The 100,975-nt window shown below is 64.9% G+C and carries 98 protein-coding genes, 2 tRNA genes and 2 pseudogenes; 45 read left to right on the top strand and 57 right to left on the bottom strand.

Annotated elements, in window-relative coordinates; translation table 11 throughout:
• The coding region (locus I7S92_RS23055; RefSeq protein WP_206761116.1) for a hypothetical protein at window positions 1–299 on the top strand (299 nt) is incomplete at its 5' end.
• A gap of 378 nt (window positions 300–677) precedes the next feature.
• Here the strand turns inward: I7S92_RS23055 and I7S92_RS23530 are convergent.
• The 8 genes and pseudogenes from I7S92_RS23530 to I7S92_RS18020 all read right to left on the bottom strand — a co-directional run.
• Window positions 678–866, bottom strand: a pseudogene (locus I7S92_RS23530) (D-Ala-D-Ala carboxypeptidase family metallohydrolase); the annotation flags it as partial.
• Window positions 867–912: 46 nt separating this feature from the next.
• A complete protein-coding gene (locus tag I7S92_RS18050) occupies window positions 913–1,341 on the bottom strand; it encodes a hypothetical protein (RefSeq protein ID WP_386002367.1) in 429 nt (142 codons plus the stop codon).
• A complete protein-coding gene (locus I7S92_RS18045; protein ID WP_197646846.1) occupies window positions 1,338–2,021 on the bottom strand; it encodes a recombinase family protein in 684 nt (227 codons plus the stop codon). Before I7S92_RS18045 ends, I7S92_RS18050 begins: the two co-directional genes overlap by 4 nt.
• A gap of 99 nt (window positions 2,022–2,120) precedes the next feature.
• Complete coding sequence (locus tag I7S92_RS18040) at window positions 2,121–2,702, bottom strand: phage terminase small subunit P27 family (RefSeq protein WP_242070270.1); 582 nt, start codon at window positions 2,700–2,702, stop codon at window positions 2,121–2,123.
• Entirely contained in the window at window positions 2,699–2,926 is a 228-nt protein-coding gene (locus I7S92_RS18035; protein WP_197646845.1) for a DUF7220 family protein, read from the bottom strand. The genes I7S92_RS18040 and I7S92_RS18035 overlap by 4 nt, the downstream gene beginning before the upstream one ends.
• Complete coding sequence (locus I7S92_RS18030; RefSeq protein ID WP_197646835.1) at window positions 2,904–3,383, bottom strand: hypothetical protein; 480 nt, start codon at window positions 3,381–3,383, stop codon at window positions 2,904–2,906. Before I7S92_RS18030 ends, I7S92_RS18035 begins: the two co-directional genes overlap by 23 nt.
• Complete coding sequence (locus I7S92_RS18025) at window positions 3,380–3,844, bottom strand: phage terminase small subunit P27 family (protein ID WP_197646833.1); 465 nt, start codon at window positions 3,842–3,844, stop codon at window positions 3,380–3,382. The genes I7S92_RS18030 and I7S92_RS18025 overlap by 4 nt, the downstream gene beginning before the upstream one ends.
• Window positions 3,845–4,050: 206 nt before the next feature.
• On the bottom strand, window positions 4,051–5,304 hold the full coding sequence (locus I7S92_RS18020; protein WP_197646831.1) for a site-specific DNA-methyltransferase: 1,254 nt from the start codon (window positions 5,302–5,304) through the stop codon (window positions 4,051–4,053).
• 329 nt (window positions 5,305–5,633) lie between these two features.
• Here I7S92_RS18020 and I7S92_RS18015 point away from each other — a divergent pair, with 329 nt between their 5' ends.
• The 10 genes from I7S92_RS18015 to I7S92_RS17970 all read left to right on the top strand — a co-directional run bounded on the left by I7S92_RS18015 (window position 5,634) and on the right by I7S92_RS17970 (window position 20,574).
• A complete protein-coding gene (locus I7S92_RS18015) occupies window positions 5,634–6,416 on the top strand; it encodes a hypothetical protein (RefSeq protein ID WP_197646829.1) in 783 nt (260 codons plus the stop codon).
• Window positions 6,409–8,346 (top strand): 7-cyano-7-deazaguanine synthase, encoded by a 1,938-nt coding sequence (locus I7S92_RS18010; protein ID WP_197646827.1) that lies wholly within the window; start codon window positions 6,409–6,411, stop codon window positions 8,344–8,346. The genes I7S92_RS18015 and I7S92_RS18010 overlap by 8 nt, the downstream gene beginning before the upstream one ends.
• Before the next feature lie 145 nt (window positions 8,347–8,491).
• Window positions 8,492–8,716, top strand: coding sequence for a helix-turn-helix transcriptional regulator (locus tag I7S92_RS18005; protein ID WP_197646856.1), 225 nt, complete (start codon window positions 8,492–8,494; stop codon window positions 8,714–8,716).
• Window positions 8,713–11,037, top strand: coding sequence for a phage/plasmid primase, P4 family (locus I7S92_RS18000; protein ID WP_197646821.1), 2,325 nt, complete (start codon window positions 8,713–8,715; stop codon window positions 11,035–11,037). Before I7S92_RS18005 ends, I7S92_RS18000 begins: the two co-directional genes overlap by 4 nt.
• Before the next feature lie 187 nt (window positions 11,038–11,224).
• Window positions 11,225–11,680, top strand: coding sequence for a DUF2924 domain-containing protein (locus I7S92_RS17995; RefSeq protein ID WP_197646819.1), 456 nt, complete (start codon window positions 11,225–11,227; stop codon window positions 11,678–11,680).
• Window positions 11,677–13,002 (top strand): recombinase family protein, encoded by a 1,326-nt coding sequence (locus I7S92_RS17990; protein WP_197646817.1) that lies wholly within the window; start codon window positions 11,677–11,679, stop codon window positions 13,000–13,002. Before I7S92_RS17995 ends, I7S92_RS17990 begins: the two co-directional genes overlap by 4 nt.
• Entirely contained in the window at window positions 12,999–13,400 is a 402-nt protein-coding gene (locus tag I7S92_RS17985; RefSeq protein WP_197646815.1) for a hypothetical protein, read from the top strand. The genes I7S92_RS17990 and I7S92_RS17985 overlap by 4 nt, the downstream gene beginning before the upstream one ends.
• Window positions 13,401–13,554: 154 nt before the next feature.
• Entirely contained in the window at window positions 13,555–16,773 is a 3,219-nt protein-coding gene (locus tag I7S92_RS17980; protein ID WP_197646813.1) for a type I restriction-modification system subunit M, read from the top strand.
• Window positions 16,766–19,861: a type I restriction endonuclease subunit R gene (locus I7S92_RS17975; RefSeq protein ID WP_197646811.1), complete on the top strand. Its 3,096-nt coding sequence runs from the start codon at window positions 16,766–16,768 to the stop codon at window positions 19,859–19,861. The genes I7S92_RS17980 and I7S92_RS17975 overlap by 8 nt, the downstream gene beginning before the upstream one ends.
• Complete coding sequence (locus I7S92_RS17970) at window positions 19,861–20,574, top strand: M48 family metallopeptidase (RefSeq protein ID WP_197646809.1); 714 nt, start codon at window positions 19,861–19,863, stop codon at window positions 20,572–20,574. The genes I7S92_RS17975 and I7S92_RS17970 overlap by 1 nt, the downstream gene beginning before the upstream one ends.
• A gap of 570 nt (window positions 20,575–21,144) precedes the next feature.
• Here I7S92_RS17970 and I7S92_RS17965 read toward each other — a convergent pair.
• The 6 genes from I7S92_RS17965 to I7S92_RS17940 all read right to left on the bottom strand — a co-directional run bounded on the left by I7S92_RS17965 (window position 21,145) and on the right by I7S92_RS17940 (window position 27,141).
• Entirely contained in the window at window positions 21,145–21,987 is an 843-nt protein-coding gene (locus tag I7S92_RS17965) for an ABC transporter ATP-binding protein (protein WP_197646807.1), read from the bottom strand.
• A complete protein-coding gene (locus I7S92_RS17960) occupies window positions 21,987–23,252 on the bottom strand; it encodes an ATP-binding cassette domain-containing protein (protein WP_197646805.1) in 1,266 nt (421 codons plus the stop codon). The genes I7S92_RS17965 and I7S92_RS17960 overlap by 1 nt, the downstream gene beginning before the upstream one ends.
• Window positions 23,253–23,262: 10 nt before the next feature.
• Window positions 23,263–24,063: an ABC transporter permease gene (locus I7S92_RS17955; RefSeq protein WP_197646803.1), complete on the bottom strand. Its 801-nt coding sequence runs from the start codon at window positions 24,061–24,063 to the stop codon at window positions 23,263–23,265.
• Complete coding sequence (locus I7S92_RS17950; RefSeq protein ID WP_197646802.1) at window positions 24,060–24,929, bottom strand: ABC transporter permease; 870 nt, start codon at window positions 24,927–24,929, stop codon at window positions 24,060–24,062. Before I7S92_RS17950 ends, I7S92_RS17955 begins: the two co-directional genes overlap by 4 nt.
• A 130-nt stretch (window positions 24,930–25,059) precedes the next feature.
• Window positions 25,060–26,226, bottom strand: a complete 1,167-nt coding sequence (locus I7S92_RS17945) for an ABC transporter substrate-binding protein (protein ID WP_197646801.1) — start codon at window positions 26,224–26,226, stop codon at window positions 25,060–25,062.
• A 33-nt stretch (window positions 26,227–26,259) separates the two neighbouring features.
• Window positions 26,260–27,141, bottom strand: a complete 882-nt coding sequence (locus I7S92_RS17940) for a 3-methyl-2-oxobutanoate hydroxymethyltransferase (protein WP_197646800.1) — start codon at window positions 27,139–27,141, stop codon at window positions 26,260–26,262.
• A gap of 212 nt (window positions 27,142–27,353) precedes the next feature.
• Between I7S92_RS17940 and I7S92_RS17935 the strand changes: the two genes are divergently transcribed.
• Complete coding sequence (locus I7S92_RS17935) at window positions 27,354–28,106, top strand: Crp/Fnr family transcriptional regulator (protein ID WP_197646799.1); 753 nt, start codon at window positions 27,354–27,356, stop codon at window positions 28,104–28,106.
• 121 nt (window positions 28,107–28,227) lie between these two features.
• Here I7S92_RS17935 and I7S92_RS17930 read toward each other — a convergent pair whose 3' ends face one another.
• Together I7S92_RS17930 and I7S92_RS17925 are read right to left on the bottom strand one after the other, a co-directional pair.
• Window positions 28,228–28,926 (bottom strand): sulfite exporter TauE/SafE family protein, encoded by a 699-nt coding sequence (locus I7S92_RS17930; protein WP_197646798.1) that lies wholly within the window; start codon window positions 28,924–28,926, stop codon window positions 28,228–28,230.
• A gap of 113 nt (window positions 28,927–29,039) precedes the next feature.
• On the bottom strand, window positions 29,040–30,053 hold the full coding sequence (locus I7S92_RS17925) for a GlxA family transcriptional regulator (protein WP_197646797.1): 1,014 nt from the start codon (window positions 30,051–30,053) through the stop codon (window positions 29,040–29,042).
• A gap of 256 nt (window positions 30,054–30,309) precedes the next feature.
• On the opposite strand from I7S92_RS17925, the gene I7S92_RS17920 reads away from it, so the two are divergent.
• Entirely contained in the window at window positions 30,310–32,073 is a 1,764-nt protein-coding gene (locus I7S92_RS17920; RefSeq protein WP_197646796.1) for a SulP family inorganic anion transporter, read from the top strand.
• A 4-nt stretch (window positions 32,074–32,077) separates the two neighbouring features.
• Here the strand turns inward: I7S92_RS17920 and I7S92_RS17915 are convergent.
• Window positions 32,078–32,263, bottom strand: a pseudogene (locus tag I7S92_RS17915) (YcbK family protein); the annotation flags it as partial.
• On the opposite strand from I7S92_RS17915, the gene I7S92_RS23375 reads away from it, so the two are divergent.
• From I7S92_RS23375 to I7S92_RS17900, 3 genes are read left to right on the top strand one after another with little or no spacing between them, the layout of a single operon-like run.
• The gene (locus I7S92_RS23375; RefSeq protein ID WP_277922979.1) at window positions 32,196–32,537 is read left to right on the top strand and encodes a M48 metallopeptidase family protein; all 342 of its coding nucleotides are present in this window, start codon (window positions 32,196–32,198) and stop codon (window positions 32,535–32,537) included. The pseudogene I7S92_RS17915 and the gene I7S92_RS23375 overlap by 68 nt on opposite strands.
• Complete coding sequence (locus I7S92_RS17905; protein WP_197646795.1) at window positions 32,534–32,680, top strand: hypothetical protein; 147 nt, start codon at window positions 32,534–32,536, stop codon at window positions 32,678–32,680. Before I7S92_RS23375 ends, I7S92_RS17905 begins: the two co-directional genes overlap by 4 nt.
• Before the next feature lie 52 nt (window positions 32,681–32,732).
• Entirely contained in the window at window positions 32,733–33,935 is a 1,203-nt protein-coding gene (locus I7S92_RS17900) for an META domain-containing protein (protein ID WP_197646794.1), read from the top strand.
• Between the two features lie 74 nt (window positions 33,936–34,009).
• On the opposite strand, the gene I7S92_RS17895 is transcribed toward I7S92_RS17900, so the two are convergent.
• Window positions 34,010–34,255 (bottom strand): hypothetical protein, encoded by a 246-nt coding sequence (locus I7S92_RS17895; RefSeq protein ID WP_197646793.1) that lies wholly within the window; start codon window positions 34,253–34,255, stop codon window positions 34,010–34,012.
• Between the two features lie 288 nt (window positions 34,256–34,543).
• Here I7S92_RS17895 and I7S92_RS17890 point away from each other — a divergent pair, with 288 nt between their 5' ends.
• Window positions 34,544–35,227, top strand: a complete 684-nt coding sequence (locus I7S92_RS17890) for a UPF0149 family protein (protein ID WP_076533460.1) — start codon at window positions 34,544–34,546, stop codon at window positions 35,225–35,227.
• A gap of 51 nt (window positions 35,228–35,278) precedes the next feature.
• Here the strand turns inward: I7S92_RS17890 and I7S92_RS17885 are convergent, their stop codons facing one another.
• The gene (locus I7S92_RS17885; RefSeq protein WP_197646792.1) at window positions 35,279–35,788 is read right to left on the bottom strand and encodes an HNH endonuclease; all 510 of its coding nucleotides are present in this window, start codon (window positions 35,786–35,788) and stop codon (window positions 35,279–35,281) included.
• Between the two features lie 280 nt (window positions 35,789–36,068).
• On the opposite strand from I7S92_RS17885, the gene I7S92_RS17880 reads away from it, so the two are divergent.
• Window positions 36,069–36,221 carry a hypothetical protein gene (locus I7S92_RS17880; protein ID WP_197646791.1) on the top strand — a complete coding sequence of 51 codons (153 nt, stop codon included), beginning with the start codon at window positions 36,069–36,071 and terminating at the stop codon, window positions 36,219–36,221.
• Window positions 36,222–36,261: 40 nt separating this feature from the next.
• Here I7S92_RS17880 and I7S92_RS17875 read toward each other — a convergent pair whose 3' ends face one another.
• The 14 genes from I7S92_RS17875 to I7S92_RS17810 all read right to left on the bottom strand — a co-directional run bounded on the left by I7S92_RS17875 (window position 36,262) and on the right by I7S92_RS17810 (window position 48,004).
• Window positions 36,262–36,960, bottom strand: a complete 699-nt coding sequence (locus tag I7S92_RS17875) for a recombinase family protein (protein WP_197646790.1) — start codon at window positions 36,958–36,960, stop codon at window positions 36,262–36,264.
• Window positions 36,961–37,039: 79 nt separating this feature from the next.
• Complete coding sequence (locus tag I7S92_RS17870) at window positions 37,040–37,636, bottom strand: phage terminase small subunit P27 family (protein WP_197646789.1); 597 nt, start codon at window positions 37,634–37,636, stop codon at window positions 37,040–37,042.
• Window positions 37,633–37,860, bottom strand: a complete 228-nt coding sequence (locus I7S92_RS17865; RefSeq protein WP_197646787.1) for a DUF7220 family protein — start codon at window positions 37,858–37,860, stop codon at window positions 37,633–37,635. Before I7S92_RS17865 ends, I7S92_RS17870 begins: the two co-directional genes overlap by 4 nt.
• Window positions 37,838–38,317, bottom strand: a complete 480-nt coding sequence (locus I7S92_RS17860) for a hypothetical protein (RefSeq protein ID WP_197646786.1) — start codon at window positions 38,315–38,317, stop codon at window positions 37,838–37,840. Before I7S92_RS17860 ends, I7S92_RS17865 begins: the two co-directional genes overlap by 23 nt.
• Window positions 38,314–38,790: a phage terminase small subunit P27 family gene (locus tag I7S92_RS17855; protein WP_197646785.1), complete on the bottom strand. Its 477-nt coding sequence runs from the start codon at window positions 38,788–38,790 to the stop codon at window positions 38,314–38,316. Before I7S92_RS17855 ends, I7S92_RS17860 begins: the two co-directional genes overlap by 4 nt.
• Before the next feature lie 232 nt (window positions 38,791–39,022).
• The gene (locus I7S92_RS17850) at window positions 39,023–40,267 is read right to left on the bottom strand and encodes a site-specific DNA-methyltransferase (protein ID WP_197646784.1); all 1,245 of its coding nucleotides are present in this window, start codon (window positions 40,265–40,267) and stop codon (window positions 39,023–39,025) included.
• Between the two features lie 161 nt (window positions 40,268–40,428).
• Window positions 40,429–40,806, bottom strand: a complete 378-nt coding sequence (locus tag I7S92_RS17845) for a nuclear transport factor 2 family protein (protein ID WP_197646783.1) — start codon at window positions 40,804–40,806, stop codon at window positions 40,429–40,431.
• Between the two features lie 163 nt (window positions 40,807–40,969).
• On the bottom strand, window positions 40,970–41,206 hold the full coding sequence (locus I7S92_RS17840) for a PA2433 domain-containing protein (protein ID WP_197646782.1): 237 nt from the start codon (window positions 41,204–41,206) through the stop codon (window positions 40,970–40,972).
• 114 nt (window positions 41,207–41,320) lie between these two features.
• A complete protein-coding gene (locus I7S92_RS17835) occupies window positions 41,321–44,356 on the bottom strand; it encodes a bifunctional DNA primase/polymerase (RefSeq protein WP_197646781.1) in 3,036 nt (1,011 codons plus the stop codon).
• Between the two features lie 2 nt (window positions 44,357–44,358).
• Window positions 44,359–44,547, bottom strand: coding sequence for a MerR family transcriptional regulator (locus tag I7S92_RS17830; protein WP_197646780.1), 189 nt, complete (start codon window positions 44,545–44,547; stop codon window positions 44,359–44,361).
• A gap of 1 nt (window position 44,548) precedes the next feature.
• Window positions 44,549–44,719, bottom strand: a complete 171-nt coding sequence (locus tag I7S92_RS17825; protein WP_162528290.1) for a hypothetical protein — start codon at window positions 44,717–44,719, stop codon at window positions 44,549–44,551.
• A gap of 30 nt (window positions 44,720–44,749) precedes the next feature.
• Window positions 44,750–45,511 (bottom strand): sigma-70 family RNA polymerase sigma factor, encoded by a 762-nt coding sequence (locus I7S92_RS17820; protein ID WP_197646779.1) that lies wholly within the window; start codon window positions 45,509–45,511, stop codon window positions 44,750–44,752.
• A gap of 104 nt (window positions 45,512–45,615) precedes the next feature.
• Entirely contained in the window at window positions 45,616–45,831 is a 216-nt protein-coding gene (locus tag I7S92_RS17815; RefSeq protein WP_197646778.1) for a hypothetical protein, read from the bottom strand.
• 100 nt (window positions 45,832–45,931) lie between these two features.
• The gene (locus tag I7S92_RS17810) at window positions 45,932–48,004 is read right to left on the bottom strand and encodes a hypothetical protein (RefSeq protein WP_197646777.1); all 2,073 of its coding nucleotides are present in this window, start codon (window positions 48,002–48,004) and stop codon (window positions 45,932–45,934) included.
• Between the two features lie 400 nt (window positions 48,005–48,404).
• Here I7S92_RS17810 and I7S92_RS17805 point away from each other — a divergent pair, with 400 nt between their 5' ends.
• The 7 genes from I7S92_RS17805 (at window position 48,405) to I7S92_RS17775 (ending at window position 56,422) form a co-directional block, all read left to right on the top strand.
• Window positions 48,405–48,860, top strand: a complete 456-nt coding sequence (locus I7S92_RS17805) for a DUF2924 domain-containing protein (protein ID WP_197646776.1) — start codon at window positions 48,405–48,407, stop codon at window positions 48,858–48,860.
• Window positions 48,857–50,182 carry a recombinase family protein gene (locus I7S92_RS17800; RefSeq protein WP_197646774.1) on the top strand — a complete coding sequence of 442 codons (1,326 nt, stop codon included), beginning with the start codon at window positions 48,857–48,859 and terminating at the stop codon, window positions 50,180–50,182. The genes I7S92_RS17805 and I7S92_RS17800 overlap by 4 nt, the downstream gene beginning before the upstream one ends.
• The gene (locus tag I7S92_RS17795) at window positions 50,179–50,574 is read left to right on the top strand and encodes a hypothetical protein (protein WP_197646772.1); all 396 of its coding nucleotides are present in this window, start codon (window positions 50,179–50,181) and stop codon (window positions 50,572–50,574) included. The genes I7S92_RS17800 and I7S92_RS17795 overlap by 4 nt, the downstream gene beginning before the upstream one ends.
• A gap of 157 nt (window positions 50,575–50,731) precedes the next feature.
• Window positions 50,732–53,110 (top strand): EcoAI/FtnUII family type I restriction enzme subunit R, encoded by a 2,379-nt coding sequence (gene hsdR, locus I7S92_RS17790; protein ID WP_197646770.1) that lies wholly within the window; start codon window positions 50,732–50,734, stop codon window positions 53,108–53,110.
• A 17-nt stretch (window positions 53,111–53,127) separates the two neighbouring features.
• Complete coding sequence (locus tag I7S92_RS17785) at window positions 53,128–54,693, top strand: class I SAM-dependent DNA methyltransferase (RefSeq protein WP_197646769.1); 1,566 nt, start codon at window positions 53,128–53,130, stop codon at window positions 54,691–54,693.
• Window positions 54,693–55,844, top strand: a complete 1,152-nt coding sequence (locus I7S92_RS17780; RefSeq protein WP_197646767.1) for a restriction endonuclease subunit S domain-containing protein — start codon at window positions 54,693–54,695, stop codon at window positions 55,842–55,844. Before I7S92_RS17785 ends, I7S92_RS17780 begins: the two co-directional genes overlap by 1 nt.
• Before the next feature lie 2 nt (window positions 55,845–55,846).
• Window positions 55,847–56,422 (top strand): hypothetical protein, encoded by a 576-nt coding sequence (locus tag I7S92_RS17775; RefSeq protein ID WP_093359567.1) that lies wholly within the window; start codon window positions 55,847–55,849, stop codon window positions 56,420–56,422.
• Between the two features lie 20 nt (window positions 56,423–56,442).
• On the opposite strand, the gene I7S92_RS17770 is transcribed toward I7S92_RS17775, so the two are convergent.
• From I7S92_RS17770 to I7S92_RS17760, 3 genes are all read right to left on the bottom strand, one after another.
• On the bottom strand, window positions 56,443–57,354 hold the full coding sequence (locus I7S92_RS17770; RefSeq protein WP_197646765.1) for a three-Cys-motif partner protein TcmP: 912 nt from the start codon (window positions 57,352–57,354) through the stop codon (window positions 56,443–56,445).
• A gap of 27 nt (window positions 57,355–57,381) precedes the next feature.
• Window positions 57,382–58,140: a DUF5131 family protein gene (locus I7S92_RS17765; RefSeq protein ID WP_037206238.1), complete on the bottom strand. Its 759-nt coding sequence runs from the start codon at window positions 58,138–58,140 to the stop codon at window positions 57,382–57,384.
• 381 nt (window positions 58,141–58,521) lie between these two features.
• Window positions 58,522–58,611: transfer RNA gene (locus I7S92_RS17760), tRNA-Ser, on the bottom strand.
• Between the two features lie 239 nt (window positions 58,612–58,850).
• Between I7S92_RS17760 and I7S92_RS23595 the strand changes: the two genes are divergently transcribed.
• From I7S92_RS23595 to tmk, 3 genes are read left to right on the top strand one after another with little or no spacing between them, the layout of a single operon-like run.
• The gene (locus I7S92_RS23595) at window positions 58,851–59,996 is read left to right on the top strand and encodes an SPOR domain-containing protein (RefSeq protein ID WP_386002341.1); all 1,146 of its coding nucleotides are present in this window, start codon (window positions 58,851–58,853) and stop codon (window positions 59,994–59,996) included.
• A gap of 11 nt (window positions 59,997–60,007) precedes the next feature.
• Window positions 60,008–61,171: a D-alanyl-D-alanine carboxypeptidase family protein gene (locus I7S92_RS17750; protein WP_197646763.1), complete on the top strand. Its 1,164-nt coding sequence runs from the start codon at window positions 60,008–60,010 to the stop codon at window positions 61,169–61,171.
• Window positions 61,172–61,789: a dTMP kinase gene (tmk, locus tag I7S92_RS17745; RefSeq protein WP_197646761.1), complete on the top strand. Its 618-nt coding sequence runs from the start codon at window positions 61,172–61,174 to the stop codon at window positions 61,787–61,789.
• Between the two features lie 8 nt (window positions 61,790–61,797).
• Here tmk and I7S92_RS17740 read toward each other — a convergent pair whose 3' ends face one another.
• On the bottom strand, window positions 61,798–62,220 hold the full coding sequence (locus tag I7S92_RS17740) for a VOC family protein (RefSeq protein WP_197646759.1): 423 nt from the start codon (window positions 62,218–62,220) through the stop codon (window positions 61,798–61,800).
• A 117-nt stretch (window positions 62,221–62,337) separates the two neighbouring features.
• Here I7S92_RS17740 and I7S92_RS17735 point away from each other — a divergent pair, with 117 nt between their 5' ends.
• From I7S92_RS17735 to I7S92_RS17720, 4 genes are all read left to right on the top strand, one after another.
• Window positions 62,338–63,468 carry a DNA polymerase III subunit delta' gene (locus tag I7S92_RS17735; RefSeq protein ID WP_197646757.1) on the top strand — a complete coding sequence of 377 codons (1,131 nt, stop codon included), beginning with the start codon at window positions 62,338–62,340 and terminating at the stop codon, window positions 63,466–63,468.
• Between the two features lie 6 nt (window positions 63,469–63,474).
• A complete protein-coding gene (locus I7S92_RS17730; protein WP_197646756.1) occupies window positions 63,475–64,293 on the top strand; it encodes a TatD family hydrolase in 819 nt (272 codons plus the stop codon).
• Complete coding sequence (locus I7S92_RS17725) at window positions 64,293–65,096, top strand: MBL fold metallo-hydrolase (protein ID WP_197646755.1); 804 nt, start codon at window positions 64,293–64,295, stop codon at window positions 65,094–65,096. The genes I7S92_RS17730 and I7S92_RS17725 overlap by 1 nt, the downstream gene beginning before the upstream one ends.
• Before the next feature lie 68 nt (window positions 65,097–65,164).
• Window positions 65,165–66,103 (top strand): AEC family transporter, encoded by a 939-nt coding sequence (locus I7S92_RS17720; protein ID WP_197646754.1) that lies wholly within the window; start codon window positions 65,165–65,167, stop codon window positions 66,101–66,103.
• On the opposite strand, the gene I7S92_RS17715 is transcribed toward I7S92_RS17720, so the two are convergent.
• From I7S92_RS17715 to I7S92_RS17690, 6 genes are all read right to left on the bottom strand, one after another.
• Window positions 66,100–67,071 (bottom strand): ABC transporter permease, encoded by a 972-nt coding sequence (locus tag I7S92_RS17715; RefSeq protein WP_197646753.1) that lies wholly within the window; start codon window positions 67,069–67,071, stop codon window positions 66,100–66,102. The two genes, I7S92_RS17720 and I7S92_RS17715, sit on opposite strands and share 4 nt — an antisense overlap.
• A gap of 10 nt (window positions 67,072–67,081) precedes the next feature.
• A complete protein-coding gene (locus tag I7S92_RS17710; protein ID WP_197646752.1) occupies window positions 67,082–68,335 on the bottom strand; it encodes an ABC transporter permease in 1,254 nt (417 codons plus the stop codon).
• 57 nt (window positions 68,336–68,392) lie between these two features.
• Window positions 68,393–69,460: an ABC transporter substrate-binding protein gene (locus tag I7S92_RS17705; protein ID WP_197646751.1), complete on the bottom strand. Its 1,068-nt coding sequence runs from the start codon at window positions 69,458–69,460 to the stop codon at window positions 68,393–68,395.
• A gap of 143 nt (window positions 69,461–69,603) precedes the next feature.
• Entirely contained in the window at window positions 69,604–70,671 is a 1,068-nt protein-coding gene (locus I7S92_RS17700) for an ABC transporter substrate-binding protein (RefSeq protein ID WP_197646750.1), read from the bottom strand.
• Window positions 70,672–70,732: 61 nt separating this feature from the next.
• Complete coding sequence (locus tag I7S92_RS17695) at window positions 70,733–71,833, bottom strand: ABC transporter ATP-binding protein (RefSeq protein WP_197646749.1); 1,101 nt, start codon at window positions 71,831–71,833, stop codon at window positions 70,733–70,735.
• A 277-nt stretch (window positions 71,834–72,110) separates the two neighbouring features.
• Window positions 72,111–72,197: transfer RNA gene (locus tag I7S92_RS17690), tRNA-Leu, on the bottom strand.
• Between the two features lie 140 nt (window positions 72,198–72,337).
• Here I7S92_RS17690 and lipB point away from each other — a divergent pair.
• The 5 genes from lipB (at window position 72,338) to I7S92_RS17665 (ending at window position 76,462) form a co-directional block, all read left to right on the top strand.
• A complete protein-coding gene (gene lipB / locus I7S92_RS17685) occupies window positions 72,338–73,000 on the top strand; it encodes a lipoyl(octanoyl) transferase LipB (RefSeq protein WP_197646748.1) in 663 nt (220 codons plus the stop codon).
• Window positions 73,001–73,105: 105 nt separating this feature from the next.
• A complete protein-coding gene (locus I7S92_RS17680) occupies window positions 73,106–73,519 on the top strand; it encodes a c-type cytochrome (RefSeq protein WP_197646745.1) in 414 nt (137 codons plus the stop codon).
• Window positions 73,520–73,725: 206 nt separating this feature from the next.
• The gene (ctaD, locus tag I7S92_RS17675) at window positions 73,726–75,405 is read left to right on the top strand and encodes a cytochrome c oxidase subunit I (RefSeq protein ID WP_197646743.1); all 1,680 of its coding nucleotides are present in this window, start codon (window positions 73,726–73,728) and stop codon (window positions 75,403–75,405) included.
• Window positions 75,406–75,524: 119 nt separating this feature from the next.
• The gene (locus tag I7S92_RS17670; protein WP_197646741.1) at window positions 75,525–76,010 is read left to right on the top strand and encodes a DUF2244 domain-containing protein; all 486 of its coding nucleotides are present in this window, start codon (window positions 75,525–75,527) and stop codon (window positions 76,008–76,010) included.
• A 71-nt stretch (window positions 76,011–76,081) separates the two neighbouring features.
• Window positions 76,082–76,462: a hypothetical protein gene (locus I7S92_RS17665; RefSeq protein ID WP_197646740.1), complete on the top strand. Its 381-nt coding sequence runs from the start codon at window positions 76,082–76,084 to the stop codon at window positions 76,460–76,462.
• 50 nt (window positions 76,463–76,512) lie between these two features.
• Here I7S92_RS17665 and I7S92_RS17660 read toward each other — a convergent pair whose 3' ends face one another.
• Both I7S92_RS17660 and I7S92_RS17655 read right to left on the bottom strand, forming a co-directional pair.
• A complete protein-coding gene (locus tag I7S92_RS17660) occupies window positions 76,513–77,049 on the bottom strand; it encodes a hypothetical protein (RefSeq protein ID WP_197646738.1) in 537 nt (178 codons plus the stop codon).
• A 237-nt stretch (window positions 77,050–77,286) separates the two neighbouring features.
• Window positions 77,287–77,745 carry a GatB/YqeY domain-containing protein gene (locus I7S92_RS17655; RefSeq protein ID WP_197646736.1) on the bottom strand — a complete coding sequence of 153 codons (459 nt, stop codon included), beginning with the start codon at window positions 77,743–77,745 and terminating at the stop codon, window positions 77,287–77,289.
• A gap of 180 nt (window positions 77,746–77,925) precedes the next feature.
• Here I7S92_RS17655 and carA point away from each other — a divergent pair, with 180 nt between their 5' ends.
• Both carA and I7S92_RS17645 read left to right on the top strand, forming a co-directional pair.
• Window positions 77,926–79,077, top strand: a complete 1,152-nt coding sequence (gene carA / locus I7S92_RS17650) for a glutamine-hydrolyzing carbamoyl-phosphate synthase small subunit (protein WP_197646735.1) — start codon at window positions 77,926–77,928, stop codon at window positions 79,075–79,077.
• A 45-nt stretch (window positions 79,078–79,122) separates the two neighbouring features.
• A complete protein-coding gene (locus tag I7S92_RS17645) occupies window positions 79,123–80,979 on the top strand; it encodes a glycosyltransferase (protein ID WP_242070267.1) in 1,857 nt (618 codons plus the stop codon).
• Here I7S92_RS17645 and I7S92_RS17640 read toward each other — a convergent pair whose 3' ends face one another.
• Window positions 80,980–81,615, bottom strand: coding sequence for a GntR family transcriptional regulator (locus I7S92_RS17640; protein WP_197646732.1), 636 nt, complete (start codon window positions 81,613–81,615; stop codon window positions 80,980–80,982).
• A gap of 96 nt (window positions 81,616–81,711) precedes the next feature.
• Here I7S92_RS17640 and I7S92_RS17635 point away from each other — a divergent pair, with 96 nt between their 5' ends.
• The 3 genes from I7S92_RS17635 (at window position 81,712) to I7S92_RS17625 (ending at window position 83,878) form a co-directional block, all read left to right on the top strand.
• Window positions 81,712–82,356, top strand: a complete 645-nt coding sequence (locus tag I7S92_RS17635) for a pyrimidine 5'-nucleotidase (RefSeq protein ID WP_386002327.1) — start codon at window positions 81,712–81,714, stop codon at window positions 82,354–82,356.
• A gap of 72 nt (window positions 82,357–82,428) precedes the next feature.
• Entirely contained in the window at window positions 82,429–82,602 is a 174-nt protein-coding gene (locus tag I7S92_RS17630) for a hypothetical protein (RefSeq protein WP_197646728.1), read from the top strand.
• 52 nt (window positions 82,603–82,654) lie between these two features.
• Complete coding sequence (locus I7S92_RS17625) at window positions 82,655–83,878, top strand: UbiH/UbiF family hydroxylase (RefSeq protein ID WP_197646727.1); 1,224 nt, start codon at window positions 82,655–82,657, stop codon at window positions 83,876–83,878.
• 16 nt (window positions 83,879–83,894) lie between these two features.
• Here I7S92_RS17625 and I7S92_RS17620 read toward each other — a convergent pair whose 3' ends face one another.
• From I7S92_RS17620 to I7S92_RS17610, 3 genes are all read right to left on the bottom strand, one after another.
• Window positions 83,895–85,019 (bottom strand): aminotransferase class V-fold PLP-dependent enzyme, encoded by a 1,125-nt coding sequence (locus I7S92_RS17620; RefSeq protein WP_197646726.1) that lies wholly within the window; start codon window positions 85,017–85,019, stop codon window positions 83,895–83,897.
• A 136-nt stretch (window positions 85,020–85,155) separates the two neighbouring features.
• The gene (locus tag I7S92_RS17615) at window positions 85,156–85,614 is read right to left on the bottom strand and encodes an Lrp/AsnC family transcriptional regulator (RefSeq protein ID WP_197646848.1); all 459 of its coding nucleotides are present in this window, start codon (window positions 85,612–85,614) and stop codon (window positions 85,156–85,158) included.
• Window positions 85,615–85,622: 8 nt separating this feature from the next.
• Complete coding sequence (locus I7S92_RS17610; RefSeq protein WP_197646724.1) at window positions 85,623–86,081, bottom strand: Lrp/AsnC family transcriptional regulator; 459 nt, start codon at window positions 86,079–86,081, stop codon at window positions 85,623–85,625.
• A gap of 127 nt (window positions 86,082–86,208) precedes the next feature.
• On the opposite strand from I7S92_RS17610, the gene ilvC reads away from it, so the two are divergent.
• Entirely contained in the window at window positions 86,209–87,231 is a 1,023-nt protein-coding gene (ilvC, locus tag I7S92_RS17605; RefSeq protein WP_197646723.1) for a ketol-acid reductoisomerase, read from the top strand.
• Between the two features lie 165 nt (window positions 87,232–87,396).
• On the top strand, window positions 87,397–88,437 hold the full coding sequence (locus I7S92_RS17600; protein ID WP_197646722.1) for a glycosyltransferase 61 family protein: 1,041 nt from the start codon (window positions 87,397–87,399) through the stop codon (window positions 88,435–88,437).
• 20 nt (window positions 88,438–88,457) lie between these two features.
• Here I7S92_RS17600 and glmM read toward each other — a convergent pair whose 3' ends face one another.
• The 8 genes from glmM to I7S92_RS17560 all read right to left on the bottom strand — a co-directional run bounded on the left by glmM (window position 88,458) and on the right by I7S92_RS17560 (window position 98,944).
• Window positions 88,458–89,801 (bottom strand): phosphoglucosamine mutase, encoded by a 1,344-nt coding sequence (glmM, locus tag I7S92_RS17595; protein WP_197646721.1) that lies wholly within the window; start codon window positions 89,799–89,801, stop codon window positions 88,458–88,460.
• The gene (gene folP / locus I7S92_RS17590) at window positions 89,798–90,817 is read right to left on the bottom strand and encodes a dihydropteroate synthase (protein ID WP_197646720.1); all 1,020 of its coding nucleotides are present in this window, start codon (window positions 90,815–90,817) and stop codon (window positions 89,798–89,800) included. The genes glmM and folP overlap by 4 nt, the downstream gene beginning before the upstream one ends.
• A 25-nt stretch (window positions 90,818–90,842) precedes the next feature.
• Window positions 90,843–91,772, bottom strand: a complete 930-nt coding sequence (locus I7S92_RS17585; RefSeq protein WP_197646719.1) for a dihydroneopterin aldolase — start codon at window positions 91,770–91,772, stop codon at window positions 90,843–90,845.
• A gap of 138 nt (window positions 91,773–91,910) precedes the next feature.
• Window positions 91,911–92,513, bottom strand: coding sequence for a cell wall hydrolase (locus I7S92_RS17580; RefSeq protein ID WP_197646718.1), 603 nt, complete (start codon window positions 92,511–92,513; stop codon window positions 91,911–91,913).
• 166 nt (window positions 92,514–92,679) lie between these two features.
• Window positions 92,680–95,253: a putative PEP-binding protein gene (locus I7S92_RS17575; protein ID WP_197646717.1), complete on the bottom strand. Its 2,574-nt coding sequence runs from the start codon at window positions 95,251–95,253 to the stop codon at window positions 92,680–92,682.
• Between the two features lie 90 nt (window positions 95,254–95,343).
• A complete protein-coding gene (gene glyS, locus I7S92_RS17570) occupies window positions 95,344–97,542 on the bottom strand; it encodes a glycine--tRNA ligase subunit beta (protein ID WP_197646715.1) in 2,199 nt (732 codons plus the stop codon).
• A gap of 2 nt (window positions 97,543–97,544) precedes the next feature.
• Window positions 97,545–98,015, bottom strand: coding sequence for a DUF6446 family protein (locus tag I7S92_RS17565; protein WP_354001346.1), 471 nt, complete (start codon window positions 98,013–98,015; stop codon window positions 97,545–97,547).
• A 2-nt stretch (window positions 98,016–98,017) separates the two neighbouring features.
• Complete coding sequence (locus I7S92_RS17560) at window positions 98,018–98,944, bottom strand: glycine--tRNA ligase subunit alpha (protein WP_197646713.1); 927 nt, start codon at window positions 98,942–98,944, stop codon at window positions 98,018–98,020.
• A gap of 174 nt (window positions 98,945–99,118) precedes the next feature.
• Between I7S92_RS17560 and I7S92_RS17555 the strand changes: the two genes are divergently transcribed.
• A complete protein-coding gene (locus I7S92_RS17555) occupies window positions 99,119–100,852 on the top strand; it encodes a trypsin-like peptidase domain-containing protein (RefSeq protein ID WP_197646712.1) in 1,734 nt (577 codons plus the stop codon).
• Window positions 100,853–100,975: the final 123 nt, after the last annotated feature.

Raw genomic sequence — 100,975 nt, 5'->3', positions numbered from 1 at the left:
AAGCCCGAGAAGGCCGGTGCCGGCAGCGAAATGCCCGACATGGGCGGAATGATGTGAACGGCGGCGTCCCGCGGGCAGGAGCCCCCGGACACCAATCCACGGTGTTAATGAAAACAAACACCGAGCACTGCTTCAGAAAAAACTCAGAACCAGGAGGAACCGAAATGTCCAAAGGTGACAAGCAACGCGGGAACCGTGAGGCGAAGAAGCCCAAGAGGGTGAAGGAAAAGGTCGTTGCAACAGCCGACTTCACGAAGGGTAAAGCCTTGACCAATCTTGGCGAGCACAAGAAGAAATAGTTAGCGGTCCGAGTGATTGCATATCACTGAAGACGGAGCCAGATGGCAGAGGGATACACGGCGACTTGCTTCGTCGGAAAGCCTCTGGCTCGCCAGAAAACGACGATGAAGAGTTACCGGAGAGAATGCGCGACATGCGTATTTGATTGAGAAGCCGCAAGTTAGCGAAAGCAACCTCGCGCCCGGTCTCGCATCACAGCATAGTCGCTCAACATCTCCGCGATCGCAGAGCCCTCCGGCAGCAGGGCCTGTTCCTTTGCCGCCCGCGCCAGGAACTCCCGGCCGTACTCGACCACAGGCGGGCACGTCGCGAGCCTGCCGTCCTCAGAACGAACCGTCGCGCAGCCGCTGAGCAAGCTCGTTGCGATCACGAGGGCGACGCGCCGCAGCCTCAAACGCCGTCGGGTCGTGGTTCGTCATCGCAGTGTCGAAAGCGGCGCCCTCCATGTGATTCGAGCGGATCGCGCCGGCGACGGCGCGATTGTGCTTAGGGCTGCGATAGGCCGAACGAACGATAAGCGGCTTGACCAGCCGGTTGCGCAGCGCCTGCGCTTTGTCGAGCGCCGGTCCTTTCACCGCAAGCTTGCTGGCGCCTGTTTTGAAAGATTCGGGATCAGTAGTCCGTCTCCACATACACCCCCGAGCAATCGTAAGCGACCGCCGCCGCCGTCGCGCCGTTGTTCAGGAACAGCCGCGGCGACAGGAATTGCGTGGTGGCGGGCAGATCGGCGGTGGTCTCCTGCTCGAAGACTGCGCCGGACACTTCGTCGACCACCCGCACCCAGACGGATGACCCATTCGGCGGCGCGGCGATGAACAGGGTCAGCACCCCGCCCGTGGCGATGGCAAAGCTCGCCCCCATGTCGGTCAGGGTCGGTGAACCGGTGTCGTCGTTTGCGACCAACTGCCAACGGGTGTGCGTCCCGCGTTGGAAGCCGATGCCGATACACTTGATCGCTGCGGCCAGCGCCAGGGTGGTAGCAAGAGCGGCGTTGGAGCCGTAGAGGCCAAGAATCCCATGTCGGTCGCCTGCGGCGTTCATTTAGCTTTGATCAGCACCCCCCTGACATTCCCCACATTCCACTGCCCACCTCGCCTCGTCTGTATCCCGCGTGCTGTTAGTTCCGCCGCAATCGCCCGCAGCGACGTGTGCCCCGCAGCCCGGATATCCGCGAGCACTGGCGCCAGATCCACCGCAAAGGCAGCCGCATTCGCCGATACCGCCGCCCTGAGCGCGGCCCCGCCTTTCGCGGCCCGGCGAAGGCTCGCCGCCCCGTTCGGGTTCCCGAGCTTCACTCCACGGGCTTTGGTGACGGCGAGGGCTTCCTTCGTTCGCCGCGAGATCGCCTCGCGTTCGGCTTGGGCAACGAGAGCCATGATGCCAACCGTCAGGTCGTTAGCCTCTGGCATGTCCACGGCCACGAACCGCACCCCGCTGTCGCGCAGGGCGAGGAGGAACGCCGCGTTTCGACTAAGCCGGTCCAGTTTGGCGATCACCAGCGTTGCCCCCGTCACCTTCGCCAGGTGCAGCGCCTTGGCCAGTTCCGGCCGGTCCGCCTTCCGCCCGCTTTCCACCTCGGTGAACCGCGCCAGCACCTCCGCGCCGCGCGATGCCGCGAAGTCATCGATCACCTTGCGCTGTGCTTCAAGCCCAAGCCCGCTCGCCCCCTGCCGCGCAGTCGAGACCCGCTCATAGGCCACCAGCCGCTGCCCTGCCGCCATTCCCGCCCCCCTGTACACAACTGCGTAACGTTCGTTGCGCAGTTGTGTACGCCAGAAGCGCGCGGTCTCGTAGTCAAATTGTTGATTTCACTTGGGAAGTCAGAGATTACCGTTCAGGAGGTTGCGCCGCACCGGCTCCCGGTCGGGATCGTGGGGAACCTTGGGGCCGGAGCCATCCATGGGTTGCTCGTAGATGACACCGTCCTCGCCTTTCCAGACGACCACCATCTCGATCCGGTCCACGCGGTCCTCGGCCTTGGCGGCATCGGCATAGGCCACGATCCTCGACCGCGACGCCGGCGTCAGCCCGATCTCCGCCATGTAGCGGCCCATCAGTTCCATCTGCCGGTTCGCCACCGTCAGCCAGGGCGATTGCTGCACATAGCCCGAGGGTGTCTTGATCAGGAGCGGCGTCTCCTTCAGCTTCTGCTCGGCCTCGACCCAGCGGCCATAGGCCTGGCAGTAGGCGGCCAGGACGGCCCGGTCGACGATGGAGATCACACCCATGCCGACCAGCGTCTCCACCAGCCGGTGCCACTCCGTGCGGGCTTCCTCGCTCAGATGGTCGGGGCAATCCGGGATACCCTCGGGCGGCACAGGTTCGGCCCGGTTCCACGCCTTCTTGCCACGGTTGCCCTCCATGCGGCGCCAGGCGGTGGGTTTGCGGGGTGGGCCGCTCATGGCAACTGGTCCCTGAGCGCGTTGAAGGTGCGCCGGATGACATAGCCGCGCAGGAAGGAGATCAGGGTGAACACCGTCGCCACCATGAAGTTGTCGATCAGGGCCAGCTCATATCCCAGCGCGGGAAACAGGAACCGCTGCACCCAGACGGAGAGCAGGAAGCCCACGATTGTGCCCGTGAGGCTTTCGAAGGCCGAAGCGCTAGCTGATTGACCAGCGGTCATTTGCCCTGTCCTTCTCCAGTTCGATGGTTTCCGCCGTCTGGCCCCGCTCCAGGACGGCCAGCAGCTCCTGCAGCGTCTCGTCGCTCAACCGGGTCAGATCGATCATGCTTTCCGGCGCAGCCGGCGGGGTGGCGACTTCCAGCGTCTCGCGCCAGCCACCTTGCGTCTTCAGAAAGAAGATCATCGCCGTGACATTGCCGGCGCGCGCCTTGGTGACAAGGCTCTGGGCAACGGCACCGATGGCTCGAGCTTTCCCGCGTTTATAGCGTTCGGATAGGTCCTCGTCGCGGTTCAGGAGCGCGAAGAAGGTGGTGCGGCCGATACCCAGGAAGTCCGCGATCTGCTCGGCATTCAGCACCGCGGACAGCGTTTCCACCTCGGCCCGCTGCGCATCCGTCAGGGTCGTGAGCGGACGGCCCCCCAGTCGCGTCGGGCCAGTGTCTTCCACGGCGCTCATGTAAGGAACTCCAGCGCCGGATCGTCCTCCCATGGCGACGCGCCTTGCGGCGAAACGCTCAGCCTGGTGCGCGAAGACGGCGTGAGGCCGAGCTCGGCCATGTAGCGCAACATGAATTCCCGCTCCCGGTTGGCGATGGTGAGCCAAGGCGAGAGTTGCACATACCCGGCAGGCGTCCGGATCAAGGGCGCGGTTTCCTTCATCTTGCGTTCGGCCTCGACCCAGCGCCCCCAGGACTGGCAATAGCCTGCCAGTACCGCGCGATCGATCCGGGTGAGTATCCCGACCGCCTGCAGCTCCTGCACCAGCCGTTTCCACTCCGCCTTGGCGGACGGGTTGAGATGCGCGGGACAGGTTGGCAGGCCTGGGTTGGGGCGAGGCTCCCGCTGGTTGATCGGTCGGTGCCCCGGATTGCCCTCGAGAAGCTTCAGGTGGCTGGGCTTCGGCTTACGCCCCTTCATGGCCGCCTCCGACTGCGGAATTTGTCGACTGCGGCTTCCGGATCGGCATGTGCGGACGTGCAGGAATCTGGCCTAAGAGGGATGTCATCGTGCCAAGACCCCCCCTCGGCAAATTCGCGCGCGTGAGAATGTTCCTCCCCCCGCCGGTCCCGATCCGCAAGCGTCCAGAGTTTGACCCTCCCCCCGGGGGGACATCGTCACGCCGCTCATGCCGTCACCTCGGCAATCAGACGATCCGCCCGCAAAGCCGCGAAGCCGCGACCATCGCCGTCCAGCACGGCCTCCTTCCCGGTGAAGGCCTGCCAGCGTTCGACGGCGACATCGACATAGGCCGGGTCCAGTTCCACGGCGTGGCAGTGGCGCCCGCAGGTCTCGGCCGCGATGATCGAGGTCCCCGATCCAGAGAAGGGCTCGTAGACCGCCTGGCCGGGGCTGGAGTTGTTCAGCATCGGCCGGCGCATGCATTCGACCGGCTTCTGCGTCCCATGCACGGTGGCGGCATCCTGGTCGCGACTTGGGATCTGCCACAGCGTCGTCTGCTTGCGATCCCCCGACCAATGGCCCGTGGCCTTCTCCCGGACCGCGTACCAGCAGGGCTCGTGCTGCCAGTGGTAGTCCCCGCGGGACAGGACCAGGCGCTCCTTCGCCCAGATGATCTGGCTGCGGATGGCAAAGCCGCTCGCGATGAGGCTCTCGGCCACCGTGGTCGCGTGCAGGGCTCCGTGCCAGACATAGGCCACGTCGCCGGGGAACAGGGCCCAGGCTTCGCGCCAGTCCGCGCGGTGATCGTTCAGGACCTTGCCGGTGCGCTTCGTCTTCGCTGCGCCGACCTCGTTGCGCCAGGCAGGGTCATACGCCACGCCGTAAGGCGGATCAGTCACCATCAGGTGCGGCTGAACACCGGCGAGAACGCGGGCAACGGTTCCAGCATCCGTGGCATCACCACAGATCAGCCGGTGATTGCCCAGAAGCCAAAGCTCGCCGGGCTGCGACACGGGATGTGTCGGAACTGGCGGGATCTCGTCTTCCCGCTCGTCCGCCTCGCCCGACCGCAGCAGCGCATCCAGTTCGCCGGCCTCGAACCCGAGGCTCGTCAGGTCCACCGCCATGTCCCGCAGATCACCCAGTTCCAGCGCGAGGAGCGCCTTGTCCCAGCCCGCCTGCTCGGCCAGCCGGTTGTCGGCGAGGATGTAGGCCCGCTTCTGGGCCTCGGTCAAATGCGCCAGTTCGATGACCGGCACCCGCGCCAGCCCAAGCTTCCGCGCCGCCATCACCCGGCCGTGGCCCGCGATAATGCCGTTCTCCCCGTCGACCAGCACCGGGTTGGTGAATCCATACTCCCGGATCGAGCCGGCGATCAGCGCCACCTGCGCATCCGAATGCGTCCGGGCATTCCGGGCATAGGGGATCAGGCCCTCGATCGGGCGGTAGTCGATTGCGATCTCTGCCGTGCCGTCCATGCCGCCTCCCCCCCCGGTCCGCAACAAGCGGTGTCTCTGGGGGATATGCGGGAAGTATAACAGAGACTTATCTATTTGTAATTATGACATTAATTCCTATTTCGCGCAGAACCGCGACAATCAGCGACACGAGGACAAGTGGGACAGATTGGACAGTAGAAAGGACTAATTCCTTCACGCGCGCGGGTGAAGGAGAAATGGTTTTGTAGCGTCACATCTGTCCCAACTGTCCCATGCGCTCTCCTCCTGAAGTGTGTTCTGTGTTTGACAGATCGCCTGACGACGGGTGAACTGCGGCCAGAAGCGCAACGCCGAAGGGCGCAGGGGACATGGGCCATATCCACCTCGGCGTATTGCCGCAGACGAAGAAATGGCGCGAGGTGGTCAGCCTTCTGGAGGACCGCGCCGATGACGAGACCGTTTTCGCCGCCAGTGCCATCGCTGCGGAACGGGACCTAGCGGCGGCCGTCGATAATTCAGTCTTCGTCGAGGCGGTGCGGCTTTTACTGATGATACCCTTCGCAGCACGTTCCGAGGATTTCGGAGCCGCGCTGCGGGACCTCGATCTGCAGGTGGCGAGCCACCCAGAGCTTCTGGACATCATAGCCGCTGCTGGCGACCGGCTTGACGCGGTTGCCCGCACGTCCCGCACCCGCACTGACTTCGGAGAACTGGCCGGAAGGGCGCTCATCGCCACCTTGGGCGAGCAGATCGGGGGTGCGTTGCCCGGCCTCTTCGACACCACTGCGGAAGATGTGCGCACCGAGGCCCGGCGCCTGTCGCGACCGCAGGGCATCGGAGGTCTGACCCGGGCGTTCTTCGGACGGTTGCTCTCCGATACGCTTTCCTCCTGGCTGGATCGCACCTTGGCATCACAGACCGGTCCGGGCCGGCGCATGTCGGACGCCGGCGCACGCGGCGCCTTCGATCTCGCGCTCGGTCAATACACCCATGAAGCCACACGCATCATCCGGGAATTCGCTCCCGGCTGGTACGGCAAGCGCCTGCACGAGAGTGGACGGATCGACAGTCATCAGGCGGCGGCCTTCGGGGCGGTCGCCATGAAGAAGATCACCGAGGAGCTGCGGCGCAAGCGGAATGCCGATGAGTGAGGCCATCGTCACCCGCGGCCCGACGGAGAAGCCATTGCGGATCCGCTTGAATGGGTCGAACCCCACCTTCAAGCTGCAGTCGGAACGGATTGCGGCAACGCTCGTCAGCCCGATCGCGCCGCATCTAGAGGATCTGATCGAAATCGCCGGCACCGTTTTCGCCGCCGACAGCAGCGTGGTGCGGGGTGGAGCGACCCGTCCCGATATGGGCGAGTCCTGGCACCGGAACTTCGACTTCAGCATCCCGGTGCGCGATCCCGGCTTCTGGTCGCGGTCCGAAGTGACTAGCGCGCTCACTGACGCCGTAACCTTCCTGACCGACGACGTCGTCACCTTCAAATTCGTGCCCCGTCCTGAGCAAGGCCAGCAGCAAGGTTTCCTGCAGTTCGATCCGGCCTCGGGCGCTTTTGCTGCCGATGAGGTGATCCTGTTCTCCGGCGGACTCGACTCCTTTGCGGGCGCACTCGAATGGCTGTCGACCCGAACCGGCCGCGTGGCGCTGGTCAGCCATCGTTCCTCGCAGAAGGTCGCGACCCGGCAGCAGCAGCTGGGTCAGTATCTCGTCCGTCGTTTCCCCGGCCGCGTGCTCCACATCCAGGTGGCGGCCCATCGGGTCGGCAGCGAAGCGCGGGAGGCGACCCAGCGCTCTCGGTCCTTCCTCTTCGCGGCTCTGGGCCAGACGGTGGCGCGCATGCTCGGGGCAAGCCAGGTGAGCTTCTACGAGAATGGCATCGTCAGTCACAACCTGCTGATCAGCCCGCAGGTCGTCGGCACCATGGCCACCCGCACCACCCATCCGCTGACACTGCGCAAGCTCAACGAGTTGATGGCCCTGATCGGATCCGCACCGGTTCCAATCCACAATCCCTACCAGTGGATGACAAAAACGGAGGTCGTGCGCCGCATTGCCGATCATGGCGAAGCCCGCCAGATTCGCCACGCGGTCAGCTGCACCAGCGTACGTGAGCAGGACAGACTCCACACCCATTGCGGCACCTGCTCGCAATGCCTCGATCGGCGCTTCGCGATCCTGGCCGCGGGTCTCCAGACCGAGGAGCCGGATGAGATGTATGCGACCGATGTCCTTTTCGGGGCCCGCGAGAGTGATCGGTCAAGGACTATGGCGCTCGACTGGACACGTCATGCGGCGCGGCTGCCATCCCTCGACGCCGCGGGTTTCATGAAGGTCTTTGGCCAGGAGGTCTTGCGAATTGCCCGCGGATATCCTGACCTGCCGCAGCGAGAAATCGTCGAGCGAGTATTCGATCTTCAGCAGCGCCATGGACGGGCGGTGACAGGTGTTCTCGAGCGGGCCATTACCGACAAGGCCGGTCCGCTGGCGCGTCAAAGCCTGCCGGAGACCGCGCTCCTGCGACTGCATCTTGCGGGCGGAGACATGAGCGACCCAAAGCGCGTGGGAGATCCCCGTGCAGAAGCGCGCGCGCCCGCGCCTCGCACCCAGGTCGATTCCGATGCTCCGGATCTCGTCTTCAATCCCAATCATCCTCTGGAAGTCACCTTCACCCATGATGGCCGGATCCCCGTGATCGATATCCGCGGCCTCGGCACGCTCCAGGGCGCTCCGGCAAGGGTCGCGCATGAGCTGAAGCCGGATTTTGATGCGGATCGCGCCGCTGGGCTGTCGCGGGATGCCCATCGCTTCATTGCTCAGGGAGACCTTGCGAAGCGAGTTGGCGTTGCCAAAACAACCATCACACAGGGGGTAAAGCGCTGCCGCAAGGCGCTGGCAGAGCTCTATCACGATCTGGTCGGCGCGCCCCCCGCGTTGCCGTTGCTGATAGAATCCAAAAAGGCCCGCGGCTATCGGCTGGATCCCGACATCCGGCCGCTGGCGAAGTCCGAGGCGACGCCCCATGTGCCGCCTCAAGAATCACCTCAGGCAGCCCCGATGTCACGACAAAGTGGATGATGTCACGTCAACACTCTTGACCACATTGATTTTATTGTAGTTTCTTTCGATCTTTGTCACGTTGGCCTGCCGCGCGTGTCATGCCGCCGGAACCTACGGACGGCCGTCTTCTGCGATGCTTCTCCTCAAGCCGAGGAGGATCGCCATGACGCTGACACCGATACAGGCTCTGCAACCAACGCAGTCGGTTCTCATGACCGAGCGGGACCTGGCGGCACGATGGGCTAGGTCGGTGCGCACTCTGCAGCGCTGGCGCAAGGAGGGCTATGGTCCGGCCTGGCTGCAGATTGGCGGCGGAGTCCTCTATCACTTTGAGGATGTCGTGGCATTCGAGGCCCGCATGCGCCGTGTCGGCAAGGCGCAGCAATGACCTCCGCACCTCAATCCAGCAGCGACCCCACCGTCGATCCGGCGGCCATCGCGACCTATGCTGAAATGGTCTTCGGCTACCTTGGCGGCCTGGTCCCTATCCGGCTCTTCGCGGAAACCGGTACGCCCACGCAGCAACCGATGGTCCGCTTCTGCTCCCCGGAGCAACTGGCCGCCAAACTCCAAGCTCTCGCACCATGGGCTGCCAGCCACTCCCGCGGCCTCTACGTCGTTCCGGGCACGGTTGCCAACTCGCGGTCCGCACGAGCCGAAGACATTGTCGAAACCGGAGTGCTCCTCGTCGACATCGACCAAGGCGACATCGATGCCATCCGGGCGCATCTGGCGCGCTATCTGCCGCTCCCCTCGCTGGAGGTGGCCTCCGGTGGACGAACCAACGACGGACAAGACAAGTGCCATCTGTACTGGCGGCTCACCGAGGCTGCGACAGGCGACGATCTCGATCGCGTCCGGGCTCTGCGGGAACGGGTCGCCGCCCGGATCGGGGCAGACCCCTCCTTTGATAGCCTGCATCAGCCGATCCGCGTGCCGGGCAGCATCCATGGCAAGTTCGGCCGTCAGTCACCCGTGCGGATCCGCGCCCAAACCCACCACGAGTATGAACTCGATGACCTGATCGCGGCCGCTGAAGCCCTGCCGCCAATGATCGCCACCTCCGGCGGAGCCGTGCCGCAACTGAAGCGTCGAACCGGGCCGAATGCAGGGGATCTGATGCTGACCCAGACCCGAGCCGGCGGTGTCGATGCGGTGACGCGCTTCGATGCGCTCTCCAAAGTGATCGGCCACTGGCTTGCCATGGTCCGCCAGGGCCGCTGCACCCTGGAGGTGGCTTGGACTCATGTCGTGAACTACAATGTTGCATGCATAGTGCCGCCCTGGGGCGATGATCGTCTGAGGTACGAGTTCGACGGCCTGCTGCGGCGTGACATTGCCAATCACGGGACGATGCCGCTTCCGGACTCAGATACAGACATGGCGGAGGTCGAGGCACCTGAGTTCAGTGACGACGCCCTCGCGGGTCGCTTCGCCGCCGAAATGGCAGATGTCTGGCGCTATGTTGGCGCTTGGGGCTTCTGGCTCGCATGGACCGGCAGTCGGTGGCAGCGCGACGAGGTGGCGCGGGTCCGCGAGGACATGCGCCGGATCTGCCGCGTGGCAGCCGCATCAGCACGGACGCCCAGCGAGGCCCGCCGCATCGCCAGCGACAAAACCATCGCCGCGGCCCTGCGCATTGCGGCGGCCGATCCCCGCCTCGCTACGTCGATTCCTGACTGGGACAGTGCGCCGATGCTTCTCAACACGCCGTCCGGGATCATCGATCTCGAAACCGGCGAGACGCTGCCGCACGCGCCCGATCGCCTGATCACCCAGATTACTAGCACCGCGCCGGGCGGCACCTGCTCGCGCTGGTTAGCCTTCCTCGAGGAGATCACCGCCGGCGATGCGGATCTGCAGGCCTATCTGAAGCGTCTGGCGGGCTATTGCCTGACCGGCTCGACCCGTGAGCAGGTGTTCTTTTTCCTTTACGGCAGTGGCGCCAACGGCAAGTCGGTGTTCGTCCAGGCGCTAACGTCTGCCCTAGGCGAATACGCGGCCACGGCGACGCTATCTACCTTTATGGCCTCCAAGACCGACCGGCACCTGACCGAACTGGCCGGGCTGCGCGGCGCACGGCTGGTCAGCGTTCCGGAGACGGAAGCTGGCCAAGCCTGGGCCGAGGCGCGCATCAAGATGGTGACCGGTGGCGAGAAGATCCGCGCGAACTTCATGCACAAGGACCACTTTGAGTTCACGCCACAGTTCAAACTCTTGGTCATAGGCAATCATCGTCCCACCCTGACCTCGGCCGGTGAAGCCATGCGGCGCCGACTGCACCTGGTGCCCTTCACGGTGACGATCCCGGCAAGGGAGCGCGACCCGCATCTCATGGAAAAGCTGCTCACAGAGCGCAGCGGCATTCTTGCCTGGGCTCTTGAAGGTTGCGCCGAATGGCTGCGTCTCGGTCTACAGCCACCGGCGGCGCTCCTTGCCGCGGCAGAAGATTATTTCGAAGACGAAGATGCTGTGGGCCAGTGGATCGAGGACGCGTGTGTCACGGGCTCGGAGGCACAGGAAACCTCCCGAGCGCTCTACGCCAGCTGGTCCTCCTGGGCTGAAGGCTCCGGTCAGCCACGGGGATCGCAGAAGGCGCTCGGCGAAGCCTTGCGCGAACGCGGCTTCCGTCCAGCCAAGGTCGACCGTTCACGCGGATGGCTCGGGATCGCGCTTCGGCCTGTGTTAGCCCGGAGGGACGAAGCATGAACCCTTACCCGGCTGCCTTGATGACCCCCGCCGAACGCCGCGCTGAGTTGTGCCGCATCCTTGCTCGCGGCCTGGTTCGCCTACTGCAGCGGCAGTCAAGCGAACTATCCGACCGCACCGGAGAAAGTTCGCTACACTTCCCGCCCGACCGGAGTGGTCATGCAACCCGTGAACACCGGAGATCCGCATGACCAACCACGACCCCATCCCGGCACGCCTGGCCGCGCTGCAGACCACGCCGACACCCGACCTGAAGAAGCAGTGGCGCGACCTGTTCGACAGCGACCCGCCGCCGTTCAATCGGCGCTATCTCGAAAGCCGCATCGCCTATCGCATCCAGGAACTCGCCTATGGCGGGCTGAAACCCGAGACCGTCCGGCGGCTGGAACGGCTGGGCGAGGAACTTGACGGCGGCGACAAGAACAAGCGCAGCATGCGCCTCGATCGCGATCGCCCGATCACCGGCACCCGGCTCCTTCGCGAATGGCAGGGCGTGGAGCAGGTGGTGACTGTCACGAAAGACGGGTTCGAATGGCAGGGGCGGCCCTACAAGTCGCTCTCCGCGATTGCCCGCGCCATCACCGGCACTCGCTGGAACGGGTGGGTCTTCTTCGGTCTCAAGAATCGGAGGGCGCGGACATGACGAAGGCCCCTGCAAAATCAGGAATGGTCCGGAAACTCCGGTGCGCGATCTACACTCGGAAATCCTCCGAGGAAGGGCTGGAGCAGGAGTTCAACTCGCTCCACGCCCAGCGCGAGGCATGCGAAGCCTACATCGCCAGCCAGCGCTCAGAGGGCTGGGTGCTGGTCCGCGATCAGTATGACGACGGCGGCATCTCCGGCGGCACGTTGGAACGCCCCGGCCTGAAGCGCCTGATGGCTGACATCGAAGACGGGCTGATCGACGTGGTGGTGGTCTACAAGATCGACCGCCTCAGCCGCTCGCTGGCCGATTTCGCCAAACTGGTCGAGGTGTTCGACCGGAACGGGGTGACCTTCGTCTCGGTGACGCAGTCGTTCAACACGACCACCTCCATGGGGCGTTTGACGCTGAACATCCTGCTCAGCTTCGCCCAGTTCGAACGGGAGGTGACGGCCGAGCGCATCCGCGACAAGGTCGCCGCGAGCCGGAAGAAGGGCATGTGGATGGGTGGGGTGCCGCCCTTCGGCTACCGTGTCGAGAACCGTAAGCTGCTGGTCGATGAGGACGCCGCCGCGCATGTGCGCTGGATATTCGCCCGCTTCATCGAGATTGGCTCCTGCACGGTGCTGGCCCGCGAGGTCGGCCAGCGTGGCATCCGCACTTCCCGCGGCAACCGGATCGACAAGAAGTACCTCTACCGGATGCTCGGCAACCGCGCCTACATCGGCGAGGCGGTCCACAAGGGAGAGAGCTACCCCGGCGAGCACGACGCCATCATCGACCGCGAGACCTGGGACCGGGTCCATGCCATTCTGCAGGAAAGCCCGCGCACCCGCGCCGGACGCACCCGTGCCGAGACGCCCGCACTGTTGAAGGGGCTGCTCTTCGGTCCCGATGGTGCCGCGTTTTCGCCGACCCATACGCGCAAAGGCGACAGGCTCTACCGCTACTACGTCAGCCAGACAGTGCTGAAGTACGGTGCCGGGTCATGCCCCGTTGGCCGCGTGCCAGCAGGAGAGATCGAGGCCACGGTCATCGACCAACTCCGTGCCGTGTTTCGCCAGCCGGAGATCGTGGCGGGGACGTGGAAAGCTGCACGCGTCCACGCCGGCGGCATCACCGAATCCGACGCCCGCGCGGCCCTGCAGCAGCTCGATCCGCTGTGGGACGAACTGTTCCCCGCCGAGCAGACACGCATCGTGACAATGCTGGTTGAGCGCGTCGACATGCGCAAAGACGGGTTGAACGTCCGGCTGCGCGTCGATGGGCTGAGCGGCCTTGCGCGCGAGATGCTGTCCGGTGGGATCGGAGAAGCAGCATGACACGCGGCAGGCCGATCCCCGAGACTGTCACGCTCCACATACCGTTCCGCGTCGTTAAACGCGGCGGGCGTAAGGAGATGCAGCTGCCGAAGGGAGCCGTGCAGCCACGGCGGGCCGACAACACGTTGATCAAGGCGCTGGCCCGCGCGTTCCGCTGGAAGAGGATGCTGGAGTCGGGCGAGTTCGCGTCGATTTCCGAACTGGCTGAGAACGAAGGGATCGCCTTCACCTACATGGCCCGCGTATTACGCCTGACCCTGCTGGCGCCAGACATCGTTGAGGCGATCCTGGACGGAAGGCAGCGGCCGGAGGTGTCACTGGCGCGGGTGCTAGAGCCGTTCCCGGTGGAGTGGATGAGCCAAGGGGCGGCAATCGAGCTCGACCACGATCATTCGTAGCCGCCACAGCGTTCTGGCAACGTAAGCCACCGCCGCTCCATGGCAGTTGGCTCTGGAAGGCGGCCCCCTTGATCGCTACTCTGGCCCGTAAAACCACAATCAACCCGAAGAGCCCTCATGGCCTTCTTCGGCGACATGGGGCCGAAAAGACGAAATGGCAGTTAAGAAATCAGATCTTTATTCCTCGCTCTGGGCCTCATGTGACGAGCTGCGCGGAGGAATGGATGCGAGTCAATACAAAGACTACGTCCTGTTCATGCTGTTTATCAAATATGTTTCTGACAAGTACGGCGACAGCGATGACTTGGAGCCGCCAATCATTATTCCAAAGGGCGCGAGCTTCAATGACATGGCGGCCCTAACGGGAAACCCGAATATTGGCGATCTGATCAATACCCAGGTCATTCAGCCGCTTGTTGATGCCAATGAAATGCTGGCGCGAACGGATTTCCCCGATTTCAACGATCCGAACAAGCTTGGCGAAGGCAATGACCGCGTTGACCGGCTTGGTCGTCTGATTGCAATCTTCTCAAGCCCGGATCTGAACTTCGCGAAGAACCGCGCGGACCATGATGATATTCTTGGCGACGCCTATGAGTATCTGATGCGCCATTTCGCGACCGAAAGTGGAAAGAGCAAGGGGCAGTTCTACACCCCGTCGGAGGTCAGCCGAATCATCGCCAAGGTTATCGGCATCTCGCCGAAAAACACCGTTGCCGGAACCACCGCATACGACCCGACATGCGGCTCGGGCTCTCTTCTCCTTAAAGTCGCGGCCGAGGCCGGCAAGCGGATCACACTGGAAGGCCAGGAAAAGGACGTCACCACCGCTGGTCTCGCCCGCATGAACATGATCCTGCACAACTTCCCGACGGCGAAGATTGTCGCGGGCAACACCCTGACGACCCCCAAGTTCCTCGAGGGGGAGCGCCTGCGGACATACGACTACGTCGTCGCCAATCCGCCGTTCTCCGACAAGGCATGGAGCACCGGCTTCAGCTATGACGACAAGGGCGCCATTGCGGACAAGCATAAACGGTTCGAATGGGGCGCTCCGCCCAAGAAACAGGGCGATTACGCCTATCTGCTGCACATCATCCGTACCATGAAAAGCAGCGGTAAGGCCGCCTGCATTCTTCCCCATGGCGTACTGTTCCGTGGCAATGCCGAGGCCGACCTGCGCGAGGCGCTGATCAAGTCCGGCTACCTCAAGTCGATCATCGGTCTGCCGCCGAACCTGTTCTTTGGCACCGGCATCCCCGCCTGTATCGTCGTGCTCGACAAGGAAAACGCCACGGCCCGGCGCGGGATCTTCATGATCGACGCGTCCAAGGGGTTCCGCAAGGAAGGCGCCAAGAACCGACTGCGCGAGCAGGATATCCACCGCATCGTCGACACCTTCCGCAAGGGCGCCGATGTTCCGGGCTACGCGCGCATGGTGCCGTTCGACGAAATCGCCGACCCGCGCAACGCCTTCAATCTGAACCTGGCGCGCTACATCGACACCTCGGAACCCGAGGATATCCATGACATCGACGCGCATCTGCAGGGCGGCATCCCGAAACGGGACATCGATGCGCTGGACAGCTGGTGGAAGGTCATGCCGTCGCTGCGCGGGGAACTCTTCGAAGACCTCCGCCCCGGATACCTTTCGCTGACCCGCCCGATTGCCGAGGTGAAGCCGGGCATCGAGGAGCATGCGGAATTCCGCACCTTCACCGCTGCCGCCGCGGCAACCTTTACTGCTTGGCGGGGCCGGGCGGATGCGGCCTGCCGGGCTTTCGCGCCCGGTGACCAGCCGAAGGAGCTGATCGAAACCATTTCCGAGGACCTGCTCGAAGTCTTCCGCAAGGTGCCGCTGGTCGACCCTTATGACGTGTACCAGCACCTGATGGACTACTGGGCCGAAGCGCTGCAGGACGATTCCTATGTCATCGCGGCCACCGGATGGGTCGCTGGCGCCAAGCCGCGCGAGATCGTCAAGCGCAAGAACAAGGATGGCAAGCTCGCCTGGCCAGAGCCCGGCGATTACGTCCTCGAGCGGCGGCGGTTCACCTCGGACCTGATCCCGGCCCGCCTGATGGTGGCGCGGTTCTTCGCGGCCGAGCAGGCCGAGATCGATGCGTTCGACGTGCGGATCGCGGAACTGGAGCAAGACCTTGCCGAAAAGCTCGAAGAGGGCGCAGGCGAGGACGGGCTGCTGGCCGAGGTGATCGAGGGCGAAGGTGACAAGCAGAAGATCACCGCGAAGGCGCTGAAGGCCCGGCTGAAGGAAATCGGTCGCGATCCGGATCTGGCCGACGAGCGGCAGGCGCTTATGGCCTACCTGAAAGTGATGGACGCGCTCGACACCACGAAGAAGAAGCGCAAGGCGGCGGACGAGGCCCTTTGGAAGGAGGTGCACGCCCGCTATGGCACGCTGACCGAGGACGAGGCCAAGACTCTGGTTGTTTCAGACAAGTGGCTCGACACCGTCGAGGCGCGCGTAACCGATGAGGTGGCGCATGTGGCACAAGCCCTGTCCACCCGGGTCAAGGGGCTCGCCGAACGCTACGCTAAGCCTCTGCATGAGTTGGAAAGTGAGGCTAGGGCTCTCTCCGCCCGCGTGGCCGCGCATCTGGCTGCAATTGGCGCGACCACCGGCCACGCAAGGCAGCAAGCGGCCATCGGCCTACTCACCGGTCACGTGAGACTCCCTGGATTCTCCGAGCCGTGGCGAAAGGTGAAGCTCGGTGATCACGTTACATTCATTCGCAATGGCGTTCACTCTCGCGCTCAGCTGACGGTGAATGACCCTGTGCGCAATCTCCACTATGGGGACATTCACGTCGCTTCATCCATTCGGCTTGACCTGCGCAATGCGAACATGCCGCGCCTGCCGTCTGCGGAAGCATCGCGCCTCGTAAAGCTTCAAGATGGCGATCTGGTTTTTGTAGACGCCTCCGAAGACCTGGCAGGGGTAGGAAAGTCTCTTGAGATTTCTGGAGCTGCAGAAATAGAGGTAGTTGCCGGCCAGCACACAATTGCAGCGCGGTTCGACAAGAACGTTCTCGTCGATGGGTTTAAGGGCTACTTGCAGTACATACCTGATTTCTCATCACACCTCCGTAGATTGGCAGCGGGCACAAAAGTCTATGCTACCAATAGGAAGCACATTTCTAGCGCTGAGATCGAACTCCCTGATCCCGACGAGCAGATGGCGATTTCCAATGTGTTGTCCGATATGGACGCCGAGATAGCGGCCCTCGAAGCCCGGCTCGAGAAGAGCCGGATGCTAAAGCACGCAATGATGCAGGCGCTGCTCACTGGCGGGGCAAGCGGCCAAAGTATATCCGAAGACACTCACATTCAGTTGGTTGCCGCTCATGCCTGAACGTCCCCGCAGCGAGCGCGTCACGCAGGATCGCTTGGCGGCCCACATCACCACGCCCGAGGACAAGGGTGGCCTCGGCTACCGGAACCTCGGCGACTGGTCGGGCCGTCCGAACAACCGTTGCGTCGAGCCCGACCTGCTGCGCGCCAATCTCTCCGCCCGCGGCTATTCCGACGCGGAAATCAACGCGGCCCTGACGCGCCTGATGCAGGCGATCGAGGTGACCGGCACCACGCTCTATCAGGCCAACCTGCGCACATACACGTTGCTGCGCTACGGCGTTGACGTGCAGACCTCCGTCGCCGCCCCGCACAAGACGGTGCACCTGATCGACTGGGAGGACCCCGCCGCCAACGACTTCGCCCTCGCCGAGGAGGTCACCCTGAAGGGAGGCCACGAACGGCGCCCCGATCTGGTCGTATACCTCAACGGCCTCGCCGTCGCGGTGATCGAGCTGAAACGCTCGTCGGTCGAAATCGGCGACGGCATCCGGCAGCTGATTTCCAACCAGGACGAGATTTTCAACGCCCCGTTCTTCGCCACCGCGCAGCTTCTGCTGGCAGGCAGCGATGCGCAGGGCCTGCGCTATGGCACGGTCGGCACGCCCGAAACGCTGTTCGTCGAATGGCGCGACGAAGACCCGCCGACTGGCGATCTGGCGGCCGGTGCGCTTCTCGACCGCCCCGTTGAGCAAATGCTGCGCAAGGACCGGCTGCTCGACCTGATCCGGAACTTCGTGATCTTCGACGCGGGCATCAAGAAGGTCCCCCGGCAACACCAGTTCGTCGGCGTGAAGCTGGCACAGGAGCGGCTGGCCAAGCGCGAAGGCGGCGTCATCTGGCACACGCAGGGCTCCGGCAAGAGCATCCTGATGGTGCTGCTGGCCAAATGGATCCTCGAACGCGAACCCGATGCCCGCGTGCTGGTCATCACAGACCGCGACGAGCTCGACAAGCAGATCGAGGGCGTGATGCGGAACGCGGGCGTGGTCGCTGCCGATGCGCCATCGCCCCGGGTGACGCGCCGCGATGAGTTTGTTAGCTGGTTGGGCGCGCCGTCACCCCGGTTGATCTGCGCGCTGATCCACAAGTTCGACACGACAGAGTTGACAGGCCCTCCGCCGCGTGTGACCGGCCGCTTCTACGTGTTCGTCGACGAGTGCCACCGTACCCAGGGCGGCGACATGAACAAGCAGATGAAGCGCTGGCTCGAAGGCGCGATCTTCATCGGCTTCACCGGGACCCCGCTGCTGCGGAAGGACCGCGAGACCACGCGCGAGGTTTTCGGCACCTACATCCATACCTACAAGTTCCAGGAGGCGGTCCGAGACAAGGTCGTGCTTGACCTGAAATACGAAGCGCGCGACGTACCGCAGCGCATGACGAGCCCGACCGCTATTGATGCGTGGTTCGAAAAGAAGACCAAGAACCTCAACAACTTCCAGAAGGCTATGCTGCGGAAGCGCTGGGCCAACATGGAAGAGCTGCTCAGCGCGACCGAACGGAAACGCCGGATCGTCGCCGAGATCGTGCAGGACTTCGATCTGAAGCCGCGGCTGAGCGACGATAGAGGCACCGCGATCCTAGTAGCGGCCTCGATCCGCGACGCCTGCGAGTTCTACCGCGAGTTCCAGAGCACCCGGCTCGGGCCGCATGTGGGCATCGTCACGTCCTTCGAGCCGAACCACAATGCAATCTCGCGCGAGCCCGCCAACAGCGACGAGCGGTACAAGTACGACACCTACACGAAATTCGTCCTGAAGGGCGGCCAGAGCACGACAGCCTATGAGACCGAGGTCAAGCGGCGCTTCATCGAAGAGCCGGCGAACATGAAGCTGCTGATCGTGGTGTCCAAGCTTCTCACCGGCTTCGACGCGCCGAGCTGCAGTTACATCTACCTTGACGACAAGCTGCGGGATCACACGCTGTTTCAGGCGATCTGTCGGACCAACCGGCTCGACGGCGACGACAAGGATTATGGTCACATCGTCGACTTCAAGGAGCTATTCGGCGACGTCCAGCACGCGATCGCAGTCTATAGTTCGGATGAGCTGGATGTTGATGAAGGGGCCGGCGGAGAAAACAACGTCGAGATCAAGAACTGGCTCGAGGAAGGTAGGGCGCGCCTGGACGGGGCGCGGGAAGCGCTTCACTACCTGTGTGCGCCAGTGGCCCCTCCGAGGGAAATCGAGCAGTTCTTGCGATACTTCTGTGGCGATGCCGGAGACCCGAACGCCTTGAACGAGACTGAGGCGCTCAGGGTTTCATTCTACAAGACAGTCGCATCCTTTGTCCGCGCTTATGCAGCGATTGCTCAGAATCTCGATGACGCTGGCTATACCCCGCCTGAGGAGAAGGACATCCAGCGGGAGGTTGAATTCTACAGTGACCTCAGGGCCGCCATCAAGAAACATTCCGGCGAAGAACTCGACATTAAGCCTTACGAAGCCGACATGCGGCATCTCCTGAACACCTATATTCAGGCGGACCCAGCACAGACGCTTGGTGCATTGTCCAACGTTTCGCTCACGCAAGCCATCATCGAGACGGGCATTCACGACGCTATTGCAAAACAGCTCAACGAGAAGGGCAAGCTGTCAAAGAAGGCGGTCGCTGAGGGTATCATAAACAATATCCGAAAGACCATTATTCGTGATCAGCTTACGGACCCGCGCTTCTACGATGAGATGTCCAAACTCCTTGAGGATTTGATCAAACAGAGCCGCGATAGTGCGGAAGCCTACGAGGCGTTTCTGAAAAAAGCCGAAGAGCTGGTTCGAAAGCTGGCGGCGCGCGAAGCAGGTCCGGACTTGCCTGCCGGCCTCTACGGAAATCGTGAGGCTACGGTGGTGTTCAACAACCTCCAAGGTCTGCCTGCTCACAAGTTCACCTGCCCAGCCGATGAAGAACAAAGGGCGGAACTCGCCCTTGAAATCGACCGTGCAATCCGCGAACACGCCCCTGCCGGCTGGAAGGGTGACCCAGTTCGCGAGCGAGAGGTCAAGAACGTGCTCTTCCCGCTCTTCAACCGAGATCGAGAAGCAACCCTCGCGATGTTCGAGATCATCAAGAACCAACAGGGGTATTGATGGGAGAGTCGATCGAGATTGGCGACATCACAATCAGCGTGACCCGGAAGGACGTGAAGAACGTCCACCTGTCGGTCCACCCGCCGGACGGACGCGTCACGCTTGTGACCCCTACTTCGACCAGAATTGACGTTGCGCGCGCATACGCGATCACAAGAATTGGATGGATCCGGCAGCAGCAAGCGCAGCTCCGCTCGCAGGCGAGGGAAGCCCCACGTTCATTCGTCGGTCGCGAAACCCACTACCTTTGGGGACGGCGCCATCTTCTCCGTGTGACAGAGCTCGACGCCAAGCCTGAGGTAAGACTGGATCACCGCACGATCCATCTCCAGGTCCGCCCCGGAACATCTCGCGACGGACGCGCCAATGTGATTCACGCTTGGCATCTGAAGCTACTTCATGGCGCAGTCCCGCCCATCATCGACAAATGGGAAAGCCGCATGGGCGTTAAGGTCCACCGCTACTTTTTGCAGCGGATGACAACCAAGTGGGGAAGCTGCAACTCGAAGGCAGGCAGCATTCGGCTGAACACTGAACTCGTGAAGAAACCGCGCGACTTGCTGGAGTATGTAATCGTTCACGAGATGGTCCATATTTCCGAGCCGACGCACAGCGCCCGGTTCTTTGCTCTGCTTTCTGAGCATTATCCGAGTTGGCCTGAGGCCCGGCGGGAGCTGAACGAACTACCGGTTCCTCAGCTTACCGGGAGCTGAGGTGACGACGGTCCCCCGGGAGCTGGCACCGGTTCGATTTATGACCCTTCTCGCGAAAGGTCCCAAGATCGAAGTGCAGAATTGCGCCCGTAAAGTATCCCTTTCTATCCATGCACTTACAGGCTTTGCACCGAAATTGCGCGGTCGACAGGTCCGGAGAATATTGGCCCTGAGACACGGCTTCCGGGCCACCTAGCGTCGGCTCCGGTGGTCAGTCCCGCCCGCATAACCCTCGAAAACAACGGAAAAATCCGACAGCAGCCGGATCGGGAGAACGCTTTCGCTAGGGCAAGTGGCGGAGGGGATGGGTCTGAAAGACAACCTTCTCCACCTTGTAGTATATTGATTTTACATGATTTAATTATCAATCAACCCTTCCATCTTTCTTCGGCACCTCGGGTTATTCCGATAGCGCGATGTCGTCAGGGGAGAGCGGAATCCATCCATCTCCAAGGCGGACTGCAACCACCAGTAGGGTGATCTCGGGCTTCGTCTTGAAGTAGCGGAAGGGGCAGCGGAAGGGGCAGCGTCTGGTCATTGGGCGAGGTTATGACCCCAGCCCTGCCCCGCTCAAGCAGTTCCTCTGACACCACCATTTGCGGGGATCGCCGGCTGGTCAAAGGCCTTGAGGGCCTCATTGTAGAGCAGATCCAGCGCCTGTTCTTTGATCTGCCCATAGACCGACGATGTCAGCATCTGGAAATCCCGTGGGCGAGGCAGCGGCACATCTATCACCGTCTGCACCGTGGTCGGCTTGTAGCTGAGGATGACCAGCCGGTCGGCCAGGAAAATCGCCTCGTCTATTTCGGAGGTCACGAACAGGGTCGTCGTCTGGTGCTGATCGAAGAGCTTGAGATAGTATTCCTGCATCAACCCCCGCGACATGTGGTCAAGCCCACGGAACGGCTCGTCAAGCAGCATGAGTTTCGGACGTGCGATCAGCGCGCGCGCGACCTCGGCACGGCGCTGCATCCCGCCCGATATCTGCGACGGATAGCGATCTTCGAATGCCTTGAGCCCGACGTCGCGCAACAGGGCGCTCGCCTCGCTTTCGGCCTCGCGCCGGGGGATACCCATCTGGATGGGCCCGTATGCGACATTATCGAGCAGCGTCATCCATGGGAACAGCGCCGTTTCCTGAAACACGACGATCCGGTCAGTGCCGGGACCGGTGACGGACACACCGTCAAGCGTGACATTGCCCAGCGTCGGTGTGTCATAGCCCGCCACCAACTGCACAAGCGTGCTCTTGCCGCAGCCCGAAGGACCGAGCAGGACGGTGAGGCTGCCCGCGGGTACCTCGAAACTGCAGTTCTTCAGCACGATTTCCGGGCCGCTATCTGCGGAGCCGAAAACCTTGCCGACTGCATCGACCCTGCAATGCCCGGATATGGTTTTCCTCGCCTGATCCATCACGCCATCTCCCTTTCGCCAGCCTCGAACGCCTTCACGGCCTCTTCATGCACCGCGGCAATCGCCTCATCCTTGAGTTGCAGGAACTCCTCCTTGCCCAACAATTCGGTGGGGCGTGGTCGCGGCAGGTCGACGAAGATCGTCTGTTTGATACTGCCCGGCCGCGTGGTCATGACCAGCACGCGGTCCGCCAGATAGATCGCCTCTTCAAGATCATGGGTAATGAAGAGAACGGTCTTGCGGTTCATCTCGTACATGTCGAGCAGGGCATTGTGGACGACCGTCTTCGTGAGGGCGTCGAGACCCCGGAAAGGCTCGTCAAGAAGGATCACGCGCGGATCGTTCATCAGTGCCCGGACGATCTCGACCCGCCGGCACATTCCCGAGGACATTCCGGCTGGATAGCGGTCTTCGATCGTGCTCAGACCCACTTGCGCCAGCAGTTCGCGCGCCCGTTTGGTCGCCTGCGCCTTGGTCATCTTGCCCTGCACGATGGGGCCACGGATCATGTTCTCAAGGACGGTTGCCCAAGGGAACAATGCTCCGTGTTGAAAGACAACGATGCGGTCCGGTCCGGGTTTCGGCATGATCTTGGTCGAGTTGATGCATTCGCCGTCCAGAAGGATCTCGCCGTCGGTGATGGTGTCGAAACCGGCAACGGCATTCAGCAAAGTGGACTTGCCGCATCCCGAAGGCCCGACAATCGCACAGAATTCACCCGGCCGGATCTCGATAGAGCAGCCGTCGACGGCAACGGTCGCCTTGCCTAGCGGATCGTAGACCTTCTGCACATTGCGCAGTGACAGCCAGCCGTGACGGCCACCGATCTTGCGCTCGTGCCCCGCATAGCTGCGCACGAGATCCTGCAAGGCCCGCAGTCCCGGCTCACCATGGCTGCGGCAGAGGTCCTGGAACCACTTGCCGTCAAAGGCGAGCACCCTGGTGGGCACATCGCATCTGGCCGAGATGATGCGCTCGGGAAGGCCGTCGACGGCGGCCGCCCAGCCGAAAAGCTGACCCTGGGTGGTCGTCTCTCGGGCAATCGAGAATTGCTCCTCGGCGGCCTGGACCTCGGGATGCGAGACATGGCCCGAGACCAGGATGTAGCATTTCACCGAAGAGTCCTTGCGGTTGAAGATTACCGCTCCTTTCGCGAAATCAAGCACTTCGGCCTGTTCGGCAATGGCGTCGATCACGCCCGTCGGCATCCGGTTCAGATGGCGGTTGGAGCCCAGAATGGTGCGCCGTTGGTCTTTGGTAAGCATGTTCAGTCTCCTATCGACGGCGCCAGGGCATGGCTTTTTCACCGACCAGTCGCATGACCCAGCTGGACGCCATGCCCGCCAGACCGATGCTGAGCATTCCGAGGACAATCCCGACCATCGAATGGGTCATGTAGGAATCCCATGTCATGTAGCCGAGACCATTCGTCCCCGATGCCATTTCGGCTGCGATGACCACTTCCCATGTGATGCCGATGGCAATCGTCAGCCCGGTGAAAAGAGAGGGCAGGGCGCCCGGCATCATCACCCTGCGGAACATGGCGCCCCGGCTGGATCCCAACGAAAGGGCTGCCTGCTTGTAGCGGGGGTCGATCTTCTCGATCCCGACCAGGATGTTCAGCAGGATCGGGAAGAAGGCTCCGATGAAGGTGAGGAAGATCATGGTCAGTTCCGAACTGGGCCAGAACAGGATCGCAAGCGGCAGCCAGGCCAGCGGTGGGATCGGTCGCATGATCTCGAACAGCGGGAAGATCAGCGCCCGCAGCCTGTTGCTCATGCCCATGGCGACGCCGATCACGATCGCCAGAAGGGCGGCGATGCCGAAGCCGGTAAAGACTCGGCGGCCGCTGTCCACCCAGTTCTGCCAGTATCCGGCGCGCTCGATCTCCTCGGGAATACCGGCGGCGAGCTCGACCGGGGACGGGATGATGGTCATCCAGCCGATCCAGCGCGCGATCTGCCAGACCGCAAAGAAAGTGGCGATGCCAAGCAGCCCCTGCCAGAAGACGGGAGAGCGAAGTCTGCTCGACCAACGTACCCACAACAGCGAGGCTTTTTCTGATCCGGCGGTCATTGTCCGGCCCTCCCTTTCTCCTGCCAGGCCATCAACCAGGATCCCACGCGCCGGATCGCGGCACTCGAGAGATAGCCAAGAACGCCCAGCGTGATCATTCCGATGACGATATTTGGCAAGGCGACCTGCATGTAGGCGTCGAAGATCAGGAAGCCGAGCCCGGACCGGCCGGCGATCATTTCGCCGCCCACCAGCGAGAACCAGGCGACACCCATAGCGATCTGAAGCCCGGTGAAGACGAAGGGCATCGCGCCCGGAATGATGATCCGCGTCAGCACATCGATCCGTCGGTAGCCGAGACAATGCGCGGCCCGGAAGTAATCGTCGTTGATGGACCAGACCCCGAGCAGCGTGTTGAGGACGGTTGCGAAGAACGCGGCCAGCAGCGTGACAAGCACGACCGAAGCCTCGACACCCGGCAGGATAAGCACGGCGAAAGGCACCCAGGCCAGCGGCGGGATCGGCCGCAGCAGTTCGACGATCGGGAAGACGAAGTTGTAGAAGGTGCGGCTCCAGCCCAGAAGGATGCCAAGCGGCACCCCGGCCGCAACGGCGATGAAGAAGGCCAACATCACGCGCCGCACACTGACGAGGATGTGTTCGTAATAGATCGGCGTGAAGAGGGAGACGCCGTATTTCGGTTCCGTGCTTGTCCACTCGGTGAAAATGTCCAGCGGTGTCGGCAGGAAATTGAATCGCGGCAGGGTCAGGACATCGGTCGTGATGTGCCACAGCAGAAGAAAACCGACGACGCCGGTCAGGGCATACCAGAAACCCGCATTATAGGCGATCCGACTTGCCCTTCCGCGCTGTTTTTCGTTGAAAGCCTTCAGGAGGGCGACCTCCCGTTCGTCGGAGCCGGTCACGGCCATTGCTCTGGTCCCCCTGCCGCTGCCTGCCATTCCGACGGATGTCATTGAATGGGTCATGCTTGTTGTCCACTTTGGATGGAGTGGTCAGCCATGGTGATCTGATCCCGATGGCTGACCGGGCTGCTCAGTTGTCGATCAACTCATCACCCTTGAAGGGGTTGGGGCCGAAATCACTCTGCTTCAGAACGAAAAGCGGCTTTGTCGGATCAAGGCCCAACTCGGCGAACGCCTCGGTGACCAGATCGTCCTGGATTGCACCCGGTGCGAAATCCGGGTCCACGACGACCTTGCTCTCATGCAGGAACTTGTAGCCGCGCTGAAGCATTTCGCGCACATCGGCAGTCAGAGCCATCTGGCCGGTCAGGATCGTGTCGCTGGCACCCGTGCTTTCGGGCAGGTTGCCATAGATCGCGTGCCAGAGATTTTCCTTAGTATAGCCGGGGAGTTCCTTCTTGACGAGTTCGATCACTTCAACCGGATGGTCGTGAAGAAAGAACATCGCTTCGATGTTCGCCTTGAGCCAGGCCTTCGCAACCTCTCGATGCGCCTGGATGAAGTCCTCGCGCATCACGATCGCATCGGCGTCGATCTCGCCGTAAGGATTGGACGAGATCGCATATTTCGCATAGCCATCGAAAACGGCTTTCGAGGAATGCGGCTCATACACCGCTGCCGCGTCGATCTTGCCCGCCTGCAGGCTGGTGACGATGACTTCGGCCTGCATCTGCTGCCAGGTCACGTTGATGCCTTCTGCACCAAGGACCTCCTGGCCGATACGGTCGGCGCAACTGCCGCGCGGTACGCCGATGGTCTTGCCCTCAAGCCAGCTGAGCGCTTCCTTGTAGCTGGGGAAATCCGGGGCGTCGGCTCCGAAGATGAGGTGCCCGCACATCCGCCCAGGGGATGTGGTGTTGACCGCGACCAGGTTGATCGGGGCGATGTCGCGCTTGGTCGTCGAGACGATGGCCGGGTTGTCGCCGATATAGCCGATCTGCTGTTTGCCGGCGAGCAGGTCCGTGATCACCGGCGGCCCCTGCAGATTGCGCTTCCAGGATACCGAGCTTCCCGCCGGAAGCCAGTGTTCCCAATTGCGCGTTTCCTTCATCACGACCGTGTCCCAGGCGCCGGTCCAGGCCAGCCAGTAGTTCGTGTCGATCTGGATCGGGTCCCCGGTGATTTGCACACGCTTGGCGACGATCTCCTCATACGTCGCCTGCGAGTCACGCGCTGCGGCCGACGATGCGAATGCAAGGCTGGCGCAAAGCAAGGCTGGGGCGATATGGCCCTTCATTTAACTCTCCTCCCTGTTGTAGTGTCGCTTCTGTCAGTTCCTTGTCGGCTGTGCCTGCGCTTTGAAATGTGAGGTCAGCTTGTCGAACTCTCCCTCGTTCATCGCGAAGGAGTCCCCATCAAGTGGGTATTCTCCCTTCAGCACGGCATCCTTGTATTTCGAGATCCCCTCTTCGAGGAGCGGCTGCACATTGGTGAAGCTGCGACGGTTCTTTGGCATCGGAAAGGCACTGTATCCGACGACATCGCCCGAGATGTGATAGACGCCATCTGCCTTGGTGCCACCGCCAAGGGTGATCACGGGCACATCGTAGCGTCTGGTGATGAAATCGGCCAGTTCGGCCGGAACCTGCTCGAGAATGAAGGCAAAGACGCCAGCCTCGACGAAGGCATCGGCGCCGTCGATGATGTCCTTCGCATCCTCGAACCGGCGTCCCTTCACACCGAAGCCGCTCTGTTCGACCCGGCGCGAGGCCTGCATCCCGATATGTCCCATCACTGGGATGCCGGCGCGAACGATCTCGGCGACATATTCCGCAGTGTATCGGTTGCCCTCGCATTTGACGGCATGAGCGCCGCCTTCCGTGATCAGGCGGCCCGCATGGCGGATCGCGTCTTCCTTGGAGGCATGGTAGGTCTGGTAGGGCATATGGGCCACGATCAGTCCATATTTGGTGACCCGGCTGACTGCCTGGGTCATGAAGAGCTGCTCCTCGAACTTGACCGTCGTCGGATCGGAATGCCCGAAAAGTGACATCGGCCCCGCATTGCCGATGATCAGAAGATCGAAGCCGACGTTGTCGGCGATCGCGGCCAGGGGCGAGTCGTAGACGCCGATCGAAGTGATCCTTTCACCCCGCTTCTTCTTTTCGCGCAGGCTGTTGAGGGTGACCTTCTTCCTTTGAGGTTCCGCCATGTTGCAATGCCTTTTCTTCCGATGGTTCGTTCTGAAGGCAGAGCGTTGCATGGGTGGAAGTGTGATTCTGTCGGCGATCCGACAGTCGGGGGCCGAGGGGTGTGTGGTATTCGGACTCTGCGACCCTTGCCGATCTCCCCCCGTCCCAGCACTATCCCTGCCAGAACCACTGCTGTCAGCTTGAGGAGCAACATGGCCCGTTGCAGAGTTCGGTGAGAACGGAAGAGTGTTCCGGCTCCGAGCACTCGAAGATACCGTGGTACTGGCGGCCGATCGATCTGTTCGATCGCACGGAGGCCGAGGCCCAACGGAGGTTTCGCGCCGAATCTACGGTGGGCCGCTATGCAAGGGGCGACACGATCTTCTTCGCGGACGATGCCGCGGATCGTGTCTTCTACCTCGACAGGGGCATGGCGAAGATCGAGCATCTTTCTGCTACCGGGCAGACGTCGATCTTCTGGTTCTGCGTCCCAGGCGACCTTTTCGGGGCGGGTGGAATATCCGGCGCCCGGTGGCAGAGCGTTTATGCCAAGGCCTTGGAGCAGTCGGAAGTCCTCATCCTGCCCAGGCGGAGGTTTGAGAAGCTGATCCTGGATCACCCACAACTCGGTCTGAATGTCATCAGATTTCTGAGCGCGAGGCTCCGGCTGGCCTGTGACTCGATGGCGGAAGTGGGCCAGCGGGCCAGCCTCAGGGTCGGCCGCGTCATCCTGCGCATCGCCGAGAGTTGCGGCAGGTGGAATGCCGATGGCGAGGTCGAGCTCATGGCCCGCATATCCCATCAGGAAATCGCGGATATGGCCGGCTGCACAAGGCAGACCGTCAATGAGGTTCTGCAGATTCTTTCCCGGCGGGGCATTCTGCGTATCGAAAGGCGCGTGGTGCACATAAGAGATATTGAACACCTCAGGATGATCGTGGAGAACGCGGAAGGACAAGAAGGCGCATCGCTTATTCCTGACTGATCTCCATGTCGACGTCAGCTTCGGGAGAGATCGGTGATCCGTCGGAAAGCGTGTTCCCCGATCAGCTGCCGCCGGTGACGGCAAGCGGGCGTCCACCGGACATCAGCGGACCGATGTCCGGTCAGACGATCAGCGCGAAACCGGCCACCAGGAAGATGAAGATCAACGTGAAGCGTCGGAAAAACTTGTCGTTCAACAAGGGAAAGATGCGCAGCCCGGCGAATATGCCCGCAAAATACGGCGGGATCGCGATGGCGACATCCAACGCAAGGGATACCGGAATATAGCCGAGATACCAGGGCAGCAGCAGGGACAATCCCGAGGTGAAGCTGATATAGGCGACAAGATTGGCGCGGGTGACCCAGTGCGGTGCGGGGCCCGACAGCAGATACAGGATGACGGGGGGCCCCCCCATGCTTGTCGCGCCGAACAACAGCCCGCTCAATGCACCCACCGCCGTGGCAGTCGAGGCTCTGGGGCTTCCTGAGTAGCGAAGGCCGAATATGAGCAGAAGACTGAAAAGCATGACCGTAAGGGAAAGGGCGACCCGGATAGTTTCCGAGTCCAGGTTCACAAGAAGCAACCCGCCGATCGGGATGGACACTACGGCCGGGACTCCCAGCAACGCAAGTGTGCGGTATTCGAGGTGTCGCCGGATCGACGGGAACATCACAACGGCCGCCGCGGCCTCCAGCGCTAGGGCGTAAATGACGGCAACGACGGGAGAAAGGATCAGGCTCAGCGGCGGCGCCATGAACATGGCGCCGCCGAAACCCGTGATGCCACGCACGAATCCCGCCATGGCAACGATGATGAACACGTATATGCTCTGATCAAAAACGAGGTGAGAATATTCCATGCCTGACCTAGGGAAGAAGGGATTTTTCTGCTCAGCGCGAATAGATCATTGCGGCCGCATGATTTCCATGGACGTCAAACATGCCGTTCCGTGGTCGATCGCATTTTGGCAGGGCTCATGCCTTTTACGTTCCTGTATCGCCGATTGAACTGCGTCAGGCTGCTGAATCCGCATGCAAGGCTGATCTCGTGAAGAGGTAGCCGAGTGAACATCAAGAGGTCATGTGCGCGTTCGAGGCGACGTTTCAGATAGTATCGGCCCGGACTCATCCCATATTCCATATGAAAAAGTCGTTCGAGCTGGCGTTGACTGACGTTGATCCGAGAACTTATTTCGCCCAGCTTGAGCGGTGTCTCCAGATTGCGCTCAATCAATGCGACAACAGCGCGTACCGATCTGTTTCCAATCGTCGGATTGCCGACCAAAATCGACCGTTGCGCCCCTTCGCCCTCCCTGTAATGGCCCAGCAGAAGCGCATCCGCAACGCGCGAAGCCGTTGCCCGGCCATGGACGGCATGAATATCCGACAGGATCATGTCGAAGGCACCACCCCTTCCCGCACAGGTGATCATATGCCGGTCGACGGTGTAGAGCGTCTCCCGGATCTCGAGGTCAGGGTGCAGTTCCTCGACCAGTGTTCTGCGGGACCAGAAAACACTCGCAGCGTCGGGAGTGCCCAAGGCGGCGAAGGCGGTGATCATGCTGTCGCCCACGGCGATAATCCTAGTGCCGTGGCGCGACCACCGGCTCAGCGTCGACCGCAAGGCCAGATCATGCTCGTGCTCCTGCGGCTTCAGAGGAGCCTGCCCCCCGATCAGCACGGCATTCTGCGGGGGGGAAGCGTGCGTATCGAAGACTTCACCGGATAGCAGCATACCCCCGCCCATCTGCACACCGGAGTCGTCGGATACGAGGGATCGATACTTGTAAGCGGCCCGACCCAGCGCTTCATTCGCGGCCGCCATGGGCTCCACGATGCCGGCAACTGCCGTCAGCAACGCGCCGGGAAGCACGACGATGGAAACCGACGCCTCCGACACGCCCGCGGACCGGCGAAAAATGGAAGCGCCCCGCTTCTCGGCAGCCAACACCGTTCCCGGCTTGGAAGAGCTCCGTTCCGCCGGGGGCTGCGCAGCTGGACGAAAATACATCTCTGTGGCCCACCACAATTCTCTCATCGTTGCTTGAAGGTACAAGGACGTGGCCGCCTTCGATGTCGGCCTGCCGACAGTATCCGGCGGGAAGCCATGCTTAGGCTGGACCTGAAGGAAAGTGGCCGGACAGCCCCCGGCCACCGTGGCAACTTCTTTTCACCAACATCCATCTTTAGCCTGCAGAATGCCGATGAGGATTCCATTGTTTCTCACGCTCCTTCCGTTCATCCCCTGGATGCGCCGGACGAACCGATCGATGATAGCCGCCGACGTGTTCGCGGGGCTGACAGGAGCCGCAGTGCTTTTGCCTCAGGCAATCGCATTTTCCGAGATCGCCGGCTTGCCGCCACAATATGGAATCTACTCGGCCTTCGTCATTCCGATTGTCGCGGCGCTGTATGGCAGCTCTTGGCACCTCGTCTCGGGTCCGACGACCGCGATCTCGATCGTGATCTTCGCCACACTCAGCACTGCATACACTCCTGGCTCCTCGGATTATGTCGCGGCAGCGTTCACCATCACATTGCTTGTGGGTGTGTTCCAGCTGGCTCTGGGTTTTGCCCGCTTGGGGCAATTGATGAATTTCGTGTCGCATTCCGTTCTACTTGGATTCACGTCCGGCGCGGCGATATTGATCATCATCAGTCAGATAAAGGTTCTGATCGGCCCTTCCGCACCGGACGTCACGCTTGAATCCATATGGCTTGCGCACGACTTCCGGACCGTCGTTTCCCGGATCAATCCCTATATCGTCGGCATTGCCGGTCTCACGCTGGCCACTGCCGCCCTTGTCAAATATCTGGCTCCGAAATGGCCGAACTACCTGATCGGCATGATCATCGGAAGTGTTGCGGCCTGGCTTGTCGATGCGGGTGAGCACGGTGTGACATTTGTCGAGCCCATCGCCTCGGCTCTCCCGAATTTCCAGCTGCCGAACCTGAGCATGTCTGCCGTTCAGTCACTGTCTCAGGGAGCTTTCGCGATCTCTCTTATTGGTATCCTTGAGGCCGTTTCCATTTCCCGTGCGCTGGCTGCGCGGTCTGGTCAGCGCATTGACAGCAAACAAGAGATCATCGGCCAGGGGTTGTCCAACCTTGTCGGTTCGATGTTCTCCAGCTATGCGGGATCGGGATCGTTCACCAGGAGCGGATTGAACTACGAGGCCGGTGCCAAAACACCTCTTTCCGCCATCCTGTCGTCAATCTTCCTTTTGGTGATCGTATATTCCATGATATCCTTCGTTTCCTACTTACCGGTTGCAGCGATTGCCGGGTTGATAATCCTGATCGCATTTCGTCTTCTGGATTTCGGTCAGATTCGACATATTGTTGCCACCAGTATTGCCGAAGCGCTCATACTCGGATTCACCGTCGTGGCCGTTCTGGTGGTCAATCTCGAACTGGCCATTTTCGGTGGTATCATCCTGTCTCTCGGCATATTTCTGCGCCGCACGATGCAGGTCGATGTTCCGATATGGGCTCCGAACCAGAATAACCACCACCGTAGCTTCGTCAGCAGCGAGCGCCCCGGCGTGCAGGAATGTCCTCAAGCCGTTTTCGCTAGGATGCAGGGCCCCCTTTATTTCGGAGCCATGGAGGGCCTCAAGGATATATTCCGCCGGATCGAGGAAACACGGCCCGGACAGAAGCATCTTGTTCTTGGCATTGACGGAAGCATCGGCATGGATTTTTCCGGGGCAGAGTTTCTTGCGGAAGAGGCGCAACGGAGGCAAGTGCGTGGCGGAGGTCTCTATCTGATCGTCAAGTATCCGCGGCTTCGTGAGCAGGTCGTTCGATACGGTCTGTCGCGGGAGCTTGGGTCCGGTCACATCTTCAGGCGCAAGAGCGAGGCGATTCCTCGACTCATAAGTCAGTTGGACCCGAACATCTGCGCAGGTTGCAAGGCGAGAATTTTTCTCGAATGCCCGACATGCCCTCCCAGAAAAAGTTTGTAGACCCTCACCGCCGCCCCCGCTTCCAGTCGTCGAGGCGGGCATGGATGGTGACGGCGATGCCAATGAGGGCGATGGCAATCAGCAGCCAGCGCAGGGTGTCGAGGTACGGCACCAGCGGCAGGATGGCGGTCTGCGTCTCGGCCAGCACCTGCTGGGCCACCTCCACGCCGGCTGCGCCGACGGTGGCCAACCTTCTGCGCTTTCCCTCACCTGAGGACTTTCGCCCCCAGGGTCTGATCGTTCGCCAGTTGCGGCAGCGCTGGGGCTCGATGTCGCCGGCATCCCGGCTGTTGCTGAACCGGCGGCTGATCGAGGCGCCGCTGGACGCGGTCGACTACGTCATTACACACGAGCTTTGCCACATCGCCGTGCCCCACCACGGGCCGGAGTTCTTCGAAATGCTGGACCGCGTCCTGCCCGACTGGCAAAAGCGCAAGCACCGGCTGGAACAGAAAATGGCGTGAGCAGATTCCGTGCCTGGCAGCCGGATCTCAGCCGGTCTCGCGCCCGGCAGGAATTCGCGGTGGCGCGGCCGGAATTGCCACCGCAACTGTCTTTGAAAGACGGCGCATTGGAAAACCTCGGTGTGATGTACCGCGAGTTGTAATGGCGGCGGAACCCGGCCATTCTTGGCCCCGTCTTTCCAGGAAGGTTCCTCCATGCGCCGTATCACCATTGCCCTTCTCTTGCTCGGCTCCGCCCTGCCCGCCTCGGCGCGCGACATCAGCGGGCAGGTGAGCTATCTGCAGCGTATCGCGCTTGATCCCGCTGCACAGCTGGTGGTCGAGCTGACCGGCCCGTCGGGGCTGACGGGCGAGTTTCGCGAGGATGCCGAGGGCCGTCAGGTCCCGCTGCCTTTCACGGTCTCGACCGATGATACCGGGGCGCAGTTCCTGCGCGCCGCAATCCTGGTCGGCGGAGCGGCGCAATGGGTAACGCCTCCGATCCCCGTGCCCGCGGGTGACGAGCCGCTTGACCTTGGCATGATCACCATGGGGGCCTTCGTGCCGATGGGGTTCACCAGTCAGTTGCGCTGTGGCGATACGCTGATCGATGTGGGTTTCATCGGCGACGAGGCGCGGATGCGTCTGGGTGGCACGGTCTATTCCCTGCCGCTTGCCGTCTCGGCCTCGGGGGCGCGGTTCAGCGACGGCCAGACGCCCGAGACCATGATCTGGACCAAGGGGAACACGGCGCTTGTCACCATCGCAGGCTGGGACCTGCCCGAATGTCAGGCAACCGCAATGCCTTCGGCCCTGCCCTTCACCGCGCGTGGCAATGAGCCCGGCTGGGTGCTGAACGTCTCGGGCGAGGGCATGGTTCTTGCAATGCAGGACGGAACCGAGATCCGCACCTCCCTGCCAGCGGCCGAGGACGGGCCAGACGGCACGGTGTTCGCCACCGATCAGTTGATTGTCACCGTCGCGCCGGAAATCTGCCGCGACACGATGACCGGCATGCCCCATCCGCTCGGTGTCGCGGTGCAGGCGGGCGAGCAGGTCTTGCAAGGCTGCGGCGGCAACCCGGCCGATCTGCTGCAAGGGAACTGGGTGGTGCAGGGTATCGACGGTACACCCCTGCCCGCGGAAGCCGAAGTGACGATGGCGTTTTCGGGGGACAGGGTTTACGGCAAGTCGGCCTGCAATCGTTACAATGCCGGCGTGCATCTGACCGGCGAAGCGCTGGTAATCGAGCCCGGCCCGATGACGATGATGGCTTGCGACGAGGTGTTGATGAGCATCGAGCGCAGCTTCATCGGCGCGCTGCAAGGTGCCTCCGCATTCGACTTCGACACCGATAGCGGGGCGCTGATCCTGATGGCCGAGGGCCGCCCGGTCGTGACGGCGGTCCCCGCCCCCTGAAGCTTGCGCCGCGGAAGAACGAGCACGATATTTCGCGGGGCACCAGCGCCCTGCGCCACTGTCCGGCCCGTCGTTCACTTGCACGCGCGCGCCTGGTCCCGCAGGACGGCATAGTCGGCAAGCATCCGAACCAGCATCGCCCCTTCTGGCAGGGCCTCGACCTCCCCGGCCGCCCGTACCTGATCGGCGGCGCTATACGCGACCACCGGCGGGCAAGGCGCGCGGGGGTCAGAACCTGCCGTCGCGCAGCCGGTCAACCACAGCACCGCGATCATGAGGGCGGCGGCTGGCGGCATCGAGCATCTGGCGGTGGAGGACATCATTTCTCTCTTGAGTATCAAGACGTTCAGTCAAGCGCTCCAAGCGTTCGCCGGAGTGCGGCGATGAAGGGCAGAACCTGTGCCGGTACAGGCGTGACCGTGGTGTCGGCAACCAGTTCGTCTGACATCCTTTCTTGATCCTTCCCTTCCGCCTGCATCTAACCCAATTGCGTACTCGATCAGGGGCCAGGCTTTCCTCTGTTGCGAGATTGCGACTGGCGCTCAGCCGCCGGATTGTGGACGTAGCCCGTCACGGCTAAGGATCTTGCGACCATAGAGGGGGGTGTCATGGATCCGGGAGACGAACGGCTCGACCATCTTGCAGACCTGTTGCATGCGCTGGCCGTCGAGAACGAGCCGATGACGGTCAGTGAACTCGACGGCTTCGTGACGGGCATTCTCGCCTGCCCCGAGATGATCCCACCCTCGGATTGGCTCTCCCATGTCTGGGGCGTCAGCGGAAATGCTGGATTCGCCGATCTCGGAACGGCCGAAGAAACGATCGGGGCGGTGATGGCGCATTACAACGATGTTGCCGCCAGGATCACGGCATCGCTGTGGGTCGAGCCCATCTATGAGGTCGATATCAACAGCGACGAGACCCTCTGGGAGCCTTGGGTCGATGGGTTCACCCGGGCGATGGCATTGCGACCGGATGCCTGGAACGCGCTTCTCGATCGCGCAGATGACGAGACCCGCAGCGCTATGATCTTCATCATGGCTCTACAGGACATCTATACAGGCGACAGCAAGTTCACGGAGGAGGAGGTTGACCAGATTGATCTGGAAGCGCCCGATCTGATCCCGAACTGCGTGGCGACCATCCTGCACCAGTCGCGACCCGAACTGTCCCGCCCTGTGCCCGCCAATCTTCCGGACCAGCCTTTCAAGGCTGGCCCGAAGCCCGGCCGAAACGATGCCTGCCCCTGCGGATCGGGGCGCAAATACAAGCAATGCTGCGGCCGGAACTGACCGACCAGGCCGGGCCTCGAGACTGTCAGGTTCTGACAGCCAGCCGTAACCTCACGGCGCCATCTGTGCCGCCAACCAGCGGCCCGCTGCCATACGCCGTTGCACATATGCGCGGTAGGCTTCGGGCGTCTGCGGCTGTTTCCGTCGGTGACGCCTGCTGTTGCAGAACCGGCAGGCGGCAACGATGTTGTCGGCAGTATCCGCACCGCCCTCGGAACGAGGATGCAAATGCTCGGCCGCGCATTGCAGGAGCCTCAGAGATGCCGCCGATCTGCCTCGGGCCTGCACGGCGGGCTTCAGGGCATTCTCCCACATCGCCAGACCACAGTAATAGCAGCAGCCTCCTTGTTCGATCATCTTCTGCCTACGGATATTCTTCAGCGCGTCCATGGCACGGGTCCTTTCATTCGACTTCATGAGAAGCGAATGCGCGCCGTCCGACAGGACGTTCCCCGGCTGGAAGCTGACTGCTCGCGCAAGACCCGATGATTTCGTGGTTCGCGTGCCGGACCGCGACACCTGGAACAAGAAGTTCCAGATCAGAATGGCCTTATGGCTCATCCAAGACAGCCGAGGCTGTCTTCGCAGCATCCCGAAGATTAATAGCCTCCGCGCTACGCGTCAACGGCCGCCAGGCCCGACTACAATCGAGATGCAGCATCGTGGATTGTTTCTGCGCGGATCAAAACCTGCCGATAAAGACAACTGGCCGGGTGTCGGGGCAAGGCGTAGCTTGGGAAGCGCAAGGGGATGGCCCCGACGTTACATGTGTTTCCGGTTCAACCTGTCTGTGTCTTCCCGGTTGGACACCCCTTGCGCGAATATTCTCTGGCCCGGTTGGATGATGCGCATCATGTCTTTTCACACGTTCAATTCTTCCCTGCCGCGGTCATCCCGCGCCAGAGCCGAGATCAGGGAAGCGCTCGCCAGCCTTCCCGGAGCGGAGTTGGTTGTGGGCGGCGCGATCCTGTTTGGCCTGTTGATGGCCGGCTGAACGGCGGAGGCACGCCCCGTTCAGCGGGGTGACCATCGCCCTACAGCCCTTCCAGCCCTGCGATCCTTTCCAGCACGGCCTTGACGTTCGACACCTGCCAGTTCCCGCCGCGCCTTGTCCTGATGCCTCGCGCGGAGAGTTCGGCGGCGATGGCCCTGAGCGATGTTGCACCGCCGGCCCGGATGTCTGCGATGACGGGGGCAAGGTCGCGGGCAAAGCCCTTGGCATTGGCGGTGACGGCGGCGCGCAGGGCGGCCCCGCCCTTGCCAGCCCGCCGCAGGCTGGCGGCGCCGTTCGGATTGCCGAGCCGCACCCCGCGGGACCGGGCCGCGGCAAGGGCCTCCTTCGTCCGCCGCGAGATCGCCTCGCGCTCGGCTTCCGCCACCAGCGCCATGATGCCCACCGTCAGGTCATTGGCCTGCGGCATGTCGCAGGCCAGGAACTTCACCCCGCTGTCCCTGAGGGCGAGCAGGAAGGCCGCGTTGCGCGAGAGCCGGTCCAGCCTGGCGATCACCAGCGTGGCGCCCGTCACCTTCGCCAGATGCAGGGCGCGCGACAATTCCGGCCGGTCGGCCCTGCGCCCACTCTCTACTTCGGTGAACCGCGCCAACACCTCCGCACCTCGCGCCGCCGCGAATGCCCCGATCGCTTTGCGCTGCGCCTCGAGGCCGAGCCCCGACAGCCCCTGCCGCGCCGTCGACACCCGCTCATAGGCCACCAGCCGCCCTGCCGCCGCCATTCGTGCTCCCCCGTACAGACCTGCGTAACGTTCGTTGCGCAGGTTTGTACACGTCGCTCTGTCAGCGCCGGGCAGCAAGTCATTGTTCTTCAGAGATCGCCCTCGGCTCGTAACTGTTCACTGACCCCGCGGATCGCGGGGAATGCTCCAGCGCATCGATTGGCGTCGGGTCGTGCAACGGCCGCTCCTTCCGATTGCCATTCGCGTCCTCGTAGACGATCACGAACTCGATCTTGTCGACCGGCTCCGGTTCGTTCGTCGGGTTTGCCACAGCGATCGGCGAGCGAGAGGCAGGCGTCAGCCCGATCTCGGCCATGTAGCGGCCCATCAGCTCCATCTGCCGGTTCGCGATGTTGAGCCAGGGCGACTGCTGCACATAGCCCGAGGGCGTCTTGAACAGGACCGGGGTCTCCTTCAGCTTCTCCTCCGCCTCCACCCAGCGTCCGTACGCCTGGCAGTAGGCCGCCAGCACCGCGCGGTCGACGATGGAGATCACACCCATGCCGACCAGCGTGTCCACCAGCCGGTGCCACTCCGCGCGGGCCTCCTCGCTCAGATGATTGGGGCAATCCGGGATACCCTCGGGCGGGATCGGTTCAGCCCGGTTCCACGCCTTCTTGCCGCGATTGCCTTCCATCCGGCGCCAGGCGGTAGGCTTGCGGGGTGGGCCGCTCATGGCAACTGGTCCCTGAGCGCATTGAAGGTGCGCCGGACGACATAGCCGCGAAGGAAGGAGAGGATCGTGAACACCGTCGCCACCATGAAGTTGTCGATCAGGGCCAGCTCATGTCCCAGCGCGGGAAACAGGAGCCGCTGCACCCAGACCGAGAGCAGGAAACCCACGACCGTGCCGGTGAGGCTTTCGAAGGCCGAAGCGCTAGCTGATTGACCAGCGGTCATTTGCCCTGTCCTTCTCCAGTTCAATGGTTTCCACTGCCTGGCTTCGCCCCAGGACGGCCATCAACTCGTGCAGCGTCTCGTCGCTCAACTGGGTCAGATCGATCATGCTTTCCGGCGCAGCAGGCGGGGTGGCCACTTCCAGCGTCTCGCGCCAGCCACCTTGCGTCTTCAGAAAGAAGATCATCGCCGTGACATTGCCGGCGCGCGCCTTGGTGACAAGGCTCTGGGCTACGGCACCGATGGCTCGAGCTTTCCCGCGTTTATAGCGTTCGGATAGGTCCTCGTCGCGGTTCAGGAGCGCGAAGAAGGTCGTGCGCCCGATGCCGAGGAAGTCCGCGATCTGCTCGGCATTCAGCACTGCCGACAAGGTTTCCACCTCGGCTCGCTGGGCATCGGTGAGCGTGGTCAGGGGACGGCCTCCCAGCCGCTTGGGCCCAGCCTCTTCCAGGGCACTCATGTGATGAACTCCCGCGCCGGGTCGTCCGCCCAACGGAACTCCCAAGGCTTCTGATCCGGCGGTTGCACGCTCAGTCGGGTACGGGACGATGGCGTCAGACCGAGTTCAGTCATGTAGCGCAGCATGAATTCACGCTCTCGGTTCGCGATCGTGAGCCAAGGGGAGAGCTGAACGTAGCCCGCAGGGGTCCGCAGGAGCGGAGGGCTTTCAGCAAGTTTGCGCTCCGCCTCGACCCAGCGACCCCAGGCTTGGCAGTAGCCTGCCAGGACAGCACGATCGATCCGCGTCAGGATTCCAATCGCTTCAAGTTCCTGGACCAGCCGTTTCCACTCTGCCTTTGCCGAAGGGTTGAGATGCGCAGGACAGGTCGGCAGACCGGCGGTCGGCTTCGGTTCGGCCCCGTTGATCGGTCGATGCCCCGGATTGCCTTCCAGCAGCTTCAAATGCGTCGGCTTGGGTTTGCGGCCTCTCATATCAGCTTCCTCTCAAGGCTGGCCGACGCGCGACTGCGGAGTTTGTCGAGTGGTTCGGAAGTGCAGTCCACTTCAACTTCGCGCCAAGCGTTTGACTGCACGTGCAAAAATCCGAAATGGTCATCGCGATACCCCGTGCCGAATATCGCGGGTGTGAAAGAAGACCTCCCCCCGCCGGTCCCCGACCATTGGCCCCAGAGTCTGATCGCCCCCCGGGGTGTTTCCGCCGCGTTCATGCTGCTACCTCCGCCACGCGCTCTGTCTGCACTTCGCGGAAGCTGCGGCCGTCCCAGTCCAGCATCGCCTCGCGCCCCGTGAACGCCTGCCAGCGCAGCAGCGCTACATCGACATACGCCGGATCCAGTTCCACCGCATGGCAGTGACGCCCGCAGGTCTCGGCTGCGATGATCGAGGTCCCCGATCCCGAGAAGGGCTCATAGACCGCCTGGCCCGGGCTGGAGTTGTTCAGCATCGGCCGGCGCATGCATTCGACCGGCTTCTGCGTGCCATGGACCGTGGCGGCATCCTGGTCCCGGCTCGGGATCTGCCAGAGCGTCGTCTGCTTGCGGTCGCCCGACCAGTGGCCGGTGGCCTTCTCGCGTACCGCGTACCAGGCCGGTTCGTGCTGCCAGTGGTAGTCCCCGCGGGAGAGGACCAGTCGCTCCTTGGCCCAGATGATCTGGCTGCGGATCGCAAAGCTGCAGGCGATGAGGCTCTCGGCCACCGTCGTTGCATGCAGCGCACCATGCCAGACATAGGCCACGTCACCGGGGAACAGTGCCCAGGCCTCGCGCCAGTCGGCCCGGTGATCGTTCAGGACCTTGCCGGTGCGCCTGGTCCTGGCTGCCCCCGCCTCGTTGCGCCAGTTCGGGTCGTAAGCGACGCCATAGGGCGGATCGGTCACCATAAGATGCGGTTGCACGCCAGCGAGAACGCGCGCCACGGTTCCAGCATCCGTCGCATCGCCGCAGATCAGGCGATGGTTCCCAAGCACCCAGAGGTCGCCCGGCCGGGAGACAGGCACAGCCGGGGCTTCCGGAACATCCTCTTCGCGCGTATCAGCCTCACCGGCCCGCAGCAGCGCATCGAGTTCCCCTGCCTCGAAGCCGAGGCTCGCCAAATCCACCGCCATGTCCAGCAGATCGCCCAGCTCCAGCGCCAGGAGTTCCCGATCCCACCCTGCCTGCTCGGCAAGCTTGTTGTCCGCAAGGATGTAGGCCCGCTTCTGCGCCTCTGTCAGATGCGCCAGTTCGATCACCGGCACCTTCGCCAGGCCGAGCTTGCGCGCCGCCATCACCCTGCCGTGGCCCGCGATAATGCCATTCTCGCCGTCGACCAGAACCGGGTTGGTGAATCCATACTCCCGGATCGAGCCGGCGATCAGCGCCACCTGCGCCTCCGAATGCGTCCGGGCATTCCGGGCATAGGGGATCAGCGCCTCGATCGGGCGGTAGTCGATTGCCAGCGTTCCGTCCATCTGCGCCTCCACCCCCCGGTCCGCAACACGCGGTGTCTCCGGGGCTCACGCGAGCAGTATAGGCGAAGGGTAAGATACTGATAAGAATGACATTTTCCGAAATGCGCCGACACAGGGCGACAAAGCGAGCCTGTCGAGAAACGCTGGTGACTGATGGTCGCTCAGACGACGATCTTCCAGTAGGAATCCTTGCGGATCACTTTTCCGCCCTCAAAGGTGTAGAAATCACAGCCCCGGACGCTCACCTTCTCACCTTGAAGATTCGTCCCCGTCAGAAGCCATTTCGACATTCCAGTGCTGCCACTGACGAAGTTCTCGATCTCACCATAGTGGACATCAGGTGTTGTCTCAAACCGGGTCATCAGTCCACGCCGCACCTGATCACGACCGACATAGCGGGTTCCATGCGGCTCTGAGCCGCGGGGAAGATCAAGACTGCAATCCTCCGCGAAGAATTCCATGATTGCGTCAATGTCATGGGCGTTGAATCCTGCAGCCAGACCGTCGAGTGCCTGAAGGATCTTTTGTTCCTCCACCATCTCACCATCCCCAATTCAGCTCGTCGTTCTGTCGGCGCGCGTTCCCGCCACGACCGAGGCAGAGATCGCCGGCAATCGAGCAGACAATCACGCTGATAGTGTGAAACGCGTACGTCTCCACCAGCGCATACGCCTGTGTTCGTCTCGCCCGCTTGCCGGTACGTCAGAGCCCGAGCATCTTCTTGGCTTCGGCCAGCGCGTCAACCGACGCCTGATGGTTGCCAGCCGCATGTTCAGCCTCGCCGGTCGCGCGAAGCTCCTTGACCCTGGCGAGATCCTCTTCGCTCAGGGTCGCAGTCTCCAAAGCCGCATCGATGGCCGCCATGTCTGCCGGGCATTGAAAGGCAAGCACCGGAGACGAAAGCAATGTCAGAAGACCGGCGGTGATCAACATCTTCATGTCGCAAACCCCTATCTTGCATGCGCCAGACCACGCGCCCGATGAGTATACCACGCTCCGGCCGGGGCCTGAGGCTTCTTTACGGATGCTCGGCTGCAAATGGCCGGAGAACGGCTACGCCACCTCCCAGGCTTCCAGCGATCCAAGCGCTCCTTCGAGCCGTAACCTGGCTTCTTCTGCTGTCCCACTAATCCACCAGCAGCTCTGCCAGGATCGGCCCCTGCCGCCTCGCCGGTATCGCGCCGATTTAACCGCCATTTCCCTATAAGTATCTCCTATAGGGTTTTGGCGGTTAAATCCCGCCCGCCTGAACGCATGATCTGCCTCTGCGACCGTCTCGTACAGACCGGGATGCAGCACCGCCGCATCTGCAGGACTGTCGACCGCCACACCTGCCAATAGCATCCGCTGAACCTCGTCCGCCACGCAGCTGTCCCAGGCGACGACACGGTCATAGACGATCGGCAGCGCGACGTCTGCTAGAACCTGGACCTCAAGCGGATTGGCTTCCGTCCGGTTCACGCCCCGCCCCCGACCGATTGCCTGGATGGCCTCGTCATCGCAGACGGCCGCACGCAGCAGCTCCGCGTTCGGATCCTCGTGCTCCAGGGCGGCGATGGTGCGCCGTGATCCATCCCGCATGAGAAGGCCCCGGCGGACCCGGTGATAACCCCCGGTCGGGACATGTCCGAAGTACATGCTGGTCAGTTGACCGAGATCGTCATCGCCTGGGAGCGGCCTGCCTATGACGATCAGGAGGGCGACGCCCTTGTAGACATCCAGACCGGCAATCGCCTTGAAGTGGCCAGTCTCGACACCGAGAATTCCGGCGAATGCTGCCTCGATCTGCTTGTAGGTCACCACCAGCACACGCCCCGGCGCAACGCGGGCCGCCTGCCACCGAACGTGGTCGACGCATTCCTGCAGGCGGTTCCGTCGGCGCAGATTCTCCTCGGAACTGGCCTTCGGGTCCTCGACCAGGGTCGCCTTGCCGAAACTGCCGCAGACGGCAGTCACGGTCATGTGCGGCGCGGTTGCAGCGATGCTTGTCATCTCCAGAACCGGAAGCACAGTCTCAGCGAGCTCCGTTCGCAGCGTTGCATCGAGGTGCAGGATCGGCAGCCCGGAGAGGCTTGGGTCGATCTGGTGAACTCCCGTCACCCTGACGGTCACGCCACCCGTCACGGGATCGGGTGGCAGCACCTGAATCCGGCCATCCTGATCTTCCACCGTGCGGAGGAGGCTCTCGACCGCGCGGAACAACACCTCGCGCCGGAGGGATCGATTGGCTTCCCGGGAGAGGTCGGTGGCCCGCCTGCGTGCCGCCTGCGGCAAGCCGGGGCGCAATCCGGGATCGACGCGCAGGCGGACTTCCAAATCGGCGGCCCGCTCGCAGCACTCCGGTGTCAACCCGATCGCGTCCAGGTGCCGGCGTGCAACCGGACCGGGTCCACCCGCCGTTATTGCCCGGGCGACCTTGTTCCTGACAGTGAAGAGCTCCTCCCAGGCACGCTCCTCCTCCTGTTGGTCGGCAAAGCGCGGCTCTCCGGTTGCGTCCGGCTGAGTAATCTCGCCCAAACCAATGCGAACCTCTTTGGCGGCCCGCTCCCAGCAGCCCTCGTCGATCACTATGACCGCAAATTTCTCGGCATCGATTGAAAGCCCCGTGAAGAGACTGTCATAAGCGGCAACAACGATGTCGGCCGCCTCGATGTCACGCAGGTTCGCCTGCTTGTTACAGATCTCGAAGTTGTGGCAGCGCGCACCACCACGTCGCATGCAGGCATTCGGAAACACAGGCAGACCGGACCTGACCGCCAGGCGGACCATGTCCAGATCCCGGCACATCGGCGGCCCGAGATCAGGCATGGTGGCCTCGTAACCGCGATGGACGGCGACCCTAACGCCTTGGACAGCCCAGCCCACGGCTGCCTCATCGGCCAAGGCCAGAGATTGCACGAAGACGACGATGCGATGCGGCAGGCCGGCATCCCGGAGACGCGCCTGCAATGCAAGGAGATGATTGCGCGAAACGGCCGATTTGCCGAGACCGACGGTCGCACGGATGCCGATCCGGGGAGCGCGTTCGGCTCGGTCCGAGGCGAGCCAGGCTTCCGCCCCAGCGCAGAACGAGGCAATCGTGTCGGACAGCACCGCGCGCGCCTCTTCCAACGGGAGCCCCGGCTCGACCTCAACCGGGATCGCTTCGGGTGCCCCGCGGGACGGCAGACGACCGGCTCCGTGGAGGGACAGCTTGTCCCGGACCTTCCTCAGCGCATCGTGGAAACTGTAGTGGGTGGTTCCGTCCTTCTTCGGTCGGGAAAGATCCGTGGAACCGGAGAACCGCAGCCAGACCCGGCCGGCAAGCGCTTCGGCGTCCAAAGGCTGCCCAGCATCAATCGCGTCATGGACGACGTGGAAGGCCGTAGCAGAGAGCCAGCCGTCCCGACCGTCGAGGACCAGACCGTTCTTATTTCGGGTGGGCCCAGTGGATTCGCCGGATGGACCTCCGGTTCTACTCTTCCGCTGCTGGGCGCCAATCGGTGGAAGGAGGGCTGCGAGTTCGTTGAGCAGATCCGCGCATGTCGCTTCGTCCACCAGCGGCAGGTCGGACACTGGAACATCCAGCGGTGTCTCGCCGGTCCAGTAATAGGGTTTCCGGGCGTCGGGATGGATGCCGAACGCGACAAACTGCTGGCCCTTGCCGAGGATCTCCAGCTTCCGGATGGATTTCTTGGCGAAGGGTCTGTCGGTCCTGACCAGGTAAAGTCGCTTCGGCCAGAGCCCCACCCGCATCAACGTGGCGCCGGTATTCGCCTCGACGATCTGCCCCATCAGGTGGGCAATGTCCGGGTCCAGCACGTCGATATCGATGCCCACCACGTCGCCAGTCCGAATGCCCACGCCCGCACTGGGGAACTCAGCGTTCCATCTGCGAACCTGCGCTTCGTCAATGATCGCCGTTGACCAGCCTGTTGGCCGTGGTGACTTCCGTCCAGGATGGAGCGGCACCGGCTCGTAGCCGTTGTCGAGAAGCTTGAGGGACACCTCCGAATAGGTCGGATAGCCAATGCCGTTCGGGCCGCCGCTGGCAGCCTGGGTGTCGTCTTCGTGCTGTTGCGCGGGTCCATGTTCCTGGCCCCACGCCATGGTCAGCCGCCCTTGCGCCGGTGCCGATCCTCGTAGGCGAGGATGTCATCCAGGAGGTAGAGGACCTTGCCGCCGATGTGGTGCCAGGCAGGTCCATAGGGTTCCGCCCGCCAACGCTCCAGCGTGCGCGTCGTCATGCGCCAGCGGTCGGCCAGTTCCAGGGTGGTCAGCCAGGTTGGGCGGGCGGCCATCTCAGACCACCCCGGGCGCAGCGGCCACGTAAATGGCGAAGAGCGCACCCCCGTCGGACAGCACGCCGACGTCCTCGATGCGATAGCGCCGCCCGGCGAGGATAACCTGCGCCAGGTCCCAGGGCCGGTAGTAGCCCGGCAACTTCTCATATTCGTCCTGATCTCCGTCCATCCGGCTTCTCCTCGAAGGGCCTTCAGAAGATCAAAGGCCAACCGGCGAGCCGGAATGGGACAGGACGGGCGGAGCTTTCTGCTGCGACCGGAGTTTCGCGAGGGCGCGCTGGTATCGCTTGCGAGCAGCGGCCGGCTCAAGGCCAAGCGCACGCCCGGCCTCCTCCTGGGTTTCGCCAAGGAGGAACACCCGCCGCAACAGCGTCGCGTCCCGCTGTGCCAGGCAGGCAAGGTGATCGGTAAGGTCCTGAGGCTGGACCTCCACGGACTCGGCCGTCTCTACGACAAGCGCCTCAATCACAGGATCGGCAATAGACTTCAGGGTTTCGCCAACCACTCGCGTCGCAACCATGTCCCGCCGGATATCGCGCTCCACGTTGCGCAGCAGCGTCGCCGTGACCGCCGTCACTCGGTCGAGATCCAGGGTGAGTATGGCCTCGCCGATACGGGCGACAATCTCCGCCGGCAGATCATCGCGTCGATCCGGGAACCCTCGTGACAGGCGCCAGAACACGGCATCGAGGCCGGGCCAGAGCGCCACGATCACCATCAGATGCGCGGTCGATCGGTACCGCTGATCTGACTGCGCTGCCATCACAAGTGCGCGTATGACAGCGAAGCGTGCTGCCGGATCGCCGTCACGCGCGTGCTGATGCTCCAGAAGAGCAGGAATGGATCCGAAGGCGGCGAGTTCCGGATCGGCCTGCCGCATCGCTTGGAAATCAACCTGCGACGATCTGAGGTTCAGTTTGCGGATGAGGGATGTGTGGAGTGCGGACCAGGAGGCACGCATGACGTCCAGCCTTTCGGCCGGGCGTCTCGCGCCTCACGGGGGCTCGCAGAGGGTTGCAGGAATGGGAAAGAAGAACGGGCGCCGCAGGGGCGCCCGTTGTCAGATCAGGTCCGGTTCTTCGCGTCGCAGGCCGGGCAGATAGCCTCGGCGGGCAAGGTCACAACGTAGTTGTGCCGCTGCAGCCGGATGTGCAGACGCGCGCCATGGCGCACGCCCAGCAGCTTACCGCACTCAATGCAGCGCCACTCGGCAGGGTCCAGATTGGCAGTCCAGGCGAAGGTTGTCGGGCGATCTTGGCGGTGGTCGAACGGATAGGCCATCAGAGGCTCCTGTGAGTTACTGGAGCCCCCCAATGATCACAGGTTTCCATCGACGTCCTATGGGGGTGACCATCGATGAACAATCGACAGCGCTGCCGAGTCAGTATCCCTTCAGTTTCCACCGCCGCGGCGGGACCTGCTCGACATAACCTTCGACGACGGGCCAACGCGTTGAGCCTATCATCTGTTGGAAGCCCGCTGAGCTACTACTCGCAATTAGGTCGCCAGCTTTGACTGGCGGAGCGCCAAGCTTGGCTGCAGCAACCAGCAATCTGAAGGCCTGCACCGATGGTTCACCTATCAGATCGAGCGGAGGACGTCCTGGCACGTGGAGCCGGGCAGCTTCCCCACCTTCTTCTACGACCAATTCCAGGGTTCCTGCTCCGAGAGCAAGACTTCGGCCGGCTCGAAACGCGATAGCCAAAGCGTCGCGGTCAATGGAGATCTGTGGCTCGACGCTCGAAACCGCCGAAAGTGGAACAATGACGTTGGCGCCAACCAAACGAGGCGCGACCACGGTTCCAGTGAAGACGATGCCAGGACCAAGGACGCTCCGAGCACGCAAGAACTCGTCGATCCTAGAGAAAGTCTTCAGTTCGCCAAGACCGCGCGCCAAGTAGCAGGGAACTTCCTGCTCATCGATCTTGGTAAGGCCTAGTAAGATTGCCGAACCAAATGTGTCGTCGGGCGTAACGGTCTGAAGGATGCTTTTGACCGCGGTGATGAGCCGCTCCTGGATCCAGTCCAAGTCCACGGCGAATACAGTCCGATCCACATTGGACGGTCCTTCCACCTCAGGATCGTCGTCTTCAATAACAACGGGTTCGACTTCCTTTCGCTTGATCAGGCTCGCCCGTTCCAGAAGTTCTGTCTTGATGCCTCTCGACGTGAAAAAAGTGCCCTTCTGGACCTTTTCATCGAGCTCCCACAGCTCGGCCATGATGGGGATGAACGCGCCTACTTCCTCCTCGGTCAGGTCGCGAAACACCCGCATGATGGACCATGCCTCCAAGACACGGCGGCCAAACTCGCGCCTACCGGGATCTCTTTCGGAGTTCAGGCTGCAACTATTCCCATCCGAGATGGCGATCTCCAGAATCTGCTCTTTGGCGTCGTGTTGCCCCTGAAAGCAGATCTGCAGAAGAACTTTGCTGACGCCAAGGGCAAGGCGGAAGACCTTCCCTGGAGCCAGGTACCGTTCGACGACGTCTTCCATGTCTAGTTTCGCACTGACCTTAACCCCCAGCTTCGTGTTCCAGTCCGCAATCCGAAGTTCAAGTTCAGTGAGTTTCGCGGATAGGACAGTGCATCCGGGCACGTCTGGCAGTGATAGCTCTACTGTCTTGAGGAAGCGGGAGGTGTCGTAACTTTCCTCCACCAAGGGCCTTGATGAGAGATCGTGTCCAAGCGTCTCGACAGCAAAGCAGTCTGCTACGGCTCTGCGTACCGCGGCGCGCGTTGCAGCAACTTCTATCCGCTCCAAGGATGGCGTGTAGATCAGAACCGCTTCGTCTTGAGGCAGGTAATACATCAGGCGACGTTCGCCGTGCTCGCCGTGAGTTGCTACGCTGGTCTGCTGTCCGGCGAAGCGGACAATGACGAGGACAGAGGCTGGGTATTCTGGGACCTTCGGAAGATCGATCACACTGAAGGACAGCTTTCGACTCGACTTCAGTCGTTTGCCGATAGCTGTGCCCAGTTTGTCTGTGTCGATCTCGGACGCGGCAAAACGCAGTGCCTCGGGGTCTCGGTCGACGCTGAAGGCAGCGAAGAGACGTCCCGCGTTTCGCCAGGACCGGATGTTCTTGTAGCTGACTGCATCGTCAAAGATCTTCCGATGCCGTGCGTGCGCCCACAGTGCCTTTGCAAGGTCACCCGGTTGCGCTTCAAACTCTTCATGCTCTTCGTTGTCGAGGTTGCGTTCCGCAATCTCCTGCAGGGCCGATGGTCCTTTTGCCTCCGTAAGCCCCAACGCCCGTTGGCACTCGACCTCAACCGGCTGAAGTAGTTCTTTCGGAAGTTCATTGAGATCCTGGAGCAGCCGCGTCTTGATGCCTTCGTCATCTAGGTCAGCTTGCAGAGCCGCATCGGTGACTTTCGCAGCGGCTTCGAAGTTTTCATCGGACTGACAAAGGAAGTCCTTGAGATGACCGATTGGCGCGTCTTCGATCACTCTGAAGAGTGCGGCCCCGTTCCTGAACACATTCGGCGGCATGGCAAATCCCGCGCTAAACTACTGCAATCGGAAGCTGAATGCTGAGGGAGTTGACGACGAATTTCAAACAGAAAGCGCTCCAGGATTTTTCTTGCCGCGTGTCCCATTCCGGGCGCTGACTTGGCCTTTGACTGGCAGATCAACGCGAAAGGTCTGCCATGTCTGGACCCAATCCTCTTGCGTCTGCCTTGATGACCCCCGCCGAACGCCGCGCCGAACTGTGCCGCATCCTTGCTCGCGGCCTGGTTCGCCTACTGCAGCGGCAGTCAAGCGAACTATCCGACCGCACCGGAGAAAGTTCGCTACACTTCCCGCCCGACCAGAGCGGTCATGCAACCCGTAACAAACGGAGATCCGCATGACCAACCACGATCCCATCCCGGCACGCCTGGCCGCGCTGAAGACCACGCCGACACCCGACCTGAAGAAGCAGTGGCGCGACCTGTTCGACAGCGACCCGCCGCCGTTCAATCGGCGCTATCTCGAAAGCCGCATCGCCTATCGCATCCAGGAACTCGCCTATGGCGGGCTGAAACCGGAGACGATCCGGCGGCTGGAACGGCTGGGCGAGGAACTGGACGGCGGCGACAGGAAGAAGCGTGGCATGCGCGCCGACCGTGACCGCCCGATCACCGGCACGCGGCTGCTGCGCGAATGGCAGGGTGTCGAGCAGGTCGTCACCGTCACGACCGACGGCTTCGAGTGGCAAGGTCGGCCGTACAAGTCGCTGTCCGCCATCGCGCGCGCCATCACCGGCACGCGCTGGAACGGCTGGGTGTTCTTCGGGCTCAAGAACCACAGGGGGCGGACATGACGAAGCCGCCTGAAAAATCGAAGGTCGTCCGCAAGCTGCGGTGTGCCGTCTACACCCGGAAATCCTCCGAGGAAGGACTGGAGCAGGAGTTCAACTCGCTCCACGCCCAGCGGGAGGCCTGCGAGGCGTACATCGCCAGCCAGCGGTCCGAGGGCTGGGTGCTGGTCCGCGATCAGTATGACGACGGCGGCATTTCCGGCGGCACGCTTGAACGCCCCGGCCTGCAGCGGCTGCTGGAGGACATCGAGGACGGGCTGGTCGATGTTGTGGTGGTCTACAAGATCGACCGCCTCAGCCGCTCGCTCGCCGATTTCGCCAAGCTGGTCGAGGTCTTCGACCGGAACGGCGTGACCTTCGTCTCGGTCACGCAGTCGTTCAACACCACCACCTCCATGGGGCGACTGACGCTGAACATCCTGCTCAGCTTCGCCCAGTTCGAACGCGAGGTCACGGCTGAACGCATCCGCGACAAGGTCGCCGCCAGTCGGAAGAAGGGCATGTGGATGGGCGGGGTGCCGCCCTACGGCTATCGGGTCGAGAACCGGAAGCTGGTGATCGACGAAGACGCCACTGCGCATGTGCGCTGGATCTTCGCCCGCTTTCTCGAGATCGGGTCCTGCACGGAACTGGCGCGGGAGGTCGGCGCGCGCGGCCTCCGGACGCCGCGCGGCAACCGGATCGACAAGAAATACATCTACCGCATGCTCAGCAACCGCGCCTACATCGGCGAGGCGGTCCACAAAGGCGACAGCTATCCCGGCGAGCACGACGCCATCATCGATCCCGAGATTTGGGACCGCGTCCACGCCATCCTGCAGGAGAGCCCGCGCAAGCGCGCGGCCCGCACCCGCGCCGACACGCCCGCGCTGCTGAAGGGGCTGCTGTTCGGGCCCGATGGCGCCGCGTTCTCACCGACGCATACTCGGAAGGGGGATCGTCTCTACCGCTACTATGTCAGTCAGACCGTGCTGAAGCACGGTGCCGGGTCGTGCCCGGTCGGCCGCGTGCCTGCGGGCGAGATCGAGGGCGCCGTCATAGACCAGCTCCGCGCCGTGTTCCGCCAGCCGGAGATTGTTGCGGGGACCTGGAAGGCGGCGCGTGCCTACGCCGACGACATCTCCGAGGCCGACGCACGCGCGGCCTTGCAGCAGCTCGATCCGCTGTGGGACGAACTCTTCCCCGCCGAGCAGGCGCGCATTGTCACGCTGCTGGTTGAGCGCGTCGATATCGGCACGAACGGGCTCAACTTCCGGCTCCGGATGGACGGCCTCGGAGGGCTCGCGCGCGAGATGCTGTCTGGCAGCATCGGAGCAGCGGCATGACCCGCGCGATGGCGGTCCCCGAGACGGTCACAATCCACGTGCCATTCCGCATCGTGAAGCGCGGCGGGCGGAAAGAGATGCAGCGGCCATCAGGCACCCAAGCGCGCGGGAGGCCGGACGATACGCTCATCAAGGCGCTTGCGCGCGCGTTCCGCTGGAAGAGGATGCTCGACAACGGTGACTTTGCCACGGTAGCCGACCTCGCCGCACAGGAAGGCATCGCTGTCTCCTACCTCACGCGTGTGCTTCGGCTGACGCAGCTTGCGCCCGATCTCGTCGAGGCGATACTCGACGCACGGCATCCCCCGGGCCTGACGCTTCAGTCGCTGCGAGTGCAGATCCCCGATGAATGGTCGAGGCAGCGCGAGTCCTTGCTGCCAGGGACGGAATAAGGCTTGCGGCATCAGTCGGCCACGCTGTAGCTTCTCCGAGCCGTTGTCAGGCGAAAGAGCTGCCAAACCAAAGAATTGCGCGTTGATCTGAGCCGAGTTCTTTGACAAGCCGTTTGCTGCGCGATGGCATGTCGAAACCGGGCGAAGTAGATTGCGCATGAACGAAGCCGATACCTGCAGGAAGTTCGTCGTCCCGAAGCTGCAGGAAGCAGGCTGGGATGAACGCCCGCACGCGATAAACGAGCAGAGAACTTTTACTGACGGCCGAGTTGTATTTGTCGGCGGCAAAGCTCGACGTGGCAAGCAGAAGCGCTCAGACTATCTTCTCCGATATAATCCGGATTTCCCGATCGCCGTCGTTGAGGCCAAATCCCGCTACCGGCACGCCGCGGAGGGCCTCCAACAAGCCAAGGAATATGCTGAAATCCTTGGACTTCGGTTCGCGTATTCGACCAATGGGATCGAGATTGTCGAGTTCGACTACACGACCGGCATCGAGCGAACGATTTCGGATTTCCCGGCGCCTGGTGACCTTTGGGCTCGGCTCCGCCGCGCCGAGGGCATTGTCGACGACCAAGTGGCCGAACGGCTGCTGACGCCCACCTTTCCAGACCGAGCCAAACCCCTTCGCTACTATCAGGAAATCGCGGTGAACCGCGCGGTCCAAGCCGCCCTTCAGGGCAGGAAGCGGGCCCTGCTCACACTGTGCACCGGAGCGGGCAAGACTGCCGTCGCCTTCCAGATCTGCTGGAAGCTCTGGTCGGCACGCTGGAATTCCAAAGGGGTCAACCGGAACCCGAAGATCCTGTTTCTCGCTGATCGCAACGTCCTGGTCGACGATCCGATGGCAAAAGACTTCAGCCCATTTGGCGACGCCCGTCACAAGATCGCCGGCGGTTTGGCGGTCAAGAGCCGCGACATGTATTTCGCCATCTACCAGTCCATCGCGCGTGACGAGAACCGTCCCGGCCTTTATCGCGAGTATGCGCGCGATTTCTTTGATCTCATCATCATTGACGAATGTCATCGCGGCAGTGCTCGCGACGACAGCAACTGGCGGGAAATCCTCGAATGGTTCGAGCCCGCAACCCAAATTGGGATGACAGCGACGCCGCGTCGAGAGGACAATGTCGATACCTACAACTATTTTGGTGATCCGCTTTACGAGTACAGCCTCGCGCAGGGCATCGCTGACGGCTTCTTGGCCCCGTATCGGGTCCATCGCGTCATATCGGACTACGATGCTGCCGGCTGGCGACCAACGCGGGGTCAACTTGATCGCTATGGACGCGAGATCCCCGACGCCGAATACTCCACGCGGGACTTCGAGCGGGTCGTGGCGCTGCGGGCGCGAACGCAGGCCATTGCGAGACATCTCGCGGGCTTCATGGCCGAGACCGACCGCTTCGCAAAGACCATCGTCTTCTGCGTCGACCAGGAACACGCGCTAGAAATGCGGCAGGCGCTCGCCGCCCTGAACACCGATCTCGTGAAGGACCATCCCGACTACGTTTGCCGTGTGACGTCCGACGAAGGCGATGTGGGAAGCGCGCACAGGGCGAAGTTTCAGGATGTCGAGACCCAGACGCCGGTCATCCTCACCACGTCGCAGCTTCTCACGACCGGCGTGGACGCCCCGACCTGCAAGAACGTGGTGCTCGCGCGGGTCGTCGGCTCCATGCCGGAGTTCAAGCAGATTATCGGACGGGGCACCCGTCTCCGGCCCGACTACGGCAAGCTCGCCTTCAACATCATCGATTACACCGGAACCGCGACGCGCATGTTCGCCGATCCCGCCTTTGACGGCGATCCCGTCCGCGAGGACGAAGCGGTGATCAATGCGGACGGCGACATCGTGGAAGAGCGCGAGATCGAAGAAGTGGCGCCGGATCCGGACGATTTTCCTGAAGGGCCCGATATCCCGGATGGACCGGTCGAGCTGGGGGACGAGGGCGAGAACGGGCCCCGCAAGTTCTATGTCGACGGCGGCGAGGTCGCGATCGTCCGGCACCTCGTGTACGAACTCGATTCTGACGGCCGGCAACTCGCCTGCCGCCAGCTCACCGATTACACTGGCGACAAGGTCCGCACACTCTACCCCAATGCGTCGGAACTGCGCACGGACTGGCTCGATCCCGAGCGCCGGGCGGAAATCGTCGAGCGGCTCGAGGAAAAGGGCATCCATCTCGATTCCCTGGCTGATGCAGTCGGAAAGCCGGAGGCCGACCCGTTCGATCTCCTTTGCCATCTCGCCTATAACGCGCCGCTGCGCACCCGGCGCGAGCGCGCTGACCGTCTGGTGAGGGAGCAGGACGAGTTTCTGGACCGCTTCGGGCCGGATGCCCGCGAAGTTCTAGATGCCGTGCTTGAAAAGTATGCCGAACATGGCAGTGCCCAGTTCAAGCTGCCCGACATCCTGGAAGTGCCCCCGTTCAACGAGTGGGGCAACGTCATAGAAATCGCTGCCCGCTTCGGCGGGGGCAAGGAGCTGCGCAGCGCCGTCACCGAGCTGCAGCGTCTGCTCTACACCGCTTGAATTAAAGGAGCTCTATCTTGGCTACAACCGCCCGAAAGAAGGCTGCGCCGAAGCAACTGACCACTGCCCAGCGTCTCGACAGCATCATCAAGTCCGCCCGCAAGATCATGCGGAAGGACAAGGGGCTGAACGGCGACCTTGATCGGTTGCCGATGCTCACCTGGATAATGTTCCTGAAGTTCCTCGACGACATGGAGCGAATCGAGGAGGGACGCGCAGAACTTGCGGGCAAGGATTATCGCTCGATCATCGAGGCCCCTTATCGCTGGCGCGATTGGGCAGCGGATGCGGATGGCATCACCGGCCCCGACCTCCTGTCGTTCCTCGTTTCCGAGATGACGGAGCGTCCGGACGGGACCCGCGGCCCGGGGCTCTTCGCCTATCTCCGAGGCTTGCGCGGCGATAATGGGCGGCGCGAGCGGCGCGACGTGATCGCAACCGTCTTCCAGGGCTTCGCCAACCGGATGGAGAGCGGCTACCTGTTGCGCGACGTGGTCAACCTGATCGACGGCATCCATTTCGATTCTTCGGAAGAAGTTCACACACTCGGCCGCCTGTACGAGACGCTGCTGCGCGAGATGCGCGACGCTGCAGGGGACTCGGGCGAGTTCTACACGCCCCGGCCGGTCGTGCGGTTCATGGTCGAGGTGACCGATCCCAAGCTGGGCGAGACCATCCTCGACCCGGCATGCGGCACCGGGGGATTTCTGACCGAGGCATTCCTGCATCTTGAGCGCCAGGCCGATACGGTCGAGAAGCGACGCATCCTCCAGGAAGACAGCTTCTTCGGCGGCGAGGCCAAGTCGCTGCCGTTCCTTCTGTCCCAGCTCAACCTCCTGCTGCACGGCCTGCATGCCCCGCGCATCGACCCGGGCAATGCCCTTCGCTTCCGCCTCGCCGAGATCGGCGAGGATCAGCGGGTCAATGTCATCCTGACCAATCCGCCATTCGGCGGCGAGGAGGAGGCAGGGATCCTCAACAACTTCCCCGAGGACCGGCGCACGGCCGAAACGGCGCTGCTGTTCCTGCAACTGATCATGCGGAGGCTGAAGCGCGCCGGGCGCGGGCGGGCCGCCGTCGTCGTTCCGCACGGCACGCTGTTCGGCGATGGCATCTCGGCGCGGATCAAGGCGGACCTGCTCGAGAAGTTCAACCTGCACACCGTGGTCCGGCTGCGCGAAGGGGTGTTCGCGCCCTACACGGACATCCCGGCAAACCTGATCTTCTTCGACACGACCGGACCAACGAGGGACATCTGGTACTACGAGATGCCGCTGCCGGAGGGCCGCAAGAAGTACTCGAAGACCGCGCCCATGGCCTATGAGGAATTTGCGGACTGCCTTGCCTGGTGGAAGAAGCGCGAGCCGAACGAGCGCGCGTGGAAGGTCTCCGCTGGTGATCTGATCCAGCGCGACGAGCAGGATCGCGTTGTCGCCTGTAACCTGGACATCAAGAACCCGCATTCCGGCGAGGTCGCCGATCATCGCGCGCCGCTCGAGATCGTGGACGCGATCATCGCACAGGAACAGCGGATCATCGGGATCATGGACGAGATCAAGGCCGTGCTGGCGGAGCGGGTGTGATGTCGCAGACGATAACCATCGACAGGTTTCTGACCAAGGCAGAGGACTGGGTCCCGGTAAAGCCGGATGAAAATTACAAGCAGATCACCGCACGTCTGTGGGGAAAGGGTCTCACGCTGCGTGGCGAAGTTCCGGGAAGCGCGATTGCTGCCGCCCGACAGTACTGCGCCAAGGCAGGTCAGTTCCTGATCTCCAGGATCGACGCGCGTCATGGAGCGTTCGGGATCGTTCCAGAGGACCTGGACGGTGCACTGGTCAGCAATGATTTCCCCTGCTTCAACATCGACGCTTCGACGGTGCTGCCACATTTCTTCGAGTGGTATTCACGCACGCCCGAGTTCATCGATCTATGTCGCCGAGCGAGCGAGGGTTCGACAAACCGCGTTCGCATGAAGGAAGCGAAATTCCTGAAGATGACGGTGCCTCTGCCTTCTCTCGACGAACAGCGCCGTATCGTCGAAAAGCTCGACCGGGTCGCGGCGCTGGTGGACGAACGCCGCAACGCCATCGAGGCGGCCGAGCGCGAGACGCAGGCGTTGCTGCTGAAAGCCTTCCAGCGCGCCATCGACGGCGCCCCCCTGCGCCCCATGGCCGAGGTCGCGCCGCTGGTGCGAAGACCGGTCGAGATCGATCTCGACGCTGCCTATCCGGAACTCGGCGTCCGGTCATTCGGTCGGGGCACGTTCCACAAACCCGAACTGCCCGGCGTTGAGGTCGGCAACAAGAAGCTGTTCCGCATCTGCGCGGGCGACCTCGTGTTCAACATCGTCTTTGCCTGGGAAGGCGCTGTCGCCGTCGCTCAGCCAGAAGACGATGGCCGGGTCGGCTCACATCGTTTCCTGACCTGCGTTCCCGCGCCGGAAACCGCAACCGTCGAGTTCCTACGCTTCTATTTCTCGACGCCCGAGGGATTGCAGAAGCTGGGTGAAGCATCTCCTGGCGGAGCGGGACGGAACCGGACGCTGGGATTGAAGAAGCTCGAAAGCTTGCAAGTGCCGGTCCCACCAATCGGTCGACAGCACTGGTTCGACCGCCTTCAGACGAAGGCGCACGAAGCCCGCACCATCCGCGCCAACACCGCGCAGGATGTGGAGGCCCTGATTCCGGCCATGCTGCACGAGATCTTCGACGGTGGGGCGAAGGCCGCGTGACTGTGAGCCGGGACGATCAGCCCGATCTGCTATCGGACCTTTCGGATCTGGACTTCGTCCGTCATCTGCTGGCCGACCTTCATGACGACCTGCCAGGGAAGGTCGGCCGTTTCCGGATGCTGACAGATCTGGGCGGCCAGATGGGTCGATCCGGGACGATGATTTTCGGCGGCCATGCGGCCTATCACGCTTGGGTCGAAGCGCGTTCGTCGTTCGTGCACGGCAACTATGTGGCGACGATCCTGCTGTGTCAGGGGCTCGTGGAGCATCTGCTGGCGGCATATCTTCACGCCGGGCTTCTGGTTGATGACATTCCGGATCGCATCCAGTTCGCCGACACCCTCCGCCGCTGCCGAGAGCGCGAGGTAGTCTCTGATGAAGACGTCACCGACCTCCGCCGCATGATGGCGCTGCGAAACCCGTTGTCGCACTTCCGGCATGTCGATGACGGCAGCAATCTTGATCGTCGTAGCATCGATGAGAGCAGATCGGCGGACGACCTGCTGCGCCATGACGCGATCTTTTCGATCGGTCTCGCCGTTCGGATGCTTTCAAGGCCTGCGTTCCGGCTCGGCTAGCAATCGGGGCCACCAGCTGGTCATCGTCGAACGGACCGAGTTTTTGGTGGCGTGATCCGATCACCCTTCGCCAAGATGTAGTCGGCGATCTTGTGCCCGAGGGGATGGGGCCCCGCCCACAGCATGTAGTAGATTGGGACACCTCGCGTGTTCCTGACGACACTCGGTGTGGCGGCGTGGCCGAACAAGGTCTTCAGGCGGCCGACGTAGTGGTCAAGAAGCCGCTTGGCTGCATCGTCAACCTTGTGGCGGGTCGTATCCCCGAAGAGGTCGGTGCGCTCTGCGTAGACGAGGCTCTCCCAGTCCGCACCGCCGAAGCAGCCGTTCAGCCCCGCGCGCCAAGTTTCGGGAATGTCACCCGAGCGCGTGATCAATCTGTTGATGGCCATTCCAAGCGGGAAGTTTATGATCACCTCAAACTTCTTGGTTGATCCCAGAGCTGCGACGGTTCGCCAGTCCAAGTGGGGGCCATAAGGATCGAGGAAAGCAACACCCCTCATGTTCCGCCCCGCAATCCGCGGGACCAGCTTCTGGATCAATTCGTTCGCGTCGCCAACCTGAACGCTGATCTTTCGAGCCGGGTACTCGGCCCTCAAGCCCTCGAGAAGGGCCGCGCGCCCTGCATCTGCGTCAAAGAAATGATATTGGGTGAAAGGGTGTTCGAGAGCGAGGGCTCGGTGCGGGGAGCCTTCGATGAACTGCTCCTCGGACCGAACGAACTCGTCATCAAGAAGCTGAAGGTCTTCGTCATCAGCACCGGCCCAGGCGTCGCGGATTCTTGACCGTCCCGCGCCGGCGAATGCGTCGACGTAGACCAGTTCGAAGGGCTGTTTCTTCAGCGCAATGGTGTAAGCGTGAAGATATGCCTCGAGGCCATCGAGCTTTTGCCGAGCCCATGGGCCAACCGTATTTTCAATATGCGATTTCTTCAATGATGGCGGTACTCCGTGCGAAATGGTTCACGCTGAAATCTGATCGAGGATCGGCTTCGGGACGATTTGCCACGGAAAGCCGTTCCATTCCTCACCATCGAGCAGACGCCCCCCCGACTTCGGACGGGCGCCACCCCATTGTTTGAAGAAGAAAGCGACGTCGTCACGTTCGCAGATGTCCCGGATCTGGCGGGCCCAGCTTTCGTCCATGGGCCGAGCCCGGGGCCCGCTCTCCCCCCCGACGATGGCCCAAGCGACGCCCTGCAGATCGACATCCCCGACCGGTCCGAGCAGCGGCTCGAACGAGATGAAGCGCGCGTCGGAATTGATCTGCTTCAGGTGCTCGATCCGGCTCGCGTGCGCGGCGTCCTCGACAGAAACGCCGAGCCAGATGTGCCGAGGGACCGGCCCTCCATCATACCGCTTCCGAACGTAGTTGCGCATGAGCGAGCTGCGCTTGGTCAGCACCTGGTAGACGTGCCAGTCCGCCAGCTCCATGGCGTCGAACACCGCGTCGATGAATGTACGGTCGATGTCCTTGTGGAAGAGGTCGCTCATCGAGTTCACGAAGATCATCCGCGGCTTTTTCCAGAGCACGGGCTGCTTCAGCCTCGACGGCCAGAGTGTCAGGTCAAAGCCCTGCTCGTAGGGGTGTCCAGGGATTCCACGCCAGCGCTCTGCGAACCGCTCGGCGTAGCAGTTGTCACAACCGGGACCGACCTTGGTGCAGCCCGTCACCGGGTTCCACGTCGCGTCCGTCCATTCGATGTCTGACTTCTGGGCCAACTGCTCGCCTCACACTTTTTCATGACCGTAACACGCGGTTGACTCAGCACAAAGCACGAACAGCGGCTGGGGTGAGATTGGTCCCAGCCGCAGCCGAACCAGCGCGCAACGGGCGGCGTTCGATCTCTGTTCCATCCGCCATCCAGATGGATTTTCCAAATCGCGTGCATCACGGACTTCGAAAGATCACTTGAAAGCAATGACTTAAAGCTGTTCACCGAAAGCGCGGCGGTTAACAGGTCCGGAGAATATCGGCCCGGAGAGAACGCGTGTCCGCCCTTCGGGGCGTTGGCCGGTTAACAGCCCCTCCCGCATAACCCTCGAATACAACGGAAAAATCCGGCCGCTGACGGATCGGGAGAATGCTTTCGCGGGGGCAAGTGGCGGAGGAGGTGGGATTCGAACCCACGGCAGGGTTCCCCCTGCGTCGGTTTTCAAGACCGGTGCGATAGACCACTCCGCCACTCCTCCGACAGGGGCGACATACGCGGCGGGCGGTGATTCTGAAAGGGAAGCCCGGCAGAGATTTTCCGATCGTGAGCGGGCCGGGACCGCTCGGCCCTTTCCACGGCAGGGCAAAGCCGGTATGTTTGCGCCCAAGGCAGGCGTATTCCGGTCGGAAAAGGGCGGCGACAGCCCGGGCCAGGCGGCCACCCGGCGGGAAGTATACAGGTAATGCGGCTTCAGACCGCGCCATTTCGAGGCGGACCATGGCACGAGCATTTTTCCGGCACATCGCCCTTACCCTTTCGGCAGGCACCCTTCTGATGGGCTGCGTCGAGGGCGGGGGAAAAGGCGCGTCCAAGGGTGCCGGGGCGGGTCTTGCGGCCCCGGCCGCAGCGCGGGGCGCCGCGCGGGAGGTCGAGGCGCCCGAGGTGTTCCAGACCACCGACAGCGGCCTCTGGGACGGGCGGCCCTCGCTGGGCGGGATCTGGGTGGCCTCGCCGGATGCGAAGGATCCCGAGCGGGTGGTGATGTTCAACCCGGCCACCGGCAAGACGGTCACCGGCGCGCTCTTCCGGCGCGAGCGGGACAATCCGGGGCCGAAGCTGCAGGTGTCCTCGGACGCGGCCGAGGCGCTGGGGATGCTCGCGGGCCAGCCGACCGAGATCCGGGTGACCGCGCTGCGCAAGGTCGAGGTCGCCGAAGCGGCCCCGGCAGAGCCCGGCAGCGCCGATGCGGCCGCGACCGGGGGCAAGTCCGCCCCGGATGCGGCCGAGACCGCCGCCCTTGCGACCGCCGCCCTTGGCGCGGCCGATGCTCCCGCCGCCACGGCCCCCGCCGCCGTCGCAGGCGAGGCTGCGGTCGAGCCCGCCGCCCCCGAGGCTCCGAAGCGCAAGACCTGGAAGGAACGCCGGGCCGAGGCCAAGGCCCGCCGCGAGGCCGAGAAGGCTGCCAAGGCCGCTGCCGCTGTCGTGGCCCCCGCAGCCGGGGCCGCGGCTGCCACGGTCGTCGATCCCGCCGCCGGAGCGGTCGTCGCGATCGAGACCGCTCCGCTGGATGCCCGCAGCGCCGAGGTCGCCGCGCCAGAGCCCGAAAAGAAGAAGACCCGCCGCCAGATCAAGGCCGAGCAGGAAGCGGCCGCCGCTGCCGCAGCCGCCGCTGCCGAGACCCCGGCCGCCCCCGAGGCGCCGGCCGCGACGGCAGGCGCACGGCCGATCCTGATCGCCTCCTTCTCGAAGGAGGACAATGCCAAGCGCGCCGCCGAGGCCCTGGCCAAGATCGGCATCACCGCCGGGACCGAGAAATCCGACCGCGACGGCAAGGCCGTCTGGGGCGTGGTCGCCAGCGGCGACGCCACCCTTCTGGACAAGATCAAGGCCGCCGGTTTCGCCGACGCCTACTTCCTCAAGTAGAAAGCCCGCCCATGTTCCACCGCCTGCGCCCTGCCCTGGTCCTCGTCGCCCTTGCCCTGGCTGCCCTGCCCGCCCGCGCCTTCGAGACGGCGGCCACCGCCGCCTGGGTCTATGACATGACCACAGGCACGGTGCTGATGGACAAGAACGCCGACCAGCCGCTGCCCCCGGCCTCGATGTCCAAGCTGATGACGATCAACATGCTGTTCGAGGCGCTGAAGGACGGCCGCGTCACCATGGACACGACCTTTGCCGTCTCGGACCGCGCGGTCGAGATGACCCGCGCCGGCGGATCGACCATGATGCTGCAGCACGACGACCGCCCGACGGTCGACGAGCTGATCCACGGCATGATCGTGAACTCGGGCAATGACGCCTGCGTCGTCGTGGCCGAGGGGTTGGCGGGGACGGAGGAGGCCTTCTCGGCCCAGATGACCCAGCGCGGCCAGACCCTTGGCATGACCGCCTCGACCTTCGCCAATGCCAGCGGCTGGCCGGACCCGAGCCACCGCATGTCGATGCGCGACCTCGGCATCCTGGGCAAGCGGCTGATCGAGGAGTTCCCGGAATACTATCCGATCTTCGCCCAGACCGAATACAGCTACAAGGGCCGCTCGCCCGACAACCGCTTCAACCGCAACCCGCTCCTCGACCTGGGGATCGGGGCCGACGGGCTGAAGACCGGCCATACCTCCGAGGCGGGCTATGGCCTCGTCGGCTCGGCCAGGCAGGGCAACCGGCGGATCATCTTCGCGATCACCGGCCTGCCGACCGATCAGTCCCGCGCCGAGGAAGCCGAGCGCATCGTCGCCTGGGCCTTCCGGCAGTTCTCGGAAAAGACCGTGGCGCGGACCGGGGTACGGGTGGCCGAGGCCGAGGTGCATCTGGGTGACGCCGACAGCGTGGGCCTGGTCCCCTCCGAGGATGTGAGCCTGCTGGTCCCGGCGCTGGTGCAGGACAAGGTGACGGCCGAGGTCATCTACAACGGCCCGCTCCTCGCCCCGGTCGCGGCCGGAACGCCGGTGGCCGAGCTGATCATCCATGTCCCCGACCTGCCCGACCGCAGCGTCCCCCTGGTGGCCGAGGCCGATGTGGGCAAGGCCGGCTTCGGCAAGCGCCTGACCACGGCGGCCGAGGCGCTTTACGCGCGCTACGTCGGGTCGCCGGCCAGCTGAATGGCGGGCCTGTTCCTCAGCCTGGAAGGGATCGACGGCTCGGGCAAGTCCACGCAGGGCCGGCTGCTTGCCGACCGGCTGCGCGACCTGGGCCATGCCGTCACCCTCACGCGGGAACCCGGCGGCAGTCCGGGGGCGGAGGAGATCCGCCGCCTGGTGCTGGAGGGCGCGACCGACCGCTGGTCGCCGGAGACCGAGATCCTGCTCTTCACCGCCGCGCGCCGCGACCATCTGGAAAAGACCATCCGCCCGGCCCTCGGGCGGGGCGAGATCGTGATCACCGACCGCTTCGCCGATTCCACCCGCATCTTCCAGGGCATCACCCGGGGCGACCTGAGCGATACCGTCGATCGGCTGCATGCCCTCATGATCGGGGTCGAGCCCGACCTGACGCTGCTTTTCGACCTCGACCCCGCGACCGGGCTCTCCCGCGCCACCGCCCGCGCCGGGGCCGAGTTGCGGTTCGAGGACATGGGCCTCGGCTTCCAGACCCGCGCCCGCGCCGGGTTCCTGGAGCTTGCCGCCCGACACGGGCGCTTCCGGGTGATCGAGGCCGACGGCAGCCCGGAGACGGTTGCCGCCCGCGTCTGGACCGCCGTCGCGCCGTATCTGGCCTGAGCCGCGCGTCAGCCCTCCGGCAGCATCGCCGGGTTCCAGGCCACCTCCCACAGATGCCCGTCCGGGTCGCGGAAATAGCCGGCGAAGCCGCCATAGAACGTATCCTGCGGCCGCTTCACCACCTCGGCCCCGGCCCGTTCCGCCGCCGCCATCACCGCCTCCACCTCCGCGCGGCTCCGGACGTTATGCGCCAGGACGAAGCCCGTCGGGCTGACCGGCCCCGGCGTGAGCCCGGTATCGAAGGCAATGTCCGCCTGCGCCCAGAGCGCCAGCCGCAACCCGCCCGCCAGCGGGAAGAAGGCGACCGCGCCATGCTCGAACTCCTGGCCGATGATGCCCTCGGTCGGCAGGCCCAGCCCGTCGCGGTAGAAGCGGACGGCGCGTTCCAGATCGGCCACGCCCAGCGTGACCAGCGAGATCCTCGGCTCCATGGCGCTCTCCTGTTCTCGGCCCAGTGTCACCCCGCGTGGACAATGGGTCAACGCCCGCAGGGTGGCAATCTGCCCATCCCCCTTTCCCCCGCCCCGCCACCTGTGCAATCTGCCGCCATGGCCGAGAAAGACCCCCTGCCCGAGCCCGACCGCCTGGAAGGTGCCCCCCACCCGCGCGAGACCCGCGTGCTTTACGGCCATGCCGCGCAGGAATCCGCCTTCCTGCAGGCCCATGCCTCGGGCCGGTTGCACCATGCCTGGATGCTGACCGGGCCGAAGGGCGTCGGCAAGGCCACCCTCGCCTGGCGCGCGGCGCGCTTCCTCCTGGCCACGCCCGCCGGCGACGGCGGCATGTTCGCCCCACCGTCGCCCGAAAGCCTGGACATCCCGGACAGCCACCCCGTCGCCCGGCGGCTTTTGCAACTGGCCGAGCCGCGCCACTTCCTGCTCCGCCGCGGCCCGAACGAGAAGGAGACCGCGCTGTCGCAGGTGATCTCGGTCGAGGAGGTGCGGAAGATGAAATCCTTCTTCGCCCTCACCGCCGCCGACGGCGGCCACCGCACCGCGATCATCGACGCGGTGGACGAGATGAACGCCGCCGCCGCGAACGCGCTGCTGAAGCTGCTCGAGGAACCGCCGCCGCAGGTGACGCTGTTCCTGATCGCGCACCAGCCCGCGCGCCTGCTGCCCACGATCCGCTCGCGCTGCCGCGAATTGCGGCTGGCCCCCCTTGGCCCGCAGGACCTTGCCGACGCGCTGACCCAGGCCGGCGGCGAGATCGCCCCCGAGGACCGCGCCGCGCTGGCCGAGCTTTCCGGCGGCTCGGTCGGCGAGGCGTTCCGGCTGACCAACCTCGACGGGCTGAAGCTCTACACCGCCTTGACCCGGCTTTTCGCCAGCCTGCCCCGCCTCGACCGGCCGCAGGCCCTGGCCCTGGCCGAGCTTGCCGGCGCACGCGGCGCGGCCGAGACCTTCGACCTTGTCGTCACGCTGATCGACCTCCTCCTCGCCCGGCTCGCCCGCCATGGCGCGACCGGAACCCTGCCGCCCGAGGCCGCGCCGGGCGAGGCCGCGCTCCTCCGGCGCCTCGCCCCCGGCCCCGGGGCCGCCCGCGCCTGGGCCGGGCTGGCGCAGAGCCTTTCGGCCCGCGCCCGTCGCGGCAAGGCCGTCAACCTTGACCCTGCCGCGCTTCTGATGGATATGCTCCTGAAGGTCGACGATACGGCGGGTTCCCTCGCCCTGAGGTAAGCCCGCATGTCCCCCGCCGAAACCGCCCTGCCCGATCTTGTGGACAGCCACTGCCATCTGGATTTCCCCGACCTCGTCGGCGAACTGCCCGAGGTCATCGCCCGCGCCCGGGCCGCCGGGGTGGGCCGGATGGTCACGATCTGCACCCGGCTGAAGAACGAACCCGCCGTTCGCGCCATCGCCGAGGCGCATGCGCCCGTCTTCTACGCCGCCGGCACCCATCCGATGAGCGCGGCCGAGGAGCCGCTCGCCACGGTCGGGGAACTGGTCGCCCTCGCCCGGCATCCGAAATTCGTCGGCATCGGCGAGACCGGGCTCGACTACCATTACACCGCCGAGTCCAGGGCGATCCAGCAGGTCTCGCTGCGCCTGCATATCGAGGCGGCGCAGGAAACCGGCCTGCCCTTGATCATCCATTCCCGCGACGCGGACCAGGACATGGAGGCGATCCTGGCCGAGGGCATGGCGCGGAAGCCCTATGCCTGCGTCATGCACTGCTTCTCCTCCGGACCGCGCCTGGCCGAGGCGGCGCTGGAGATGGGCTTCACCCTGTCGATCTCGGGCATCGCCGCCTTTCCGAAAAGCCAGGAGCTGCGCGACATCTTCCTGCGCACGCCGCTCGACCGGCTGGTGCTGGAGACCGACAGCCCCTATCTGGCGCCCCCGCCCCACCGCGGCAAGCGCAACGAGCCGGCCTATGTCGCCCATACCGCCCGCGCCCTCGCCCCCCTTTTCGGCCTGTCGCTGCCCGAATTCGCCGCCCGCACCACCGCCAATTTCGACCGGCTCTTTCCCCGCGCCGCCGGTGCGCAACAGGCCGCCTGATGGCCCGGCTGAGCTTCACCATCCTCGGCTGCGGCTCCTCGGGCGGGGTGCCGCGACTGGGCGGCGACTGGGGCGCCTGCGACCCGGCGAACCCGAGGAACCGCCGCCGCCGCTGCTCGCTTCTGGTGACGCGCGAAAGCGGGGCCGGGGTGACAAGGGTGCTGATCGACACCTCTCCCGACATGCGCGACCAGCTTCTGGACGCGGGCGTGGGCATGCTGGACGGGGTGGTCTATACCCACAGCCATGCCGACCACATGCACGGCATCGACGACCTGCGCCAGGTGGTCTTCAACCTGCGCCGCCGCCTGCCGGTCTGGGCCGACGGCCCGACGCAGGAGGCGCTGCTCTCGCGCTTCGGCTATGCTTTCGTCCAGCCCTCGGACAGCCCCTATCCGCCGATCCTGGACCTGCATACGATCGACGGCCCGGTGACGGTCACCGGCGCGGGCGGGCCGGTGACGCTGACGCCCTTCCGGGCGGAGCATGGCAGCATGGACGCGCTCGGCTTCCGCATCGGCCCGCTGGCCTATCTGCCCGATGCCGTCGAGATCCCCGAGGACAGCTGGACGGCCCTCCAGGGCCTCGACTGCTGGATCGTGGACGCGCTGCGCCGCAAGCCGCATCCGACCCATGCCCATCTGGCCCTGGCGCTGGAATGGATCGGCCGCGCGAAACCCGCCCGCGCCGTGCTGACCAACATGCATATCGACCTCGACTACGAGACGCTCAGGGCCGAGCTTCCGGCCCATATCACCCCCGCCTTCGACGGGATGACGCTGAACTATGACAACCAGCCCTAGCTCCTTCCTTTTGGCGAAAATACTCCACGGGGGTCCGGGGGTGTGAAACCCCCGGTCCGACGCCAGGCATGACCGCGCTCCTTGACGTCATCCTCCCGGTCTTCCTGGTGATCGGCTTCGGCTATGTCGCCGCGCGCTGGCTGGGGTTCCGGGACAGCGCCGTCGACGGGGTGATGCATTTCGCGCAAGGCTTCGCGCTGCCGCTCCTCCTCTTCGCCTCGATCGCGCGGCTGGACCTCGGCCGGGCCTATGATCCGGGGCTGATGCTCAGCTTCTATATCGGCGCGCTCTCGGGCTTCGCCGCCGGGTTCCTTGCGGGGCGGCTGGTCTTCGCGCGTCCCGTGACCGACAGCATCGCCTTCGGCTTCGTCGGGCTCTTCTCGAACTCGCTCCTCCTCGGCGTGCCGATCACCGAGCGCGCCTATGGCGCGGCGGCGCTGGAGGGGAACTTCGCCATCATCTCGCTGCACTCGCCGCTGTTCTACACGCTCGGCATCACCGCGATGGAGCTGGCGCGGTCGCATGGCCTCGGCCTCTCGGCCGCGACGCTGGTCCGGCAGGTGCTGCGCGCGATCTTCAGTCAGCCGCTCGTCATCGGCATCCTCTGCGGCTTCGCGGTCAACCTTCTGGGGCGGGGCCTGCCCGGGATCGTCTGGTCGGCGGTGGACATGGTGACCGCTTCCGCCCTGCCCGCCGCGCTGTTCGGTCTGGGCGGCGTTCTTCACCGCTACCGGCCCGAGGGCGACCTGCGCGCCATCCTGGTCCTGTCGCTGATCTCGCTGGTCCTGCATCCGGGGATCACCTGGATGCTCGGCACCCGGGTCTTTTACCTCGATGACAGCGCGCTGCGCTCGGCGGTGATGACGGCGGCCATGGCGCCGGGGGTGAACGCCTATGTCTTCGCCAACATCTACGGGGTCGCGAAAAGAGTGGCGGCCTCGACCGTCCTGGTCGCGACCGCCACATCCATCCTCAGCGTCTGGTTCTGGCTGCAGGTCCTGCCCTAGCGCCCCGTCACCCCGCGCAGCCGGTCGGACCGGCGGCGCAGCAGCTCGACCGTGGCCAGCAGGAGGACCGAGATCACCACGAGGATCGTCGCCACCGCCAGGATCGCCGGGCTGATCGCCTCGCGGATGCCGTTGAACATCTGGCGCGGGATGGTCTGCTGGTCGGGGCCGGCGATGAACAGCACCGCCACCACCTCGTCGAAGGAGGTGACGAAGGCGAAGAGCGCGCCCGAGATGATGCCGGGCAGGATCAGCGGCATGATCACCTTGAAGAAGGTCGTGCGCGGGTTCGCCCCCAGCGAATGGGCCGCCCGGATCAGCGACTGGTCGAAGCCGGACAGGGTCGCGGTCACGGTGATGATCACGAAGGGGATGCCCAGCACGGCATGGGCCACGATCACGCCCAGATGCGAGTTCGCAAGGCAGCCCTTCTCGGACAGGAAGAATCCGAAGATCAGCCCCATCGCACTGTCGGGCGCGACGCAGGCCTTGGCGAAGAAGAAGCTCATCCCCACCGCGATGATGATGATCGGCACGATCATAGGGCTGATCAGCAATGCCATGATCAGGCGGCGATAGGGCATTTCCGGCCGGGACAGCCCCAGCGCCGCGATGGTGCCCAGCGTCGTCGCCAGGATCGTCGCCCAGAGGCCGACCCAGAACGAGTTCTTCGCCGCCTGCACCCAGGTCGCCCGCTCCCAGACCGCGGACCACCAGCTGGCGTCGCGCGGCGCATCCGGGGTCGGATGGCCCAGCGTCAGCAGCGTGTCGTACCAGCGCAAGGAGTAGCCTTCGGGATCGAAGTCCAGCATCTTCGGAGTGAAGGTGAAATAGGGCTCGGCGTTGAACGAGAGCGGGATGACCACCAGGATCGGCGCGATCAGGAACAGGAAGACCAGACCGCAGATCACGAGGTAGGTGTAGTACCAGGCACGCTCCAGCGGCGAGGCATAGGTGGGAAGGGCCATGGGTTCCTCCTTAGCCGAGCTTCAGCCGGTCGATGCCCACCAGCCGGTCGTAAAGCCAGTACAGCACCAGGATCGCGGCCAGCAGCATGCCCGCGATGGCGGCCGCCAGCGACCAGTTGGACTTCGACATGTGGAAGCTGATGAGGTTGGAGATCAGCTGACCATCCGCACCGCCGACCAGCGCGGGGGTGATATAGTAGCCCACGGCCAGGATGAAGACGAGAAGCGAGCCGGCGGCGATCCCCGGCAGGGTCTGCGGCAGGTAGACCCGGCGGAAGGTGGTCCAGCTGGTCGCGCCAAGGCTGCGGGCCGCGCGGGCATAGCTGGGCGGGATCACCCGCATCACCGAATAGAGCGGCAGGATCATAAAGGGCAGAAGCACATGCGTCATCGCAACGATCGTGCCGGTCATGTTGTACATCATCGTCAACCGGCCCTGATCGTCGATCAGCCCCAGCCCGACAAGCATGTCGTTGACGATCCCCTGCTCCTGCAGAAGGGCGATCCACGAGGTCGTCCGCACCAGAAGCGAGGTCCAGAACGGCAGGAGCACCAGGATCATCAAGAGCGAGGACTTCGCCATCGGCAGCGTCGCCAGCAGATGCGAGACCGGGAAGGCGAGGAGCAGGCAGATCACGGTGATGATGCCCGAGACCAGGAAGGTCTTGAAGAAGAGGTAGAGATAGATCCGCTCCTTGTCGCCGCCGCGCGTCCAGCCGTCGTCGGACAGCTTCATGTCGGCCGCGACCTTGTAGAACTCGGAGGTATAGGCATTCGAGGCCGAGGCCATGCCGCGCCACAGCGCCGGCTTGGCCCAGGCGGGATCCACCGCCAGCAGCGCGTCCTTGAAGGGCGGGACCAGGTCCTTGGCCTCGCGCGCGCCTTTCTTGAACATGCTGATCGTGCCGGGCACGGAATAGTTGATGCGGGTCCCCGCGATGCCGGTGGTCTTCTCGCCCTGCATCCGGGCCAGGTCCTGCACTAGGGCGGCATAGGCCTCCTCAGGCGGATCGGCCGGGTCGAAACCGGGGTTGGCCCCGAACCAGGCGACCAGCGCCGGGGCCGAGGCGGCAAAGCCGTCATGCTCCACCGACCGTTTCAGCATGTAGCCGATCGGGACCAGGAAGGTCAGCAGCACGAAGAACAGAAGCGGCAGGACCAGAAGGAAGGCCCGGCGCCGCGCGCGGGTCTGCGCGGCGGCCAGCGCGGCCTTCAGCGGGCGGCCATCGGCGGTTTTCAACAGTTCGGAAGTGGCCTCGGCCATGCCTGCCTCATGCTATGGGCCGGGCGCGGGATCGGCCCCGCGCCCGGGATCACCGGATTACTGCGACAGCCAGGCCTGGAAACGCTCGTTCAGCTCGGAGTCGTGGTCGACCCAGAACTCCGCCGAGGTTTCCAGCGCGTTGGTCATGTTCTCGGGCGAGGTCGGCAGATGCGGCGCCATGACCGTCTTGCCGTCCTTGAAGATCAGCTCTTCCTTCATCGCCGACTTGCGGGCCGGGCCATAGGAGATCTGCTGGGCCGAGGCGCGCAGGCCTTCGGTCGAGGTGGAGAAGCGGATGAACTCCAGCGCCTGCTCCATGTTCGGGGTTCCTTTCGGGATCACGAACATCTCGTTCTCGTAGATCTGGCCGTCCCAGACGATCTGGAAGGGCTTGCCCTCGTTCTGGGCGGCGGCGAAGATCCGGCCGTTGTAGGCGGTGGTCATCGCCACCTCGCCATCGGCCAGAAGCTGCGGCGCTTGGCTGCCGGCTTCCCACCAGACCACGTCCTTCTTGATCGTGTCCAGCTTGGCGAAGGCGCGCTCGACGCCCTCGGGGGTGCTGAGCACGGCATAGACTTCCGAGGCGGGGACGCCGTCGCCCATCAGCGCGAATTCAAGCACCGCCTTCGCGCCCTTCTTCAGGCCGCGCTTGCCGGGGAACTTCTCGAGGTCGAAGAAATCGGCAACGGTCTTCGGACCCTCGGGGAACTTGGAGGCGTCATAGGCGAAGACGTTCGACCAGACGTCGGTCGAGACGCCGCATTCGGTCACCGCGCCGGGGATGAAGTCTTCCGCGGCCGGGGTGCCGTCCGAACCGGCCGGCAGGGTGCTGGCGTCGATCGGCTCCAGGATGCCCTCGTCGCACAGGCGGATCGCGTCGGCATATTCGATGTTGGCGACGTCGACGGTGACGTTGCCCGATTCCACCATCGCCTTGACCGGGGTCGCCGGGTTGTCGCTGTCCACCATGATGGTGGTGATGCCGGTCTGGGCCATGAACGGCTTCACGAAGGCTTCGGTCTGCGCCTCGCCATAGGCGCCACCCCAGGACATGACCGTCACGTCGGCATTGGCAGCAAAGCCAAGGCTGACCAGCGCGGTCGTCAGGATGAGGGTCTTCTTCATGTGGTTCTCCCTGTTTTCACATGTCGTCGGTCCCGAGCTTTCGTCGTGGACCGTCAGTAGTCAAGCGGGCCGGCCCGGCGATTCCCGCCGTGGCTGCGGGCCGGACGCGGGAAGCTCTCGCTCCCCGCGTCCGGGTCATCGGATCACTGCGTCAGCCAGGCCTGGAAGCGTTCGTTGAGTTCCGCGTCATGGTCGACCCAGAATTCGGCCGAGGTCTGCAGCGCGTTCGCCATGTTCGCCTCTGCCGTCGGCAGGTGCGGGCCCATCTCGGTCTTGCCGTCCTTGTAGATGATCGGATCGGCGTTGGCCGACTTGCGCGGCGGGCCGTAGGAGATCAGCGCCGCCTGGCCGCGCAGCCCCTCGGTCGAGGTGGCGAAGCGGATGTAGTCCATCGCCTGTTCCAGGTTCGGCGCGCCCTTCGGCACAACATACATCTCGTTCTCGTAGGTCTGGCCGTCCCAGACGATCTGGAAGGGTTTGCTCTCTTCGATCGCGGCGGCGAAGATGCGGCCGTTGTAGGCGGTGGACATCACGACCTCGCCGTCGGCCAGAAGCTGCGGCGGCTGCGCGCCGGCTTCCCACCAGACGACTTCCGACTTGATGGTGTCGAGCTTGGCGAAGGCGCGGTCCACGCCCTCGGGGGTGGCGAGCGTCGCGTAGACATCGGCCGGGGCGACGCCATCGGCGATCAGGGCGAACTCCAGGTTCGCCTTGGCCGCCTTGATCAGGCCGCGCTTGCCGGGGAACTTCTCGAGATCGAAGAAATCGGCAGCGGTCTTCGGGCCTTCGGGGAACTTGGTGGTGTCATAGGCGTAGATGTTCGCCCAGATGTCGGTCGAGACGCCGCATTCCGTGACCGCGCCGGGGAAGAAGTCCTCGGCGGCGGGGGTGCCGTCGGCGCCCGCGGGCAGCGAGGCGGCGTCGATCGGCTCGAGCAGGCCCTCGTCGCACAGGCGCGCGGCGTCGGCATAGGTCACCGAGGCGACGTCGACCGTGACGTTGCCGGCTTCGACCATCGCCTTGACGGCCGGGGCCGGATCGGGCGCGTCGACCATGGTCACCTTGTTCCCGGTCTTGGCGGACCAGGGCTGCAGGTGGCCTTCGTTCTGGGCTGCCCCGTAGGAGCCGCCCCAGGACAGGACCGTGATATCCGCCTGGGCGGCAAAGGCCACCCCGACGAGCGCGGTCGAGAGAACCAGGATCTTCTTCATCCGTTAACTCCGTGTTACGGCTCTGCATTGTCCGCCGGAAGCGGCGGCAATATCGCGGCGATCAGGGGTCCAGGGCGCGGGCGTCCTGGGGATGCCAGCCCACCTTGATCTTCTGGCCGGGGTCAAGCTTGGTCTGCCCCAGCGTGTTGCGCATCTTCATCACGAAGTCGTCCGACCCCGCGACCCGCAGGACCACCCGCAGGATGTCGCCCATGTAGATGATCTCCAGCACCTCGGCGTCGATCATGTGGGCGCCGGCGGGCATCATCTCGGGCTTGAATTCCACCCGCTCGGGCCGGATCGAGACCAGCGTCTTCTGGCCCTTCTCCTTGACGTTGACGGCGGTGGCGTCGATCAGCTCTCCGGTCGTCAGCCGCACCAGCGCCTTGTCGCCGGTCAGCTCCTCGATCATGCCGGGCAGCTTGTTGTTCTCGCCGATGAACTGGGCGACGAAACTGTTGTCGGGGCGTTCGTAGAGGTCGGCCGGGGGGGCGAGCTGCTGGATACGGCCGTCGTTGAACACCGCGACGCGATCGGACATGGTCAGCGCCTCGCCCTGGTCGTGGGTCACGTAGACCACGGTGATGCCAAGGTTCTCATGCAGGTGCTTGATCTCGAACTGCATGTGCTCGCGCAGCTGCTTGTCCAGGGCACCGAGCGGTTCGTCCATCAGCACGAGCTTCGGATCGAACACCAGCGCCCGCGCCAGGGCGATCCGCTGCTGCTGGCCGCCGGACAGCTGGGCCGGGCGGCGGTTGGCGAAGGCGCCCATCTGCACCATGTCCAGCGCGCGCCTGATCTTGGCATCGCGCTCGGACTTCGACATGCCGCGCACTTCCAGCGGGAAGGCGAGGTTCTCGCCCACGGTCATGTGCGGGAAGAGCGCGTAGTTCTGGAACACCATGCCGATGCCGCGCTTGTGCGGCGGAACCTGGTTGATCGGGCGGCCGTCGAGGCGGATCTCGCCATTGGTCGCGGTCTCGAACCCGGCCAGCATCATCAGGCAGGTGGTCTTGCCCGAGCCCGAGGGGCCCAGCATCGTCAGGAACTCACCCTTGCCGATGGCGAGGTTCAGGTCCTTCACGACCAGACTCACCCCGTCATAGCTTTTCTGAACGTGTTCGAATGCGACGAAAGCGTCGTTGCGGGGCTCAACCGTCACCCGTGTCTCCCTGATGGCTCGGGCGCTGCTGCGCCTTCTGTCTTGATTCGACTAAATCGAAACGTGTTCTCCTTTGCAACGCACTTTTTGGACCCGACCGGCATGGATGCGACAGGATTCGACCATCTTGCGTCACGGATGTCGCCATTCGTGTCGGATTTGCCTGCGAAATGCCGGGTTTGGTCGCGACAAGGGGCAAGGCGGACCGCAGGGCCGGAATGGCGAAGGGCGCGGGGATCTCGCCCCGCGCCCTTCGCTATCGTTCCCCGGCAAACCCTGGTGCGGATGAAAAGACTCGAACTTTCACTCCGGTTAAGGAACAGCGACCTCAACGCTGCGCGTCTACCAATTCCGCCACATCCGCACTGGGTTGCCGGGAACGGGTGCTAGATAGCGGCAGTCGGCGGGGATGAAAAGGGGGATTCTCACCACCATCGCCCCACGCTTGCATTCGGCGCCAAGTTGCGCACATGACAGGCCGGAAGCTGCATCGGAGTACACCCCATGGTCGCATGGCGGCACCTGCCGGGCCTCTCGCCCTATCCCGAAACCCTGGCCGCGATGGAGGCGCATGTCGCCGCCATGACCGAGGGCCGCGCGGGCGAGGAGATCTGGCTGCTGGAGCATCCCCCGCTCTACACCGCCGGCACCTCGGCGCGCCCCGAGGATCTGGTCCAGCCCGACCGTTTCCCGGTCTATCCGGCGGGGCGGGGCGGGCAGTATACCTATCACGGGCCGGGCCAGCGGGTGATCTACTGCATGCTCGACGTCAAGGCGCGCGGCCAGGACGTGCGCTGCTTCGTGCGCGAGATGGAACGCTGGGTCATCGACACGCTGGCCGAGTTCAACGTGACCGGCGAGATTCGCGACGGCCGCGTCGGCGTCTGGGTGCAGCGCCCCGACCGCCCCGGCCCCGACGGCAAGCCGGCCGAGGACAAGATCGCCGCCATCGGGATCAAGCTGCGCCGCTGGGTCAGCTTCCACGGCATCTCGATCAACGTCGAGCCGGACCTCACGCATTTCGAGGGGATCGTTCCCTGCGGCATCCGCGAGCATGGCGTGACCAGCCTGGTCGACCTGGGCCTGCCGGTCACGATGGCCGACCTCGACGCGGCCCTGATGGCCACCTTCCCGCGCCGCTTCCAGGGCGCGAAATGCGCGGTCTGACGGCGGATAGCGTGCGGCTGCTATTGCATAACAGCGGCCTTGCCTCCCATCTTCTGCCCGAGGCAAGGCCCGTCCTGCCCGCTGACATGTGAGGACATCCAGACCATGAAGAGCTTCCAGCTTCTCGCCGCCGCCGCCGCCCTGATCGCGGCCGCCCCCGCCTTCGCGGCCGATCCCGCGGCGGGCGAGAACGGGTTCAAGAAATGCAAGGCCTGCCATTCGATCGTGGCCCCCGACGGGACCGAGATCCAGAAGGGCGGCCGGACCGGGCCGAACCTCTATGGCGTGATCGGCCGGCCCGTGGCCTCGGAGGCCGGTTTCGCCTATGGCGATTCGATCGCCGCCCTCGGCGCGACCGGCGCGGTCTGGGACGCAGCCGGGCTTGCGGCCTATATCGCCAATCCGGCCGACTACCTGAAGGCCGCGCTCGGCGACGATGCGGCCAAGTCGAAGATGTCGTTCAAGCTGGCCTCGGGCGGCGAGGACGTGGCGGCCTACCTGGAATCGGTCGCGCACTAGGCCGCGGCATCCCCTTCGCGCAAAGAGCGCGCCCCGGAACCGGGGCGCGCTCTTCTGTCATCTTGCGGGGCATTTTCTGCCCTTGCGCCAAAGTCATGCATTGCGACGCGGCAGTTGCGGGGCTAAGACAACGGGACAAGAGAGCCGGGCAGTCCGTCATGCGGGCTGCCCTTAGGCATAAATTACGACCAAAGCGGGAGCAGCCCATGGCGGACGCAGCCATTCACGGCCACGAGCATGACAGACCCGGGTTCTTCACCCGCTGGTTCATGTCGACCAACCACAAGGACATCGGCATCCTCTACCTGTTCGCAGGCGGAATCGTCGGTCTGATCTCGGTCATCTTCACCGTCTACATGCGGCTGGAGCTCATGCATCCGGGCGTCCAGTACATGTGCCAGGAGGGCCTGCGCCTTGTCGCCGATGCGACCGCGACCTGCACCCCGAACGGGCACATCTGGAACGTGACCGTCACCTACCACGGCATCCTGATGATGTTCTTCGTGGTCATCCCGGCGCTGTTCGGCGGCTTCGGCAACTACCTGATGCCGCTGCAGATCGGCGCGCCGGACATGGCCTTCCCGCGGATGAACAACCTGTCGTTCTGGCTCTACATCGCCGGCACCTCGCTGGGCGTGGCCTCGATGCTGGCGCCGGGCGGCGGGGGCGACCTCGGCTCGGGCGCGGGGGTGGGCTGGGTGCTCTACCCCCCGCTGACCACCACGGCCGAAGGGGGCTATGCGATGGACCTCGCGATCTTCGCCGTGCACCTGTCGGGCGCCTCGTCGATCCTGGGCGCGATCAACATGATCACCACCTTCCTGAACATGCGCGCCCCCGGCATGACGCTGCACAAGGTGCCGCTCTTCGCCTGGTCGATCTTCGTCACCGCCTGGATGATCCTTCTGGCCCTGCCCGTGCTGGCCGGCGCGATCACCATGCTCCTGACCGACCGCAACTTCGGCACCACCTTCTTCACCCCCTCGGGCGGCGGTGACCCGATCCTCTACCAGCACATCCTGTGGTTCTTCGGCCACCCGGAAGTCTACATCATCATCATCCCGGCCTTCGGGATCGTCAGCCACGTCATCTCGACCTTCGCCAAGAAGCCGATCTTCGGCTATCTGCCGATGGTCTATGCGATGGTGGCGATCGGTGTGCTCGGCTTCCTGGTCTGGGCGCACCACATGTTCACCGTCGGCATGTCGCTGACCCAGCAGTCCTACTTCATGCTGGCGACCATGGTCATCGCGGTGCCGACCGGCATCAAGATCTTCTCCTGGATCGCGACGATGTGGGGCGGCTCGGTCGAGTTCAAGACCCCGATGCTCTGGGCCTTCGGCTTCCTGTTCCTGTTCACCGTCGGCGGCGTGACCGGGATCGTCGTCAGCCAGGCCCCGGTCGACCGCGCCTACCACGACACCTATTATGTGGTCGCGCATTTCCACTATGTGATGTCGCTCGGCGCTCTGTTCGGGATCTTCGCCGGGATCTACTTCTGGTTCGGCAAGATGTCGGGCCGGCAGTATCCGGAATGGGCGGGCAAGCTGCACTTCTGGATCATGTTCATCGGCGCGAACATCACCTTCTTCCCGCAGCACTTCCTGGGCCGTCAGGGCATGCCGCGCCGCTACATCGACTATCCCGAGGCCTTCGCCTACTGGAACTGGTTCTCCTCGGTCGGTGCCTTCATCTCCTTCGCCGGCTTCCTGTTCTTCATCGGCATCATGATCTACAGCCTGCTCTGGGGCCGCCGGATCACCGAGAACAACTACTGGAACGAATACGCCGATACGCTGGAATGGACCCTGCCCTGCCCGCCGCCCGAACACACGTTCGAGCAGCTTCCCAAGCGCGAGGACTGGGACCGCAGCCACGCCCACTGAGGCAGCCGAAAGCGACAGAAGGCCCCGGGAAACCCCGGGGCCTTTTCTTTTGCATGATTCCCTGCGCCAGCCGCAGCGATCCCCCTTTTCCCGGCCGGGGCTGGAGCTAGAATGATTCCATGCCCTACGAATGGCTCCCCCCCGAGGGCGGCGAGGACCGCCTGCAGCTCTGGCCGCACCGCTCGCTGGACCAGCGCGGCTTCGTCTGGTTCATCGGCATGACCGCGGCGCTGATCGCGCTGCCGCTCCTTGCCACCCTTGGCAATCCGGTGCTCTGGGTGCTTCTGCCCTTCCTGATCGGCGCGGTCTGGTCGATCTGGTTCGCACTGCGCAAGAACGGCCGCGACCGCGACATCCTCGAGGACCTGCACCTGTCGCGCGACCGGATCCAGCTGGTGCGCCACGGCCCGAAGGGGCGGCGGCAGGACTGGGAGGCCAACCCCTACTGGCTGCGCGTGACGCTGCATCCGACAGGCGGCCCGGTGCCGCATTACCTGACCCTGAAGGGCGAGGGACGCGAGGTCGAGCTGGGCGCCTTCCTGTCGGAAGAGGAACGCCTTTCACTGGAGGGCGAGCTGCAGACGCGCGTGAACGCGCTGCGCTGACTTGACCGGGATCAAGGCGCGGACGGCCTCCGGAACGCATCCTGTCACGCATCCCTGGACAGGAGCCGGACATGAGCCCTTCCGCCCGATGGACCCGCCCCGTCGCCATTGCCGCCGGGATCTTCGGCCTGATGACCATCGTCAGCGGCGGGCTCGTGCTTTTCGGCCCGCCCCAGGCGCAGGCGGCCGCCGGACATGTCGTCCGCTTCGTGGTCGTCTTCAACTTCGCCGCCGGTTTCGCCTATCTGGCCGGGGCCTGGGCGCTTTTCGTCCGCCAGCCCGCCGCGCGCGGGATCGCCCTGGCCATCGGGCTGGCGACTCTGGCGGTTTTCGCCGCCTTCATCGTGACCGCGCTTTCCGGCACTCCGGTCGAGCCGCGCACCGCGCTGGCCCTGCCCTTCCGCGCCGCGATCTGGCTGGCTATCGCCTGGCTGGCCGGGCGCGCCACCTGACCCGTTGCGCACAGCGCCCGGAGCCGCGGCGCCGCGGCTCCGGGACGGGATCACTGGACCGGGATCATCAGATGCGCATAGGGCGTGCCGGGCCACATGACATAGGGCATCGAGGTGTCCGGATCAGCCTTATCGGGATAGCCCGCCATCATGCCGGTCGCGTTCAGCACCATCACATGCGGGCCGGTCGTGACCCAATGGTTGCCCTCCTCGGGGCCGGCGGCAAAGGGATCGGTGTTGCTGCTGTCGCTGCCCCCGGACAGCATATACATGAACCCGACCTTGCCCGCCGGTGGGTCGGTCTTGCCCATCCAGGCCTGCGCCCATTCCAGCGCATTCGCATCGCCGCACATCGGATCTGGCCCGGGCGAGGCGGGATTGTCCGCCATGCACCACCAGCCGTTCGTGCCCTCGCGGACGGTCATCATCATCCCGCTTTCGTCGAAGCCATAGATGGTGGCACCCGCCGCCAGCGCGGCCGGAGCGGCCGATTCCGCGCTCTTGATCACCTCCGCATCCTGCCCGAGGGCCGGGCCGGACAGACCTCCCACCACACACAGCGACACTAGCATCACGCGTATTGTCATTGCCAACCTCCCTGAAGTGGAGAGATTTCCCGCGCTGTCGGACTTGGGTCTGGGTCGGCGGTGGCAAGACGGTCGGGCTGTCCTGAAGAACGGGCAAGTCCGGCCCCCGCACATCGGGCGGCCGATACCGGCACAGCACTGGAAACCCCGGTATGCCCCCGGTCAAAGGAAGGCCGGAGAACATATGTACAATATCACGAATGTGAGCGTTTCGCCAGCCGGCGGGCCTCCGTCGGCCTACCCCAGCCGCGCCTTGACCAGCGCGCCGACCGCGCCGAAATCCATCTGGCCGGTGTAGCGCGCCTTCAGCGCCGCCATCACCTTGCCGACGTCGCGGATGCTGGTCGCCCCGGTCTCGGCCACCGCCGCATCCACCGCCGCCGCGACCTCGGCCGCGTCCAGCTGGCGCGGCAGGAACTCCTGGATCACGCCGATTTCCGCCAGTTCCTTCTCGGCCAGCTCCAGCCGCCCGCCTTCCTCGTAGGCGCGGGCGGATTCCAGGCGCTGCTTCACCATCTTGCCCATGATCTGCAGGATCTCGGCCTCGCCGACCTCGCCCGCCTCGCCCTCGCCCCGCAAGGCGATCTCGCGGTCCTTGATCGCGGCGTTGATCAGGCGCAGCGTGGACAGCCGGTCGGCCTCCTTGGCCTTCATGGCCTCCTTGAGGGCCGTCTGCAGACGGTCGCGTAAAAGCATGGTCGGACTTTCCGATAGTTTCCCCAAGCTTGCGACAATACTCTGATCGGCCCTGGACCGCAACCACGGCAGATTTTGACAAGCCATTGATTTAGCTACAAAATCCTTTTCGCATCCGCCCTTGACCCTGCGCCCCCGGCCCCTTAGGTTCCGCGCAATTTGCCCATAGGAGAGTCGCCCATGCCTGCGCAGCAGAAGCCAACCGCCTGCCTTGCTCTCGCCGATGGCACGGTCTTCTACGGCCAGGGCTTCGGCGCCAGGGGCGAGACGGTCGCCGAACTGGTGTTCAACACCGCGATGACCGGCTATCAGGAAATCATGACCGACCCCTCCTACGCGGGCCAGGTCGTGACCTTCACCTTCCCCCATATCGGCAACACCGGCGTCACGCCCGAGGATGACGAGACCGGCACCCCCGCCGCCGCCGGGATGGTGGTGAAATGGGACCCGACCGAACCCTCGAACTGGCGCGCGACCGGAGAGCTTACCCAGTGGCTGACCAGGATCGGCCGCATCGGGATCGGCGGCATCGACACCCGCCGCCTGACCCGCGCCATCCGCCAGCAGGGCGCGCCGCATGTGACGCTGGCGCATGACCCGGAGGGCAAGTTCGACATCGAGAAGCTGGTCGCCAAGGCCCGCGCCTGGAAGGGCCTCGTCGGCCTCGACCTCGCCAGGGACGTGACCTGCGCGCAAAGCTATCGCTGGGACGAGAAGCGTTGGGCCTGGCCCGAAGGCTATACCCGGCGTGAGGGTCCGGGCTTCCGGGTCGTCGCCGTGGACTACGGCGCCAAGCGCAACATCCTGCGCTGCCTCGCCTCGGTCGGCTGCGAGGTCACCGTGCTGCCCGCCACCGCCACGGCCGAGGATGTGCTGGCCCATGATCCCGAGGGCGTGTTCCTCTCGAACGGCCCCGGCGACCCGGCGGCGACCGGCGCATATGCCGTGCCGATGATCCAGGGCGTGCTGGCGAAGGACCTGCCCTTGTTCGGCATCTGCCTCGGCCATCAGATGCTGGCGCTGGCGCTTGGGGCCAGGACCCGCAAGATGAACCACGGCCACCACGGCGCGAACCACCCGGTCAAGGACCTGACCACCGGCAAGGTCGAGATCACCTCGATGAACCACGGCTTCACGGTGGACGCCGACACCCTGCCGAAGGGCGTCAGCGAGACGCATGTGAGCCTCTTCGACGGCACCAACTGCGGCCTCGCGGTGGATGGCAGGCCGGTCTACTCGGTGCAGTACCACCCCGAGGCCTCGCCCGGACCGCAGGACAGCTTCTATCTGTTCGAGAATTTCGCCAAGGCGATGCAGGCCCGCCGCGGCTGAAGCGGCTTAACCGGCTGTTAACCCGGCGAGCGCAAGATGCGGGGCATGACGCTTGCCCTGCGCCCCTCTCCGCATGTCGACCGGCCCGCCCCGCAGCGGCGGCTGGCGATGGGGGCCTCGCTGCTGCACGCGGGCGTCGTCGGGCCCGAGGATATGGTGATGGCCCTCGCCCACCGGGGACGTGAGGCCGGGTGCCTGCCCGATGTCCTGCGCGCCCGCGGCCTGGTGGTCGAGGGCGACCTCCTCGCGGCCGAGGCGCGGAATCGGGGCATGGGCCTTGTCGATCCTCTGGCCGATCCGCCCGATGCCCGCCTGATTGCGGCGCTGGGGCCGGCCGATTGCCTGCGGCTTGGCCTTGTTCCCTGGCGGCGGGCGGGGGATGTGACGGTCGTCGCCACCTCGCGCCCGGCCGAATTTCCGCGCCTGCGCAACTGGCTGACCGCGCGACTGGGCCCGGTCTGTCCCGCACTGGCCTCTCCGCGCGCGGTGGAGGGGGCGGTCCATGCCCTCGCCGGCGCCGCGCTCGCCCTGGCCGCCGAGAGCCGGGTCGCCGAAGCGGAAAGCTGCCGCGCCTGGCCACGCCTGCACCGCTCGCCCCGCAGCATGGCCGTGCTGGCGCTGCTCGCCACCCTGGCCCTTGCGCAGCCCACGGCCTTCGCTCTGGGACTGCTCGCCTTCTTCGCCGTCACCCTCGTCCTGCTCGTCGGCCTGAAACTCGCGGCCCTGCTCGCCGCCCTGGCCCTCAGGCCGGCTCCGGTGATCCCGCCCGGCGGCGGCATCGATCCGATGATCACGATCATCGTGGCGCTCTACCGCGAAAGCGACATCGCCCCCCGCCTTGTCGCCCGGCTCGCCCGGCTCGACTACCCCACGGAATTGCTCGACGTCCTCCTCGTGGTCGAGGAGGATGACCGCATGACCCGCGACGCGCTGGCCGCTTCCGAACTGCCGGAATGGATGCGCGTGATCACCGTCCCGCGCGGCAGCGTGAAGACCAAGCCCCGCGCGCTGAACCATGCGCTGGTCTACGCAAGGGGCGCGATCGTGGGCGTCTATGATGCCGAGGACGCGCCGGACCCCGACCAGCTGACCCGGGTGGTGGCGCAGTTCCAGCGCTCCGGCCCCGAGGTGGCCTGCCTGCAGGGGATGCTCGACTATTACAACCCCCGCACCAACTGGCTGAGCCGCTGTTTCACCATCGAATATGCCGGCTGGTTCCGCCTGATCCTGCCCGGAATCGCCCGGCTTGGACTGGTGGTCCCGCTCGGCGGCACCACGCTCTTCTTCCGCCGCAACGTGCTGGAGGAGCTGGGCGCCTGGGATGCGCATAACGTGACCGAGGATGCGGATCTCGGCCTGCGCCTGGCGCGGCACGGCTATCGCACCGAAATCGTCGAGACCGTCACCGGCGAAGAGGCGAACTGCCGCGCCCTGCCCTGGATCAAGCAGCGTTCGCGCTGGCAGAAGGGCTACATGATGACCTGGGCCGTCCACATGCGCGCGCCCCTGCTGCTTTTGCGCCAGCTTGGCCCCTGGCGCTTCCTCGGCGTCCAGGTCCTGATCCTGGGCTCGATCGTGCAATCGCTCCTCTCGCCCCTGGCCTGGACCTTCTGGCTGGTGCCGCTGGGCTTTGCGCATCCGCTGTTCGCAGCCCTGCCCGCGGCGGCGGTCTGGGCGATGACCGCGACCTTCATCCTGTCGGATGCGGTCAACCTGGCCATCGGCCTGATCGGACTGCACCGCAGCGGCCATGGGATCAGCCTGCTCTGGGTGGTCACGACCAAGCTTTACTATCCGCTGGCCTCGCTCTCGGCCTACAAGGCCCTTATCGAACTCGCGACACGCCCCTTCTACTGGGACAAGACCACGCATGGCCTGTTCGACCAGTCCGGCGGCCGGTGATCAGCGCAGCCGAAGCTCTCCCGAATCGACCCGCAGCCGGGTCTCGAAGGCCTTGCTGATATGCGACTTCAGCGCCTGATAGGCCGCCTCTCCGTCGCCCGCCTCGATGGCGCGGACGATCTGGTCATGCTCGTCCAGCGCCACCTCGTCCCGCCCCTCGGCCGCGAAGGAGGTATTGGCCATCAGCGCCATGGACCGATGCACCAGGTCCAGCTGCTGCACCAGGAATCGGTTGTGGCTGGCGAGGTGGATCTGCTTGTGGAACCGCTTGTTCGCGCGGGACAAGGCGCGCGGATCGCCGCCCAGCAGCCCCCGGTCCTCGGTCACCATGCTGCGCAGGACCCGCACCTCCTCGGGCGTCGCATGGCGCGCCGCCAGCCGGGCCGCCAGACCCTCGAGCTCGGTCCGGACCGCGTAAAGCTCGGCCAGCTGGTTGTGATCGAGGCTCGCCACGATCAGGCTCCGCCCGTCGCGCGTCAGCATCGCCTGGGTCTCCAGCCGCTGCAGGGCCTCGCGCACCGGGGTGCGGCTGACGCCCAGCCGCTCGGCCAGCTCGCTTTCGACCAGCCGGTCGCCCGGTTTGTAGACCCCGGCCTCGATCGCCTCCATGATCAGCGTATAGGCGTCTTTCTGCACCGCTCCGGCCCCTTTTCCCGTCCGCCGGACCCTATCCTGCCCGCCGCACCGCGATCAACCCTTCCAAAGGCCGCGCCCGGGGACTAGATGATGCGCATGATGCATCCCTTCTCCGGCGTCGCCACCTGGGTCTTCGACCTGGACAACACGCTTTATCCGCCGCACATGCGCCTTTTCGACCAGATCGAGGTCCGGATGACCGACTGGGTGATGCAGGCGCTGAAAGTCGACCGCGCCCGCGCCGACCATCTGCGCGCCTATTACTGGCAGACCTATGGCACCACCCTCGCCGGGCTGATGACCGAGCACGGCATCGACCCCGGCCCCTACCTGACCGATGTGCATGACATCGACTTCTCGGTCCTCGCCCCCGATCCCGCGCTTGCCGGTGCGATCGCCGACCTGCCCGGCCGCAAGATCGTCTATACCAACGGCTGCGCGCCCTATGCCGAAAAAGTTCTTTTGGCGCGGGGCCTTGGCGGCCTTTTCGATGCAGTCTACGGGGTCGAGCACGCCGATTTCCACCCCAAGCCCGAGGCCCGCGCCTTCGCGAAGGTCTTTTCCCGCGACGGCCTGAACCCGGCCGCCGCCGCCATGTTCGAGGATGACCTGCGCAACCTCGCCGTGCCGCACGAGCTTGGCATGCGCACCGTCCATGTCGCCCCCACCGCCCAGCCCGCCCCGCATGTCCAGCACCACACCGACGATCTTGCCGGCTTCCTGCGGCGGCTGAAGGGGTGACGAAGCGTCACACTCCCTGACCTTTCCACATGCGCTATCCTGCCGGCTTCCCGCACCTGCCAGGAGAGCCCGATGTCCAGCGAAGAAACCAGCCAAGGCGCAGCCACCACCCTTATCCTGATCGCGATTGCGCTGGTTGCCGCCGCCGTCGCCGTTTTCGCGATGGGCTTTCCCGCCCTGGTGCTGATCGCGCTGGCGCTGGTGCCGGTGATCTTCGTCCTGTTCTTCTGGACCACGCTGCCCTGACCCACTGGCCCTCGCCCACACCCCGGCCTATGCTTGCCGCCGGAGGCCCGAGATGCGCGAGACGACCGATATCCTGATTTCCGGCGGCGGCGTGGCGGGCCTGACCGCCGCCTGTGCGCTTGGCACGGCCGGGTTCCGGGTGATCTGCGTCGACCCGGCCCCCCCGGTGACCAGCGCCGAGGATGCGGGCGCCGACCTGCGCACCACCGCCTTCCTGCAACCCTCGCGCAGCGTGCTGGAGGGCGCGGGCCTCTGGTCCCATCTCGCCCCCCATGCCGCGCCCCTGCAGGTCATGCGGATCATCGACGCCGGCGGCCCGACGCCCGAGGCGCGCCTCGTCACCGATTTCGACGCCGCCGACATTTCCGACGCGCCTTTCGGATGGAACCTGCCGAACTGGCTTCTCCGGCGCGAGATGCTGGCGCGGATCGCGGAGTTGCCGCAGGTCAGCCTGCGCACCGGCCTGGGCTTCGCCCGCCTTCTCACCCGCGAGACCGAGGCGATCGTCACCCTCAGCGACGGCTCCCAGGTCGCCGCCCGCCTGGTGATCGGCGCCGACGGCCGCGAGTCGCCGTTGCGCGAGGCGCTGGGAATCGGCGCCCGCAGTTTCCGCTACGGCCAGAAGGCGCTGGCCTTCGCCGTCACCCATCCCCATCCGCATCGCAACGTCTCGACCGAGGTGCACCGCTCCGGCGGCCCCTTCACCCTGGTCCCGCTGCCCGACCGCGACGGCAGCCCGGCCTCGGCCGTGGTCTGGATGGAAAGCGGCGCCGAGGTCGCGCGCCTCGCCGCGCTTCCGGTCCCGGAGTTCGAGGCCGAGATGACCGCCCGCTCCTCAGGCATCCTCGGGCCGCTGAAACTCGCCAGCCGCCGCTCGGTCTGGCCGATCATCAGCCGGATCGCCGACCGCATGTCGGGCCAGCGCAGCGTCCTGATGGCCGAGGCCGCGCATGTCGTGCCCCCGATCGGCGCGCAGGGGCTGAACATGAGTCTCGCCGACCTCGCCTGCCTGCTGGAGCTTGTCGGAAACCATCGTCAGGATCCCGGCCTTCCCGCCGTGACCGAGGCCTACCACCGCCGCCGCCATCGGGAGGTGCAGGCCCGCGTCACCGGGATCGACCTCTTGAACCGCGCCTCGATGGCCGGGGCGCAGCCGCTGCGCGACCTGCGGGCCCGCGCACTCGACCTGCTCTACGGCGCGCGGCCGGTGCGCCAGGCCCTGATGCGCGCGGGCCTCGGCGTCGGGCCAAAAGCTGGATCAGCGGCCGGGGGCTGACTCCCAGCCGCCTCGCTTACAGGACGACGTCGACCGCCCGCTTCAGCCGGGCAACGGTCCCTTCCACATCCTTCAGCTTGTCCAGCCCGAAAAGGCCCAGCCGGAAGGTCTTGAACTCCGGCCCTTCGCCGACCTGCAACGGCACCCCGGCCGCAATCTGCAGACCCTCGGCCCGGAACTTCGCGCCCGACTGCACGTCAGGGTCGGTCGTATAGCTGACAACCACCCCCGGCGCGCCGAATCCCTCGGCCGCGACCGAGACCACGCCCTTCTCGGCCAGCATCGCCCTGACCGCCCGCCCCAGCGCCCATTGCGCGGCCTTCGCCGCCTCGAAGCCCATCGCCTGCGTCTCCAGCATCGCGTCACGGAAGCCCAGGATCGCATCGGTCGGCATGGTGGCGTGATAGGCATGGCCGCCCTTCTCGTAGGCCTCCATGATCGCGCGCCATTTCTTCAGGTCCAGCGCAAAGCTGTTCGAGACGGTCTCGGCCAGCCGCGCCTCGCCCGCCGGCGACAGCACCACCACCCCGGCCGAAGGCGAGGAAGACCAGCCCTTCTGCGGCGCCGAGATCAGCACGTCGACCCCGGTCGCGGCCATGTCGACCCAGACGCAGCCGCTTGCGATGCAGTCCAGCACCATCAGCGCACCGACCTCATGCGCCGCCGCCGCCATCCGGGTGATATAGTCGTCGGGCAGGATGATCCCGGAACTGGTCTCCACATGCGGGGCGAAAACCGCATCCGGGCGATGCTCGCGGATCTTCGCCACCACCTCCTCGATCGGCGGCGGGGCATAGGGCGCACGCGCGTCGTTCCCCGTCTGCCGCGCCATGACCACACTCGTCTCCGAGGCGAAGCCCCCCGCCTCGAAGATCTGCGTCCAGCGATAGCTGAACCAGCCGTTGCGCACGATCAGGACGCGCCCCTTGCCGAACTGCCGGGCGACCGCCTCCATCGCATAGGACCCGCCCCCCGGCACCAGCGCCACGGCCGAGCCCCTGTAGACCTCTTTCAACAGGCCCGAGACATCGCGCATCACCTGCTGGAACCGGGCCGACATGTGATTGAGCGAGCGGTCGGTGAAGACGACCGAGAATTCCTCCAGACCCTCGGGGTCGATATGGGCGTGCAGTCCAGGCATGGGTAACTCCTTGCAAATCGAACCCCACCCTAACGCATTTGCTCTTTTCACAAATACTCAAATCCGACAGCCCCGCCCCCGCACCGCTTTGGGAATGTCGCAAGCGTAAGGTGGGCAATATTGCCCACCCTCCCCGCTAGCCCAGCGGCCCCGGCCGGCGCTCCTCGGTCAAAAGCACATTGGCCTCGACGTTCCCCACCCCCGGCAGCGTCATGATCCGCCGCCGCAGCACGCGCTCGAAGTCGCTCAGGTCGCGCGCCACCACCCGCAAGCGATAGTCGAAGAGGCCCAGCACATGCTGCACCACCTGCACCTCGGGGATCGCCTGCACCGCGCGCTCGAAATCTTCCAAGGAAACCCGCCCCTTGGTCGCCAGCTTCACGCCAAGGAACACCGTCACCCCGAAACCCAGCTTCTCGCGGTCCACCTCCACCGCCAGGCCCTTCAACACCCCCGCCTCCGTGAGCCGCCGCACCCGCCGCCAGGCCGCCGGCTGCGACAGCCCCAGCCGCCGCCCCAGTTCCCCGGCCGAGAGCGTGCCATCCCCCGCCAGCGCCCGCAGGATCGCCCGGTCGGTGTCGTCCAGATCAATCACGCTCAAGGTCATAGCGGCAGCCCCCCCGTCTCCTTGATGGTCGAGACCAGCATCAGCGCCTCCACCTCGGCGATATGCGGCAGGGTCAGGATCCGGTCGCGGTAGATCCCGGTCCAGTGCCCCATGTCGCGCGCGATCACCGTCAGGCGCATGTCCACCCGGCCGAGGAAGGTCTCGATCGAGGTCACCTCCGGCACCTCGCGCGCCGCCGCGATGAATTCGTCGAAGGCGCGCGGGTTGGTCTTGTCCAGCGCAAAGCGCAACGAGACCTCCACCGCATAGCCAAGCGCCCGCCAGTCGATCGCGGCGCCCTCGGACCGGATCACCCCGCCCACCCGCAGCCGGTCCAGCCTGCGCCAGAGCGTCGCCGGAGTGACCCCCGCGCGCTCGGCCAGCAGCGACCGTTCCAGCCCAGGCTCGGACAGCCAGTGCCGCAGGATGCGGCGGTCGGTGTCGTCGATCTGCATGGATTTTCCACATGGCTCCACATATGGGAATGATCCTTTGCAGAATACGGTCTGAACGTCAAAGATTGCACGTTCCGCAGCCGGAAAACCCCTATTGTCCCGTCCATCAACAACAAGGAGACGCCCGATGCGCGTTTACTATGACCGCGACTGCGATGTGAACCTGATCAAGGACAAGAAGGTCGCCATCCTCGGCTACGGCTCGCAGGGCCACGCCCATGCGCTGAACCTGCGCGATTCGGGGGCGAAGAACCTGGTCGTGGCGCTGCGCGAGGGCTCGCCCTCGGCCAAGAAGGCCGAGGCCGAGGGGCTGAAGGTCATGGGCATCGCCGAGGCCGCCGCCTGGGCCGACCTGATCATGTTCACCATGCCGGATGAGTTGCAGGCCGAGACCTACAAGAAATACGTCCACGACAACCTGCGCGAAGGCGCGGCCATCGCCTTCGCCCACGGCCTGAACGTCCACTTCGGCCTGATCGAGCCGAAGAAGGGCGTCGACGTCATCATGATGGCGCCGAAAGGCCCCGGCCACACCGTGCGCGGCGAATACACCAAGGGCGGCGGCGTCCCGTGCCTCGTCGCCGTGCATCAGGACGCGACCGGCAAGGCGATGGAAATCGGCCTGTCCTACTGCTCGGCCATCGGCGGCGGCCGGTCCGGCATCATCGAGACCAACTTCCGCCAGGAATGCGAAACCGACCTCTTCGGCGAACAGGCGGTCCTCTGCGGCGGTCTGGTGGAACTGATCCGCATGGGCTTCGAAACCCTGGTCGAGGCCGGCTACGAGCCCGAGATGGCCTATTTCGAATGCCTGCACGAAGTGAAGCTGATCGTGGACCTGATCTACGAGGGCGGCATCGCCAACATGAACTACTCGATCTCGAACACCGCCGAATATGGCGAATACGTCTCCGGCCCGCGCATCCTGCCCTATGACGAGACCAAGGCCCGGATGAAGGCGGTGCTGCGCGACATCCAGACCGGCAAGTTCGTCCGCGACTTCATGCAGGAGAACGCCGTCGGCCAGCCCTTCTTCAAGGCGACCCGCCGGATCAACGACGAACACCAGATCGAACAGGTCGGCGAGAAGCTGCGCGCGATGATGCCTTGGATCTCCAAGGGCAAGATGGTCGACCGCGCGCGGAACTGACCACAGAAGCGTGTATCGCTGCACTTGGGCGCGCTCTTGGCGGCGCGCCTTCGCGCAAGCGAATGCAAAGCTGGAGGGGTAACGGCGCTGCAGGATCGCAGTGCATCCCAAACCGGGACATGCTATATTTTCCGTCTATGCCGACGCAGCCAACTGAGCATTTCCATGACACTCGTGCCCCGGTTTCTGCCGCTTGCCGCGCCTGTGCTGCGCCGCGTGTTCGGTTCCGCGACCCCAGATGTCGAGGAGGTTCATCCCGCTGAGACGGTCGCTGTTCGTCCGCCGCTCGCACTGCCGGGAATGTTGGACCGCGCGACCGGAACCGTCGAGGGCAACGATCTGTCTTATTACCTTGATGTCGCGATCGCCACGACTTGCACGCACGTCCCGGTGAGGCGCCATGTCTACCGCAATGCTCTGGTCCACCCGCGAGGCTTCGCTTGCCTGTGCAAGAGCGAACGCTACGGGAATGGCATTGGGCTTGCGGAACTGGCCGCACCGATCTCCGAGGAGCCCACGCTACGCTACTGCCGCAACTACGTGATCCAACGCTATTTTGGCCACTGGCTGACCGACGCCTTACCATCCGCACTGATCGATCCCGACCGCGGCGCACTATGGTTGCCCCCCTTCTCGCACTCGCAGCATGCGGACGACTATCTCGAGGCCGTTAACCTGCACGGGGTATCACATCGTCTGGTTCACGCGAGGGAGTTGATCACGTATCAGGACTATGGCCAGGGAAGCCACAAGCGAGGCCGATATGAACAGCTGCGGCAACGCCTGCTTGCCCGGTTCGGCACAGATGGAAGGGCGAAACATGTCTATATCCGGCGGGGCCGTACCGGCGTACCGCGCTGGATTGCCGACGAAGATACGCTGATCGAGGCCCTACTCGCGCGCAACTGGACAGTCCTCGATGTGGCGACGGCCAGTGTTGCCGACATGCAGCGCGTGCTGCTGTCGGCCGAAGCTGTTGTCAGCATCGAAGGCAGCCAGCTGGATCACGCGATCATGTCACTGCCGGCGGGATCGTCCATGATCGTTTTGCAGCCCTGCGACAGATTCCTGCTGCGCTATGTCGGCATGTGCCAGGCGCGCGACATCGCGACCGGCTTCGTCGTGCTCGAAGGATCGCAGGCCGAGGGCTATCGTGTCGACCTCGACGAATTACTTCGCACGGTCGATCTTGTCACCACAGCCTAGTAGCGACCGCCGCGTCAAGATCAGACCGCCGCCTGCACCGCGCCCACGATCTCGTCCACCACCTGGATCAGCAGGCCCTCGTCCTCGCATTCGGCCATCACCCGGATCAGGGGCTCGGTCCCCGACTTGCGGATCAGGATGCGGCCGCGCCCGGCGATCCGGGCCTCGCTCTCCTGGATCGCCCGCTGCACCGCCGCCACTTCCAGCGGGCGCACGCCATCCGGAAAGCGGACGTTCTTCAGAAGCTGCGGCACGGTCTCGAAGGTCCGGGTCAGCTCCGAGGCCGGCGTCCCGGTGCGGACCATCTCGGCCAGGAACTGCAGCGCCGCGATCAGCCCGTCGCCGGTGGTGGCATAGTCGGTCATCACGATGTGGCCCGACTGCTCTCCGCCCAGGTTGAACCCGCCCTCGCGCATCCGTTCGACGACGTAACGGTCGCCCACCGCCGTCCGCTCCAGCCGCAGGCCGCGGCCCTGCAGGAAGCGTTCCAGCCCGAGGTTCGACATCACCGTCGCGACCAGCGCACCGCCGGAAAGCCGCCCCTCCTCGGCCCAGCGGGCGGCGAGGAGCGCCATGATCTGGTCCCCGTCGGCGACCCGTCCGGTCTCGTCCAGGATCATCACCCGGTCGGCGTCGCCGTCGAGGCTGATCCCGACATGCGCGCCATGGGCGACCACCGCCTCGGCGGCCGTCTCGGGGTGGGTGGAGCCGCAGCGGTCGTTGATATTGGTCCCGTTCGGAGCGACCCCCACCGGGATCACCTCGGCCCCAAGTTCCCACAACACCTCGGGCGCGGCGCGGTAGGCGGCCCCGTTGGCGCAGTCGATCACCACCTTCAGCCCGTCCAGCCGCAGCCCGTGCGGAAAGCTGGTCTTGACGAACTCCTGGTATCGCCCGCGCCCGTCCTCGATCCGCTTGGCGCGGCCGATGTTTTCCGGCCGCGCCGGCAGGATCTCGCCCGCGACCATCGCCTCGATCTCGGTTTCGGCGGCGTCCGAGAGCTTGAATCCGTCCGGCCCGAAGAATTTGATCCCGTTGTCCTGGTGCGGGTTGTGGCTGGCCGAGATCATCACGCCCACATCCGCCCGCATCGACCGGGTGAGATAGCCCACCGCCGGGGTCGGCACCGGGCCGAGCAGCAGCACGTTCATCCCGGTCGAGGTCAGCCCGGCGGTCAGCGCATTCTCCAGCATGTAGCCGGAGAGGCGCGTATCCTTGCCGATCACCACCCGGTGCGCCGAGGACTCGTCGCGGCGGAAGTAGCGCCCCGCGGCCGCGCCCAGTTTCAGCGCAAGCTCGGCCGTCATCGGCCAGGAGTTCGCCCTTCCCCGGACCCCGTCGGTCCCGAACAGCTTGCGGCTCATCCCTGGTCCTCCGCCTGATCCATGTGCAGCGCCTGCCAGAGCAGCAACGCCTGTCGCGTCTCGGCCACGTCATGTACCCTTGTGATCTGCACGCCTTGCGCGACTCCCGCAAGCGCCACCGTGACCGAGCCGGGCATCCGGTCCGCCGGCGCCTCGGCCCGGCCGATCGTGCCGATGAACCGCTTGCGCGAGGTGCCGACCAGCAGCGGGCAGCCGAGTCCGTGGAACAGCGACAGTGCCCGCAGGAGCGCGATGTTGTGCGCCATGGTCTTGCCGAAGCCGATGCCGGGGTCGATGGCGATGCGCCGAGGGTCGATGCCCAGGGCCACGGCGCGGGCCAGCCGTTCGGCCAGCGCGTCGTAGACATCCAGCAGGACATCGCCGTATTGCGGATCGTTCTGCATCGTCTCGGGCAGGCCCTGGGCGTGCATCAGCACCAGGGCCGCGCCGGTCCGGGCCACGAGGCCGCCCATCGCCGGGTCGAAATCCAGCCCCGAGACATCGTTGACCACCATGGCCCCCGCCGCCAGCGCGGCCGAGGCGACCAGCGCCTTGCGGGTGTCGATCGAGATCGGCGCCTGCACGCCGCCATCCCGCAGCGCCTCGATCACCGGGGCGGTGCGGGCGATCTCCTCGGCGACCGGCACCTCGAGCGAGCCGGGCCGGGTGCTTTCGCCGCCGATGTCCACCATCTCGGCATGACGGGCGATGAAACGGGCGTGGTCGACGGCATTGGTCTGCGCCAGATAGCGGCCGCCATCCGAAAAGCTGTCGGGCGTGGTGTTCACGATCCCCATGAGGCGGGGCCGGTCCATCGTCAGCCCGGCGAAATCGGCGCGCGGCGCGGTCAGGCGGTGCAACGCCTCTTCCGGCAGGCTGCTGGCGGGGATCAGGCGTGCGGGCGCGGCGCGGGACAGGACCTCGACCCGGTCGAACCAGCACCAGCCCCCGGCAAGGGCGAAGGACCCCGCCGGGCGGACGGGATCGGTCATGACGATCGGTCTGAAATATTCCATGCGGATGCCAGTGGCCGAAGCCGTTTTACTTGGCAAGGGGGGAGTCTTGCGACTTTTCAACCGGCACGCGGCTTCCTGCCGGGACTGAAACCTCGCCGTGAACCACGAGCGCGGTGGCCGACATCATCTCGGCCAGCCAGAGCGCCAGCGTGACGGGCGAGGTGCCCTGCGGCCCGTCCACCGCGTCCAGCACCAGCTTGGACGGCGCCCAGACCACCGATTGCCCGCGCCGGATCGCCCAGTCGATCTCGGTCCGGGTCGCCACCACCACGCAGCGCGGATCGCGGGCGGCCAGCGCCCAGGCGTTCTGCTCGATGGCCAGAAGGTCGATCCGGCGCTGGGTCGGCTTGTGGCCGGTCACGGCGCGGGGAAAGTCGGGCAGGCCCACGGTCAGGATCAGCGGCAAGCCACGCGATTGCAGCGCATCCAGACGCCGCGACAGGTCGGGCGCGGCGATGGTGGCATTGTCCAGGAAGACCACCAGCGGATGCACCGCCTCGTCCCCCTCGGCGCCGGCGCGCTGGACCGGGACCTCGGCGCGCGAACGGACGATCTCCACTCCCAGCGCATAAGGGCCGACGTCCAGCTTCTCGATCCGGATGAAGACGCGCATGGCGGCGGGCTCGGCCAGGATACGCTCGGCCACCCGTTCGGCCAGGGTTTCCAGCAGGTTCAGCCGTTCGGCGGCGAGTTCGGCCGCGATCGCCTCGGTGATCCGGTCGTAGGAAAGGATGCGGTCGACGTCATCCTCCAGGGGCTCGGTCACCGGGCGGACCTCGACCACGACGTTGAAGCGCAGGCGCTGCTTGTGGCCCCGTTCCTTCTGGAACGCGCCGATATCGGCCTCGACCACATGGTCGCGCAGCGAAATCCGGTCGCGCGGGGCGGCACCGGCCGAAGCCTCGGCCCGGTCCTCGGGATGGGCGAAGGCAAGCGAGATGTCGTTCGTGGTCATGGGAGCCTCTGCGGTTCGGCCCCCTCATAACATGCGGGGCGGCAGGTCCAAGCGGGAAGACGCCGCCCAAGGCCCGCTTTGCGACCAGCCGCGCGGCGCGTTCGGACCATTCGGACCAGCTGCGCGGCTGCTTTCCAGCTAGCTGCGCGGCAGGGGCTGGCGATAGAAGAGATGCGCCCCGATCGAGGCGGTATGGGCGAACCGCTTGGACCAGCCGGGCCGGACCTGGCGGGTGTGGAAATGGGTGGCGCCATCGGTCAAGAGGCGCGGCGCCCCGTCCAGCATGGCGCGGGCGATGCGGCCGGAGAGATCGGCGGCCGCCTTTTCGCGCATCCGCTTCTTGCCGTCGCAGACATAGGAGAACTGGCAGCCCCCGCCGCCCCGCTGCTTGACCACGCCGCAGACGCTGCGCGGATAGAGCGCGCTGTCGACGCGGTTCAGGATCACCTCGGCCACGGCGACCTGCCCCGCGAGGCTTTCGCCGCGGGATTCGAAGTAGAGGGCTTCGGTCAGGCATTGCCAATCCGCATCGCCGGTGGGCGCGGGCTGGGCCAGGAGCCAGTCCATCGTCAGCCCCTCGGTCTGCGCACGGGCCGACAGGGCGGCAGAGAGATCGGGGGCGGGCAGTCGGACGAGTTCGGTTCCGATCGGCGCGGATCGGCCATCCGCAAGGGCCGGGAGGGCAAGCAGCCCTGCCACCAGCAGCGGCGCGATCCTTCGCGCCAGGACACAGAGTTTCATTCTGCTTTTCCGTCGTTGTTACAGAAAACGGCGGAAGTGACCCCCGCCTTTGCAAGCCGGCAGGGGAGTAGGGGCAAAGCGGGAGGGGGGTCTACCGCTGTGGTATTTTTAGCACGCTTTTTGCGCGAACTTCGGCGAAATCTCGCCGAAAATTCCCGGGCCTCTCTTAAGAATTACCCGCAAGTTGCGAATTGTAAAGGGTTTTCGCGCGATCCTGCAGCGCCAGGTGCGCCGCCGCCAATCGCGCCATCGGTACCCGGTAGGGAGAGCAACTGACATAGTCGAATCCCGCACGGCGGCAGAAGTCGATCGACTCGGGGTTGCCGCCGTGTTCACCACAGATGGACAATGTCAGGTCGCCCCGGGTCTTTCTCCCGCGCTCGGCGCCAATGTGCAGAAGCTCGCCCACCCCGTCGACGTCCAGGATGTGGAACGGATCCTCGGGAAAGACACCCTGGCGGACGTAGGTATTCATGAAGCGGCCCGCGTCGTCGCGCGACAGGCCGTAGGTCATCTGCGTCAGGTCGTTGGTTCCGAAGGACAGGAATGCCGCGTGCTGGGCGATCTCGCCGGCCCGGAGTGCGGCGCGCGGGGTTTCGACCATCACGCCCAGCTTGTAGTCGAAATCGGCCCCCGCCTTGGTGCGGACCATGGCGGCAACGGCGTCGATCCGGGTCTTGATCAACTCCACCTCGCGCCGGGCCGACACGAGCGGCATCATGATCTCGGGCACCACGGGCGCGCCGCGGCGGGCGCTCTCCAGCGTCGCCTCGAAGATCGCCTGGGCCTGCATGTCGTAGATTTCCGGCAGGACCACGCCCAGCCGCACCCCCCGCATCCCCAGCATCGGGTTGACCTCAGTCAGCGCCTCGGCCCGCCGCGTGACTTCCGAGAGCGGCCGGTCCAGCGCCTCGGCCAGGTCGCGCAGCCCCTCGCGGTCCGAGGGCAGGAATTCGTGCAGCGGCGGGTCGAAGAGGCGGATGCAGACCGGCAGGCCCTGCATGATCTCGAAGAGCTGCACGAAATCGGCCCGCTGCATCGGCAGAAGCCGGGCCAACGCCGCCGCGCGGTCGCCGGGGCTGTCGGCGAAGATCATCTCGCGCATGACGACAAGGCGGTCCTCGTCGAAGAACATGTGCTCGGTGCGGCAGAGGCCGATCCCCTCGGCCTCGAACCGGCGGGCGGTCTCGGCATCGGAGGGGGTGTCGGCATTGGCGCGGATGCCGATGTCGCGCACCTCGTCGGCCCAGGAGAGCAGCCTGCGGAAGCTGTCGTCCAGCGCCGGGGGCAGCATCTCGGCCGCGCCGGCCAGCGCCTCGCCCTTGGAGCCGTCCAGCGTCACCACGTCGCCCTCGCGGAACACCCGGCCATCGGCGGCGGTGAGCTTCTTGTCGCGCGCGTCGAGCCGCATGTCGCTGGCCCCCACCACGCAGGGCAGCCCCAGCCCGCGCGCGATCACCGCCGCGTGGCTGGTCATGCCGCCGCGTTCGGTCAGCACGGCGACGGCGGAATGCATGCCGCGGATATCCTCGGGCGCGGTCTCGCGGCGGACGAGGATGCAGGGCTCTCCCCGTGCCGCGCTGGCCTGGGCGGCCGAGGAGGAGAAGACCAGCCGCCCGGTCGCCGCGCCGGGCGAGGCCGCGATACCCCGGGCGATGACGTCGCGCGGGCCGCGCGGATCGACCTGGTGGTGCAGAAGTTCCGACAGTGCGCGGGGTTCGACCCGCAGGACCGCCTCTTCCTTCGGGATCACCCCGTCCTCGGCCAGCGCCACCGCGATGCGCAGGCCGGCGCGGGCGGAGCGCGGGACCTTCACCGCGTCCAGGACCGCCAGCCGGCCGTCCTCGACGGTGAACTCGACCTGCATCTCCTCGCGCAGGCGGATGCGGCAGGTCGCGCCGTATTCCACGAGCGTCTGGAAGATCTCGGGCGCGACGTCCTCCAGCGAGGGGCCGCGCGGATCGCGGGTCAGGTACAGCGCCTCGGTCGTCTTCAATGCGTCGCGGCCCTGGCTCTGGCCGAGATAGCGCCCGGTGATCTGCCGCTGCCCGGTCACCGGATCGACGAACTGGATCACGCCCGAGCCGCTGATCCCCTGCCCGATGCCCTGCGCCATCTCCTGCACCACCAGCCCCAGCGCCGCCTCCTCGGGCGCGCCCTTGGCCTGGCGCAGGAGCCGGGCCGAGGTGCCCTCCCAGGCGCGGGCCATCGAGCGCAGGACTTCGGAAAGCTGGCGCGCGGGGTCCTCGGGGAAGGGTTCGTCGGTCTCGACCTCGTATTGCCGCAGCGCCTCGCGCAGGGCGCCGGGGCCGGGCTTCAGATCGTCGAAGATGTCGGGGTCCAGCCGGGCGACATGGATCGCATAGGCCTGCACGAAGCGCAGATACAGCGCATCGGCCGCCGTCTCGCCATGTGTCTCGGCCAGCCGGGCGTGGCGCTTGGCATTGAGCCCGATGTTCAGGATGGTGGCGGGACCGCCCCAGTCGGGGTTTTCCGGCGAGGGGCGCACGGAAATCAGTGGGCCGTCGCCGAAATGGTCCAGGATCGCGGCCGTGTCCACCCCGTGCCCCGCCGCGATGGCGCGGACGGTGGTGGCGGACAGCGCGACGGATTTCGGCACCGGCAGGTCCAGCCGCACCAGCCGCTGCAGGCATTTCGCCCGCCAGCCATGACTTGCCGTCGCGATCTGCGCCGAGGGCGTGATCTGCGCGAAGTCCGGAATGGGATCGTGTTTCTGCACCGCAGCATCCTGTGTTCGCGTGCAGAATACGCCGAAACCCCTGTCACGCAAGCGCGACATGGGCTGTCGGTGACGAATCTTCGGGCGCTATCAGCCCTCGATGCGGGTCAGGTCGGCGACGCCGGAACAGACGGCGCGGATGCGGTGGAGGAGGTTCAGGCGGTTGCGCCGGATCACCGGGTTGTCGCTGTTGACCTGAACGGCGGTGAAGAAGGCGTCGATCGGCGTGCGGAGGGCGGCCATCGCGGCCATGGCCTCGGGGAAATCCTCGGCCTGTATCGCCGGGGTGATCGTCGCCTCGGCCGTGTCCAGAGCCGTGAACAGCGCGCGTTCCTCGTCGGTCTCGGCGAACTTCGGGTCGGCACCGAAGGAGTATTCGACGCCGTCCTTCTGCTCCGCCTGGGTGAGGATGTTGTTCGCCCGCTTGAAGCCCTGCAGGAGGTTCGCCCCGTCCTCGGTCTTCATCACCCCCGCCAGCGCCTCGGCCCGCTTGACGAGGAGCGTGAGGTCGTCGTTGCCAGGCATGGCGAGGCAAGCGTCGATGATGTCGTGCCGGATGCCCTCATCCTTGAGGAAGACCTTGAGACGGTCGTGGAAGAAGGAGAGGAGCGAGCCGCTCGCAGAACCCAAGGCCCTAAAAGAGAAGCGATCATTCTCCACGAAGGCTGGAACATCGGCCTCCAAGACTTCGGGGAGTCTTTCCGCGACGACTTCGTATGCCTTCATTGTCTCTTGGGCGCGCTCCGAAGGCATCACAGAAAGGGCCTCGAAGATGCCTCTGGAAATTGGTGGAACCAGCCGAAGGCGCACCCCGTTGCCCAACACCAACCGGATAACTCCCAACGCGGCACGACGCAGAGCAAACGGATCCTTCGAGCCCGTCGGCTTCTCATCGATCGCCCAGAAGCCGGTCAGCGTGTCGATCTTGTCGGCCAGCGCCAAGGCGACGGAGACCGGCTCGGTGGGAACGGTGTCGCTCTCGCCCTTCGGCCGCCAGTGGTCGCGGGCGGCGTCGGCGACCTCAGGTTTCTCCCCGGCCTCCAGCGCATAGTAGCGGCCCATCACGCCCTGAAGCTCGGGGAACTCGCCGACCATCGCCGAGCGCAGGTCCAGCTTGGCGATCCGCGCGGCCTTCTCGGCGTCGTCGGCATCGGCCCCGACCAGCGGCGCGATCTCCCGCGCCAAGGCCGCGATGCGGTCGATGCGGTCGGCCTGCGAGCCAAGCTTCGCCTGGAAGGTCACCGACTTCAGCCCCTCGGCCCAGTCGCCCATGCCCGCCTTCGCCACCCGCAGGTCGTTCTCCCAGAAGAACTTCGCATCCGAGAGCCGCGCGGCCAGCACCTTCTGGTTGCCCTTCAGGATCACCTCGCCGCCGTCCGGGGCCTCGATGTTGGCGACGGTGACGAAGCCCTCGATCCGGCCCGTCTTCGGGTTCCGAACCGAGAAGAACTTCTGGTGTTCCTTCATGCTGGTCTGCAGCACCTCGGGCGGCAGGCCCAGGAAGGCCTCGCCGATCCGGCCCATCAGGGGGACCGGCCATTCCACCAGTCCCGCCACCTCGGACAGCAATCCGGCGTCGGGCACAACCTCCATCCCGGCGGCAAAGGCCAGGTTCTGCGCGCCCTGCCAGATCGCGGCCTCGCGCTCGGCGGTGTCCAGCACCACCTTCGCCCGCTTCAGCTTGACCGCATAATCGTCGAAGCCGGTCACGGTGAAGCGGCCGAGCCCCATGAAGCGGTGGCCCTCGGTGGTGTTGCCGGCAGTGATCCCGTCCACGGTCAGCGGCACGACATGCGCGCCGGTCTCGTCGGAGAGAAGGCACAGGATCCCCTGCAGCGGCCGCACCCAGCGCAGGCTGCCGCTGCCCCAGCGCATCGACTTCGGCCAGGGGAAGTTGCGGATCGTCGCTTCCAGCACCTCGGCCACGATCCCGGCAGCCTGGCGGCCGGGCTTTTCCACCACGGCATAGAAGGTCTCGCCCTTCTTGTCCGCCCGGCGCTCCAGCTGGTCGAGCGTCAGGCCGGTGGAGCGCAGGAACCCCTCCACCGCCTGCGCGGGGGCAGAGGTGGACGGACCCTTGCGCTCCTCGCGCACCGCCCGGCTTTCGGCCGTCAGCCCCTCGATCGACAGGACCAGCCGGCGCGGGGTCGAGAAGGCCCCGGCCGAGGCATAGGTCAGCCCGGCCTCGACCAGACCGTCGGTCACCAGTTTCCTCAGGTCCTCGCGGGCGCGGGACTGCATCCGGGCGGGGATTTCTTCCGAGAAGAGCTCGATCAGCAGGTCGGGCATGATCAGTCCTTGAATTGGGCGTTCAGCTGATGCCAGGCATAGGCACGGCCGTCGGGAAAGACGGCGACGACCCGGTCGACGCCGGGGTGGATGTTCGGCTCGGACAGGAAGGCGAGCGCCTCGCCGCTCTCCAGCGCGCGGCCGATGGCCTTGGCGTCGAAGCAGTCGAAATCGGAAGGCGCGATCAGCGGTTCGGCGTCCGGATAGTTGCGGTAGGTCTCGGTCAGCATGGCCAGCGACAGCGGCGTGGTGAAGCAGGCGCGGAACTTGATCGGCGAGCTTGCGGCATCGGTCCCGGTCACATCCGCGACCAGGATCGCCTCGGGCTGGTCGCCGGCAAGCGGCACCAGCCGGATCTCGGCCCCGGGGGTGAAGGCGACGGGTTCGTAGTAGGCCCGCTCGGCGGTATACCACAGGAAGGCGCCCCCGACGGCGGCGGCAAGCAGGATCACGGCCACGGCGATGCGCCCCACATTCACAGGTCCGCCCCCGCCTCGGTCAGGCGGAAGGCGTCGGCACATTGCTTCGCCAGCGCCCGCACCCGGCCAATATAGGCCTGGCGCTCGGTGACCGAGATCACGCCCCGCGCGTCGAGGAGGTTGAAGATATGGCTGGCCTTGATCGCCTGGTCATAGGCGGGATGCGCCATGACGATGCGCTTGCCCGACTTCGGATCGTCGGGCGCAAAGGCCAGCAGGCGTCCGCATTCCTTCTCGGCATCCTCGAAATGCCGCAGCAGCATCTCGGTCGTCGCCCCGTCGAAATTGTGGCGCGAGTATTCCTCTTCCGTCTGGCGGAAGATGTCGCCGTAGGTCAGCGGGATCGGGCTCTCGGGATCGTTGAAGGGCATGTCCATGACGTGATCCACGCCCATGACATACATCGCCAGCCGCTCCAGCCCATAGGTCAGCTCGCCCGAGACCGGCTTGCAGTCATGCCCGCCGACCTGCTGGAAATAGGTGAACTGGCTGACTTCCATCCCGTCGCACCAGACCTCCCAGCCCAGGCCCCAGGCGCCGAGGGTGGGGCTTTCCCAGTCGTCTTCCACGAAGCGGATGTCGTGCAGGCCAAGGTCGATGCCGATGGCGGCCAGCGACCCCAGGTAAAGGTCCTGCAGGTTCGCGGGCGAGGGTTTGATGATCACCTGGTACTGGTAATAGTGCTGCAGCCGGTTCGGGTTCTCGCCATAGCGCCCGTCGGTCGGGCGGCGCGAGGGCTGCACATAGGCCGCCGCCCAGGGCCTGGACCCCAGCGAGCGCAGCGTAGTGGCGGGGTGGAAGGTGCCGGCGCCGACCTCCATGTCATAGGGCTGCAGCACGGCGCAGCCCTGGGACGCCCAGTAGGTCTGCAGGCGCAGGATGATCTCCTGGAAGCTGCGGGGCGTGGTGGTGTCATGCGGCATGGCGCACCTTCGCGAAACAGGGCGGACGGGTCGCGCCTTCCCTATCCATTGGCCGGTGAAGGGTCAATTCCCCGACCTGCGGGAATGTGACCGGGCACGCCCGGATATGGCTTGCCGCTGCGGCGGGGTCCACTAATGTCGGGCGCGATCCGAGACCCGATTTCAGGACCCCCGATGTTCAGACCCTTTGCCCTTGCGCTTTTCCTGGCCATGCTTGCCGCCCTTGCCCCGCGTCCCGGCCTTGCGCAGGAGGAGACCGTCTGGATCCAGATCGAGGCGCAGCCCAGCCAGGCCGAGGGCGAGGAACGGGCCCGCGCCTATGCCGCGCTGTTCCCCGAGACGGCGGGCTTCCGCCTGCGCTCCGGCTGGTTCGGCATCCTTCTCGGCCCCTACCCCGCCGCCGAGGCCGAGGCGAAGCGCAGGAGCCTGACGCGCGAGCGGCTGATCCCCTCCGACAGTTTCATCGCCTATCCGCGCAACCTTGGCGAGGCCTTCTGGCCGCCGGAAGGAAGCGCCCCGGTTCCCCCCGCGCCGGAAACCGCCGCCGCGCCGGAACCCGAAGTGCCTGCCATTGCGCTGGACGAGACCCCGCAGGAGGCCCGTGCCAGCGAGGCGCTGCTGACCGGGGACCAGCGCAAGGACCTGCAGGTCGCACTGCAATGGTTCGGCTTCTACCAGGGCGGCATCGACGGGGCCTTCGGGCCGGGCACGCGCAACTCGATGGCCGCCTGGCAAGAGGCGCAGGGGCATGAGCCGACGGGCGTCCTGACCTCGGGCGACCGCGCCGCGCTGCTGGAGGCCTGGCGCGGCGAGACCGCAGCCTTCGGTTTCGCCGAAGTGGTCGAGGAGGAGGCGGGCATCGCCGTGACCCTGCCGCTGGGGCTGGTCGAGTTCGACCATTACGAACCGCCCTTCGTCCATTTCCGCGCCCGGGCCGAAGGCGGGCCGCGCGTGATCCTGATCTCGCAACCCGGCGACCAGGCGGCGTTCTACGGGCTTTACGACATCCTGCAGACGCTGGAATCGGTGCCGATGGACGGCCCGCGCGAGCGGGGCGAGCGCGCGTTCGGCATCCGGGGCACCTCGGCCGGCGTGGACACCACCATCCGGGCCGAGTTCACCGGCGGGATGATCAAGGGCTGGATCTTCATCTCCTCGCCCGGCAACGAGGCGCGCGATGCCCGGATCCTGCGCCAGATCGAGGCCAGTTTCACTCCCCGGAACGACAAGGCGCTGGATCCCGGCATGGTCGCCATGTCGGCCGAGACCAAGGCCGGGCTTCTGTCGGGGCTCGAGGTGCGGAAACCGCGTCTCAGCCGCTCGGGTCTTTTCGTCGATGCGGCAGGCAGCGTGCTGACTACCATCGAGGCGGTCGAAAGCTGCGGGCGGGTGACGATCGACGGCAAGACCGAGGCGAGCGTGGCGCTGTCCGACGCGGCCAGCGGCCTTGCGCTCCTGAAGCCGCTTGCCCCCCTTTCGCCCCGCGTGGTGGCCGAGTTCCAGCTTGCGCCCGAACGTCCCGGGACCGAGATCATGGTCGCAGGCTATCCCTACGAGGATCGCCTGCCCGCCCCGGTGATGACCTTCGGCACGCTGGAGGAGGTGACCGGCCTGAACGGAGAGCCGGGACTGAAGCGGCTGGCGCTGCCCGCGCTGCCGGGCGACGCCGGCGGGCCGGTGCTGGACGCAACCGGCGCGGTGATCGGGATGCTTCTGCCGAAGGCCACGGCCGAGGGCCGCACCCTGCCCGAAGGCGTGCATTTCGCGGCCTCCGGTGCCGAGATCGCGCGCGTGCTGGGCGCGAGCGGTGTCGCGCCGGTGCAGGCCGACCGCAAGGCGGCGCTTGCGCCCGCGGATCTGACGGCGGCGGGGCTGGGGATGACGGCGCTGGTCTCCTGCTGGGACTAGCTGTGAATTCTCAGGAGGTTGTTCACCCGAGGCGGGGTTAGGCTGCAATCGCCAAACTCCAGCCGAGGACCCCGCAGGATGAACAACCCGCACCAAGGTGCCCGCCTTACCGTCTACAGTCGA

It is taken from the genome of Tabrizicola soli (genome assembly GCF_015999335.1).
Lineage (GTDB): Bacteria > Pseudomonadota > Alphaproteobacteria > Rhodobacterales > Rhodobacteraceae > Tabrizicola > Tabrizicola soli.
This window is presented reverse-complemented; position numbering and strand designations above follow the sequence as displayed.

What these genes read in the sequence shown, in the direction of transcription:
- I7S92_RS18045 (WP_197646846.1), bottom strand. Translation starts at nt 2,021, where the DNA reads ATGGCGGCAGGGCAGCGGCTGGTGGCCTATGAGCGGGTCTCGACTGCG.
- I7S92_RS17725 (WP_197646755.1), top strand. Translation starts at nt 64,293, where the DNA reads ATGGCCCGGCTGAGCTTCACCATCCTCGGCTGCGGCTCCTCGGGCGGG.
- I7S92_RS17560 (WP_197646713.1), bottom strand. Translation starts at nt 98,944, where the DNA reads ATGCCGCATGACACCACCACGCCCCGCAGCTTCCAGGAGATCATCCTG.
- I7S92_RS17645 (WP_242070267.1), top strand. Translation starts at nt 79,123, where the DNA reads ATGACGCTTGCCCTGCGCCCCTCTCCGCATGTCGACCGGCCCGCCCCG.
- I7S92_RS18025 (WP_197646833.1), bottom strand. Translation starts at nt 3,844, where the DNA reads ATGAAGGGGCGTAAGCCGAAGCCCAGCCACCTGAAGCTTCTCGAGGGC.
- I7S92_RS17835 (WP_197646781.1), bottom strand. Translation starts at nt 44,356, where the DNA reads ATGGCGTGGGGCCAGGAACATGGACCCGCGCAACAGCACGAAGACGAC.
- I7S92_RS17890 (WP_076533460.1), top strand. Translation starts at nt 34,544, where the DNA reads ATGGATCCGGGAGACGAACGGCTCGACCATCTTGCAGACCTGTTGCAT.
- ilvC (WP_197646723.1), top strand. Translation starts at nt 86,209, where the DNA reads ATGCGCGTTTACTATGACCGCGACTGCGATGTGAACCTGATCAAGGAC.
- I7S92_RS17960 (WP_197646805.1), bottom strand. Translation starts at nt 23,252, where the DNA reads ATGCTTACCAAAGACCAACGGCGCACCATTCTGGGCTCCAACCGCCAT.
- I7S92_RS17900 (WP_197646794.1), top strand. Translation starts at nt 32,733, where the DNA reads ATGCGCCGTATCACCATTGCCCTTCTCTTGCTCGGCTCCGCCCTGCCC.
- I7S92_RS18020 (WP_197646831.1), bottom strand. Translation starts at nt 5,304, where the DNA reads ATGGACGGCACGGCAGAGATCGCAATCGACTACCGCCCGATCGAGGGC.
- I7S92_RS17805 (WP_197646776.1), top strand. Translation starts at nt 48,405, where the DNA reads ATGACCAACCACGATCCCATCCCGGCACGCCTGGCCGCGCTGAAGACC.
- I7S92_RS17795 (WP_197646772.1), top strand. Translation starts at nt 50,179, where the DNA reads ATGACCCGCGCGATGGCGGTCCCCGAGACGGTCACAATCCACGTGCCA.
- I7S92_RS17600 (WP_197646722.1), top strand. Translation starts at nt 87,397, where the DNA reads ATGACACTCGTGCCCCGGTTTCTGCCGCTTGCCGCGCCTGTGCTGCGC.
- hsdR (WP_197646770.1), top strand. Translation starts at nt 50,732, where the DNA reads ATGAACGAAGCCGATACCTGCAGGAAGTTCGTCGTCCCGAAGCTGCAG.
- I7S92_RS17855 (WP_197646785.1), bottom strand. Translation starts at nt 38,790, where the DNA reads ATGAGAGGCCGCAAACCCAAGCCGACGCATTTGAAGCTGCTGGAAGGC.
- I7S92_RS18030 (WP_197646835.1), bottom strand. Translation starts at nt 3,383, where the DNA reads ATGAGCGCCGTGGAAGACACTGGCCCGACGCGACTGGGGGGCCGTCCG.
- glyS (WP_197646715.1), bottom strand. Translation starts at nt 97,542, where the DNA reads ATGCCCGACCTGCTGATCGAGCTCTTCTCGGAAGAAATCCCCGCCCGG.
- I7S92_RS17735 (WP_197646757.1), top strand. Translation starts at nt 62,338, where the DNA reads ATGGCCGAGAAAGACCCCCTGCCCGAGCCCGACCGCCTGGAAGGTGCC.
- lipB (WP_197646748.1), top strand. Translation starts at nt 72,338, where the DNA reads ATGGTCGCATGGCGGCACCTGCCGGGCCTCTCGCCCTATCCCGAAACC.
- I7S92_RS17720 (WP_197646754.1), top strand. Translation starts at nt 65,165, where the DNA reads ATGACCGCGCTCCTTGACGTCATCCTCCCGGTCTTCCTGGTGATCGGC.
- I7S92_RS17680 (WP_197646745.1), top strand. Translation starts at nt 73,106, where the DNA reads ATGAAGAGCTTCCAGCTTCTCGCCGCCGCCGCCGCCCTGATCGCGGCC.
- I7S92_RS17970 (WP_197646809.1), top strand. Translation starts at nt 19,861, where the DNA reads ATGGGAGAGTCGATCGAGATTGGCGACATCACAATCAGCGTGACCCGG.
- I7S92_RS18010 (WP_197646827.1), top strand. Translation starts at nt 6,409, where the DNA reads ATGAGTGAGGCCATCGTCACCCGCGGCCCGACGGAGAAGCCATTGCGG.
- carA (WP_197646735.1), top strand. Translation starts at nt 77,926, where the DNA reads ATGCCTGCGCAGCAGAAGCCAACCGCCTGCCTTGCTCTCGCCGATGGC.
- I7S92_RS17700 (WP_197646750.1), bottom strand. Translation starts at nt 70,671, where the DNA reads ATGAAGAAGATCCTGGTTCTCTCGACCGCGCTCGTCGGGGTGGCCTTT.
- I7S92_RS17815 (WP_197646778.1), bottom strand. Translation starts at nt 45,831, where the DNA reads ATGGCCTATCCGTTCGACCACCGCCAAGATCGCCCGACAACCTTCGCC.
- I7S92_RS17780 (WP_197646767.1), top strand. Translation starts at nt 54,693, where the DNA reads ATGTCGCAGACGATAACCATCGACAGGTTTCTGACCAAGGCAGAGGAC.
- I7S92_RS17860 (WP_197646786.1), bottom strand. Translation starts at nt 38,317, where the DNA reads ATGAGTGCCCTGGAAGAGGCTGGGCCCAAGCGGCTGGGAGGCCGTCCC.
- I7S92_RS17830 (WP_197646780.1), bottom strand. Translation starts at nt 44,547, where the DNA reads ATGGCCGCCCGCCCAACCTGGCTGACCACCCTGGAACTGGCCGACCGC.
- tmk (WP_197646761.1), top strand. Translation starts at nt 61,172, where the DNA reads ATGGCGGGCCTGTTCCTCAGCCTGGAAGGGATCGACGGCTCGGGCAAG.
- I7S92_RS17880 (WP_197646791.1), top strand. Translation starts at nt 36,069, where the DNA reads ATGATGCGCATCATGTCTTTTCACACGTTCAATTCTTCCCTGCCGCGG.
- I7S92_RS17710 (WP_197646752.1), bottom strand. Translation starts at nt 68,335, where the DNA reads ATGGCCGAGGCCACTTCCGAACTGTTGAAAACCGCCGATGGCCGCCCG.
- I7S92_RS17850 (WP_197646784.1), bottom strand. Translation starts at nt 40,267, where the DNA reads ATGGACGGAACGCTGGCAATCGACTACCGCCCGATCGAGGCGCTGATC.
- I7S92_RS17840 (WP_197646782.1), bottom strand. Translation starts at nt 41,206, where the DNA reads ATGAAGATGTTGATCACCGCCGGTCTTCTGACATTGCTTTCGTCTCCG.
- I7S92_RS23595 (WP_386002341.1), top strand. Translation starts at nt 58,851, where the DNA reads ATGGCACGAGCATTTTTCCGGCACATCGCCCTTACCCTTTCGGCAGGC.
- I7S92_RS18015 (WP_197646829.1), top strand. Translation starts at nt 5,634, where the DNA reads ATGGGCCATATCCACCTCGGCGTATTGCCGCAGACGAAGAAATGGCGC.
- I7S92_RS17705 (WP_197646751.1), bottom strand. Translation starts at nt 69,460, where the DNA reads ATGAAGAAGACCCTCATCCTGACGACCGCGCTGGTCAGCCTTGGCTTT.
- I7S92_RS17800 (WP_197646774.1), top strand. Translation starts at nt 48,857, where the DNA reads ATGACGAAGCCGCCTGAAAAATCGAAGGTCGTCCGCAAGCTGCGGTGT.
- I7S92_RS18050 (WP_386002367.1), bottom strand. Translation starts at nt 1,341, where the DNA reads ATGAACGCCGCAGGCGACCGACATGGGATTCTTGGCCTCTACGGCTCC.
- I7S92_RS17990 (WP_197646817.1), top strand. Translation starts at nt 11,677, where the DNA reads ATGACGAAGGCCCCTGCAAAATCAGGAATGGTCCGGAAACTCCGGTGC.
- I7S92_RS17665 (WP_197646740.1), top strand. Translation starts at nt 76,082, where the DNA reads ATGAGCCCTTCCGCCCGATGGACCCGCCCCGTCGCCATTGCCGCCGGG.
- I7S92_RS17580 (WP_197646718.1), bottom strand. Translation starts at nt 92,513, where the DNA reads ATGAAACTCTGTGTCCTGGCGCGAAGGATCGCGCCGCTGCTGGTGGCA.
- I7S92_RS18000 (WP_197646821.1), top strand. Translation starts at nt 8,713, where the DNA reads ATGACCTCCGCACCTCAATCCAGCAGCGACCCCACCGTCGATCCGGCG.
- I7S92_RS17635 (WP_386002327.1), top strand. Translation starts at nt 81,712, where the DNA reads ATGATGCATCCCTTCTCCGGCGTCGCCACCTGGGTCTTCGACCTGGAC.
- I7S92_RS17610 (WP_197646724.1), bottom strand. Translation starts at nt 86,081, where the DNA reads ATGCAGATCGACGACACCGACCGCCGCATCCTGCGGCACTGGCTGTCC.
- I7S92_RS17555 (WP_197646712.1), top strand. Translation starts at nt 99,119, where the DNA reads ATGTTCAGACCCTTTGCCCTTGCGCTTTTCCTGGCCATGCTTGCCGCC.
- I7S92_RS17820 (WP_197646779.1), bottom strand. Translation starts at nt 45,511, where the DNA reads ATGCGTGCCTCCTGGTCCGCACTCCACACATCCCTCATCCGCAAACTG.
- I7S92_RS17630 (WP_197646728.1), top strand. Translation starts at nt 82,429, where the DNA reads ATGTCCAGCGAAGAAACCAGCCAAGGCGCAGCCACCACCCTTATCCTG.
- I7S92_RS17845 (WP_197646783.1), bottom strand. Translation starts at nt 40,806, where the DNA reads ATGGTGGAGGAACAAAAGATCCTTCAGGCACTCGACGGTCTGGCTGCA.
- I7S92_RS17875 (WP_197646790.1), bottom strand. Translation starts at nt 36,960, where the DNA reads ATGGCGGCGGCAGGGCGGCTGGTGGCCTATGAGCGGGTGTCGACGGCG.
- I7S92_RS17940 (WP_197646800.1), bottom strand. Translation starts at nt 27,141, where the DNA reads ATGGCGGAACCTCAAAGGAAGAAGGTCACCCTCAACAGCCTGCGCGAA.
- I7S92_RS17975 (WP_197646811.1), top strand. Translation starts at nt 16,766, where the DNA reads ATGCCTGAACGTCCCCGCAGCGAGCGCGTCACGCAGGATCGCTTGGCG.
- I7S92_RS17985 (WP_197646815.1), top strand. Translation starts at nt 12,999, where the DNA reads ATGACACGCGGCAGGCCGATCCCCGAGACTGTCACGCTCCACATACCG.
- ctaD (WP_197646743.1), top strand. Translation starts at nt 73,726, where the DNA reads ATGGCGGACGCAGCCATTCACGGCCACGAGCATGACAGACCCGGGTTC.
- I7S92_RS17730 (WP_197646756.1), top strand. Translation starts at nt 63,475, where the DNA reads ATGTCCCCCGCCGAAACCGCCCTGCCCGATCTTGTGGACAGCCACTGC.
- I7S92_RS17885 (WP_197646792.1), bottom strand. Translation starts at nt 35,788, where the DNA reads ATGAGCCATAAGGCCATTCTGATCTGGAACTTCTTGTTCCAGGTGTCG.
- I7S92_RS18005 (WP_197646856.1), top strand. Translation starts at nt 8,492, where the DNA reads ATGACGCTGACACCGATACAGGCTCTGCAACCAACGCAGTCGGTTCTC.
- I7S92_RS17980 (WP_197646813.1), top strand. Translation starts at nt 13,555, where the DNA reads ATGGCAGTTAAGAAATCAGATCTTTATTCCTCGCTCTGGGCCTCATGT.
- I7S92_RS17870 (WP_197646789.1), bottom strand. Translation starts at nt 37,636, where the DNA reads ATGAGCGGCCCACCCCGCAAGCCTACCGCCTGGCGCCGGATGGAAGGC.
- I7S92_RS17920 (WP_197646796.1), top strand. Translation starts at nt 30,310, where the DNA reads ATGAGGATTCCATTGTTTCTCACGCTCCTTCCGTTCATCCCCTGGATG.
- I7S92_RS17995 (WP_197646819.1), top strand. Translation starts at nt 11,225, where the DNA reads ATGACCAACCACGACCCCATCCCGGCACGCCTGGCCGCGCTGCAGACC.
- glmM (WP_197646721.1), bottom strand. Translation starts at nt 89,801, where the DNA reads ATGAGCCGCAAGCTGTTCGGGACCGACGGGGTCCGGGGAAGGGCGAAC.
- I7S92_RS18035 (WP_197646845.1), bottom strand. Translation starts at nt 2,926, where the DNA reads ATGACCGCTGGTCAATCAGCTAGCGCTTCGGCCTTCGAAAGCCTCACG.
- I7S92_RS17750 (WP_197646763.1), top strand. Translation starts at nt 60,008, where the DNA reads ATGTTCCACCGCCTGCGCCCTGCCCTGGTCCTCGTCGCCCTTGCCCTG.
- I7S92_RS17895 (WP_197646793.1), bottom strand. Translation starts at nt 34,255, where the DNA reads ATGTCCTCCACCGCCAGATGCTCGATGCCGCCAGCCGCCGCCCTCATG.
- I7S92_RS17625 (WP_197646727.1), top strand. Translation starts at nt 82,655, where the DNA reads ATGCGCGAGACGACCGATATCCTGATTTCCGGCGGCGGCGTGGCGGGC.
- I7S92_RS17965 (WP_197646807.1), bottom strand. Translation starts at nt 21,987, where the DNA reads ATGGATCAGGCGAGGAAAACCATATCCGGGCATTGCAGGGTCGATGCA.
- I7S92_RS17660 (WP_197646738.1), bottom strand. Translation starts at nt 77,049, where the DNA reads ATGACAATACGCGTGATGCTAGTGTCGCTGTGTGTGGTGGGAGGTCTG.
- I7S92_RS17955 (WP_197646803.1), bottom strand. Translation starts at nt 24,063, where the DNA reads ATGACCGCCGGATCAGAAAAAGCCTCGCTGTTGTGGGTACGTTGGTCG.
- I7S92_RS17865 (WP_197646787.1), bottom strand. Translation starts at nt 37,860, where the DNA reads ATGACCGCTGGTCAATCAGCTAGCGCTTCGGCCTTCGAAAGCCTCACC.
- I7S92_RS23375 (WP_277922979.1), top strand. Translation starts at nt 32,196, where the DNA reads ATGGCGGTCTGCGTCTCGGCCAGCACCTGCTGGGCCACCTCCACGCCG.
- I7S92_RS17945 (WP_197646801.1), bottom strand. Translation starts at nt 26,226, where the DNA reads ATGAAGGGCCATATCGCCCCAGCCTTGCTTTGCGCCAGCCTTGCATTC.
- I7S92_RS17740 (WP_197646759.1), bottom strand. Translation starts at nt 62,220, where the DNA reads ATGGAGCCGAGGATCTCGCTGGTCACGCTGGGCGTGGCCGATCTGGAA.
- I7S92_RS17670 (WP_197646741.1), top strand. Translation starts at nt 75,525, where the DNA reads ATGCCCTACGAATGGCTCCCCCCCGAGGGCGGCGAGGACCGCCTGCAG.
- I7S92_RS17825 (WP_162528290.1), bottom strand. Translation starts at nt 44,719, where the DNA reads ATGGACGGAGATCAGGACGAATATGAGAAGTTGCCGGGCTACTACCGG.
- I7S92_RS18040 (WP_242070270.1), bottom strand. Translation starts at nt 2,702, where the DNA reads ATGAGCGGCCCACCCCGCAAACCCACCGCCTGGCGCCGCATGGAGGGC.
- I7S92_RS17655 (WP_197646736.1), bottom strand. Translation starts at nt 77,745, where the DNA reads ATGCTTTTACGCGACCGTCTGCAGACGGCCCTCAAGGAGGCCATGAAG.
- I7S92_RS17585 (WP_197646719.1), bottom strand. Translation starts at nt 91,772, where the DNA reads ATGACCACGAACGACATCTCGCTTGCCTTCGCCCATCCCGAGGACCGG.
- I7S92_RS17620 (WP_197646726.1), bottom strand. Translation starts at nt 85,019, where the DNA reads ATGCCTGGACTGCACGCCCATATCGACCCCGAGGGTCTGGAGGAATTC.
- folP (WP_197646720.1), bottom strand. Translation starts at nt 90,817, where the DNA reads ATGGAATATTTCAGACCGATCGTCATGACCGATCCCGTCCGCCCGGCG.
- I7S92_RS17715 (WP_197646753.1), bottom strand. Translation starts at nt 67,071, where the DNA reads ATGGCCCTTCCCACCTATGCCTCGCCGCTGGAGCGTGCCTGGTACTAC.